The 112648-nt window shown below is 64.2% G+C and carries 109 protein-coding genes and 1 other annotated feature (2 of these 110 running past the window's edge); of the genes, 63 read left to right on the plus strand and 46 right to left on the minus strand.

Annotation, left to right across the window (positions count from 1 at the left end):
- From AC0L4C_RS12845 to AC0L4C_RS12895, 11 genes are all read left to right on the plus strand, one after another.
- On the plus strand, window positions 1-317 hold the final stretch of the coding sequence (locus tag AC0L4C_RS12845) for a TerC family protein (RefSeq protein ID WP_473400026.1). The gene continues 382 nt to the left of window position 1, outside the view; the window shows 317 of its 699 coding nt (coding positions 383-699); the start codon falls outside the window, past its left edge; its stop codon occupies window positions 315-317.
- A 110-nt stretch (window positions 318-427) separates the two neighbouring features.
- On the plus strand, window positions 428-1561 hold the full coding sequence (locus AC0L4C_RS12850) for a lipid II:glycine glycyltransferase FemX (RefSeq protein WP_473400027.1): 1134 nt from the start codon (window positions 428-430) through the stop codon (window positions 1559-1561).
- Complete coding sequence (locus tag AC0L4C_RS12855; RefSeq protein WP_473400028.1) at window positions 1558-2886, plus strand: lipopolysaccharide biosynthesis protein; 1329 nt, start codon at window positions 1558-1560, stop codon at window positions 2884-2886. The genes AC0L4C_RS12850 and AC0L4C_RS12855 overlap by 4 nt, the downstream gene beginning before the upstream one ends.
- Window positions 2887-3092: 206 nt before the next feature.
- On the plus strand, window positions 3093-5039 hold the full coding sequence (gene acs / locus AC0L4C_RS12860) for an acetate--CoA ligase (protein WP_473400029.1): 1947 nt from the start codon (window positions 3093-3095) through the stop codon (window positions 5037-5039).
- Between the two features lie 123 nt (window positions 5040-5162).
- The gene (locus AC0L4C_RS12865) at window positions 5163-5987 is read left to right on the plus strand and encodes a FecR domain-containing protein (RefSeq protein ID WP_473400030.1); all 825 of its coding nucleotides are present in this window, start codon (window positions 5163-5165) and stop codon (window positions 5985-5987) included.
- Window positions 5988-6043: 56 nt separating this feature from the next.
- Window positions 6044-8800 (plus strand): EAL domain-containing protein, encoded by a 2757-nt coding sequence (locus tag AC0L4C_RS12870; protein ID WP_473400031.1) that lies wholly within the window; start codon window positions 6044-6046, stop codon window positions 8798-8800.
- A 64-nt stretch (window positions 8801-8864) separates the two neighbouring features.
- Complete coding sequence (locus tag AC0L4C_RS12875) at window positions 8865-9968, plus strand: glycoside hydrolase family 3 N-terminal domain-containing protein (protein WP_473400032.1); 1104 nt, start codon at window positions 8865-8867, stop codon at window positions 9966-9968.
- Window positions 9965-10462, plus strand: a complete 498-nt coding sequence (locus AC0L4C_RS12880; protein WP_473400033.1) for a cupin domain-containing protein — start codon at window positions 9965-9967, stop codon at window positions 10460-10462. Before AC0L4C_RS12875 ends, AC0L4C_RS12880 begins: the two co-directional genes overlap by 4 nt.
- A 204-nt stretch (window positions 10463-10666) precedes the next feature.
- Window positions 10667-11488 (plus strand): UDP-2,3-diacylglucosamine diphosphatase, encoded by an 822-nt coding sequence (locus AC0L4C_RS12885; RefSeq protein WP_473403517.1) that lies wholly within the window; start codon window positions 10667-10669, stop codon window positions 11486-11488.
- Between the two features lie 73 nt (window positions 11489-11561).
- Window positions 11562-12737 (plus strand): MFS transporter, encoded by a 1176-nt coding sequence (locus AC0L4C_RS12890; RefSeq protein WP_473400034.1) that lies wholly within the window; start codon window positions 11562-11564, stop codon window positions 12735-12737.
- A gap of 75 nt (window positions 12738-12812) precedes the next feature.
- Window positions 12813-13994 (plus strand): MFS transporter, encoded by a 1182-nt coding sequence (locus AC0L4C_RS12895; RefSeq protein WP_473400035.1) that lies wholly within the window; start codon window positions 12813-12815, stop codon window positions 13992-13994.
- A gap of 77 nt (window positions 13995-14071) precedes the next feature.
- Here the strand turns inward: AC0L4C_RS12895 and AC0L4C_RS12900 are convergent, their stop codons facing one another.
- The gene (locus AC0L4C_RS12900) at window positions 14072-19150 is read right to left on the minus strand and encodes an apolipoprotein A-IV repeat region-like domain-containing protein (RefSeq protein ID WP_473400036.1); all 5079 of its coding nucleotides are present in this window, start codon (window positions 19148-19150) and stop codon (window positions 14072-14074) included.
- 364 nt (window positions 19151-19514) lie between these two features.
- Here AC0L4C_RS12900 and AC0L4C_RS12905 point away from each other — a divergent pair, with 364 nt between their 5' ends.
- From AC0L4C_RS12905 to AC0L4C_RS12945, 9 genes are all read left to right on the plus strand, one after another.
- Window positions 19515-19901, plus strand: a complete 387-nt coding sequence (locus AC0L4C_RS12905) for an Hpt domain-containing protein (RefSeq protein WP_473400037.1) — start codon at window positions 19515-19517, stop codon at window positions 19899-19901.
- Between the two features lie 108 nt (window positions 19902-20009).
- On the plus strand, window positions 20010-20330 hold the full coding sequence (locus AC0L4C_RS12910) for a 2Fe-2S iron-sulfur cluster-binding protein (RefSeq protein WP_473400038.1): 321 nt from the start codon (window positions 20010-20012) through the stop codon (window positions 20328-20330).
- 212 nt (window positions 20331-20542) lie between these two features.
- Window positions 20543-21871 carry a siroheme synthase CysG gene (gene cysG, locus AC0L4C_RS12915; RefSeq protein WP_473400039.1) on the plus strand — a complete coding sequence of 443 codons (1329 nt, stop codon included), beginning with the start codon at window positions 20543-20545 and terminating at the stop codon, window positions 21869-21871.
- Window positions 21871-22176 carry a DUF2849 domain-containing protein gene (locus AC0L4C_RS12920; protein WP_473400040.1) on the plus strand — a complete coding sequence of 102 codons (306 nt, stop codon included), beginning with the start codon at window positions 21871-21873 and terminating at the stop codon, window positions 22174-22176. Before cysG ends, AC0L4C_RS12920 begins: the two co-directional genes overlap by 1 nt.
- Entirely contained in the window at window positions 22163-23821 is a 1659-nt protein-coding gene (locus AC0L4C_RS12925) for a nitrite/sulfite reductase (protein ID WP_473400041.1), read from the plus strand. The genes AC0L4C_RS12920 and AC0L4C_RS12925 overlap by 14 nt, the downstream gene beginning before the upstream one ends.
- Window positions 23808-25085: a phosphoadenylyl-sulfate reductase gene (locus tag AC0L4C_RS12930; protein ID WP_473400042.1), complete on the plus strand. Its 1278-nt coding sequence runs from the start codon at window positions 23808-23810 to the stop codon at window positions 25083-25085. Before AC0L4C_RS12925 ends, AC0L4C_RS12930 begins: the two co-directional genes overlap by 14 nt.
- A gap of 141 nt (window positions 25086-25226) precedes the next feature.
- On the plus strand, window positions 25227-26252 hold the full coding sequence (locus tag AC0L4C_RS12935) for an NAD(P)/FAD-dependent oxidoreductase (protein ID WP_473400043.1): 1026 nt from the start codon (window positions 25227-25229) through the stop codon (window positions 26250-26252).
- Between the two features lie 6 nt (window positions 26253-26258).
- A complete protein-coding gene (locus AC0L4C_RS12940; protein WP_473400044.1) occupies window positions 26259-26579 on the plus strand; it encodes a 2Fe-2S iron-sulfur cluster-binding protein in 321 nt (106 codons plus the stop codon).
- Window positions 26580-26705: 126 nt separating this feature from the next.
- Window positions 26706-27071 carry a hypothetical protein gene (locus AC0L4C_RS12945; RefSeq protein WP_473400045.1) on the plus strand — a complete coding sequence of 122 codons (366 nt, stop codon included), beginning with the start codon at window positions 26706-26708 and terminating at the stop codon, window positions 27069-27071.
- A 118-nt stretch (window positions 27072-27189) separates the two neighbouring features.
- On the opposite strand, the gene AC0L4C_RS12950 is transcribed toward AC0L4C_RS12945, so the two are convergent.
- On the minus strand, window positions 27190-27786 hold the full coding sequence (locus AC0L4C_RS12950; protein ID WP_473400046.1) for an NADPH-dependent FMN reductase: 597 nt from the start codon (window positions 27784-27786) through the stop codon (window positions 27190-27192).
- A gap of 126 nt (window positions 27787-27912) precedes the next feature.
- Between AC0L4C_RS12950 and AC0L4C_RS12955 the strand changes: the two genes are divergently transcribed.
- Both AC0L4C_RS12955 and AC0L4C_RS12960 read left to right on the plus strand, forming a co-directional pair.
- On the plus strand, window positions 27913-28320 hold the full coding sequence (locus tag AC0L4C_RS12955; protein WP_473400047.1) for a winged helix-turn-helix transcriptional regulator: 408 nt from the start codon (window positions 27913-27915) through the stop codon (window positions 28318-28320).
- A 152-nt stretch (window positions 28321-28472) separates the two neighbouring features.
- Window positions 28473-29186: an EAL domain-containing protein gene (locus AC0L4C_RS12960; RefSeq protein WP_473400048.1), complete on the plus strand. Its 714-nt coding sequence runs from the start codon at window positions 28473-28475 to the stop codon at window positions 29184-29186.
- A 1-nt stretch (window position 29187) separates the two neighbouring features.
- Here the strand turns inward: AC0L4C_RS12960 and AC0L4C_RS12965 are convergent, their stop codons facing one another.
- The 4 genes from AC0L4C_RS12965 to AC0L4C_RS12980 all read right to left on the minus strand — a co-directional run bounded on the left by AC0L4C_RS12965 (window position 29188) and on the right by AC0L4C_RS12980 (window position 33568).
- Complete coding sequence (locus AC0L4C_RS12965; RefSeq protein ID WP_473400049.1) at window positions 29188-30198, minus strand: YcjF family protein; 1011 nt, start codon at window positions 30196-30198, stop codon at window positions 29188-29190.
- 8 nt (window positions 30199-30206) lie between these two features.
- Window positions 30207-31649: a YcjX family GTP-binding protein gene (locus tag AC0L4C_RS12970; protein ID WP_473400050.1), complete on the minus strand. Its 1443-nt coding sequence runs from the start codon at window positions 31647-31649 to the stop codon at window positions 30207-30209.
- An 83-nt stretch (window positions 31650-31732) separates the two neighbouring features.
- Window positions 31733-32644, minus strand: coding sequence for a homoserine O-succinyltransferase (locus tag AC0L4C_RS12975; protein ID WP_473400051.1), 912 nt, complete (start codon window positions 32642-32644; stop codon window positions 31733-31735).
- A gap of 57 nt (window positions 32645-32701) precedes the next feature.
- Window positions 32702-33568: a P-loop NTPase family protein gene (locus AC0L4C_RS12980; protein ID WP_473400052.1), complete on the minus strand. Its 867-nt coding sequence runs from the start codon at window positions 33566-33568 to the stop codon at window positions 32702-32704.
- A gap of 240 nt (window positions 33569-33808) precedes the next feature.
- Here AC0L4C_RS12980 and AC0L4C_RS12985 point away from each other — a divergent pair, with 240 nt between their 5' ends.
- From AC0L4C_RS12985 to AC0L4C_RS13000, 4 genes are all read left to right on the plus strand, one after another.
- Entirely contained in the window at window positions 33809-35578 is a 1770-nt protein-coding gene (locus tag AC0L4C_RS12985) for a flagellar hook protein FlgE (protein ID WP_473400053.1), read from the plus strand.
- Between the two features lie 69 nt (window positions 35579-35647).
- A complete protein-coding gene (flgK, locus tag AC0L4C_RS12990; protein ID WP_473400054.1) occupies window positions 35648-37501 on the plus strand; it encodes a flagellar hook-associated protein FlgK in 1854 nt (617 codons plus the stop codon).
- Window positions 37502-37508: 7 nt separating this feature from the next.
- The gene (locus AC0L4C_RS12995; RefSeq protein ID WP_473400055.1) at window positions 37509-38900 is read left to right on the plus strand and encodes a hypothetical protein; all 1392 of its coding nucleotides are present in this window, start codon (window positions 37509-37511) and stop codon (window positions 38898-38900) included.
- The gene (locus AC0L4C_RS13000) at window positions 38884-39018 is read left to right on the plus strand and encodes a hypothetical protein (protein ID WP_473400056.1); all 135 of its coding nucleotides are present in this window, start codon (window positions 38884-38886) and stop codon (window positions 39016-39018) included. The genes AC0L4C_RS12995 and AC0L4C_RS13000 overlap by 17 nt, the downstream gene beginning before the upstream one ends.
- A gap of 82 nt (window positions 39019-39100) precedes the next feature.
- On the opposite strand, the gene flaF is transcribed toward AC0L4C_RS13000, so the two are convergent.
- The 7 genes from flaF to AC0L4C_RS13035 all read right to left on the minus strand — a co-directional run bounded on the left by flaF (window position 39101) and on the right by AC0L4C_RS13035 (window position 46184).
- Complete coding sequence (gene flaF / locus AC0L4C_RS13005) at window positions 39101-39469, minus strand: flagellar biosynthesis regulator FlaF (protein WP_473400057.1); 369 nt, start codon at window positions 39467-39469, stop codon at window positions 39101-39103.
- Complete coding sequence (flbT, locus tag AC0L4C_RS13010) at window positions 39459-39845, minus strand: flagellar biosynthesis repressor FlbT (protein WP_473400058.1); 387 nt, start codon at window positions 39843-39845, stop codon at window positions 39459-39461. Before flbT ends, flaF begins: the two co-directional genes overlap by 11 nt.
- Window positions 39846-40045: 200 nt before the next feature.
- Complete coding sequence (locus AC0L4C_RS13015) at window positions 40046-41617, minus strand: flagellin N-terminal helical domain-containing protein (RefSeq protein ID WP_473400059.1); 1572 nt, start codon at window positions 41615-41617, stop codon at window positions 40046-40048.
- A 327-nt stretch (window positions 41618-41944) separates the two neighbouring features.
- Window positions 41945-43522, minus strand: a complete 1578-nt coding sequence (locus tag AC0L4C_RS13020; protein ID WP_473400060.1) for a flagellin N-terminal helical domain-containing protein — start codon at window positions 43520-43522, stop codon at window positions 41945-41947.
- 732 nt (window positions 43523-44254) lie between these two features.
- On the minus strand, window positions 44255-44731 hold the full coding sequence (locus tag AC0L4C_RS13025; RefSeq protein ID WP_473400062.1) for a hypothetical protein: 477 nt from the start codon (window positions 44729-44731) through the stop codon (window positions 44255-44257).
- Complete coding sequence (locus AC0L4C_RS13030; protein WP_473400063.1) at window positions 44728-45060, minus strand: rod-binding protein; 333 nt, start codon at window positions 45058-45060, stop codon at window positions 44728-44730. The genes AC0L4C_RS13025 and AC0L4C_RS13030 overlap by 4 nt, the downstream gene beginning before the upstream one ends.
- The gene (locus AC0L4C_RS13035; protein WP_473400065.1) at window positions 45060-46184 is read right to left on the minus strand and encodes a flagellar basal body P-ring protein FlgI; all 1125 of its coding nucleotides are present in this window, start codon (window positions 46182-46184) and stop codon (window positions 45060-45062) included. The genes AC0L4C_RS13030 and AC0L4C_RS13035 overlap by 1 nt, the downstream gene beginning before the upstream one ends.
- A gap of 221 nt (window positions 46185-46405) precedes the next feature.
- Between AC0L4C_RS13035 and AC0L4C_RS13040 the strand changes: the two genes are divergently transcribed.
- From AC0L4C_RS13040 to AC0L4C_RS13050, 3 genes are all read left to right on the plus strand, one after another.
- Window positions 46406-46831, plus strand: a complete 426-nt coding sequence (locus tag AC0L4C_RS13040) for a flagellar assembly protein FliX (RefSeq protein ID WP_473400067.1) — start codon at window positions 46406-46408, stop codon at window positions 46829-46831.
- 114 nt (window positions 46832-46945) lie between these two features.
- On the plus strand, window positions 46946-47362 hold the full coding sequence (gene dksA / locus AC0L4C_RS13045; RefSeq protein ID WP_473400068.1) for an RNA polymerase-binding protein DksA: 417 nt from the start codon (window positions 46946-46948) through the stop codon (window positions 47360-47362).
- A gap of 215 nt (window positions 47363-47577) precedes the next feature.
- A complete protein-coding gene (locus tag AC0L4C_RS13050; RefSeq protein ID WP_473400069.1) occupies window positions 47578-48132 on the plus strand; it encodes a hypothetical protein in 555 nt (184 codons plus the stop codon).
- On the opposite strand, the gene AC0L4C_RS13055 is transcribed toward AC0L4C_RS13050, so the two are convergent.
- On the minus strand, window positions 48129-49634 hold the full coding sequence (locus AC0L4C_RS13055; RefSeq protein ID WP_473400070.1) for a carboxypeptidase M32: 1506 nt from the start codon (window positions 49632-49634) through the stop codon (window positions 48129-48131). The two genes, AC0L4C_RS13050 and AC0L4C_RS13055, sit on opposite strands and share 4 nt — an antisense overlap.
- A gap of 266 nt (window positions 49635-49900) precedes the next feature.
- On the opposite strand from AC0L4C_RS13055, the gene AC0L4C_RS13060 reads away from it, so the two are divergent.
- Window positions 49901-50155, plus strand: a complete 255-nt coding sequence (locus AC0L4C_RS13060) for a hypothetical protein (RefSeq protein ID WP_473400072.1) — start codon at window positions 49901-49903, stop codon at window positions 50153-50155.
- 149 nt (window positions 50156-50304) lie between these two features.
- On the opposite strand, the gene flgH is transcribed toward AC0L4C_RS13060, so the two are convergent.
- Genes flgH through flgF form a run of 4 tightly spaced genes read right to left on the minus strand, consistent with a single transcriptional unit; the run spans window position 50305 to window position 53559 of the window.
- Window positions 50305-51048 carry a flagellar basal body L-ring protein FlgH gene (flgH, locus tag AC0L4C_RS13065; RefSeq protein ID WP_473400073.1) on the minus strand — a complete coding sequence of 248 codons (744 nt, stop codon included), beginning with the start codon at window positions 51046-51048 and terminating at the stop codon, window positions 50305-50307.
- A gap of 18 nt (window positions 51049-51066) precedes the next feature.
- Complete coding sequence (gene flgA, locus AC0L4C_RS13070) at window positions 51067-52011, minus strand: flagellar basal body P-ring formation chaperone FlgA (protein WP_473400074.1); 945 nt, start codon at window positions 52009-52011, stop codon at window positions 51067-51069.
- Window positions 52012-52025: 14 nt separating this feature from the next.
- Window positions 52026-52811, minus strand: a complete 786-nt coding sequence (flgG, locus tag AC0L4C_RS13075; RefSeq protein WP_473400075.1) for a flagellar basal-body rod protein FlgG — start codon at window positions 52809-52811, stop codon at window positions 52026-52028.
- A gap of 10 nt (window positions 52812-52821) precedes the next feature.
- Window positions 52822-53559 carry a flagellar basal-body rod protein FlgF gene (flgF, locus tag AC0L4C_RS13080; RefSeq protein WP_473400076.1) on the minus strand — a complete coding sequence of 246 codons (738 nt, stop codon included), beginning with the start codon at window positions 53557-53559 and terminating at the stop codon, window positions 52822-52824.
- A 279-nt stretch (window positions 53560-53838) separates the two neighbouring features.
- Between flgF and AC0L4C_RS13085 the strand changes: the two genes are divergently transcribed.
- The 5 genes from AC0L4C_RS13085 (at window position 53839) to AC0L4C_RS13105 (ending at window position 60426) form a co-directional block, all read left to right on the plus strand.
- Window positions 53839-54327: a flagellar basal body-associated FliL family protein gene (locus tag AC0L4C_RS13085; protein WP_473400077.1), complete on the plus strand. Its 489-nt coding sequence runs from the start codon at window positions 53839-53841 to the stop codon at window positions 54325-54327.
- Window positions 54328-55515, plus strand: coding sequence for a flagellar motor switch protein FliM (gene fliM / locus AC0L4C_RS13090; protein ID WP_473400078.1), 1188 nt, complete (start codon window positions 54328-54330; stop codon window positions 55513-55515).
- Window positions 55515-55967 (plus strand): DUF6468 domain-containing protein, encoded by a 453-nt coding sequence (locus AC0L4C_RS13095; protein WP_473400080.1) that lies wholly within the window; start codon window positions 55515-55517, stop codon window positions 55965-55967. The genes fliM and AC0L4C_RS13095 overlap by 1 nt, the downstream gene beginning before the upstream one ends.
- Entirely contained in the window at window positions 55964-56971 is a 1008-nt protein-coding gene (locus tag AC0L4C_RS13100) for a MotE family protein (protein WP_473400081.1), read from the plus strand. Before AC0L4C_RS13095 ends, AC0L4C_RS13100 begins: the two co-directional genes overlap by 4 nt.
- Window positions 56972-57075: 104 nt before the next feature.
- Window positions 57076-60426 carry a hypothetical protein gene (locus AC0L4C_RS13105; protein WP_473400082.1) on the plus strand — a complete coding sequence of 1117 codons (3351 nt, stop codon included), beginning with the start codon at window positions 57076-57078 and terminating at the stop codon, window positions 60424-60426.
- Here AC0L4C_RS13105 and fliP read toward each other — a convergent pair.
- Window positions 60423-61151: a flagellar type III secretion system pore protein FliP gene (gene fliP / locus AC0L4C_RS13110; RefSeq protein WP_473403518.1), complete on the minus strand. Its 729-nt coding sequence runs from the start codon at window positions 61149-61151 to the stop codon at window positions 60423-60425. The genes AC0L4C_RS13105 and fliP overlap by 4 nt on opposite strands.
- A gap of 22 nt (window positions 61152-61173) precedes the next feature.
- Window positions 61174-61794: a hypothetical protein gene (locus AC0L4C_RS13115; RefSeq protein ID WP_473400083.1), complete on the minus strand. Its 621-nt coding sequence runs from the start codon at window positions 61792-61794 to the stop codon at window positions 61174-61176.
- Between the two features lie 181 nt (window positions 61795-61975).
- Between AC0L4C_RS13115 and flgB the strand changes: the two genes are divergently transcribed.
- From flgB to flhB, 6 genes are all read left to right on the plus strand, one after another.
- Window positions 61976-62374, plus strand: a complete 399-nt coding sequence (gene flgB, locus AC0L4C_RS13120) for a flagellar basal body rod protein FlgB (RefSeq protein WP_473400084.1) — start codon at window positions 61976-61978, stop codon at window positions 62372-62374.
- Window positions 62375-62382: 8 nt separating this feature from the next.
- On the plus strand, window positions 62383-62796 hold the full coding sequence (gene flgC, locus AC0L4C_RS13125; RefSeq protein ID WP_473400085.1) for a flagellar basal body rod protein FlgC: 414 nt from the start codon (window positions 62383-62385) through the stop codon (window positions 62794-62796).
- Between the two features lie 11 nt (window positions 62797-62807).
- Window positions 62808-63137, plus strand: a complete 330-nt coding sequence (fliE, locus tag AC0L4C_RS13130) for a flagellar hook-basal body complex protein FliE (protein ID WP_473400086.1) — start codon at window positions 62808-62810, stop codon at window positions 63135-63137.
- 68 nt (window positions 63138-63205) lie between these two features.
- Window positions 63206-63472, plus strand: a complete 267-nt coding sequence (gene fliQ / locus AC0L4C_RS13135; RefSeq protein ID WP_473400087.1) for a flagellar biosynthesis protein FliQ — start codon at window positions 63206-63208, stop codon at window positions 63470-63472.
- A 4-nt stretch (window positions 63473-63476) separates the two neighbouring features.
- Window positions 63477-64250 carry a flagellar biosynthetic protein FliR gene (gene fliR / locus AC0L4C_RS13140; RefSeq protein ID WP_473400088.1) on the plus strand — a complete coding sequence of 258 codons (774 nt, stop codon included), beginning with the start codon at window positions 63477-63479 and terminating at the stop codon, window positions 64248-64250.
- Window positions 64247-65329, plus strand: coding sequence for a flagellar biosynthesis protein FlhB (gene flhB, locus AC0L4C_RS13145; RefSeq protein ID WP_473400090.1), 1083 nt, complete (start codon window positions 64247-64249; stop codon window positions 65327-65329). The genes fliR and flhB overlap by 4 nt, the downstream gene beginning before the upstream one ends.
- On the opposite strand, the gene AC0L4C_RS13150 is transcribed toward flhB, so the two are convergent.
- Window positions 65326-66810, minus strand: a complete 1485-nt coding sequence (locus tag AC0L4C_RS13150; RefSeq protein ID WP_473400091.1) for a SulP family inorganic anion transporter — start codon at window positions 66808-66810, stop codon at window positions 65326-65328. The genes flhB and AC0L4C_RS13150 overlap by 4 nt on opposite strands.
- Window positions 66811-66877: 67 nt before the next feature.
- Window positions 66878-66933: a sequence feature (sul1 is cis-regulatory element that is thought to sense ions involved in sulfur or methionine metabolism; They are found in Alphaproteobacteria), on the minus strand.
- 204 nt (window positions 66934-67137) lie between these two features.
- Here AC0L4C_RS13150 and cckA point away from each other — a divergent pair.
- A complete protein-coding gene (gene cckA, locus AC0L4C_RS13155) occupies window positions 67138-69693 on the plus strand; it encodes a cell cycle histidine kinase CckA (protein ID WP_473400092.1) in 2556 nt (851 codons plus the stop codon).
- On the opposite strand, the gene AC0L4C_RS13160 is transcribed toward cckA, so the two are convergent.
- Window positions 69690-70456, minus strand: a protein-coding gene (locus AC0L4C_RS13160) for an IS5 family transposase (protein ID WP_473400093.1) whose coding sequence is annotated in 2 segments (ribosomal slippage) — window positions 69690-70147 and window positions 70147-70456 — 768 coding nt in all. Because the reading frame shifts where the segments join, the coding sequence is not laid out codon by codon here. The two genes, cckA and AC0L4C_RS13160, sit on opposite strands and share 4 nt — an antisense overlap.
- Window positions 70457-70528: 72 nt before the next feature.
- Between AC0L4C_RS13160 and AC0L4C_RS13165 the strand changes: the two genes are divergently transcribed.
- Window positions 70529-71761: a class I SAM-dependent methyltransferase gene (locus AC0L4C_RS13165; protein WP_473400094.1), complete on the plus strand. Its 1233-nt coding sequence runs from the start codon at window positions 70529-70531 to the stop codon at window positions 71759-71761.
- Here the strand turns inward: AC0L4C_RS13165 and AC0L4C_RS13170 are convergent.
- Window positions 71758-72524 (minus strand): IS5 family transposase gene (locus tag AC0L4C_RS13170; protein ID WP_473399404.1). Its coding sequence is split into 2 segments (ribosomal slippage): window positions 71758-72215 and window positions 72215-72524, totalling 768 coding nucleotides; the frame shifts between segments, so codons are not numbered across the junction. The two genes, AC0L4C_RS13165 and AC0L4C_RS13170, sit on opposite strands and share 4 nt — an antisense overlap.
- A gap of 69 nt (window positions 72525-72593) precedes the next feature.
- Window positions 72594-73622 (minus strand): aldo/keto reductase, encoded by a 1029-nt coding sequence (locus AC0L4C_RS13175; protein ID WP_473400095.1) that lies wholly within the window; start codon window positions 73620-73622, stop codon window positions 72594-72596.
- Window positions 73623-73831: 209 nt separating this feature from the next.
- Between AC0L4C_RS13175 and AC0L4C_RS13180 the strand changes: the two genes are divergently transcribed.
- From AC0L4C_RS13180 to AC0L4C_RS13200, 5 genes are all read left to right on the plus strand, one after another.
- Window positions 73832-74569: a FadR/GntR family transcriptional regulator gene (locus AC0L4C_RS13180; RefSeq protein ID WP_473400096.1), complete on the plus strand. Its 738-nt coding sequence runs from the start codon at window positions 73832-73834 to the stop codon at window positions 74567-74569.
- A 66-nt stretch (window positions 74570-74635) separates the two neighbouring features.
- Window positions 74636-75106, plus strand: a complete 471-nt coding sequence (locus AC0L4C_RS13185) for a GreA/GreB family elongation factor (RefSeq protein WP_473400097.1) — start codon at window positions 74636-74638, stop codon at window positions 75104-75106.
- On the plus strand, window positions 75107-75460 hold the full coding sequence (locus AC0L4C_RS13190; RefSeq protein ID WP_473400100.1) for a hypothetical protein: 354 nt from the start codon (window positions 75107-75109) through the stop codon (window positions 75458-75460).
- Window positions 75461-75531: 71 nt separating this feature from the next.
- Complete coding sequence (locus AC0L4C_RS13195; protein ID WP_473400101.1) at window positions 75532-75894, plus strand: YciI family protein; 363 nt, start codon at window positions 75532-75534, stop codon at window positions 75892-75894.
- Window positions 75878-77083: an RNA polymerase sigma factor gene (locus tag AC0L4C_RS13200; protein ID WP_473403519.1), complete on the plus strand. Its 1206-nt coding sequence runs from the start codon at window positions 75878-75880 to the stop codon at window positions 77081-77083. Before AC0L4C_RS13195 ends, AC0L4C_RS13200 begins: the two co-directional genes overlap by 17 nt.
- A 207-nt stretch (window positions 77084-77290) precedes the next feature.
- Here the strand turns inward: AC0L4C_RS13200 and araD1 are convergent, their stop codons facing one another.
- Window positions 77291-78283 (minus strand): AraD1 family protein, encoded by a 993-nt coding sequence (gene araD1, locus AC0L4C_RS13205; protein WP_473400102.1) that lies wholly within the window; start codon window positions 78281-78283, stop codon window positions 77291-77293.
- Window positions 78284-79346: 1063 nt separating this feature from the next.
- Between araD1 and recA the strand changes: the two genes are divergently transcribed.
- From recA to AC0L4C_RS13225, 4 genes are all read left to right on the plus strand, one after another.
- Window positions 79347-80423, plus strand: coding sequence for a recombinase RecA (gene recA / locus AC0L4C_RS13210; protein ID WP_473400105.1), 1077 nt, complete (start codon window positions 79347-79349; stop codon window positions 80421-80423).
- Between the two features lie 189 nt (window positions 80424-80612).
- Window positions 80613-83264: an alanine--tRNA ligase gene (gene alaS / locus AC0L4C_RS13215; RefSeq protein ID WP_473400106.1), complete on the plus strand. Its 2652-nt coding sequence runs from the start codon at window positions 80613-80615 to the stop codon at window positions 83262-83264.
- Between the two features lie 125 nt (window positions 83265-83389).
- Window positions 83390-83605 carry an AbrB/MazE/SpoVT family DNA-binding domain-containing protein gene (locus AC0L4C_RS13220; protein ID WP_473400107.1) on the plus strand — a complete coding sequence of 72 codons (216 nt, stop codon included), beginning with the start codon at window positions 83390-83392 and terminating at the stop codon, window positions 83603-83605.
- Entirely contained in the window at window positions 83602-83982 is a 381-nt protein-coding gene (locus AC0L4C_RS13225; RefSeq protein ID WP_473400108.1) for a PIN domain-containing protein, read from the plus strand. Before AC0L4C_RS13220 ends, AC0L4C_RS13225 begins: the two co-directional genes overlap by 4 nt.
- Before the next feature lie 61 nt (window positions 83983-84043).
- Here the strand turns inward: AC0L4C_RS13225 and AC0L4C_RS13230 are convergent, their stop codons facing one another.
- The 8 genes from AC0L4C_RS13230 to AC0L4C_RS13265 form a co-directional block, all read right to left on the minus strand.
- Complete coding sequence (locus AC0L4C_RS13230; RefSeq protein WP_473400110.1) at window positions 84044-85318, minus strand: O-acetylhomoserine aminocarboxypropyltransferase/cysteine synthase family protein; 1275 nt, start codon at window positions 85316-85318, stop codon at window positions 84044-84046.
- Between the two features lie 153 nt (window positions 85319-85471).
- Window positions 85472-86428 (minus strand): DMT family transporter, encoded by a 957-nt coding sequence (locus AC0L4C_RS13235; protein ID WP_473400111.1) that lies wholly within the window; start codon window positions 86426-86428, stop codon window positions 85472-85474.
- Window positions 86429-86434: 6 nt separating this feature from the next.
- Window positions 86435-87388, minus strand: coding sequence for a DMT family transporter (locus AC0L4C_RS13240; RefSeq protein ID WP_473400112.1), 954 nt, complete (start codon window positions 87386-87388; stop codon window positions 86435-86437).
- Between the two features lie 116 nt (window positions 87389-87504).
- Window positions 87505-88548 carry a glycerophosphodiester phosphodiesterase family protein gene (locus tag AC0L4C_RS13245; RefSeq protein ID WP_473400113.1) on the minus strand — a complete coding sequence of 348 codons (1044 nt, stop codon included), beginning with the start codon at window positions 88546-88548 and terminating at the stop codon, window positions 87505-87507.
- Between the two features lie 77 nt (window positions 88549-88625).
- Complete coding sequence (locus tag AC0L4C_RS13250; protein ID WP_473400114.1) at window positions 88626-88907, minus strand: hypothetical protein; 282 nt, start codon at window positions 88905-88907, stop codon at window positions 88626-88628.
- A 152-nt stretch (window positions 88908-89059) separates the two neighbouring features.
- Window positions 89060-90586, minus strand: a complete 1527-nt coding sequence (locus AC0L4C_RS13255) for a COG3904 family protein (RefSeq protein WP_473400115.1) — start codon at window positions 90584-90586, stop codon at window positions 89060-89062.
- Window positions 90587-90747: 161 nt separating this feature from the next.
- The gene (locus AC0L4C_RS13260) at window positions 90748-91158 is read right to left on the minus strand and encodes a hypothetical protein (RefSeq protein ID WP_473400116.1); all 411 of its coding nucleotides are present in this window, start codon (window positions 91156-91158) and stop codon (window positions 90748-90750) included.
- Window positions 91159-91357: 199 nt separating this feature from the next.
- Complete coding sequence (locus AC0L4C_RS13265; RefSeq protein WP_473400117.1) at window positions 91358-92572, minus strand: NADP-dependent isocitrate dehydrogenase; 1215 nt, start codon at window positions 92570-92572, stop codon at window positions 91358-91360.
- A gap of 137 nt (window positions 92573-92709) precedes the next feature.
- On the opposite strand from AC0L4C_RS13265, the gene AC0L4C_RS13270 reads away from it, so the two are divergent.
- Both AC0L4C_RS13270 and fabF read left to right on the plus strand, forming a co-directional pair.
- Entirely contained in the window at window positions 92710-93126 is a 417-nt protein-coding gene (locus tag AC0L4C_RS13270; RefSeq protein WP_473400118.1) for a MarR family winged helix-turn-helix transcriptional regulator, read from the plus strand.
- A gap of 65 nt (window positions 93127-93191) precedes the next feature.
- Entirely contained in the window at window positions 93192-94457 is a 1266-nt protein-coding gene (fabF, locus tag AC0L4C_RS13275) for a beta-ketoacyl-ACP synthase II (RefSeq protein WP_473400120.1), read from the plus strand.
- On the opposite strand, the gene AC0L4C_RS13280 is transcribed toward fabF, so the two are convergent.
- Window positions 94426-94794 carry a TfoX/Sxy family protein gene (locus AC0L4C_RS13280; RefSeq protein ID WP_473400121.1) on the minus strand — a complete coding sequence of 123 codons (369 nt, stop codon included), beginning with the start codon at window positions 94792-94794 and terminating at the stop codon, window positions 94426-94428. The genes fabF and AC0L4C_RS13280 overlap by 32 nt on opposite strands.
- The gene (locus AC0L4C_RS13285) at window positions 94794-95240 is read right to left on the minus strand and encodes a GFA family protein (protein WP_473400122.1); all 447 of its coding nucleotides are present in this window, start codon (window positions 95238-95240) and stop codon (window positions 94794-94796) included. Before AC0L4C_RS13285 ends, AC0L4C_RS13280 begins: the two co-directional genes overlap by 1 nt.
- 97 nt (window positions 95241-95337) lie before the next feature.
- On the opposite strand from AC0L4C_RS13285, the gene AC0L4C_RS13290 reads away from it, so the two are divergent.
- The 4 genes from AC0L4C_RS13290 (at window position 95338) to AC0L4C_RS13305 (ending at window position 98925) form a co-directional block, all read left to right on the plus strand.
- On the plus strand, window positions 95338-95904 hold the full coding sequence (locus tag AC0L4C_RS13290) for a GNAT family N-acetyltransferase (protein WP_473400123.1): 567 nt from the start codon (window positions 95338-95340) through the stop codon (window positions 95902-95904).
- A 227-nt stretch (window positions 95905-96131) separates the two neighbouring features.
- Window positions 96132-96749, plus strand: a complete 618-nt coding sequence (locus AC0L4C_RS13295) for a GNAT family N-acetyltransferase (protein ID WP_473400124.1) — start codon at window positions 96132-96134, stop codon at window positions 96747-96749.
- A 51-nt stretch (window positions 96750-96800) separates the two neighbouring features.
- Window positions 96801-97601, plus strand: a complete 801-nt coding sequence (locus AC0L4C_RS13300) for an RNA methyltransferase (protein WP_473400125.1) — start codon at window positions 96801-96803, stop codon at window positions 97599-97601.
- Window positions 97602-97677: 76 nt separating this feature from the next.
- Window positions 97678-98925: an MFS transporter gene (locus AC0L4C_RS13305; protein ID WP_473400126.1), complete on the plus strand. Its 1248-nt coding sequence runs from the start codon at window positions 97678-97680 to the stop codon at window positions 98923-98925.
- 73 nt (window positions 98926-98998) lie between these two features.
- On the opposite strand, the gene AC0L4C_RS13310 is transcribed toward AC0L4C_RS13305, so the two are convergent.
- Entirely contained in the window at window positions 98999-99715 is a 717-nt protein-coding gene (locus AC0L4C_RS13310) for a hypothetical protein (RefSeq protein ID WP_473400127.1), read from the minus strand.
- Between the two features lie 367 nt (window positions 99716-100082).
- On the opposite strand from AC0L4C_RS13310, the gene rpsD reads away from it, so the two are divergent.
- Entirely contained in the window at window positions 100083-100700 is a 618-nt protein-coding gene (rpsD, locus tag AC0L4C_RS13315; protein ID WP_473400128.1) for a 30S ribosomal protein S4, read from the plus strand.
- A 95-nt stretch (window positions 100701-100795) separates the two neighbouring features.
- On the opposite strand, the gene sbmA is transcribed toward rpsD, so the two are convergent.
- The gene (gene sbmA / locus AC0L4C_RS13320; protein WP_473400129.1) at window positions 100796-102085 is read right to left on the minus strand and encodes a peptide antibiotic transporter SbmA; all 1290 of its coding nucleotides are present in this window, start codon (window positions 102083-102085) and stop codon (window positions 100796-100798) included.
- A gap of 110 nt (window positions 102086-102195) precedes the next feature.
- Here sbmA and ttcA point away from each other — a divergent pair, with 110 nt between their 5' ends.
- The 3 genes from ttcA to AC0L4C_RS13335 are packed head-to-tail and all read left to right on the plus strand — an operon-like array spanning window position 102196 to window position 104702.
- Window positions 102196-103074 (plus strand): tRNA 2-thiocytidine(32) synthetase TtcA, encoded by an 879-nt coding sequence (gene ttcA, locus AC0L4C_RS13325; RefSeq protein ID WP_473403520.1) that lies wholly within the window; start codon window positions 102196-102198, stop codon window positions 103072-103074.
- A gap of 46 nt (window positions 103075-103120) precedes the next feature.
- Window positions 103121-103948 carry an inositol monophosphatase family protein gene (locus AC0L4C_RS13330; RefSeq protein WP_473400130.1) on the plus strand — a complete coding sequence of 276 codons (828 nt, stop codon included), beginning with the start codon at window positions 103121-103123 and terminating at the stop codon, window positions 103946-103948.
- A 34-nt stretch (window positions 103949-103982) separates the two neighbouring features.
- Window positions 103983-104702: a class I SAM-dependent methyltransferase gene (locus tag AC0L4C_RS13335; RefSeq protein ID WP_473400131.1), complete on the plus strand. Its 720-nt coding sequence runs from the start codon at window positions 103983-103985 to the stop codon at window positions 104700-104702.
- On the opposite strand, the gene AC0L4C_RS13340 is transcribed toward AC0L4C_RS13335, so the two are convergent.
- Both AC0L4C_RS13340 and AC0L4C_RS13345 read right to left on the minus strand, forming a co-directional pair.
- Complete coding sequence (locus AC0L4C_RS13340) at window positions 104699-105946, minus strand: multidrug effflux MFS transporter (protein WP_473400132.1); 1248 nt, start codon at window positions 105944-105946, stop codon at window positions 104699-104701. The two genes, AC0L4C_RS13335 and AC0L4C_RS13340, sit on opposite strands and share 4 nt — an antisense overlap.
- 105 nt (window positions 105947-106051) lie before the next feature.
- Window positions 106052-107284 carry an MFS transporter gene (locus AC0L4C_RS13345; protein ID WP_473400133.1) on the minus strand — a complete coding sequence of 411 codons (1233 nt, stop codon included), beginning with the start codon at window positions 107282-107284 and terminating at the stop codon, window positions 106052-106054.
- Between the two features lie 171 nt (window positions 107285-107455).
- On the opposite strand from AC0L4C_RS13345, the gene AC0L4C_RS13350 reads away from it, so the two are divergent.
- On the plus strand, window positions 107456-107773 hold the full coding sequence (locus AC0L4C_RS13350; RefSeq protein ID WP_473400134.1) for a Dabb family protein: 318 nt from the start codon (window positions 107456-107458) through the stop codon (window positions 107771-107773).
- Here the strand turns inward: AC0L4C_RS13350 and grxD are convergent.
- The 7 genes from grxD to purL all read right to left on the minus strand — a co-directional run.
- Complete coding sequence (grxD, locus tag AC0L4C_RS13355) at window positions 107757-108092, minus strand: Grx4 family monothiol glutaredoxin (RefSeq protein WP_473400136.1); 336 nt, start codon at window positions 108090-108092, stop codon at window positions 107757-107759. The genes AC0L4C_RS13350 and grxD overlap by 17 nt on opposite strands.
- Window positions 108093-108188: 96 nt before the next feature.
- Window positions 108189-108827, minus strand: a complete 639-nt coding sequence (locus tag AC0L4C_RS13360) for an HAD-IA family hydrolase (protein WP_473400137.1) — start codon at window positions 108825-108827, stop codon at window positions 108189-108191.
- Window positions 108824-109219 (minus strand): HIT family protein, encoded by a 396-nt coding sequence (locus AC0L4C_RS13365; protein WP_473400138.1) that lies wholly within the window; start codon window positions 109217-109219, stop codon window positions 108824-108826. Before AC0L4C_RS13365 ends, AC0L4C_RS13360 begins: the two co-directional genes overlap by 4 nt.
- Window positions 109216-109449 (minus strand): BolA/IbaG family iron-sulfur metabolism protein, encoded by a 234-nt coding sequence (locus tag AC0L4C_RS13370; RefSeq protein ID WP_473400140.1) that lies wholly within the window; start codon window positions 109447-109449, stop codon window positions 109216-109218. Before AC0L4C_RS13370 ends, AC0L4C_RS13365 begins: the two co-directional genes overlap by 4 nt.
- 66 nt (window positions 109450-109515) lie before the next feature.
- Entirely contained in the window at window positions 109516-110214 is a 699-nt protein-coding gene (locus AC0L4C_RS13375) for an MBL fold metallo-hydrolase (RefSeq protein ID WP_473400141.1), read from the minus strand.
- A gap of 66 nt (window positions 110215-110280) precedes the next feature.
- A complete protein-coding gene (locus AC0L4C_RS13380) occupies window positions 110281-110880 on the minus strand; it encodes a hypothetical protein (protein WP_473400142.1) in 600 nt (199 codons plus the stop codon).
- Between the two features lie 109 nt (window positions 110881-110989).
- Window positions 110990-112648, minus strand: partial view of a phosphoribosylformylglycinamidine synthase subunit PurL gene (gene purL / locus AC0L4C_RS13385; RefSeq protein WP_473400143.1) — the 3' portion only. 573 nt of this gene lie beyond the right edge of the window; the window shows 1659 of its 2232 coding nt (coding positions 574-2232); the start codon falls outside the window, past its right edge; it ends in the stop codon at window positions 110990-110992.

Genomic DNA, 112648 nt, shown 5'->3' on the forward strand with positions numbered 1-112648 from the left:
CGGCGGTGATCAACATCATCATTGCCGACGTCTCGATGTCGCTTGACAACGTGCTGGCCGTCGCTGGTGCTGCACAGCATCACTTCGAAGCCCTGATCTTCGGACTGGGGCTCTCGGTGGTGCTGATGGGCGTTGCCGCGACGTTCATCGCCCGGCTGCTCACCAAGCATCGCTGGATCGCGTGGCTCGGCCTCGTGATCATTCTCTATGTGGCCGTCAAGATGTTCTACGAGGGCGCCAACCAGGTGTTCGACCACACGCTGCCGTATATCCCCCTCATCGGCGGTGGCCCGATGCCCGTGGGGCCGGCGCACTAGGCATTGGGTAACCAAGCCCGAACTTTTGGGGCATTTGCCCTCTCCGGCTAGCAATTTGCTCACCTTGGGCCTGTAGCGTCCCCTGGCAACACAAAGGCCGGGGAAGCCTCATGTCGAGTATTGCCGAAAGCTTGGAAATTGCTGGTAGCGGGCCGGTTTCGGTCCGTTCGCAGGCGACACTCGAGCAGGTATCCGGGACGCGCTGGGAGGCTGTGGTCGGAACGTTCGACGACGTCTCGCAGGAGCAGCTTTTTACCTTTGCCCTGGCCCGCTGGCCGCATGTCGATCTCGAGCCGGTACTGATATCGAGCGGCGGCAAGCTCATCGGCGGGTGCCTGGTGATGATCCAGCGGCTGCCGCTGGGCGTTGCGAAGATTGCCATTGCCAAGTGGGGACCGTTTCTCAAGTCGGTCGATGGCGACGCGATCGGGCGCTATGGCCTGATGGTCGATGCTCTCGTCGCTGAATATGCGCAGAAGCGGCGAATGATGCTGTCGTTGCTGCCACTGCCATCGCTGGGCGAAGGCAACGCCGAATTCGAGCATTTGCTGGCACGCGGGTTTCATCGCGGTGCGCAGATGGCGTGGAACGATCGCTACATCGTACGCCTCGACCTGCCTGAAGAGGCGCAGCGCAAGAGTCTCGGACAGACCTGGCGACGCCAGCTCAACAAGGCCGAGAAGGCCGGACTGAGCTTCGAGCGGGCCGTCCCCGAGCGGCTGCCGGAATTCGAGGCGCTCTATAGTCGCATGGTGGACCGCAAGGGCTTCGAGGATCGCTCGGCCTATCACCAGACCGTACCGGCCCTGATGGCGATGCCGGACGACACGCTGCGGCCCGAACTGTTTCTCGTGTCGGAGGGGGGCGAGGTGATTGCCGGAGCCATCATCTTCAAGGCCGGGGACCGGGCGGTCTATCTCTACGGCGCCACGCAGGACCGGGCGCTCCCATTGCGCGCTGGTTACTACCTACACTGGCACATCATCGGCTGGCTGCGCGAGAACAGCCGGGCGCGCTGGTACGACCTGGGCGGCACAGACGGTTTCCAGGGACTGCACCAGTTCAAGAAGGGCATGGTCGGCGATGCGGGGCGGATCACGCCGGTGCCGCCAACCGCCAATTTCGCAGCCTACCGGTTACCGTTCCTGCTGGGCGAAGCGGCCTTCGGGGCGCGTGAACTGCTGCAGAAGCTCAAGGCCAAGTTGCGCGAGCGCGGCCAGAAGACCGGGAGCGACCCGTCTTGAAACGCCTGCTTCTCAAACTGTTCTCGCAGTCCAACATCATCTTCGGCACCCGCCTGGCCGGGGCCGGCGTGGTGTTTCTGGCGCAGGCGGGCATTGCCCGGTTCTGGGGCGCCGAAGTGCTGGGCGACTACCTGCTGCTGATCGCCACGGCCAACATTGTCGCGGTGATGATGCCGCTGGGGTTTGAAACCACCGGCACGTTTTTTGCGGCGGAATACCGGGCGGCCGGCGATGGCCGGCACCTGCGCGGCTTCATGAAGCGGGCCTATGGCCATGTGGCGGCGATGACGCTTCTGCTGGTGCTGGTGGGCTATCCCCTGGCTGGACTGCTGGGGGCGCCCGGCCAGATCGTGCAGACGCACTGGGCGCCGATGGTCCTGATGATCCTCGCAACCGCCCTGGTCTACTGCAACTCGGCGCTGCTGGTCGGCCTGAAACGCCCGTTCGCGGGGTTCTTTGCCGACACGGTCTTCCGGCCCATGCTGATGATCCTGGCGCTGGCGATCTCGACCACGCTGGCGATCGGCGACGTGGTGCCGTTCGACGAATTCGTGTGGGTGCTGGCGGGCGGCTTCGTGTTCATCGCACTGGCTCAATTCTGGTATCTCTGGCGCGTGGCGCGCGGCGTACCGGTAACCGATGCGTTACGCCCGGCAGAGGTGCGGCGCTGGTGGCGTTTCGCGCTGCCATGGGTGATCATCGCGCTGGCGACGGACCTGTTCTTCGACATCGACCTGATCCTCCTCGCCAACCTGATGGATCGCGAGACGCTGGCCGTGTTCGGCGTCTGCACGCGGGTGTTCTCGCTGGTCGCCTTCGGGGTGGCGGCGGTCTACTCGGTGGTGCTGCCCGACATGTTCGACCTGGCCAATGACCGGGAGGGCCTCCTGCGCAAGATCGGCGAGGCCAATCTGGCGGCTGCCGGCATTGCCGTGGCGCTGTTTGTACTGGTGGCGGCGCTGGGTCCGCTGGCGCTGATGCTGTTCGGGCCAAGCTTCCTGCCGGGCGCGCTGCCGATGGCGGTGCTATGCCTGACGCTGATGGTGCGGGCCTTTTTCGGGCCGACTTCGGTCGTGCTGTCGATGAACGACCGGCCGCATGACGTGCTGCCGGCGATCGCACTGGGCATGGTCGTGCTGGTGCTGGCCAATCTGCTGCTGGTGCCGCCGCTGGGCCTCCTGGGCGCGGCGCTGGCCGCCGTGCTGGCGCAGACGGTATGGTCGGCGGCGCTGTGGTTCACGGCGCTCAAGCGTGCCGGACTGGACGTGTCGCTGATGCCGCGCATTGCCGAACTGCTGGCGGCGCGCCGGGCCAAGGGCGTCTGAGCCGCCAACTCCGATTATTGCTGGCAAAGCAGACCACTGCGACATTGGTTGCCTTGTTTCCCGTGCCGCCTCTGGCTAGGATTATCAAATGACGCTCGCGCCGACCTGGTTCTGAAAAGGGCGGAACCTGGCGCGGGCGGTCGGCGTACGATCCTGCCCCAGAGCCGGCAGGTGCCCGCTCGGGATCGTGCCCACGGGAGGACTTCATGACTGAGACTTTGGTGTTCGAGCCGAGCGCGGCTGCGAAGGCACGGACTTTGACCTCGGCGGAACAATACGCCGCACACTATCAGCGCTCGGTCTCTGACCCGGACGGCTTCTGGGGCGAGCAGGCCAAGCGGCTCGACTGGATCAAGGCGCCGACCAAGGTCAAGAACACGACGTTCGAATACCCCGATGTCTCGATCAAGTGGTTCGAAGACGGCGTGCTCAATGTTGCTGCCAATTGCATCGACCGGCATCTGGCCGAGCATGGCGACGACATCGCTATCATCTGGGAGCCCGACAATCCGGCCGACAAGGCCGAACTGATCAGCTACCGCACGCTGCACGAAAAAGTCTGCCGCTGCGCCAACGTGCTGAAATCGCTGGGCGTTCGCAAGGGCGATCGCGTGACCATCTACCTGCCGATGATTCCGCAGGCCGCCTACGCCATGCTCGCCTGTGCCCGTATCGGCGCGGTGCACTCGGTGGTGTTCGGCGGTTTCTCGCCGGACTCGCTGGCCGGCCGCATCAATGACTGCGACTCGGCGGTGGTGATCACGGCGGACGAAGGCCGGCGCGGCGGCAAGACCGTGGCGCTCAAGGCCAATGTGGACAAGGCACTGGAAGACTGCCCGGGCGTGCAGAAGGTGCTGGTGGTGCACAATACCGGCGCCGACGTGGCCATGAAGGGCAGTCGCGACGTGTGGTGGCACGAGGCTGCTGCGGGGGTCGAGCCCTTCAACGACCCCGAGCCGATGAACGCCGAAGACCCGCTCTTTATCCTCTATACCTCGGGGTCCACCGGCAAGCCGAAGGGCGTCCTGCACACCCAGGGCGGCTACCTGACCTATGCGGCGCTGACCCAGGAACTGAGCTTCGACTACAAGCCCGGGGAGGTGTTCTGGTGCACGGCCGATGTCGGCTGGATCACCGGGCACAGCTACATCGTCTACGGGCCGCTGGCCAACCGGGCGACGACACTGATCTTCGAGGGCGTGCCGACATGGCCCGACCCAAGCCGGTTCTGGCAGGTGGTGGAGCGGCACAAGGTCAACATCTTCCATACCGCGCCGACGGCGATCCGCTCGCTGATGGGGGCAGGCGACCAGCATGTCGACAAGCACGATATGCCCAGCCTGCGGCTGCTCGGAACTGTGGGCGAGCCGATCAATCCTGAGGCCTGGATGTGGTACAGCAACAAGGTGGGCAAGGGCCGTTGCGGCGTCGTAGATGCCTGGTGGCAGACCGAAACCGGCGGTCACATGATCGCGCCGTTCCCGGGTGGCATTCCGACCAAGCCGGGGTCGGCGACCGTGCCGTTCTATGGCGTGCAGCCGATCGTGCTGTCCCCCGAGGGCAAGCTGCAGGAGCAGACCAAGGCTGAAGGCGTGCTGGCGATCAAGGACAGCTGGCCGGGGCAGGCCCGCACCATCTGGGGCGATCACGGGCGCTTCGTCTCGACCTATTTCGAGACCTACAAGGGCTATTACTTCACCGGTGACGGCTGTCGCCGCGACGAGGATGGCTATTACTGGATCACCGGGCGCGTCGACGACGTGCTCAACGTGTCCGGCCACCGGCTGGGGACAGCCGAGGTCGAGAGCGCTCTGGTGGCTCATCCCAAGGTGTCCGAGGCGGCGGTGGTGGGCTATCCGCACGCCATCAAGGGGCAGGGCATCTATTGCTATGTCACGCTGATGGCCGGCGAGGCCGGGAACGAGGACCTGGGCAAGGAACTCAAGGCCTGGGTGCGCAAGGAGATCGGGCCGATCGCCACGCCCGACCTGATCCAGTTCACCCCGGGACTGCCCAAGACCCGATCGGGCAAGATCATGCGCCGCATCCTGCGCAAGGTCGCCGAGAACGACTACGGGGCGCTCGGCGATACCTCGACGCTGGCCGATCCGTCGGTCGTCGACAACATCGTCGAGAACCGGATGAACCGCTAAGCATAAGATTTTCCGGGCTTTTTCGAGAGCCCGGAAACCCCCCGTTAGGGCTCCCGCTTAAGCCTCCGTTTAAGTCTGCCGGATAGTCTGGTCCGATCAGAGTACGGGGCTTGCGGTTACACCATGAAGAAATATCTCATTGCGATCGTGGCCAGCATCATGCTGGCCATTGCATCCATGCCGGGCGTGGCCTTTGCCGACGACTGGGTCGTCACCAAGCTGCGCGGCCTTGCCGGGCAACTGGTGGATGGCGAATGGGTGGTGTTGCGGCGCGGCGACATCGTCAGTGACAGCCGCGTGGTGCGCACGCTGCCGAGCGGCAAAGTGCAGTTCAAGCGTGATGGCGAAACCATCGACCTGGGCCCCGATACCCAGATCCAGATCTTCGACAAGGCCGACCGGCGGTACACCACGGTCAAGCAGGCCTTCGGCACTGTCAGCATTGAAGCCAATGTCCAGAATGTCGAGCATTTCGAGGTGACGACGCCGATGCTGGCTGCGGTGGTCAAGGGCACGCGGTTTGTCGTCACCTATGGCAAGACCGGTGGATCGGTGAAGGTGCTGCGCGGCAAGGTCGCGGTCAGCGACCAGGTCAGTGGCCAGTCGGTGATGGTCAGCGCCGGACAGGCTGCCAGCATGGAGTCCGGCAAATCCATGGAAATGTCGGGTCGCGGCAAGATGCCGACGGTCTATGACAAGAACGGCCAGCCGCTGGCTGCCGCGGTCGGCAAGGTGACCCGCATGGCGCCTGGCAGTGTGGGCAATGCGGGCAATGTGGTTGCGTCGGCCGGGAACGCCGTCAACGGCGTCGGAAACGCGGCCGGCAATGTCGTGTCAGGGGTCGGAAATGCTGCCAGCAGCGCGGCCAGTGCTGCTGCAAGCGGTGCATCCGGTGTCGTCAACGGTACGGTCGGCGCGGCCGCGGGAGTCCTCGGCGGCCTGCTCTGACCACGGATTGGTAACTTCGTTGCTCCAAACTCGCCCGATCTAGCATTGGCGGTACCTTGAACAACAAGTGGCGGATCGGCAGCACCCTGATCATCTTGAGCCTGGTCCTCGCGGCCGGGCTCCTTGGTTTGTTCCGCCCGATCGATGACACGCTGCGCGACATGAGGTTTTCAGCGGCGGTGCGGGAGCCCTCCGAAAGCATCGTTTTTGTCGACATCGACTCGCGCAGTCTCGCAGCAGTAGGGGTGTGGCCCTGGCCGCGCAGCCTTCATGCCCGGGTGGTCGACAGCCTGATGGATGCCGGGGCGAGCAATGTGGCGTTCGACGTCGACTTCAGCGCGGCCTCGACCGAGGCCGAGGACAAGCTGCTGGAGGATGCGCTGGACCGGGCCGGTGGCTATGTGCAACTGGCTGCCCTCCGCCAGATGGGCGTGGACGACGGCATCGAGTATTTCAATCTGCCACTGCCGCGTTTTGCCCAGTATGCCGATGCGGTCACAGTCAATGTGCCGGTCGGTACAGGCGGGCTGGTGCGGACCTATCCATTCGCAATGACGCTCGGGACGGAGGTCTACACGTCTCTGGCGGCGGCCCTGACCGATGTTCGCGGTCCGCCCGATCGCAGCTTTCTCATTGACTATTCCATCCATGCTGAAGCGGTGCCGCGGGTCTCCATCGCGACAATTCTCGACGGTACGTTCGATCCTGCCACGGTTGCCGGCAAGTCCGTGGTGGTCGGTGCCTCGGCGCTGGAACTGCGCGATACGTTCGTGGTGCCGTTACATGGCGTCATTCCCGGGCCGCTGGTGCAGATCCTGGCTGCCGAGACCCTTCTGCAGGGCCGTCTCATCGGCTCGGTCGGCTGGACCCCGGTAGCGCTGTTGATCACCGCCATGGGGCTGTTTGCGCTGATGATGGGGCGGCGTCTGCCGTTGCCGTTCGTCATTGCCGGCGGGCTGCTGCTGGCGGCACTGGCCGAGGTCGCTGCGCTGCTGATGCAGGTGCGCTACGGGCTGCTGCTCGATACGGCGGCGATCCATGCGGCGCAGGCGGCCTTTATCGTCAATGCGATGATGATCGAGGTCGTCTTGCGGCGGCTTGCCCATGCAGAAGCGTCGCGGCAGCGCGACGCCACGCAGGGCATTCTCGACCGGGTGATTGCCGACAATTTCGATGGCGTGGTGGTGGTTGACGCCGATGGCGGCATTGTTGCTGCCAGCCGGCTGGCGGAGGAAGTCCTCGGGGCAGGGTTGCTGGGGCGCCGCGCGGAGGAGGTGCTGCCGCAACGTGTCAGTGCCGCGGTGCGCGACCTGCTGCTCGGCGACTCCGCGGCGGCGCTGCCGGAACCCGCCGAGCTCCTGCTGCCGGGCAAGAACGACGAAACGCGGGTTCTCGAATACACGATCACGCGCTCCGAAGTGGTCAGCAAGAGCAAGCGCGCCGCGGCGCAGCGCGTCGCCTGCCTGACGTTTCGTGACATTTCCGATCGCCGGCGCTCGGAAGAGCGGCTGCGCTTCCTGGCCAGCCACGACCCGCTGACCGGAGCCTTGTCGCGTCTCGAACTGGTCGAACTGGTGCACGGCCATTGCGCCACCCAGCGCGGGCGTGAATCGGGCGTCACCATGATCCTCATCGATCTGTCGCGCTTCAAGACGGTGAACGAAACGCTGGGCCACAGCTTTGGCGACATGGTGCTCAAGCAGGTGGCCAGCCGGTTGCACGCCTGCAGTGCCGACGCGGTGGCGCGGGTGGGCGGCGACAGCTTTGCCATGCTGCTGTTCCGGCGGATGTCAGCCGACGAACTGAACGCCTATTGCACCGAGATCATCGACAGGGTGGTGGCGCCCTATAGCCTCTCGGGCGGTCACCAGGCGCTGATTGCCGCGAGTGCCGGCGCCACCCATTCGGGGCTGTCGGGCTTTGATCCGGATATCCTGCTCAGCCATGCCGACATGGCGCTGTCGGTCGCCAAGGGTATCCACGGCGGCGGCGTGGCGCTGTTCGAGCAGGAGATGGATGACCGGCTCAAGGAAAAACAGGACATGGACGTGGCCCTGCGCGAGGCCATCGAGAACCGCCAGCTGTCACTGACGTTCCAGCCGCAGGTGGGGCTCGAAAGCGAGCGCCTTGTGGGCGTCGAGGCGCTGGTGCGCTGGACGCATCCGGACCTCGGGATCGTGTCGCCGGCCCGCTTTATCCCGGTGGCGGAAGAAACCGGGCTGATCATCGAGATCGGGCGCTGGGTGATGGTCGAGGCCTGCAAGGAAGTGGCGCGCTGGCCGGAGGCGATCAAGGTCGCGGTCAATGTGTCGCCGATCCAGTTCGAGATGAGCGACGTGCTGAGCGATGTGCGCGCGGCGCTGGCGGTGTCAAAGCTGCCGGCGGAGCGCCTCGACCTCGAGATCACCGAGGGGATGTTCGTCTCCAAGTCGCAGAGCATCATCGATACGCTGCAGGAACTGCGCGACATGGGCGTGGGGATCGCCCTCGACGACTTCGGCACCGGCTATTCGTCGCTCAGCTATCTGGGGCGGCTGCCGCTGGACAAGATCAAGATCGACCAGAGCTTTGTCAAAAGCCTGCCGGCGGACGCCGAGGCCGGCGCCATCATCCGCGCCGTGATGACGCTGTCGGAAACGCTCGACAAGGTCGTGGTGGCCGAAGGCATCGAAACCGCCGACCAGGCCTGGATGCTCAAGATGATGGGCTGCCAGATCGGTCAGGGCTACTATTTCAGCCGGCCGCGCACCGCCGACGAGATGATGAACTGGTTTGCCGAGCATGGCGCCCGGGCCCAGCCCATGATTGCCTGAAACACATTGTTTTTGCCGCATTGGGCGGGCAGGGTTCGCCGCAACTGATTTGCGGAGCGTGCTCTTGACCCCCTTTCGCCTAGTCTCTCTCGTCCCGGCTCTGCTGGCCGGCTGGCTTGTCGTCGCCACTCCCGCGGTCGCGCAAAGCCTCGAGCAGATGGCCGGGCAGATGATTGTCGTGGGCTTTGCCGGCGACAGTGTCGACGACAAGGGCGTGAAGGCGGCACGCGACGAAATCGCCCAGGGTCTGCTGGGCGGCGTGATGTATCTCAAGACCAATGTCGCCAGCCTCAAGGCGGTGCGGGCGATGAACACGGCGTTCCGGGAGGCGTCACCCGACCTGCCGCCGTTCATCACGCTCGACCAGGAGGGCGGCGTGGTCGAGCGGCTGACCGAAAGCGTCGGCTTTGCCGAGACACCGAGCGCGGCCAACGTCGCCAAGGGATCGCCCTCGGCGGCCCGGCGGATCTACAATCGCATGGCGGCGGGCATTGCCGAGCAGGGGTTCACCGTCAATTTCGGGCCGGTGGTCGACCTCAACCTGAACAAAAAGAACCAGATCATTGCCAAGTATGGCCGCTCCTATGGCGAGGGCGCCAATACGGTGTCGGTCTATGCCGAGCAGTTCATTGCGGCGCACGAGGATGCGGGGCTGCTCACCGCGCTCAAGCACTTTCCGGGTCACGGCTCAAGCACGGCGGACAGCCACGAAGGCTTTGTCGACATCTCGCGCAGCTGGCAACCCAAGGAACTGGAGCCCTATCGGCTGCTGTTCGAGCAGGGATACCAGGACTTCGTGATGGTCGGGCATCTCTACCACAAGGACTATGCCGGCAGCGGCACGGTCAAGCTGCCGTCCAGCCTGTCGCCCGAGTGGATCACCGGCGTGCTGCGCCAGCAGCTCGGTTTCAAGGGCGTGGTGATCAGCGACGATCTGGAAATGGCGGCGATCCGCGAACACTTCGACCCCAGGGAGACCGCCATCCGGGCGGTGAACGCCGGCATGGACGTGCTGCTCTATTCCAATACGGTCAAGAACCGGACGTCGCTGGCCAGCGAAATGCGCACCATTCTGGTGGCGGAAGCGGAGCGTGATCCGGCGTTTCTGGCGCGCATCAAGGAGAGCTACGCCCGGATCGTGGCGATGAAGGCGCGGATCGGCCAATGAGCGCCCTGAGCAAGGCCGGGGTCATTGCCGCGCTGCAGCTGGGCGGGCACTTCGAGGGCGGCTACTTCCGCGAAACCTTCCGGCCGACGCATCGGCAGCGGCTGGAGACGCCGCGCGGGCCGCGTGGCACGATGACCAGCATCTACTACATGCTCACCGACGACTCGCCGGTCGATCACTTCCACACCAAGCATTCGGACGGCATCCAGTATCATCATTTCGGCGCGCCGCTGACCTATCACCTGATCCACCCCGACGGGCGCTACGAAGTCGTGGTGCTCGGGCCGGATCTCAAGGCCGGGCAGGTGCCTTGCCTCGCCGTTGCCGGTGGCGTCTGGAAGGCGGCCGAGCTGCCGGCCGGCGAATACGGCCTCGTCAGCGAGGTGGTGGCGCCGGGCTGGGAGATGGAGGACATGATCCTCGTCACCCGGGCCGAACTGCTGGGCAAGTTCCCGCAGCATGAAGCCGTCATCACGCGACTGACGGCGGCCTAGAGCGAATCACTGCGCCTGTCCGTGGCCGGGCCGTTCTCGACCGCGCTCCGGAGGGTGGGCGATCACGGACTGCGGGCCCTGTGCAAACCGGCGGGAGACGAGCGTTTTCCGGGCGTTATCCTCGCCTCTCTCACGCAGGTCGCGGCGGTGCTGTTTCTTCTCCGAAACAATCGGCCTAATGTCGCGCCATGATGCCAAAGGATGATGCGATTGACCAATGAGGCGAGGGAAGTGCGGCGCGTGCGCGCGCTGTTTCTTTCCGACGTACATCTGGGGATGCGGGCCTCGCGGGTGAGCGAACTCCTCGATTTCCTGCGCTGCCATGAGGCAGAGTCCATCTATCTGGTGGGCGACATCGTCGACGGCTGGCGGCTGGCGAAGGCCTGGATGTGGCCGCCAGAATACCATCAACTGGTCGATGTGCTGCTGCAGAAGGCGCTCGACGGATCGCGTATCGTGGTGCTGCCGGGCAACCACGACGAGTTCCTGCGCGAGTACATGGGCACCTATTTCGGCGAGGTCGAGCTGGTCAACCGCACCATCCACACCACGGCGACGGGCAAGACCTATCTGGTGATCCACGGCGACCAGTTCGACGTGGTGGTCGAGCATGCCAAGTGGCTGGCGCATGTGGGCGACTGGGCGTATCGCGCGGCGCTGCGCATCAATGGCGTCGTCAACTGGGTCAGGCGGCGCATGGGGCTGACCTACTGGTCGCTGTCGGCCTGGGCCAAGCACAAGGTCAAGAACGCCGTGTCGATCATCGGCCGCTTCGAGGAGGCGCTTTCGCTGGAAGCCCGCGAAAGCGGCGTCGACGGCGTGATTTGTGGCCATATCCACTATGCCGACATGCACGACCGGATGGGTGTCCACTACGTCAATACGGGTGACTGGGTGGAGAGCTGCACGGCCGTGGTCGAAACCGAGGACGGCGAACTGCAGATCGTCAAGTGGAGCGAGTCGATGCCCGAAAAGCGCCCGCGGCTGCGGCTGGGACTGATGCGCGAGCGCGAAACCGGCGAATAGCCGACGCGGCGCTTTGCTTTTGCGCCGGTGCAAGGCATGAGTGCGGCGGGCCCCATCCTGCCCGGAGCCGTTCATGTCGCCTTCCCCCGAGATCAAGACGCTGTCGCCCGAGTTTCGCGCCTCGATCTACCATTTCATGGTGTTCGCCTCGACCGGCGTGGCGTCGGTCTATTTTGCCATCTGGCTGAGCAATCGCGGTATCTCGCCGGACGAGACCGGTATCATCACGGCGCTGCCGGTGCTGATGATGCTGGCAGTCAACGTGTTCATCGGGCGGCTGGCGGACAAGGCCAGCGACTGGCGGCAGGTGATTGTCGTGCTGTCGCTGATCGCGGGGGTGATCCCGATCGGCATGTTCTTCGTCTCCGGGTTCTGGGGCATCCTGCTGGTGTGGACGCTGTGCGTGGTGCCGGCGGCCGGCGTGGTGCCGGTAATCGACGCGGCGACACTGCGGATGACGCAGCGCCGGGGCACCAATTTCGGCGTGGTGCGGGCCTGGGGAACGGTCGGCTACACGGCGACGACAGCGCTGGCCGGGCCGGTGATCGGCATTTTCGGCGAGGCTGCCTTCCTGCCGCTATTCGTCGCTTTTTCGCTGCTGCGGGCGGTCATCTCGCTGCAGTTGCCGCGATTCCGGGCACCGGCGCATGAGCGTCCGGTGGACAAGCCTGTCGCCGGCAAGCTGCGCGAGGCGCTCAAGCCATGGTTCGTGCTGCCGATTGTCGGGCTGGGGATTCTCTATTCGACGCACGGTGTGCTGGCTTCGTTCGCGGCGCTGCTGTGGAAGCAGCAGGGGATTCCCGAGGGCGTCATCGGGCCGCTGATCGCCGTCGGGGCGGCCGCCGAGGCGGTGATGATGTTCGCCTGGCAGCGGATGAACCTCAAGTTCTCGGCGCGTCACCTGCTGATCTTTGCGGCGCTTGTGGCGGTGGTCCGCTGGTCGCTGATGGCGTTCAGCCCGCCGATCTGGCTGCTGGTCATCCAGCAGCTGCTGCATTCGATCACCTTCGCGGTGGGCTATCTGGGCGGCATCTACTTCATTGCCAACTGGACGAGCGAGGACATCGCGGCCGAAGCGCAGGGCTTTTCCTACGTGGTGCAGCAGGGCATGACAGTGGTGGCGCTGCTCGGCTTTGGCTGGTTCGCCGGGCAGTTCGGCGCCTTCGCCTGGCTGGCGCTGGGCGGCTATACCTTCATCGGCGCCGTGCTGGTCTATATCTCGCTACGCCTGCGGCCATCCCACACCTGACCCCATTGCAAGTTCAAATCGCCGGTGCAAGCTGACCGACGCGGCGGGATTCTCCCGCCGGGAGCATCCCCCCGCATGAATTCGACTGCTGTCGCCAAGCCGCGCATTTCGCCCGAGCTTCGTACCACTGCGTTCTACTTCACCCAGTTCATGACGGCCGGAGCAGCCACCGTCTTTGCCGGCATCTGGTTCAGCCAGAAGGGCATCAGCTCCGAGCAGATCGGGGTGATCAACGCCGTGCCGGTGCTGGTGATGCTGGTGCTCAACATCGTGGTCGGGCGGCTGGCCGATCGGGCCAGGGACTGGCGGCAGGTGGTCGTTGCCGGGGCGCTGCTGGGCGGCGTGGTACCGTTCGCGCTGTTCTTTGTGGACGGGTTCTGGGGCATTCTGATCGTCTGGACGCTGGCGGCCATTCCCGTCGCGGCCGTCGGTCCGGTGGCCGATGCCGCCACCATGCGGATGACGCGTCGCAACGGCACCCAATACGGCCCGATCCGCGCCTGGGGCACGGTGGGCTATATGGTGGTGATCTTTGCCACCGGGTTCCTGGTGGTGGGGTTCGGCCCGGATATTTTTCTGCCGCTGTTCGTCGGGCTCGCGGTGGCGCGCGGACTGGCGGCACTGCTGCTGCCCAACTTCCGGGCTCCGGCGACGGCGTCGGCCGTCGAACGGCGAGGCGCCGGGCATCTGCGTGAGGTGATGAAGCCGCGGTTCCTGCTGCCGCTGGTGGGCTGGTCGATGGTTTTCGGCACGCATCTGGTGCTCAACGCCTTCCAGGGACTGCTGTGGAAACAGCAGGGGATTTCCGAGGACATCATCGGGCCGCTGATCGCTCTTGGGGCCTTCGCCGAGGCGGCGATGATGTTCCTCTTTGCGCGGCTGTCGACGCGGTTCTCGGCCCGGGCGCTGATCCTCGCCTCGGCGCTGGTCAGTGTCGTGCGCTGGGTCGGCATGGGCATGCAGCCGGGCGTCGAGGTGCTGATCTTCCTGCAACTGCTGCACTCGATGACGTTTGCCATGGGGTTCATGGGATGCGTCAACTTCATTGCCAACTGGACCAGCGAGAACATCGCCGCCGAGGCGCAGAGCTTTTTTCAGGTCCTGCAGCAGGGGATGAGCGTGATCGCCCTCGTGGGCTTCGGCTGGCTCGTCGGTTTCATGGGGGCGCAGGCCTATTACGTGGCGGCGGTGTTCGCGCTGATCGGCGGCGGCATGATCTGGCAATCGATGCGGATGATGCAGCCCAAGGCTGCCTGACAGGCGGCCGGCCGCATAATGAAAACGGCCCCGAGGCAGTGCCGCGGGGCCGTGAAGTTTGACGCTTTGGAGATGGCTTAGCTGACGCGGCCGCTGGCATGGGCCAGCATGGTGTAGACCTTGCCGCGATCCGACAGCAGGAACTCCCGGGCCGCGGCGGCCGGGTTGGAGCTCTGTGCGGCCTGCTGCAGCAACTGCTCGAACTCGGTCATGTAGGTGGACGCGGTCTTGGTGAAGTCGGCGTCCTGCTGCAGGCGCTTGCGCACCTGGTCGTAGGTGCCCTGGCCGCTCAGCGTGTAGATGCGGCGCGAGAAGACGTTCTGCTCGCCGGCCTGGTAGCGGGCCCAGGCTTCGCCGAGAGCCGTGTGGTCCATGGCCTTGGCAATCTCGTCGGTGAGATTGGTCAGGTTGGGCTGGGCGTTCGGAGCTGCGGCGGGAGCCGCATTCGAGGAGGCATTGCGCAGCACGTCACGCAGCCAGCCACCGCCACCTTCTTCGGTCTTGGCTGCAGCGGCGGGTGCCGGAGCAGGTGCGGCCGGAGCGGGGGCAGGTGCCGGACGGGGTGCCGTGATGGTCGCGGCAGCCGGACGGGGGGCCGGACGCGGTGCCGGCGCCGGACGCGGCTGTTCGACGGCGCGCGGGGCCTCGCGAACCGGCTCGGGGCGCGGCTCTTCGCGACGCGGCGAGGGCGGCGGCGACCGACGGCCGTCATTGAGGTCGTGCGTGGCCGGCTGGGCCCGGACGATGGCGTTGAGCTCGCTCAGCGCCTCGATCTGCTCGGCAACGACACGGCGCATGGCGGCGGCGCTGGCCTTGGTTTCCTCGGGCAGTTCCATGACGCCGCGGGCCAGTTCGGAGCGGGTCGATTCCAGCTCGCTGCCGACTTCGCGGGCCGTGGAGCGCATGGCTTCGGCCGTATCGTTGAAGCGCTTGGTGGCTTCTTCGAGGGCCTGCTGCATCTCGAGGATGAGCGTGGTCTGGGTCTGGCGCAGCGCGTCGCTGGCGCGTTCGCTCTCGGAGCTGGCGGCGGCAGTGAAGCCGCTGAGCTGGCCGGTGACCTTTTCCGAGGTCGAGGACAGAGCTGCCTCGAGCAGGTTGGTCGACTGGCTGAGGGCACCCTGCATCTGCTCGGTGCTGGTTGAGAGCGCCGACTGCACGCGGCCGGTGGTCTCGTCCAGAGCGAGCTGCACCTTCTCGGCGCTCTCGCCGAGCACGGAGTCGAGCTGGCTGGTGGTCCGCTCCAGGGCGCTCTGCACCTTGCCGGTGGTTTCGCCGAGGACGGTCTCGAGCTGGCTGGTGGTGTTGCTCAGCGCGGCCTGGACCTGATCGGCGGTGCCGGTCAGCACATTCTGCAGCTGGCCGGTGGTTTCGCTCATTGCCAGATGGATCGAGCCGGAGGTGTTCTCGAGGGTTTCGGCGACCGAGGTGGTCGTCGTCGAAAGCAGTTCTTCCATGCTCTTGCGGGCGGTCAGCAGGCGATGCTCGGTGTCGTTGACGGTATCGGCAATCGACTGGGCAAAGCCGCGCATGCGCTCGTCGATGTCATCGGCGCGGGCGGTGAAGCTGGAGGCCAAAGCATCCATGGCCGTGCGGCGTTCGTCGAGCATTTCGAGCGTGACGCTGCTGGCGCTGTTGAGGCCTTCGGCGGCCTTGTCGATGCTGGCAGCTTCGGCATTGAGATTGCCGAGAACGGAGCTGAATTCCTGCACCATGGCGGCAATGGTGGTCTGCAGGGCGCCGACATGCTCGGTGACCAGACGGCCGGCCTCTTCGGTCGAGCCGATGGCTTCGCGCACGGTGGCCGAGTAGGTCGAGGTCTGCTCGGCGACGCTGGTCTCGAGGTGGGCCAGGTTGGCCGTCGAGGCGTCCAGCACCTTCTGCAGCAGGATGTTGCTGTCGTTGAGCTTGCCCAGCGCGGCGGTCACATCGGTGAGGATGCGCGAGGTCGACTGGCTCATCAGGTCTTCCGCCTCGCGGGCATTTTCGGCCAGCGCGGTGGAGAGGATGTTGCCGTGCGCCTGGAGGGCCATCTCGAGCTGGGCCGACTTGTCGCTGACCAACGCCGAGAACGTGTCGGTCTGCTCGGTGACGGTGCGGTTGATCTCGGCAACCTTGCCGCCGATCGCATCGGCTGCGGCGACCGCCTTGATGGAGATCAGTTCGTCGATCGAGCGCGACGCGTTCTGGATCTGCTCGAGTGCACCACGGACAGCGACGTCCATGCGGTCCGCCGTCTGGGTGACGTCGTCCGAGATCGTGGCCGTGGCGGCAACGATCCGCTTGGAGATTGTCTCCTCGATGCGGTCGGCGCCCGATTCCAGATCGGTCATGGACTGCACCAGAGCAGTGTTGATGGCCGAGTTGAGCGACGCCAGACGCTCGGCGGTGATGTCGGCGCGGGCCGTGATGGCTTCGGGCAGGGTGCCCAGACGCTGGTCGACCATGTCGGTGATGGCCTTGCGGGCCGAGTTGACGCCGGTTTCGATGATGTCGGCGGCAGCGCGGGCGCTGTCGCCCACGGTGGCGGCGGCGCCGTCGATACGGGCAGTGACACCGCTCTCTGCATCAGCAATGCGCAGGATGGCATTGTCGATACCGCGGCCGAGGTTTTCGCTGACTTCGCCAACCTTGCTGGCAATCAGGGTCGAAACCGTCTGGGCGCGCTCGGTCATGGTGTCGGTCACGCCGCGCAGGCTCTGATCGATCTTGTCGCGGGCCGAGTTGCCCTGGCTCTCGATGGTGCGGGCCAGTTCCTCTGTGCGTTCGCCAATGGCGGCGGCAATGCCGACCGTGTGGCTGCCGAGCGTGTCGGCCAACTGCTGGGTGCGGGTATTGAGGGCTTCGGACAGCTCGCTGGAGCGGGTGCCGACGGCCTGTGCCAGCTGCTGGGTGCGGCTGTCGAGATTGTCGCTGAGCTGCTTGGTATACTGGTCGAGCGTGGCGTCGAGGGCCTGATTGCGGCTTTCGAGGGTGGCGTCGAGTTCGCGGGTGCGGCCCGAGATGGACTGCTCGAGTTCCTGCGCTCGGCCTGCCAGCGTCTGCTGCAGGTCCTGGGTGCCGCCAGCCAGGGTCTGCTGCAGCTCCTGGGTGCGCGAGGTGAGGGTGCCGTCGATCTCGGTCGTCCGTGCAGCCAGTGCACCGTCGATCTCCGTGGCCCGTGCCGCGAGAGCGCTGTCGATCTCGGCCGTCCGGGCGGCAACGCGGCCGTCGATCTCCTCGGCGCGGTTGGCGAGGTTCTGGTCAAGCTCGGCCGTGCGGCCGGCCATCGAGGTGTCGATTTCCTGGACACGGGTGGCCAGGGCGTCGGCAAGCTCGGTGGTGCGGGTCTGCAGCGTCTCGTTGAGCAACTGGGTGCGCCCGTCGAGGGCGTCGGCGATGATCTGGGCGTGGCCTTCGAGCGAGTCCGAGATCTCGCGGCTGCGGCTACCGATGGTTTCGGTGATCTGCTTGGTGCGCTGGCCGAGCGTTTCGGTCATTTCGCGGGTGCGGGTGCTGACGATGTCGTTGAAGTGGCCTGACTTTTCGTCGAGCGCCATTTCCAGCACGTTGGCGCGGGCGGCAAAGCTCGAATTGGTCTTGTCGAGCGCGGAGATCAGGCGTTCACCCTTGTCGCCGATGACGCCGTCGAGCGTCTGCAGGCGATTGTCGATCATGCCGGCGATCTCTTCGAGACGCGAGTCGAACTGGCTGAGGTTCTGCGAGCCGGCGCCCATCAGAGTGACGCGGGCGCGTTCGGTGGTGTCATCGAGCGAGCCGGCCAGCTCGATCATCGCCGACTGCAGGCGCGATTCCATCGAGTTGACCTGCACCTGGACGCTCTCATCAAGCTGGTGCGACAGGCCGGACAGCAGCTGCTCGGCCTCATGGGCGCGGCTGGAGATGTCGGACGCAATGCGCGTGCCGATCATGTCGAGGGCGCTGGAGACTTCGTGGCCACGGTCGCGGAGCTGGTCGAGCAGGGTGATGCCGCCCTGGCTCAGCAGCTTGGCAAGCGAGGAGGTGCGGTTGTCGATCGCATCGGACAGCGTGATGGTGCGGCTGTCGAGCGCTTCGGTCAGCGAGGTGACGCGGCTGTCGATGACGGTGGAGAGTTCCATCGTGCGGTTTTCGAAGGCCGTCGAAATGGTGCTGGCGCGGTCCTCGAGCGTGAGGTTGAGGCGCGAGGCGCTGTCGTCGAGGGCGACCAGCAGGTGGCTGGTGCGCTGGTCGATCAGCGACACGAAGCTCTCGGTGCGTTCGCCAAAGGCGGAATTGAGCGAATTGCCGGCGGTTTCGAGCGCCTTGGTCAGGTTGCCGCCCGACTCCACGATGGTGCCGGCGATGCGCTGGCTGATCATGTCGAGGTCGAACACGAGGCCGGTGTGGCTCTCGGTAATGGCCTCGCGGACGCGCTCGGTATTGGTGATCACGGCCTCGCGCTGGCTGGCGAGTTCCTGGATCAGGGCGCGCATGCGCGATTCATTGTCGGAATAGGTGCGTTCGAGCGCGGTGACCTCGTTGTGGATCATCACCTCGAGTTCGCCGGCGCGGGAAAGGGCGCGTTCGAGACCATCGCCAAGGGCGTTGACCTCGCGGCGCACGGCCTGACCGACCGATGCGACCTTTTCGGAAGCAGTGGTTTCCGGCTCGGCGAGGCGGATGGCGGCCTGGGTGACGGCGGTGGCCGCGTTCCGCAGGTCCTGGGCCCGGCGGATCAGCGTCGAGATGGCAAAGAAGCCGAGCACCGGGATGATGGCAATGGCCACCAGGCCGATGAAGTCGTTGGAGCCGAAGAAGGCCGGTGTGCCCAGTTCAGAGCCATGACGGATCATGGCAATCAGGATGACGGCGAGCACCCAGCCGCCGGCAACAAGGCTGGCAATCAGGGTCGGCGCCTGGCTCGACTTGGACTGCAGACCATAAAGGATGCGCGAGCCCTGGAAGCGGTCGTCATTGGCGACGGAACCGGCCTGGGCGGCAATCTTGTCCGCCGCGCGGTCCCGCGCGGCCCTTTGCGAATTGTCGCGCGGAGCGGGGCGGGGGCCCTGCGGCTGCGCGGCGGGCTTTTCGTCGGGATCATCGAGCCCCGCGAATACGGAGTCCTTGAGTGCGTCCTCGACAGCCGAGAAAGCCAGGGTCGCCGGATCTTCTTGGGGGGTGGTCGATTTCTTCGCCATACTCTTTACAACTCTCGCATAGGCAATGCGCCGCAATGACATAGTGAGTTGTCATGGACCCTCGCCCGTTTCCGGGTCTGTGACCATTTGGGTAAAATGCGACTCAAATGCCGCCTTTTTCCCCCGATAACCCACGCCGCCGCACGCTAGGTGGACCTCATATATACAAGCAATTTGAGGCAAACCGAACCGTTTATTAATTGAAGGTTAATTTCGTGGCGGCGGTAAGGCTACCCCGCTGCCGGAGGCGGTTGGGGATAACCGGCGGCTCCCGACGCTCTCACGCCGGCTTAACAGGCTGTTCATGTGCCAGGCCTTAGGTTGCGGGGCGCCGAGATGGCGCGTGCTCTCGCAGGGGAAAGTTGTGCGTACTGCGGTCAAGAAGAATCCGGGCGTTGTCCAGCCCACCCAAACGCGCCGTCCGATCGACATGGTGCACCTGAGCAAGCAGACCCTGGGCGACAGAGGTCTGGAATGCGAAGTGCTGCGGTTGTTCGACCAGATGGTGCGGGTCTATTTCGGCCGGCTGGAAACGAGCACCACGCAGGCCGACGTGCTGCGCCACCTGCACACGCTCAAGGGTGCGTCGGCAGGCGTTGGCGCCTGGACCATTGCCGATCTGGCCAAGGCGGCAGAGGACGATCTGCGCGAAGGCAAGCCGGTCAATCCCGAGCATATCGACGATCTTGCCATCGCCGTGCAGGAAGTGTCGGCCTACATTGCAGAAGTGGTGGCCGGCGAACCTGCCTGAGCCACGCCGGTCCGCAGGCATGCACTGGCGGGAGGCGGGCATTCCCTGTGCGCGCTTGTCTCGCCGCGGGCCTCCCTCTATATCGGCCGTGCTGGCAGTCGAGACATCATGACCAAAATCACCTTCATCGAATCCAACGGAACCCGCACCGAAACCGAAGCCGAGAACGGCTCGACGGTGATGGAGACCGCCATCATGAACGGCATTCCGGGCGTCATCGCCGAATGCGGCGGGGCCTGCACCTGTGCGACCTGCCACGTCTATGTCGACGATGCATGGACGGAAACCGTTGGCGGGCCTTCCGTGATGGAAGAAGATATGCTCGATTTCGCCTGGGAAGTCCGGCCGACCAGTCGGCTGTCGTGCCAGATCAAGGTCAAAGACGCCCTTGACGGCCTTGTCGTTCACGTCCCTGCAAGACAGGGCTGATAGACAGTTCTCGCGCGTTTTTTCCAACGGCAACGCCGCCGGCGGATTCATTTGGCGGCAGTGGCGCCGTCCGTTCGTCCGCATTCTAACGGCCGCAGTCCTCGGAGAAAATAAAAGCTATTTAATTTCAATAGCTTGTGAGCTGAATTGAGTCCGAGTAGGTTCTGCGCCTCAAAACAGGTCTCCTAATGGGTGCACTGAACACATTTCCTGTGAGCGTCAAAGTCGAGGGTCGGCGCATCGTCATTGTCGGCGGTGGCGCGGAAGCCCTGAACAAGGCCAGACTGGCCATAAAGACGACCGCATCGGTCGTGATTGTCTCCCGACAGATCGAAGAAGATTTCTCAGGCCTGCCGGTGACGGTGATCGCGCGCCCGGTGGCGGCCTGCGACGTGTTTGGTGCGGCCATGGTGTTCGTCGCCGATCACGGGCCGGACGGGGACGCGGCAAAGCGACTGGCGCGTACTGCCGGCGTGCCGCTTAATGTGGTCGACGTTCCGGCTGAATGCGACTTCTACACGCCCTCGATCATTGACCGGGCGCCGCTGTCGATCGCGATTTCCTCGGAAGGCGATGCGCCAGTGCTGGCACGGCTGGTACGGGCGCGGATCGAAGCCATGCTGTCGCCCGACCTCGGACGCGTGGCGCGGCTGGCCGGATCGCTGCGCGACCGGGTTGCGAAACTGCTCTCCAAGCCGCAGGCCCGGCGCTTCTACGAGGCGCTGGTGACGACGACTGACCCGGATGTCGAGACGCTGCTCGAGCGCCACACGGACGAGGCCGCCGGCATCGTCTGGCTGATCGGAGCAGGGCCGGGTGCCGAGGATCTGCTGACGCTGCGGGCGCAGCGCCTGTTGCAGGAAGCCGACGTCATCGTGCACGACCATCTGGTGCCCGACGCAGTGATCGAGATGGGGCGGCGTGACGCCGAGCGGATTTCGGTCGGCAAGCGCAAGGGCCATCATTCCTTCACTCAGGCGCAGATCAACTCGCTGATCGTGCGGCTCGGCCGCGAGGGCAAGCGCGTGGCGCGGCTCAAGTCCGGCGATCCGATGGTGTTCGGCCGCGCCGGCGAAGAAATCGCGGCGCTGTGCAAGGCCGGCGTCGACTATGCCATCGTGCCGGGCGTTTCGGCGGCGCTGGCGGCGGCGGCCGATACGGCAACGCCGATGACGCTGCGCAAGGTGTCGTCGGGGCTGGTCTTTGCCACGGCGCATGGCGCCAACAGCGAAGAGCTCGATCACTGGGCAGCGCTTGCCGGCTCCGGCCTGACACTGGCGCTCTACATGGGCAAATCCCTCGCCTCGACCGTGGCGGGCAAGCTGATCCGCCGTGGCATAGCCGCGACGACGCCGGTGGGTATCGTCGTCAATGCCGGTCGCAAGGATCGCAGCTTTCACCGCGGCACGGTGGGCGAGCTGGCCAATAGCGCAGCAGTTTTCGCAGATGGCCCGGCCATCATCTTTATCGGCGCGGCAGTGGCCGCCGGGGACTGGCACGAAGCGGCCGGTCTCGCGGCCCAGGAATTCAAGGTGGCATAATGGAAATCCTGACGGGCAACGAGCTCTTGTCGGGCGCGACGGTCTATCTCGACACCCAGGGCAACTGGATCGAGGACATCGACAATGCGCGGGTCTTCGTGCCCGAAGAAGCGGAAGCCAAGGAAGCCGCGATCGCGGCGACCAAGCGCACGCAGCGGATTGTCAGTCTCGAGGCTGAGACGGTCAAACTGATCGATGGGAAGGTCATTCCGGACCGGCTGCGCGAGCGCATCCGGGCCACGGGGTCGACGGCGCCGGTGTTCGACCGGCAGCATCTGGATGAGGACAGTCATGTATCGATATGACGAATTCGACGCCGCGTTCGTGCGCGAGCGGACCGAGCAGTTTTCCGATCAGGTGCGCCGCCGCATCAGCGGTGAACTGAACGAGGACCAGTTCCGGCCGCTGCGGCTGATGAACGGCCTCTATCTGCAGTTGCATGCCTACATGCTGCGCATCGCGGTGCCCTACGGCACGATGTCGCCCAAGCAGCTGCGCATGCTGGCCCATATCGCGCGGACCTATGACCGCGACTACGGCCACTTCACCACGCGCCAGAACATCCAGTTCAACTGGCCCAAGCTGCGCGACATTCCCAAGATTCTGGAACTGCTGGCGTCGGTCGAGATGCACGCCATCCAGACTTCGGGCAACTGCATCCGCAATATCACCACCGACCAGTTTGCCGGCGCCGCTGCCGACGAGATCATCGATCCCCGGCCGGTGGCCGAAATCCTGCGGCAGTGGTCGAGCCTGCACCCCGAATTCCTCTACCTGCCGCGCAAGTTCAAGATTGCCATGTCGGGCGCACCGCATGACCGGGCAGCCATCCGCTTCCACGATATCGGGCTGCAGGCGACGACCAATGCGGCCGGCGAGATCGGCTGGGAAGTCTGGGTCGGCGGGGGCCTCGGCCGCACGCCGATCATCGGCAAGCTGATCAACGGCTACGTGCCGCACGAGCACCTGCTGGCCTATCTGGAGAGCATTCTGCGGGTCTATAATCGCTATGGCCGCCGCGACAACAAGTACAAGGCGCGCATCAAAATCCTCGTGCACGAAGAGGGGATCGACAGCTTCCGCGAGCAGGTCGATGCTGAATTCGCCGAGATCAAGGGGGGCGTGCTGACCCTGCCGCAGGACGAACTCGACCGGATCTCGGCCTATTTCACCGCCCCGGCCTTCGAGCGGCTGAACGCCACGGCCATCGACGTGGCCAGGGAAAAGATCCTCAACCCGTCCTACGGGCGCTGGCTCGACAACAATCTGCATTCGCATCGCCAGCCGGGCTATGTGTCGGTGACCATTTCGCTCAAGCCGATCGGCGGCGCGCCGGGCGATGCCACTTCGGCGCAGATGGAAGCCGTGGCCGACCTGGCCGAGCGCTACAGCTTCAACGAGCTGCGGGTGACGCACGAGCAGAACCTCGTGCTGCCGCACGTCAAGATCGCCGACCTGCCGGAAATCTACGGCAAGCTGGTGGAGATCGGCTTTGCCGAAGGCAACGCGGGGCAGATCACCGACATGATCGCCTGCCCGGGGCTGGATTTCTGCGCCCTGGCCAATGCCCGGTCGATCCCGATCGCCCAGGAGATCAGCCGCAAGTTTGCGGCCCCGGAGCGGCAGAAGGATATCGGCGACCTCAAGATCAAGATTTCGGGCTGCATCAACGCCTGCGGTCACCACCACGTCGGCCATATCGGCATTCTCGGGGTGGAGAAGAAAGGCACGGAGCTCTACCAGATCACGGTTGGCGGCGATGCCACCGAGAACGCCTCTATCGGCGACATTCTCGGCCACGGCTTTGTGGCCGAGGACGTGCCCGATGCCATCGAGCGGCTGGTCGACACCTATATCGCGCAGCGCGCCAGCGCCGACGAGCCGTTCATCACGGCGTTCCGCCGGATCGGCAAGGCACCGTTCAAGGAGGCCCTCTATGGCAATGCCTAAGGCAGCCGTCGCCTTGCATTCGGCCAGCAAACCCGACCCGCTGCGCCAGCTCGGCATCATGTCGCTCAACGGCATGTTCGAGGAGATGGATGGCGTGGCCGTCCTGCGCCAGGCTACCGAAATCCTGCCCGACGACCTGGCGATCGTGTCGTCCTTCGGGGCGGATTCGGCCGTGCTGCTGCACATGGTGGCGCAGGTCGACAAGAACCTGCCGGTCTACTTCCTCGAAACCGGCAAGCACTTTGCCGAGACGCTCGACTATGTGGAGACCCTCAAGCAGCGGCTTGGCCTGACCAATGTCGTTGCCCTGGCACCCGACGCCAAGGACCTGGCGCGGTTCGATCCGAACGGCGACCTGTGGGAGACCGACCCGGATTCGTGCTGCCACATCCGCAAGACAGAGCCGCTGGACGCCGCCGTGGAAGGCTTTGGCGGCTGGGTCACCGGGCGCAAGCGCTACCAGACCAAGGAGCGCGGCGTGCTGCCGCATTTCGAGCTGACGAGCGATGATCGCATCAAGGTCAATCCGTTGGCCTATTTCTCCGATGTCGAGGTCACCGCCTACAAGGCAGAGCATGACTTGCCCGAACATCCACTGTTCGCTAAGGGCTACAAATCTATTGGATGCGCGCCCTGCACGACGATTGTAGCGGAAGGCGAGGACCCGCGTGCCGGCAGGTGGCGGGGACTCAACAAGAAAGAGTGCGGCATTCATTTCGATTTCAACGGAGCAATCGCCAAGCCGATGGCCGCCCAGGAGCTGACTCTATTCAAGGACGGTGCCTTCATCGCCGATCCGTTCCGTCCATGGGTCGACGGCGATGACGCCGCCAGCGTTCGCTACGTCCATATCCCGGTCGCCATGTTCCTCGACAACCGCGATGCGGTCCTCGGCAACCCGCATCCCGTGGGTCTGCTGGTATCGCCGGGCGACAAGGTCGAGGCGATTGCGCAGGATCTTGGTCGTTTCGCCTCCGTTGCCGTCAACTTCCCGGCCTTCACGGACGGGCGGGGCTATTCGAGCGCGCGCATGCTGATCGAACGGTACGGCTACAAGGGTGAACTGCGCGCCGTGGGCGACGTGCTGGCCGACCAGATCCCGCTGATGCAGCGCTGCGGCATCGAGGCCTTCGTGGTCAAGCACGAACCGACCCGCAAGGCGCTGGAAAACGGCTCGCTGGCACGCGTGGGCCTGTTCTACCAGCCGGTGGGCAAGACCGAGGTGCCGGTCGGCACGCGTCCGTTCCTGCGCCGGGCGGTGTAGGATCCGTCATACCTCCGGATCACCCGGCTTCGCTCCCTGATGCAGGGCGAGGCCTGACCGGGGCAGAACAAACCCAGCGGGCCGCATGCCGAGCCTGTCGCGCCACAAGGCTGTGGCACAAAGCCTGAGAAGAAGAACCCTATGAGCAACGAAATCGTCACCGACGTGGTCATCATTGGCGGAGGCCCGGTGGGGCTGTTCGCCGTCTTCGAACTGGGTCTTCTTGATCTGAAGTGCCATGTCGTCGACATTCTCGACCGGCCGGGCGGGCAGTGTGCCGAGCTCTATCCGGAAAAGCCGATCTACGACATTCCCGGCTTCCCGATGGTGACGGGGCAGGGGCTGACCGACAACCTGATGCAGCAGATTGCGCCGTTCGGGCCGCAGTTCCATTTCAACCGCATGGTCACCGGGCTGGAAAGGCTTGAGGATGGCAGTTTCCGCCTGACCACTGACGCCGAGGAAGTGTTTCTCGCCAAGGTGGTGGTGATTGCGGCTGGCGGCGGCTCGTTCCAGGCCAAGCGGCCGCCCGTCGACGGTATCGAGGCCTACGAGAACAAGTCGGTGTTCTACTCGGTCCGCAAGATGGACGACTTCCGCGACCAGGACGTGGTGATCGTCGGCGGCGGCGATTCCGCTCTCGACTGGACGCTCAACCTGCAGCCGATCGTCCGCTCGCTGACGCTGGTGCACCGCCGCGATGCCTTCAAGGCGGCGCCGGCCTCGGTCAACCGGATGAAGGAACTGGTGATGGAGGGCAAGATCAACTTCCTGCTCGGCCAGATCGCCAAGCTCGACGGTACGGACGGCCAGATCGACCATGTGCACCTGACGATGGACGCGGGCGACCTGTCGATCCCGGCCACCCGCCTGCTGCCGTTCTTCGGCCTGACGATGAAGCTGGGACCGGTGGGCGAGTGGGGGCTGGAACTCAACGACAACCTGATCAGTGTCGACACCGAGAAGTTCCAGACTTCGGTGCCGGGCGTCTTCGCCATCGGTGACATCAACCAGTATCCGGGCAAGCTCAAGCTGATCCTCTCGGGTTTCCACGAGGCCGCGCTGATGGCACAGGCCGCCAAGGCGATCGTGTCGCCGGGCGAGCGGGTCGTGTTCCAGTACACGACCAGCTCGACCAAGCTGCAAAAGAAGCTGGGTGTGGCGTAAGCTCGGATGAAAATTCACGTCACAGATCAGGACGGTGCCGAGCACGAGCTTGAAGGGCTCGACGGCTGGCGCGTCATGGAAGTGATCCGCGACTGGGGCCTCAACATCAAGGCCGAGTGCGGCGGCGCAGCGACCTGCGCCACCTGTCACGTCTATGTCAGCGAGGAGTGGCTCTCGAAGCTGCCCGAGCCGAGCGACGACGAGGAAGACCTGCTCTACACCGCCCAGGAGCGCCGCCCCAACTCCCGCCTCAGCTGCCAGATCCTGCTCAGCGACGAGCTCGACGGGCTCACCGTCACGCTCGCCGAAGGGGCGCGGCAGGACTGACGGCCACGAGACGTATTGAGGTCCGTGGACTTTCTCTGCACGACTGACGTTGTGTAGAGTGGTATTTCGCCAATAGACATCTCTACGGACAAATGTTACCGCCGAACTATACGTTTGGGGGAAATAATGAAAACTATTTCACTTATTGCCAGTGCTGCACTGGTGCTGAGCGGTTGCGCGACTAATCCGAAGGATATTGCGCCAAATTACGTGTCGCCGGTGCTTTATCAAAACCTGAGTTGCGATCAGCTCTCAATGGAAGCACAGCGTGTCGCAAACGCAGCTTCGGCCGCTACCGGCGCACAATCCAAGCAGGCCAGCAGTGATGCAGTGGCCACCGGCGTGAGCCTTGTGCTGTTCTGGCCGGCTCTGTTCTTTATTGGTGGCGACAAGCACAACGCCGCGCAGGTTGCCCAACTCAAGGGTGAGATGCAGGCCATCGAACAGGCCAATATCCAGAAGAACTGCGGCATTCAGTTTCAGAAAAGCTGAGGCTGTGTCTGGGTTTACGGGGCGGTAGGTATGGCTGTCCTGCGTCGATCACATTTGCCAGCTCCGGGGGAGTTATTTCGCCCCGGGGCTGACACTGCATCTATGCCGCCCTTGTGGCTCAGGCTGCGGCGCGGGTCGTGGCCGTTTCGCGTCCGGCCCTGAGGGTCCTGGTCCACCACGCCAGTTCGTCGAGCATCGCCGTGGCGGACTGGCCGAGATAGGGATAGTCGGCAAAATCCTTGCCCTGCTGCAGCATGCCGAGGAACGGCTCCATGCCGACATAGACGGCATTCTTGACCGACGCCATGGTCTGCTCGGCGATGATCAGCCGGAGCTGCTCGACGGCGCGCGCCCCGCCGACTGCACCATAGGCGACGAAGGCCGCCGGCTTCTTTTCCGTTTCCAGGTAAAGGTAATCCATGGCGTTCTTGAGCACGCCGGTGATGGCGTGGTTGTACTCGCCGGTGATGAAGATGAAGCCATCCAGCCCGGCCATTCTGGCCGACCAGCGCTTGGCGTCGGCGTTCTCGGATGGCGCGTGGCGGGGCGACAGCTTCTCGTCGAACATGGGCAGCGGATAGTCGCGCAGGTCGACGATCTCATAATCGGCGTCGTCACGGGCGCGCGCCAGTTCGAGGATCCAGTTGGCCGGGCGGTCGCCGAGGCGGCCCTGACGGGTAGTGCTGAGAACAATGCCGATCTTGGGTCTGGTCATGAGTTGCCTGCTGTAAAAATAGAGGTAGTCACCAAAAGTAAGCTAGTCACCGACGGTAACTGACACTATGTATGTGACTGCCCGCTACTCCCACAAGACGGCACTATTTTCACAGCGAGTTACCCCATGGATACCCAACTTACCCCGACGGAACCTGCCAATTTCCAGGAGTGCCAGGCGGCGCTGGTGCCGGTGAGCGAAGTGCTGTCGCAGATCGGTGGCAAGTGGACAGTCTATATCATCATCGGCCTGCGCTCTGGCCCGATGCGCTTCTCGCAGCTGCTGCGCGGCATCGAGGGGATTTCACAGAAGATGCTGACATCGACCCTGCGCGACCTCGAGAAGGACGGTCTGGTCAGTCGCAAGGTGACGCCGAGCATCCCGCCGCGCGTCGACTATGAGCTGACGGCAATGGGCTATGACCTGGGTGGCCCGCTCGCCACGATCAGCAACTGGGCCCATGCCAACCGTCACCGGGTCGAGGAGGCGCGCCGGGAATTTGCCGAGCGGGCGGCCGCGTCTTCGCACTGGTAACCGGTGCCGGCATATAACACACTGAAGTTTCAGCGTTTATTTACATGCTTCGGGCAAGTTCGGGAGGGCTTGGTACTTCCGGACAGTACAGAATGCATAAACAGACATGTCAGGGTTGTCGCGACGGCGAGGACTTTCCCGTTGATTTTACGATGGCTTTTCAGCCCATCGTGGATGTCGCCGCGCAGAGCATATGGGGTTACGAGGCGCTGGTTCGCGGCGTGAACGGCGAAGGTGCCGGCGACGTTCTTTCCCAGGTCACCGAAAAGAACCGCTACACCTTCGATCAGGCCTGCCGGGTCAAGGCGATCGAACTTGCCGGTGCGCGCATGTCGCCGGCTTCGACCGCCAGGCTCTCGATCAATTTCATGCCCAATGCCGTCTATGAGCCGAGCGCCTGCATCCGCGCCTCATTGGCAGCGGCGGCGCGGGCCAAGTTCGATCCGAAGCGGCTGATGTTCGAGTTCACCGAGAACGAGCGCATCGACATCGATCATCTCCAGCGCATCATCGACGCCTACCGGCGGATGGGCTTTATCACCGCGGTCGATGATTTCGGCGCCGGCTATGCGGGACTGGGTCTGTTGGGACAGTTTCAGCCGGACCTGATCAAGATCGACATGGAACTGGTGCGCGACGTGGCAAATTCGCCCGCCCGCCGGGCCATCATCAAGGGCCTTGTCGGTATCTGCGCCGAGCTTGGTGTCACGGTGCTTGCCGAGGGCATCGAGACGGAGGCCGAGATGATGGTGCTGACGGCGGCGGGTGTGCGGCTGCAGCAGGGCTATTATTTTGCCCGCCCGATGATCGAGACATTCATTACCGAGGCCGACATCCCGGCGTTTGCGGCGCGAGCAACGGCCTAGGTCACTTGCCCTTTTCGGCGTCGAGGACGTTGGCCAGTTCCGGGATGAAGTCCTTCACCCGGGGCTGGCGTTGCGTGTCGAAGGGCAGGGGACGCACGACGCGCATGGCGGCAATGCCGACCCGCACTGTCATCAGGCCATTGACGATGCCCTCGCCCAGCCGGGCGGAGAGCTTGGCTGCCAGACCCTGGCCGACCAGTTGCTCCATGACGCCGTCGGTCAGTACCAGTCCGCCGGTGACGGCGAGATGGGAGACAATGGCACCCAGCAGCCGCCAGGTACCGAAGACGCCGGGGCGGGCGCCGTAGAGGCGGGCAATCTGGCCCCCGAGGCGGATGCTTTCGAAGATGACGAAGGCAATGTCGACCAGGGCGCGCGGCGACACGGTGGTCACCAGCGCGACCCGGCGTGCCGAGGCGGCGGTCAGCGCCCTGGCGCGGGCGTCGAGCGGCGTCATCAGGGCGCGCTCGGTGAAGCGGATGATCTCGCCGCCGTCAAAGATCTCGCCCGAGCGGTCCAGCGCATCGCGGCCGCGCGCCAGATCAGGCCGCGTGGCGTAGATGGTGCGGAGCTCGTGCTGCACGGCCCTGGCCTCGGCCGCACGGTCGCTGGTCAGCGCCGCGACGGCGCGGTCGCGGAGCCTGTCGAGCGTCCGCAGCCGTCGCAGCGACAGATATTCGCGGATCATCAGCGTCAGCAAGGCGGCGACGAAGACGATGAGGACGGCGACGCCGACCCAGCCAAGCCAGGGATTGGCAGCAAACAGCTCCTCGATCAGCCGTTGCGCCGCCAGCCCCAGGGCCAGCGACACGAGCGCGCCGGCCGTCGTCCACAGCACCTTGCCGAGCCAGCCGATCACCTTGGGCGGCGGGGCGGCGAGCGTCTCCAGGTTGTCGGTGGCGGTAATCGGCTCGATGGCGCGCTCGGAGGTCACGGCGGTAGCGGGCTGGTAGGCGCGCGGCGCGCGCGTTTCCTCGGCGCTGCCGGTCTGGCTGCTTGTTGGCCGGGCCATTGGACGCTTCATTTGAGCCAGTCTCCCAGCAGGTATTCGAGCGCCATGTCGAGCCGGATATGGGGCAGGATCGACGATCCGTCGGCATTCTTCCTGAGCCCGGCAGGCGGGTTGAAGCGCAGGAAGTTGAGCTCTGCCGGCACTTCAAGAAGTGAATCCGGATCGTCGGGCAAGTCGCCGGGAAAGAGAGCGATTTCAGTCTTGCCGTCATAGCTGGTGCCATCGAGCACTTCGCCGCGTTCCGGGGTGCCGATGATGACGTCGAGCTTCTCGCCGGCTTCGTCGACGACCCCTTCGCGGGTGGCGCGAACCGAAGCGATGGCCAGCGAGCGGGTCTGCGCGCCGGCGAACTTGGCGCGGCGGGCGGCATTGCCGACGAGACGGTTGAGGATGGCCTCGAGCCGGGCGTGCGAGCTCTGGTTGATGTGGTCGGCCTTGGTCGCGGCAAAGAGGATCCGGTCGATGCGTCGTGCCACAAGGCGGCTCAGCGGGTTGCTGTCGCCCTGGCGGAAGCAGCCGAGGATTTCGGTCAGCGCATTCTCGAGATCGGCGACGGCGGCCGGGCCGGCATTGAGGGCGCGCAGCGGGTCCACCAGCACAATCTGCCGGTCGAGGCGGGCGAAGTGATCGCGGAAGAAGGGCCGGACGACGATGTCCTTGTAGGCCTCGTAGCGCCGCTCCAGCATGGCGTAGAGGCTCTGGCTGCGCACCTGGCCCTCGACGGGCTCAAGTGGCGCAAAGGTCAGCGCCGGCGAGCCTTCGAGGTCGCCGGGCATCAGGAAACGCCCGGGCGGCAGGGTGGAGAAGGCGGTGCCGTCGCTGCGGCTGCTCTGCAGATAGGCGGTGAACTTCTGCGCCAGGGACGCCGCGACGGCGTCGCTGCCGTCGGCAAGCGGGTCCGTCCCGGCCAGGGCCGCAAGGAATTCGGCCGCCGGGGCCTCGGGCCGCCGGGCGCGGGCCAGCGTGGCGGCGCTCCACTCGGCAAAGTCCTGGGTCAGCAGCGGCAGGTCGAGCAGCCACTCGCCAGGATAATCGACGATGTCGAGATTGAGCGTCGAGGTGCCAAGCAGGTTCGACATCCAGTTGCCGGACTGGAACTTGAGGGTGAGCCGCAACTGGCTGATGCGGCGGGTGCTCTGGGGCCAGTGCGGCGTCTTGCCGGTCAGGGCCTTGAGATGCTCGTCATAGGCAAAGCGCGGGACGGCCGCGTCGGGATATTCGGCCAGCCGGGCGCCGATGAAACGGCCTTCGCTCAGGGCGGAGAAACCAGGCAGTTGCCCGCCGGTCAACAGGCTATGCACCAGGGCGGTGATGAACACCGTCTTGCCCGAGCGGCTGAGGCCGGTGACGCCGAGCCGAAGGGTGGGGATGAACGGCGCGGTCGCGGCATCGGCAAGATTGCCGAGGGCGATGCCGATCTCGTCGGTGAGGGTGGTCGGCGATCGCGGCACGTGGAGCTCCGTTTGCACGCATAGGTAGTGCGTCGGGCGGCTGCGTCAAGAAACGCGGCCGCCACGCTGGAGCGGCAGCCGGCTCAGCCGCCGATGTCTTCGGGCCGGAACGGCGTCGTCTGGTAGATCTCGTTGATCCAGTTCTGGAACAGCAGATGACCGTGGCTGCGCCAGTTGTTGGCCGGTTCGCGGCTCGGGTCATTGTCCGGAAACAGGTTGACCGGCATCTCCGGATCAAGCCCGGCCTTGACGTCTCGATCATACTCGTCGGCAAGCGAGCGATGGTCGTATTCGAGATGATTGAGCATGTAGAGCGCCCGATGCCTGCGGTCGGCGAGCATGCAGATGCCGATCTCATCATTGTCGATGAGCACTTCGAGATCGGCGCCCAGCGACGTCCGGTCGATGTCGTTGTAGCGGCTCACCGGGATCAACGGGTTGTCCGACAGACCCCGCAGCGAGGGCGCGCGGGTATTGAGGATGCGGTGCGGGAAGACGCCGAACGCCTTCTTGCCCATGCGGTAGCGCTTGACGCCGTGGAAATGGTGCAGCGCCGCCTGGGCGCCCCAGCAGATGAACATGGTCTGGTGGACGTTGGTCTTGGTCCACTCCATGATTTCGATCATCTCGCGCCAGTACTGCACCTCCTCGAACGGGATGTGGGCGATCGGCGCGCCGGTGACGATGAAACCGTCGAACGTCTCCTGCCGGACCTCTTCCCAGGTCTTGTAGAAGGTCTTGAGATAGTCCTCGGCGGTGTTCTTGGACTTGTGGTCGGTGACGCGGACCAGGGTCATGTCGATCTGCAGCGGCGTGGCGCCGATCAGCCGGCTGAACTGGGTTTCGGTCCGCTCCTTGTTGGGCATCAGGTTGAGCAGGCCGATGCGCAGCGGACGGATGTCCTGCACCTCGGCGCGGCTGGAATCCATGACAACGACGCCTTCGTCTTCAAGCGTCTTGCGGGCGGGCAGGTGGTCGGGAATGCGAATGGGCATGAAAGCCTCGAGCGTCTCTGTGAGGGAAAGCGTGCGGCAGGTTTCAGGGCAATTGCCCTATCGCATTCGGTTGCCGATCGCCTTGCCCATCAGTTCGAGAAAATCGTCACCGTCGCGCACGGTTGCAAGGTCGGCGGCATCGACGGTGTAGCCGAAATTGTCGGCCAGCGCCTGATAGCGCGGCAGCCGGTCCTGCAGCAATGCTTCGAACCCCCAAGCACCAAAGGCATCCGGGTCGACATCGGCGTCATTGTCGACCTTGTTGATGGCCTTGAACTCGGTCCATTTCTTCAAGAGGAACGGCGGCTGGTAGTACATCGGCTTGGGGCTGGCGGTGAAGCGCCGGATCAACTGCTGCGTGTCGTCCTCGGTGCCGCGAATGTAGAGCAGGGCGGAATGGGCGGTCAGTGCCCGGATCACCGGATCGTCGGCGCTGGCGGGATCGACCACCTCGATCAGCGATCCCCCGGTGTCGGCGATGAAGTTGTCATAGCCGTAGAGATCGTGCGCGCGGGCAATGAACAGGCCAATCTCCTGCAGCGCCGCCACCTCGGCGACGCGGTGCTGCTCCTGCCGGCGCTGGTACTCGGCCAGCGGCAGGCCGCCCCTGGCGACATTGCCGGGGCGCCCGAGATAGGTCGACAGCGGCGCCAGGTTGTCGAAGGTGATGTTGCTCTCGATCTTGATCGAGTCCGAACGCAGCAGGTCGCGGAGGAAGGGCACCTTCATGGCCTCGGCCTTGAAGTTGTCGACGATGAACTCGCCCATGTGCCGGGTGCCGATGCGGTAGTCGACCGAGTAGTGAAACCAGCTGGACTTGCGCAGCAGCGCGGCCAGCCGCGTCTTGCCGACGCCGGCCATGCCAAACACCGTCACCGCATGACGCGGGGCGCTCGTGAACTCATCAGCAGAAGCAAAGAGCATTTTACCAGTCCGTTCCGGGACTTGCGTTTAGCCGAAGTGCATGGAGCGCACAAGCGAGGCCGACGCGGCAGAATCTGCCGGGCGGCCCGGAGTCTTCTGCCGGTCGGCACCCCGCTTCGGTCCGTCCGATCAGAATTATCTCATATGAATCAATGGAATCCGAGTCTGGCACGCGGCCTGCATTGCCGTAACCGGAAAGGCGTGCCGACACGCCAAGACTTGGGGTCCAAGGAGTAACGAATGGGCATTTATGGTGCAATGTCTACAGCGGTGACAGGGCTGCGCGCCCAGTCATTTGCGCTGGAGAATATCTCGGGCAATATCGCAAACAGCCAGACGACCGGCTTCAAGCGCATCGATACCGATTTCCTGGACCTCATCCCGGATGCGCCCCAGAAGCGGCAGACTGCCGGTTCGGTGCTGGCGCAGTCGCGTTCGACCAACAACCTGCAGGGTGACGTCAAGAGCCAGACGACGGAAACCTACATGGCCATCAATGGCGACGGCTTCTTTGTCGTCGAGCCCTCGATTGGCCAATCGGACGGCAACTCGATCTTTTCGGGCTCGAACTACTACACGCGCCGCGGCGACTTCGAGATCAACAAGGGCGGCTACCTGGTCAACGGCGCCGGCTACTTCCTGAAGGGTCTGCCGATCGATCCGTCGACGCAGAACATCTCCGGCTCGGTGCCGCAGGTGCTGCGCATCTCCAACGCCTTCCTGCCGGCATCGCAGACCACGCGCGTGTCCTATCAGTTGAACCTGCCGCAATTGCCCAAGACGGACAATTATGCGCAATCGCAGTCGGTCGGCAGCGAACTGATTGATGCCACGGACTTCGTCAGCGTAACCGCCGATACGGCCGCCAAGGTGAGTGGCGCGACGCTGACCGGCACGAACGCTGCCAGTACCGTTGCGAGCGCCGGCGACACGTTCGCGCTCACCATCGGCGGCACGACACGCACATATACCTTCGCCAGCGGCGGCGGTACCGCGGGCACAACCATCGACGTCACCGACGCTGCGACCGACACGATCGACGAGCTGCTGGCCTATATCCAGACCGACATCGTTGCTGCCGGCGCAACTGGCGCCACAGTTGGTCTCAGTGGCGGCAAGGTGACGATCACCGCCGGCAACATCACCGATAGCATCACCGTCGTCGATGCCACCGAAGGCTCCACCGCCACGGGCCTCGATTTCGCCAGCGCCACGACGCCGCCTTCGGTCTCGGACTCCCTGCGTCTGGCGACCCGCGTGCCTTCGGTCACTGCCGCGCAGAACGACGATTTTACCTCGCAGTCGATCTCGGGTGGCGCCATCACCGTGTACTCGGCCAATGGTGCACCGGCCAACGTGCAGATGCGCTGGGCCAAGGTCAATTCAACCGCCAATGGCGGCGCCGAGGTGTGGAACCTGTTCGTTGCCACCAATGCCGAGGCGACCGGCACGCAGACCATGTGGACGCGCTTTGGCGGCGACTACACGTTCGGCACCAATGGTTCGCCCAATCCGCCGATCGATCATACGGACCTTACCGGTCTGACGGTCAACGGTGTGCTGATAGGAGATCTGCGCCTCGACCATGGCGCTAACGGTCTCACGCAGTTTGCTGATCCCAACGGCAGCGCCGAAGTCACATCGCTGAGCCAGAACGGCTATCCGGCCGGCGCCTACGTCTCGGTGGCCGTCAATGACAGCGGTCGCGTGGTGGTGTCGTACGACAACGGCCAGCAGCTCGAAGTGGCACAGGTGGTCACGGCAAACTTCAATGCGGTGAACGCCCTCAAGCGGCTCGACGGTGGCGTGTTCGCGGCGACCTCGGACTCGGGCGAGCCGATCCTCGACAATGGCGGCGGCATCATCGGGTCCTCACTCGAGGCCTCCAACACCGACATCTCCGAGGAGTTCACCAAGCTGATCGTGACGCAGCAGGCCTACGCGGCCGGTACGCGTATCGTCTCGACGGCCGACCAGATGCTCCAGGAAGCCCTCAACATGCTGCGCTGAGGCATGGCAGCTGCGTACGGCCAGGCGCGCTCCGGCGCGCTGGCCACTTTCTCGTAAGGGGTAAGGGGAATGGGTCTTTCGGTAACGCTGGCCAATGCGCTCAGCGGCATGCGGATCGGGCAGGGCGCCCTCGATGTGCTCTCTCACAATGTCGCCAATGCCGGCACGCCGGGCTATCACCGCCGCTCCGTCAGCGTCATCGATACGCTGGGCGTCAACTCGACCTATGCCCGCGAAGGCCAGCTCACCCGGACCTTCAACGAAAGCCTGCAGTCGCACTATACGCGGGCTGTGTCGGACTCCAGTTTTGCGAGCGTGCAGGCGTCGTACCTGGACCGGGTGCAGGTGCTGTTCGGCAAGCCGGGCACGACCGGCTCGATGGACAGCGCCTTTGCCGACTTCGAGACGTCGCTGACCAATCTCTCGACCAGCCCGGACAATTTCGCGACCCGGGCCGAGACCGTGCAGAAGGCACAGGTGCTGGTCAGTACGCTCAATCGCTACACCGCCGACATCCAGTCGCTGCGGCGCGAGATAGAGAGCAAGGTCACGACCGCGGTCGACGACATCAATTCGCAGCTCTCGTCGCTGGAAAAGATCAATGCCCGGCTGATCGACCAGGGGATCGACCCCGCTTCGCGGGCGACGCTGCTCGACCAGCGCGATCGCCTGGTCAGTTCGCTGTCCACACAGCTGGACCTGCGCGTCAGCTACCGCAGCGATGACACCGTGGCGTTGATGACCCGGTCCGGCGTGGGCGTGCTCGACGGGCGCGCCTCGATCTTCTCGTTCGAAAGCGCCGGCGCGCTGTCGGCCAACTCGCAGTTCAGCCGCGACGATGCGCAAAGCGGCGTCGGCAAGCTGATCATGCGGACGTCGTCGGGCATGGCCATCGATCTGGTGAAGCAAAACGTGCTGGGATCGGGCGAACTGGCCGGTCTGATCGAGTTGCGCGACAATCAACTGGTTCAGGCGCAGGATCAGCTGGACTTTGTCGCGGCCGCCCTTGCCCTGTCGATGTCGACCCAGGCGACAGCCGGGACGCAGGTCTCGGCCGGTGCTGCGAACGGCTATGAAGTGGACATCGGCAATCTGCTGAACGGCAACGAATTCAATTTCAGCTACCTCGAGAATGGCATCCAGAAAGACGTCCGCGTCCTGCGGGTGGATGATGCGAGCAAGCTGCCCCTCGATTATTCGGACGCCAATGGCGCGCGGGTGATCGGGCTCGACTTCTCGGGTGGTCCCACCGCCGTGGCAAGCCTGCTGCAGCAGCGGATCGGCAACAGCCTGACGGTCAGCAATCCGGCGGGCTCGACCATCCGGATCATGGACGACGGGGCGGCCGGTACCACCGACATGTACTCGCTCGAGGCCCGGGCAACGACAACCGTGCTGCAGGGCAATGGTACGGCCATCCCGCTGTTCCTCGACTCCAACAATACCAACTTCACCAATGCCCTGGATGGCGTCGGGCAGACGCGCGGCTTTGCCGGCCGCATCACGGTCAACCCGGCGATCGTGCAGGATCCCAAGCTGCTCGTGCAGTACAATCTGGGTGGATCGCTGGGCGATGCCGCCCGGGTCAACGGCCTGCTCGACAATCTCAACGAGATGCGGTTTGCGGGCGGCGTCGGCAGTATCCGCAATGGTGCCAGTTCACGGCTGGCCGGCACGGTCAGCGACTTCATCAGCCAGACCATCAACTACCAGGGCAATGCCGCATCCTCGGCGATTGCCGACAGCGACACCCAGCAACTGACGCTCGATGCGCTGGGTGAACGTCTGGAAGCGGACTATGGCGTCGACGTGGACGAGGAGATGGCGCGGCTGATGGAACTGCAGAACGCGTTTGCCGCCAACGCCCGGGTGATGTCGATCGCCCAGGAACTCATCCAGTCCCTGCTGTCTTCGGTGAGGTAAGCGTAAGATGACCGTCATCAACAGGTCGATGTTCCCGCTGTCGAGCGGCATCAACAACATCATGAACATGAAGGATCGCTACGACGTGCTGCAGACGCAGCTGGCGAGCGGTCAGAAGGCGCAGACCCTGGGCGAGATGGGGTCGGACCGCTATTTCGACCTGGCCTTGCGGCAGCGGATCTCGCGCATCGACAGCTACCAGGACAGCATCAAGGCCATCGACCTGCGGCTCAACGTCCTCGACAACACGATCGGCCGCCTCGACACCATCAAGTCCGACGCCCGCGCCACGACGCTGTCGGGTTCGGGCGGACAGTCGGCGCTGAACTTCGACACGGCACCGGCCCTGGCCGCGGCGCAGTTCGACGAGGTCATGACGCTGCTCAATGTCGATGTGGCCGGCCGCTATTTGTTCGGCGGCAACAAGACCGAGAAGCGTCCCGTGGAGGGCAGCCTGACGGTGCTGAGCGGCATCGGTGCGCGTGCGGGCTTCAACCAGGTGGTGAGCGAGCGTCGGCAGGCCGATCTTGGCGCCGATCATCTGGGGCGCCTGGCCATCAGCACTGTCACCGATACGGTGACGCTGGCCGAGGACGGCGCGGCCGCGCACCCGTTCGGAATGAAGCTTTCGGGTGTCGTGACCAACAGCAGCAATATCGCCGTCACCACGCCGGCCGGCGTCCCACCGGCGCTGACGGTGCAGATCAATGCCGCGCTGCCGGTCGCCGGCGAGACGGTGACGATGACGTTCACCATGCCTGACGGCACGCAGGAGAGTTTCTCGCTGACCGCGACCACCGAACCGACGGACGCCTCCGGCTTTCAGATCGGCGTCGATGCCGACACGACGGCGGCAAATCTTGCCACCTCGCTGAACCTTGCCGTCAAGAACCTCGCCGAGGGCAAGATGGTCACGGCGTCGGCCTATGCCGCGTCCGAGAACTTCTTTTTCGGTCAGGGCGAGACGCCGATGCGCGTGGATGGCCCGCCCTTCGAACTCGGCGACGGCCCTCGTGGCCGGCACCACTGCCAATACGGTCTTCTGGTACAGCGGTGGCGACAGCGCCGACCCGCGGCGCTCGGTGACAGCCCGCGTCGGCGAGGGGGCGACGGTGGCCTATGGCGTGGAGGGGACCGAGCAGGGCCTGGTCAACCTGGTGCGCGCGCTGGCGACAATGGCGGTGCAGAACTTCCCTGCGTCCGATGCGACTTCCGCCGACCGCTATGCGGCGATGACGTCGCGCAACAATCAGCGGCTGGCCGAAGACGCCACCAACAACAAGGGCTCGATCGAAATGATCGCCGTCGAGCTCGGCCTTGCCAAGGCCACCAGCGGCGCCGTCGCCGAGCGGCACACGGCGCACAAGGCGCAGCTCAACAACATGCTCCAGGACATTGAGGAGGCGCCGACGGAAGTTGTGGCCATGGAGATCCTCGCGCTCAAGACGCGGCTCGAGGCGAGCTACCAGACCACGGCCATGCTCAGCCAGCTGGCACTGGTCAATTACCTCAGATAGCGCAGGCCGGCGACGCGACCCTGAAAACGACAAAGCCCCCGGCGACGGGGGCTTTTCATTTGGAATGCGAAGATAAACCCGATCAGGGGGTCGACCGAAGCCCGGCAGCGAGCTCGCGGTTGATATTGATGAGGGTATCGAGCTTTTTCGGCTGCGGATTGTCTTGCATCGAAATGGTCTGCTTCATCACGAAGATACCGAGATTGGCAATGTTCTCGCGGAGCTTGTCGGGGAGCTTGCTCTGCTCACCGGTGACCGAAGTCATGAAGATGTTCCATAGGCGGCGATTGAACAGCAGGGCCTCGTAGAGGTCGCTTCGCTTGTTCTCCCAGTCATCTCTGACGATCTGCAACTGCGCCGCGGCACGGGAGAGAAGGTTGGCTTCAAGAACGCGTGGGCTTACTGTCTGCTTGCCTACCTGCTGGTAGGCATGCGCTGCACTATGTTGCATTGGCTAGGAGTTCCTGCTCGTACTGGATCAGCTTTTTCGCAGCCTTGAGAGCTTTGTACAGTTCCCCGGTTAATATCTCGTTATTGATTTGGTCGATAATCGGAGTGGTTGATGGCGCCGCTGTGACCATGTCGTTGATGAGCCGGAAATAGTCGTTGCGCAGCCGCTCCACGTCCTCGTCGATATACATGAGCTGCACGGCAAAATAGATGCGCTTGGCCGGACTGTCGGCGGTCTCGGGCGTGAGGATGTCCTTTTCGCGCAGGATCGGTGCCTTGCCGTCGATGAACAGCCGTGTGCGCTGATCCGAGTTGGTGACGACGCAGCTGCCGATGATGAGCTTCTCACCGGGCTTGAGCTCGACTTTCAAGGACATGGCGCTGACTCTTTGCTTTGATTCCGTTCGTGCCGATTATGCAGGTTTCTGCTGCTGAATGCGCGGCTTTGTTGTCCGGAGCGGAAGAGCGGAGTGACTGGCGCGCATGCGCCTGGAAGTGTCCGCGGCCGGGGCAGGGCGCAAAAAAGAAGAAGGCGGGCCGAAGCCCGCCTTCAATCGGATCAATCAAGCCTTCTGGCTTAGAACAGACGGAGCACCGCCTGGTCGGCCTGCGAGGCCATCGACAGGGCTGTCGAGGACAGCGACTGACGGGTCTGCAGGGCAAGCAGGTTCGCTGCTTCCTCGTTGGTGTCAGCCAGGGTCAGGTTGGCAGCACCGGTCTCGAGGGTATTGATCATGTTCTTGGTGAAGTCCTGACGGTTTTCAACCACGGAGAGGTTGGAACCGAAGGACGACGACTGCGAACGCAGGCTGTCGAGAGAGTCCTTGAGGCCATCGAGACGGGTGTCCAGAGTGGCATCGGAGTCGAAGTCGGCATCCACGGCGGCATCGATGCTCAGGCTGGTCGTGTTGACCGAGCTGGCAGCACCGGTTTCGTCCTTGGCCTGGATCTCGATGGTCGAGGTACCGGTTTCGTTGAAGGTCAGCTTCAGCTTGTCGCCACGGAGCAGGTTGATACCGTTGAACGAGGCGTCGTCGGCGAACTTGTCGAGCTGGTCGCGCAGTTCGTTGAACTGCTTGACGAGGTTCTTACGCACGTCGTTGCCGCCGATTTCATCGGAGCCCGAACCAGCAGCGACACCGTTGCTGGCGCCGGCCACCGTCAGTGCAGACGTGGACTGGTTTTCGATGCGCAGCTTGCCGTTGTCGTTGGAGGCACGGATCTTGTCGTCGAACGCCGTGTTGGCGTTGATGGCAGAGACCAGTTCGTCGACGGTCTTGGCAGTCGTACCCGTGAGGGTGTTCGCACCAGCTGCAGCGAAACCAAAGTCAGCAGCTGCCAGAGCCGTACCGGCACCGCCGTTGGCCACAGCCGCACCGGTGATGTCGACCGACGCATCGGCACTGTCCACACCCGTATCGGCGGTGAAGGTCAGCTTGGAACCGGTTGCGCCTGCCACAGTGACGTCGAGATCGGCAGCGTCGAAGGCGGTGTTGAGGGCGGTTGCCATTTCGGCACCGGTCACCGCAGTACGGTCAACGGTGGCGATATTGTCAGTCACCACGCCGCCGACAGTGATCTTCAGCGATTCTGCAGCGGTACCCTGTTCGATCTTGACGGCCGTGGGGCTCGACGAGCCGTTCAGCGCGATGTTGAACGTCACGTTGTCGCCTGCTTCGTCAAAGTCGAGATTGGCGAAGTTGGTCGCTGCGGTCAGCACGCCCTGGGATTTGGTCAGGCCCACATCGACGGCTGTCGTGCCGACGGCACCGCCGCTGATCGAGAGCTTCTCGGTACCGGCAGGGGAAGCGCCGACGTCGATCGAATAGGATTCAGTCTTGAACGACTTGTCCTGACGCGCCTGACGGAGCGTGGACTGCATCGATTCAACGGTCTTGGTGATCGACTTCAGGCCATTGTCGGCGGCTTCGATGGTCTTGATACCCGAGGACATCGAGTCCAGCAGGTTGGCCATGTCGCCGGCGCGGCTGTTGAGAGCCGAGGCGGTGAAGAAGTTCGAGGGATTATCGAGAGCGGAGTTGACCTTGAGGCCAGTGGCCAGGCGGTTCTGGGTCTCGGCCATCGACTTGGAAGTCGACTGGAGCGAGAGAAGGTTCTGGCGAACGGCCTTGGAGAGATTGACGTCCATTTGGTGGTCCCTTTCTGGGTTCCGAATAAGTTGCGGCTCTTCCTGAGACGCGTGGGCCAATATTGAGGCCAAGCCGTAAAGAAGTCTTAACGGCGCAATTGCAAATGGCGTTTATTTGGATGCGTTTTCAATGGGTTAATAATGCATTGAAGCAGTGTGCCAAAATGCATCGGGGTGCATCTGTGTGGCTATGGGCGACGTTTCGCGCGTCATGCCAGGCAAGGGCAGCCCGAGACGCTGGTCGCGGCCTCAAAACACAAGAAGGCGGACCGAAGTCCGCCTTCCCGGTGACCTGCCTTCTGGCCGGATTGATCAGGCCGTTCTGGCCTAGAACAGTCGCAGCACGGCCTGGTCGGCCTGCGAGGCCATCGACAGGGCTGTCGAGGACAACTGCTGGCGGGTCTGCAGGGCGAGGAGGTTCGCTGCTTCCTCGTTGGTATCGGCCAGGGTCAGGTTGGCCGCACCGGTCTCGAGGGTATTGATCATGTTCTTGGTGAAGTCGGTGCGGTTCTGCACGATCGAGAGGTTGGAACCGAAGGACGACGATTGCGACCGGAGGAAGTCGAGCGAGTCCTTGAGGGTGCTCAGCTTGGCGTCCAACGTCGCGTCGCTGTCGAAGTCAGCCTCGATCGCGTAGTCGATGCTCAGGCTGGTGTTGTTGATGGCGGTGGGGACACCGGTCTCGTCCTTGGCCTGGATCTCGATGGTCGAGGACCCAGTCTCGTTGAAGGTCAGCTTCAGCTTGTCGCCGCGGAGCAGGTTGATACCGTTGAACGAGGCGTCGTCGGCGAACTTGTCGAGCTGGTCGCGCAGTTCGTTGAACTGGGTGACAAGGTTGCGACGCACGTCGTTGCGACCGATCTCATCGGTGCCTGAGCCACCGTCGATGACGCCGCTGGTGATGCCGGCGACCGTCAGGTTGGTCGTCGACTGGTTTTCGATACGCAGCTTGCCGTTGTCGTTGGTGGCCCGGATCTTGTCGTCGAAGACAGCGTTGCTGCTGATGGCGGCGACCAGCTGATCGACGGTCTTGGCCGCCGTTCCTGTCAAGGTATTGACGCCCGCCGCAGCGAAACCGAAGTCCGCAGCTGCCAGAGCCGTACCGCCGCCGCCGTTGCCAACTGCCGTGCCGGTGATATCGACAGACGCAGTGGCACTATCCACACCCGTATCGGCGGTGAAAGTCAGCTTGGAGCCGGTTGCACCTGCCACGGTGACGTTGAGATTGGCAGCGTCGAAGGCGGTGTTGAGCGCCGTCGCCATTTCCGCACCGGTCACCGCGGTACGGTCAGCGGTGGTGATGTTGTCGGTAACGACGCCGCCGACAGTGATCTTGAGCGATTCTGCAGCAGTGCCCTGTTCGATCTTGACGGCCGTGGGGCTCGACGAGCCGTTCAGCGCGATGTTGAACGTCACATTGTCGCCCGCTTCGTCGAAGTCGAGATTGGCGAAGTTGGACGCCGCGGTCAGTACGCCTTGGGAGTTGGTCAGGCCGACGTTCACCGGGGTTGCGCCGACGCTGCCGCCGCTGATCGAGAGCTGCTCGGTACCGGCAGGCGACCCGCCCAGGCCGATTGAGTAGGATTCGGTCTTGAACGACTTGTCCTGGCGCGCCTGGCGCAGGGTGGACTGCATTGTCTCGACGGTCTTGACGATCGACTTGATGCCATTGTCAGCCGCTTCGATGGTCTTGATACCCGAGGACATGGAGTCCAGCAGGTTAGCCATATCGCCAGCGCGGCTGTTGAGCGCAGAGGCGGTGAAGAAGTTCGTCGGGTTGTCGAGCGCCGAATTGACCTTGAGGCCAGTCGCCAGGCGTTCCTGTGTCTTGGCCATGTTCGCGGCGGTCGATTGAAGGCTCAAGAGGTTCGAGCGAACCGCATGTGAAAGGTTAATGTCGGCCATTTCCTAAAAATCCTTATGGCTTTGTCTGCTTCGATCTCGTCCTGAGAGTGAGGCAAAGTTAACCTTTGAGAGTCTTAAGAATGGTTAACAACAGATGGCCAGACGCAGTTAATTTTGTGTTGCCCGATGCGGCAAAACCTGCCGATCTACGGCTTAAGTCTCTGGATTAATTAAAGAAAACGCGCCCCGGCAAAACGTGCCGGATCGGCACAATCTGCCGTGTCGGCGAACGGGCTTAACTGACGGACGGTCAGGCGAGCTTCTCGGCGAGGCGGTATTCCGACTCAGGGGGCGTCCAGCTGGTTCCGACTCGGGCGAACAGTTCCTGTGCCGTCGTGGGACGCGGCGCGAGCGCTCCCGAAATCACAGCGCGAACATAGTCAGAGCCGGGACGCTCGACCGGTATGGGTGGGATCTTGCTCTCGGACTGGGCTCCGGCGACTTCGGCTTTCGGAGGGACCCCGGGCCGGTCACCGGCGCTGATATTGGCGGAGGGGGACTCGCCGACAGGCGGAACATAGTGCGACGGGCCCTGAGATGGCTGACGATACTCAGGTGCAGAAGCCGCAATGGCTGCAATCGAGTCAGGCGCGATCCTGGCGCTCATCTTTCCCATCCTGTGACAGCTTCATGCGAAGCCGGGCCTTCTAGGCCTCCTGGAAGAGAGGGTCGCTCAAAGCAATTGCGCCGGCGTTGAAGCCGGCGCTCGCATTTGTCTCAAATTGATGGACTTCAGAGGGCGCGATTGATGGCGATGCCGCTCGCCGCCTGGCTGGCTGCATTCGACTGGATCTTGCCGCCGGCGCCGTAGGTCTTGGTGCGGGCCTGCGCGCCCATGGTTTCGGCGACCTCGGTCAGTACCGATTCCGTCACGTCCTTGGCCGTGGCGATGACGCGGAGGTTTTCGGCCATCTGCGTCGCCAGACGCTCGTGTCCACCGCGCAGCCTGTCGATCTCCGCCGGCACCTCCTCGCGCAACCGGTGCAACTGGCGCTGCACCGAGCGCGACAGGCCGACATATTCCTGTGCCAGGCGGGTCTTGTCCGCCGTGAGCTGGCCGGCATCCCTGACGCGACCGGCGCGGAGCAGGGTGGTCTCCTGGTTCATGATGGTGACCAGGGCGTTGAGCGTGGTCTCGACCCGGCCGACCAGTTCGCGACCGGGAAGGCTATCGAGTTCGGCGAGGCGAACAGCAGCTGGCGATGTCATCGATAGGCTCCGCTGAAGGGGGTGGTGGAGGTGTTCTGGGCGGCCTCCTGCATGGCGATGAGGTCGCCGAGCAGGGAGTCCGCAATGCCGAGACCGCCGCTTTCGGCGATCTGGTTGGAAAGCTGTTCGGCCTGCATGCCGCGCCACGTCTCTTCGGCGAAGCCGCCGCCGAAGTTTTCGCCGTCCGTCTTGATGCCGGAGAACATCTGCTTGAGCAGCGTGTTCAGGAAGACGCCCTCGAGTTCCTTGGCCTGCGCCTTGAGGGCATCGATGTTGGCGGGCTCGGGTCTGGCCTCGGGGCGCGAGAAGCCGGAGATCAGGTTGCTCATCACAGCACCTCGATTTCGGCCTGGAGGGCGCCCGAGGCCTTGATGGCCTGCAGGATGGCAATCATGTCGCGCGGGCTGATGCCCAGCGCATTGAGGCCGTCGACCAGTTCCTGGAGGGTCACGGTGGTCGGGACCACCGCAAGATTGGAGCTGGTGGAGGTGACCTGCAGATCGGTCCGCGGCTCCACTGCCGTCTGGCCGAGGCTGAGCGGCGCGGGCTGCACCACTGTGGGGTTCTCGGCAATGGTCACGGTCAGGTTCGACTGCGCCACCGCGACGGTCGACACGCGCACATCCTGGCCCATGACGATAATGCCGGAATTCTCGTCGATGACGATCTTGGCCGGCAGGTCGGTGTCGACGACCAGTTGCTCGATATCGGTCAGCAGGTCGACGATATTGCCGTTAAAGCCGTAGGGCAGGTTGATGCGGATGGTCGCCGGATCTTCCGGCGTGGCGGCCGGCGAGCCGATGAAATCGTTGATCGAGAGCGCGATGCGGCGCGCCGTGGTCAGATCCGGGTTGCGCAGGGCCAGCCGCAGAGTGCGCTGGGCCCCGAGGGAAAAGCCGATCTCGCGCTCGATCAGGCCGCCGGACGAGATACGACCCGTTGTCGGTACGCCGGAAATCACCGTGGCGGCATCGCCGGAGGCCTTGAAGCCGTTGATGGTCACCGAGCCCTGGGCAATGGCATAAACTTCGCCATCGGCACCGAGCAGCGGGGTGACCAGCAGGGTGCCGCCCTGCAGGCTCTTGGCGTCGCCAAGGGCGGCGACATTGACATCGAGGCGGCTGCCCTGGGTCGAGAAGGCCGGCAGGTTGGCCGTCACCATGACGGCGGCAACATTTGCCGTGCGCATGTTTTCGCCGCGGGTGTTGACCCCGAGGCGCTCGAGCATGGCCTGCAGGCTCTGCTTGGTGAATGGCGAATTGTTGAGACTGTCGCCGGTGCCGTTGAGGCCGACCACCAGGCCATAGCCCACCAGTTGGTTCTCGCGAACGCCTTCGATGTCCACGATATCCTTGATGCGCGCGGTGGCGGCCGACGCCGGCGCCAGCGGTGCGAGGAGCGTTGTCGCGGCCAGAATGCCTGCCGCCAGATGCCTCACAAGCCTAAGTCTCATTGTTCGTCCCCGGTCTGGCCGGCCCATCCCCATGGCCCGGCACTCGGCAGACTAAATGCGAGAAGCGTGCCAGTTCGGTGTGGCAGCCAAAAAGCGCAGTGAAATCAATGATGGAGGCCGCGAGCTGGGGGCAAACTGTGCCAGCGAGGAGCAAAACCTGCCGGGTACGTTAAGGTGTTGTTAACGGCTTGCGGCAGATTTTGCCGGGCAAGAGATCGGATATGAGTCCCGTGCGGATCGACACTATCAGAACAGGTGCAGTTACTTCCCGCGGTTCGACCTCGCGGTCGGGATCGGGCGTTGCCTTCACTGTCAATGATGGCGCGCAGACCCCGCGGACCGGGGCGCCGACGCAGACTTCGCCGGCGCAGGATATCGGCTCGCTGCTGGCCCTGCAGTCCGTGGAAGATCCGCTGCTCAAAAAGAAGAAGCTGGTGCGCCGCGGCCGGGATCTGCTCGATACGCTCGACGAGCTCAAGGCGGACCTACTGGTGGGCAGCATCGACGAAGGTCGGCTGGGCCAGCTGATGACGCTGATCGGCCAAGCGCGCGATCGCTCCGAACCGGGTTTGGACGGGCTGCTCGACGACATCGAGTTGCGGGCGCGGGTCGAGCTGGCCAAGCGGGGGCTCTACCCCGAGCTTTGATGCTGGTTTATCACGAAAACTCCCGAATTAATGACCAGCCGTATCGGTGCTTGCAGGGCCGAGTCGACGGAACTATAAGGCGCTCGTTGAGGGTATGTCGGAGTCGAGTTGGGAATGTCATCCGCCGAAATTCTTGAATACCGGCCCACACAAGACGAGCCGTTTATGAATCCGCGCCAGCGGGAGTATTTTCGCAGGAAGCTTGAATCGTGGAGAGAGGAAATCCTCCGCGAAAGCCGCGAAACGCTGGAAAATCTGCAGGAAGAAAGCCAGAATCACCCCGACATGGCCGACCGTGCCTCGTCGGAAAGCGACCGGGCTCTCGAACTGCGCACCCGTGACCGGCAGCGCAAGCTGATCTCCAAGATCGACGCGGCGCTCAAGCGGATCGATGATGGCACCTATGGCTATTGCGAGGAAACCGGCGATCCGATCGGCATCGCCCGCCTCGACGCCCGCCCGATCGCGACGCTGAGCCTGGAAGCCCAGGAGAGCCACGAGCGGCGTGAGAAAGTCTATCGGGACGAATGATCCCGCCCGACGCCGAAATGCAAAGGCCCGCTCGATGCGGGCCTTTTTTGTCTTTGATGCCCGGATGGAGCCCGGCGAACTGGCGCGTCCGGGCTTGTGGTATCGGGCGGACGGATTGCACGGATGCGGTGCGGGAGCCGGGGGTGTTTCGAACTTGTGATCCCGATCCGAGCTGCGGCCTAGCAATCCGGACCCAGACAAACGATATTCCCCTCATGAGAACAGGCGCAAAGCTGGTTATGAGTGCGCTGGTCGCGGCCCAATTGGTCGTACCGGCGGTGGGGCAGGAAACAGGGGAAAGCTGTGCAACCATCAGCGATGGTGCGCAGCGGCTCGCCTGCTATGACGCGATCTTCCGCACCGAGGTCCCGGATCTGCCGGGCGTGCTGACGTTCGAATCCGAACAGATGATTCCGGCCCGGCCCACCGGTCGCAAGCCGGCGACGTTTACCGTGAGCTGCGTGGAGGGTGCGCCAGAGGTGCGGTTTGCCTTTGCCGGCCAGGCCATGTCGGCGACCAGCGACATCGCGCCGATCACCCTGCAGGTCGATCAGGGTGTGACGCAGGTGCGGACGCTGCAGGCCTCTGCCGACAATACCTCGGTCAGCTTCGGCTCGCAGCGCGAGGTCGAGGCGTTTCTCGACAGTCTCAATGGCGGCGAGCGGCTGAAGGTGCGGGCCACGCCGGTGCGCCAGCGCTCGCTGAACGTCACCTTCCGGCTGGGCGAAGCGCTCGGCCCGATCGGTGCCCTGCGCGAAGCCTGCCGCTAGGCCAGGTAGCGGCGCTGCAAATGCTCGGCAAAATGCCGGGCATTGAGCTTTTCGCCGGTGGCGCGCTCCAGCAGCTCAGGCGTTGACCAGCGCGAGGCCTGCGACCAGATGTTGTCGCGACGCCATTCATTGACGCTGACGAAGCGGCCGTGGCGGAGGTCGTCGCGCAACGTTGGCTGCACTTTCTCGATGGCCACCCACTGCTGGGCCGCGATCAGGGCGCCCAGCGTGTAGCTCGGAAAGTAGCCCATGGCGCCGCTCGGCCAGTGCACGTCCTGCATCGGGCCGTTCTTCGGTTCGTCGATGGTCGAGAGCCCGAGATAGTCCTGCATCTTGGCGTCCCAGACCTCCGGCACGTCCTTTGGCGCCAGCGCGCCGCTGACCAGGTCCTTCTCGATTTCGTAGCGCAGGATGACATGGAGCGGATAGGTCGCCTCGTCGGCGTCGACGCGGATCAGGCCGCGCTCGATGTGGTGCACGTGTGCCAGGATGTCCTCGAGCTCCCAGCCGGCGATCGCCTCGTCCCCCAGATGCTCGCGCACATGGGGCAGGGCCCATTCCCAGAACTCGGGGGAACGGGCGATCTGCTTTTCGACAAACAGCGACTGGCTCTCGTGGATGGCCATGCCGCGTGCCTTGCCGACCGGCCAGTGCGACCATTGCTTGGGCAGGCCCTGTTCGTAGAGGCCGTGCCCGGTCTCGTGCAGGATGCCCATCAGCGAGGAGAGGAATTCGGCCGTGGTGTAGCGGGTCGTCATCCGCACGTCGGTCGGCACGCCGCCGCAGAACGGGTGATGCGAGATGTCGAGCCGGCCGTGCTCGAAGTCAAAGCCCAGGGCCTCCATCATGGCGAGACCGAGGGCTTTCTGCCGCTCGATCGGAAACGGCGCGTTGAGCGGCTTCAGCGGCCGGGCGGCGCGGTTTTCTTCCTGACGCGCCAGGGCCTGCGGCACGAAATCCTTGAGGAAGGTCTTGAGGTCGGCAAACACCACATCGATGTCGGCGGCCCGATTGCCGGGGTCGTACTGCTCCATCATGGCGTCGTATGGCGCCAGACCAAGTGCGGTGGCGCGCAGTTCGGCTTCCTCGCGGATGTTGGCGACGATGCCTTCGAAGGCCGGCAGGAAGCCCTGCCAGTCGTTCTTGGGGCGCAGTTCGCGCCAGAGCTGCTCGGAGCGCAGGCGGGCATTGACCTGGCGGCGGACGAAATCGGACGAGAGGCAGGTGGCGTTGGTGTAGCTGCGCTGGAACTCGCGCACGGCCGCCGTCTGCATTTCGTCGAGGTCTTCCTCGAGAGCGGCCTCCAGGAGGTCGGCAATTTCCGGCGCCGTGGCCATCTCGTGCTGCATGCCGGCCAGCACCGACATTGCCTCGGCGCGCTTTTCGCCGCCGCCCGAGGGCATGTTCACCGCCTCGTCGACCGACAGCATCGACTGCGCGTGGTCGAGCGCCTCGAGCCTCTTGCCCAGGTCGCCGAGCTTTTCGAAAGCGGAGTTGGTCATCGCATGCCTCGTGGTCGGAAGGAGACTAGGCAATAGCCAATCCCGGCGTCGGGCGGAAGGCATCAGCCAAAAAAGGGGCGTTGGCCGCGACGGCGAGGCTACGCTGTCCGGGGTGGGGCCGCCATCGGCCCAAAGGAACGGCTCTCCATCTGGATCAACGGGTTGCGCGTGCTTTTCAAGGCTGTAGCGGGTCTCGTTCGGGGGGCGCTTCCTCGACAAGCATGCGGGGACCGTGCCACACGGAGGGCTACACGGAAGGAAAAACCATGGCCGACTGGAAACACGAACTCACGCGCGATCAATACGAACTGGTGATCGACAGCATCCTGCGGGCGTCCACCATCGCGTCGGTCATCAAGGAAAGTGCCGATCACATCGAGCCGGCTGCGCTCAAGGAAATGGCTTCGGTGGTGCAGAGACGGATTCTCGAATGCCTCGTGATCGGTGACTTCGATGAAGCCGATGTGCGGGCGATCCAGGAAAAGGTCATCGAGAGCATGTCGAGGCCGGCGGACGGCTGAGGCTTTGGTGCGGCGCGGAGCCGGAAACGGGGAAGGGCGCAGCCGGGGAGGCTGCGCCCTGGGTGGCAATATTCCTTCTGGAACTTGCCAGAGCCAGTCGCGCCGAATTGGGGGGAAGCGCGGCTGGCGGGGACTGGGAGACCTTTCGGTCAGAAGGGCATGATGGCGTCGGCGATCTGCTGGCCGTAGCGCGGCTGCTGCACATCGGTGATCTGGCCGCGGCCACCGTAGGAGATGCGGGCTTCAGCGATCTTGCTCGAGGCGATGGTGTTGTCCGAGTGGACATCTTCCGGCCGGACGATGCCGGCAACGATCAGGTCGCGCACCTCGAAATTCACCCGCACTTCCTGGCGGCCCTCGATCACCAGATTGCCGTTTGGCAGCACCTGGGTGATCACCGCAGCGACCTGGGTCTCCAGAGCCTCTGCCCGGTTCACCGAACCCGAGCCGCTGTCGGAGAGCGAACCTGCGGTGGTGATTTCGCCGGTTGCGCCGACATCGGCGAGCGGCACCTGCTTGTTGAAGATCGAGCCGAGCACGCCGCCGACGCTGCCGGAACTCGCCGAGGTGCGGTCGCGGCCGGTCGAGTTGGAAATCTTGGCGCTGTCGTCGATGGTCACCAGGACGGTGAGGATGTCGCCGATCTTGTGGGCGCGCTGGTCCTTGAAGAAGCCGCGGGCCTCGTTGGAGAACAGCGAGTTGGGCTGATAGGACGCCGCGACCACCTGGGGCATCGGCATGTTGACCGGCCGGTAGCCGGGCTGTGCCGTCGGGTCGGCGATGGCGGTCAGCTTGGGCGCTTCGTTGACCGAGGCCAGGCGATCCATGGTGGAGCAGCCGGCGAGCAGGGTGACGAGGGCAAGTGCGGTGGCGATCTTGAAGGTGTTCATCATTGTCACTCCGGTCGTGCCCTAAAGGCCGGCCACATTGAGGGTAGAGGTCATTTCGACGCCGCCATTGGCCAGGGCCACGCCGCTGAGGATCTTCTTGGACACGGTGTTGAGCACCTGCACAGGCTGTCCGGCCGAGGCGCTGTTGAGCGCCTGTCCCTTGACCGAGAGGGTCATTGGGCCGTTGCGCAGGTAGACCGTCACCAGTTGGTTGCGTTCGATGGCCATCGGATCGGAGACGTCGCCGGCGCGCAGCATCAGTCCGGAGCGGCCGGGGCGGTGGAGTTCCTTGCCGATCAATTGGGTCATGTCGATGATGCCGGTGGACTCGGCATATTTGAGCGGCACCATCTTCATCTCGATGTCGGACGGGGAGAGCACCGTACCGGCCGGACGGGCGCCAGCCAGATGCGGGGCCTCGACCATGAGGTCGACGCGGCCATCGACATCCACCGGCAGGTCGGTGCCGGCAATCTCGAAACGGGCGCTGAAGGCACCGCTGCCGGGCATGTAGCGGACAGTGATCAGCCGGACGGGCTGTGCCACCGCTTCTGCATTGAAGCTGATGTCCTGGGTGTTGAAGGCGATTTGCGGCACCACGCCCGCATCGATGATGCCGCGGTTCATCAGGTCGCCGGTGATCAGGTCGCCGAGCATGGTGGCGTCGATGATCGTTGCGGCGCGTGAGACGCGGACCCGGGCGACGCCGACATTCTCGAACTCGGTGAGGCCGATGAGCTTGGCGGCGTGGGTGACGGCGCCGAGATCAACGATGCCGGTGGTGCCGGGCTTGGGCGCGCGGAAGAGGGCCTTTTCGGCCAGGGCACCAGCGTCGCTGAACATGTCGCCGACGGTGACGATCTCGGCCGTCACGGTGACATCGGCCTTGAGCGAGGGCGCACCCAGCGTGACGGTGGAAAGAGACATGCCGAGGGCGGCGAGGGCGAAGGACTTGAACAGGTTCATCTAGCTTCTCCCTATCAGCGCAGCTGACTGGTGGCCTGGAGCATCTGGTCGGCTCCGGAAATGACACGCGCATTCATCTCGTAGGCGCGCTGGGCGGCGATCAGGTCGGCGACTTCGGTCACCGCGTTGACGTTGGACATTTCGAGATAGCCCTGCATCAGGCTGCCGAGGCCATCCTGATTGGGTGTGCCGGTCTGCGGCGCGCCGCTCGATGCGGTTTCGGCGAACAGGTTGTCGCCCAGGGACTGCAGGCCCGCCTTGTTGACGAACCGGACAATCTGCAGCTGGCCGACCTGTGTCGGCTGCGTTGTGCCGGGCAGGAAGGCCTCGACGATGCCGTCGGCGCTGATCGAGATGCCGGTCGCCGTGTCGGGGATGGTGATCCCGGGCTCGACCGCATAGCCGTCGACGGTGACGAGCTGGCCGGTGGAATCACGCTCGAACGAGCCGTCGCGGGTGTAGCCCGTGGTGCCATCAGGCATCTCGACAGGGAAGTAGCCTTCGCCGCGGATGGCGACGTCGAGTTCCTTCTCGGTCGGCGACACCGACCCCTGGGTCATGATGCGGGGGGTAGCCGAAGTCTTGACGCCCGAGCCGATCTCGATGCCGGCCGGGACCTGGGTCCCCTGGTCCGAGGTGGATGCGCCGGCGCGGCGGTAGGACTGGTACAGCAGGTCCTGGAACTCGGCGCGCTGGCGCTTGTAGCCGGTGGTCCGCATGTTGGCGATATTGTTGGAAATGACTTCGACGTTGCGCTCCTGCGCCGCCATGCCACTCGATGCGATGTAGAGTGCTTTCATTTCAAATCTCCTATGCGTTCACTTCGCCGAGACGCTGGATGGCGCTGCGACGCATCTCGTCCTGCTTCTGCATGCTGCTGGCGAGGCTTTCGTAAGCCCGCTGCACGCGGATCATTTCGGTCATTTCGCGGACACCCGAGACGTTCGAGCGCTCGATGGCGCCCTGGGTCACCTTGGTGGCGACGGCAGCGATCGGCGTGCCGCCCGCGTAGAGGTTGTCGCCTTCCCGCACGAGTTCCTGCGGCGAGGCGAATTCCACCAGTTGCAGGCGGCCCTTGCTGCCATTGTTGGTGGAGATGGTGCCGGTGGGCGAAATGCTGATGTCGGTATCGGAGGAGTTGAACTGGACCGGCGCGCCGTCGGCCAGCACCGGGTTGCCGCTGAGGTCGACAAGGATCCCTTCACTGCTGATCTGCAGGGCGCCGGAGCGGGTGTAGCGCTCGCCGGCAGCGGTCTGGACGGTGAGGAAGCCCTCGCCGCTCAGCGCAACGTCGAGCGGGTTGCCGGTCAGCTCGACGGCGCCATCGTCCATGTCGTGGATGGTTGCCCAGTCCTCGACATAGTGCAGCGGCTGGTCGGGATAGGCGAAGTCCCGATCGCTGGCGACCGGCATCAGATACTGTTCGAACAGCATCTTCTCGCCCTTGAATCCTGTCGTGTTGATGTTGGCGAGATTGTTCGCCACCACATCCATCTGCCGCTGCAGCGCCACCTGGCGCGAAAGCGAGATCAGCTGCGCATTTTCCATTGAGCGCGGTCCCCGTTATTCCCCGAACCCTGCCGACTTCCCCAAGCCGACGCGGTTCGCAAATGACGTTGCAGAAACCGTGCCAAGTTGGAAAATTGAATAAAATCCAACGTTTAGACGCCAATGGCACTTAAGCCCGAGCTCGGTAAATGCGAGCAACCGGCAAACCTTGCCGGGCAAAATGTGCCGGTATGGGGCGGGTCGTAACCAATCGTTAACCACCCGGCTGCATAGCTTGTCCGGTCGCCGGAATCGTTCGGTTGCACTGGGGTTTAGGGCATGTCGGCTGAAGCGGAAATCGATGGCGAGGTTACCGAAGCCAAAGCCAAGAAGAAGCTGCCGCTGATGCTGATCGCCGGTGCTGCGGCATTCCTCGTCATCGGTGGCGGTGCGGCCGCCTATTTCCTGCTGTTCTCGGCGCCGCCCGAAGCGGCAGGCGAGCATGCGGTGGAAGCGGCGCACGAGGGCTTCATTTTCAACCTGCCGACCATGACGGTGAACCTCAAGTCCGAGGGGCAGGGCGCAGCCTACATGAAGCTGACCATCGCCCTCGAAGTCGCCAGTGAAGAGGTCATGACCGAAATTCAGCCGCGGATGGCCAAGGTGGTCGACGCCTTCCAGGTCTACATGCGCGAGCTGCGCAAGAGCGATCTCGACGGCTCCGCGGGGATATATCGTCTGAAAGAGGAACTGCGCCGTCGCGTCAACGTCGCCATTTACCCGGCGCAGATCGACAGCATTCTCTTCAAGGAAATCTTGGTGCAGTAGATGCCTCCCTCGGATCAGGACAAACTTTCGGACGACTGGAACTTGGATGAAGCGCTTGCGGGCGTGGATGCCGGCGCCGGTTCGGGTGCGGCTGAAGCCGAGGATGAAACCAGCGAAGAGGAAATGTCGGCCGAGTGGGCAGACATGCTCAACGCGGAGTCGGCGGGCGACGGCGACAATGTTGACCGGGTGCTCAACCAGGACGAGATCGACAGCCTGCTCGGCTTTGATGCCAATGCCGGCGGCAATATCGAGCTGACCGGCGTCCAGGCGCTCATCAACTCGGCGCTGGTGTCCTATGAACGCCTGCCGATGCTCGAGATCGTGTTCGATCGGCTGGTTCGACTGGCGACCACGTCGCTGCGCAATTTCACCTCCGACAATGTCGAAGTGTCGATGGAGTTGATCTCCTCGGTGCGCTTCGGCGACTACCTCAATTCCATCCCGCTGCCCGCCATCCTCACGGTCATAAAGGCCGAGGAATGGGACAATTTCGGGCTGATGACCGTCGACAGCGCGCTGATCTACTCGATGATCGACGTCCTGCTGGGCGGCCGGCGCGTGGGCGGCAACATCCGCGTCGAGGGCCGGCCCTACACGACCATTGAAATGGCGCTGGCGCGCCGCATGATCGAGGTCATCCTCGAGGACACCCACAAGGCCTTCGAGCCGCTGACGCCGGTGCACTTCAAGATCGAGCGGCTGGAGACCAATCCGCGGTTCGCGGCGATCTCGCGTCCTGCCAATGCCGCCATCCTGATCGAGTTGCGCATCGAGATGGACGACCGCGGCGGCAAGGTCGAGATGCTGCTGCCCTACGCGACGATCGAACCGATCCGCGAGCAGTTGCTGCAGATGTACATGGGCGAGAAATTCGGCCGCGATCCCATCTGGGAAGGCCATCTCGCGACGGAAATCTACGCGGCCGATGTCGAGGTGGAGGCCGTGCTGCACGAGGTGCAACTGCCCCTCAACCGGGTACTCGGACTGCAGCCGGGAGACACGGTGATGTTTGATCGCTCGCCCAGCGACCCGATCAAGCTGCGCTGCGGCGATATCGACCTGACCGAGGCCATCATGGGGCATATCGGCAAGAATATTTCAGTGCGCATCGCGCGCCCGCTCAACCCGCCAAAAGTGACGATGGCGGCGTTCGAAGCGATAGACGAGCCTCGGGAGGGCAAGTGATGTTCGGCATGTCGCTGGGAATTATCGTCGAGACCGCAGTTGCCATTCTGCTGGCGACAACAATCGGCTACTGCGTCATTCTCAACCAACGCCTGAAGCGCCTGCACTCCGATCGCGACCAGCTGCGCAAGATGGTCACCGACCTGGTGCAGGCCACGTCGCTGGCCAATGCGGCGGTGACCGAGCTGAAGACGGCGGCAGTGGAGGCCGACAACGTGCTGAATGGCCGGCTGCAGGAGGCCGAGAAGTTCGGCATCGAGCTGGCCAACCACGTCAATGCCGGCCAGCAGATCATGGACAAGATTGCCAAGATCACCACCATGGCGCGCAGCGCACCGGGCGGTGGACCCGACCTGCAGGCGGTCGAGCCGGCCAAGCCGGTTGAGCGAAAACTGCACTCGGCGCTGCAGCAGCTGGCCACCCGACCGCGGATCAGCGGAAACGCCGCATGAAAACCATCCGCCTCCTGCCGATCGTCATCTTCGCCGCCGCGGCGCTGCTGGTCTTCAAGGGCGTCGGCCTTTTGACCAATGGCGGCTACGTGCTGATCGGCACGACGACGGCTGTGGCTGCGGGTGGTGGCAGCAAGGGTGGCGGCAGCAAGGATGGCGAGAACGCCGAGACCGGTGCCGACGGCACCGCGGCGATGACCGAGCACAGCATGACGGACGCGGCACCGACTGCCGCTGACGACGCGCCGACGCTGCCACTGGGCGAACAGCCCGTGGCGGCCGGCCACGGCGCCGCGCCGGCGTCGGGAGAGCATGCGGTCGAAAGCGCAGCGACGACCGAAGGCGGAGACCACAGCGCGCCGGCCGCAGACGCAGCCTGCGTCCCGGCAGACGAACTGGCGGCGGCGGCGGCCGAGGCGGCCAGCAACGGACACGGCGCGGAAGCGCCGGCCGGCATTCCCTGCGATCCGCCGCTGGTCACGGCCGACGGCGATGCGATCGCCATGGTTATGGGGCCGGACGGAAAGCTGGTGCCCTATTCGACCCGGGAAGGCAGCGAAGCGGCGGTCATCGAGCGGCTGGGCGAACGTCGTTCCGAACTCGACCAGCGCGAACAGGAACTGGCCATGCGGATGGCCGTGGTCGAGGCCGCGGAGAAGCGGATCAACGAGCGCACGGCGCTGCTCGAGCAGTTGCAGGCCAGCATCGACGCCTTGGTGGACCAGAGCAAGGCGGCCGAGGAGGAGCAGTTCAAGGGCGTGATCTCGATGTACGAGAACATGAAGCCCAAGGATGCCGCGAGGATCCTGAACGAGCTCGACCTGAATACACTCTTGCGGGTGGCGAAGGCGATCAACCCGCGGAAGATGGCGCCAATTTTGGCGAGCATGGATCCGGTGCGGGCCAAGGACCTTACCGCGGTCATGGCGGCTGCGCCGATCGAGCCGACTATCGCGGTCACAGCCGAAAACATCGCCGCCCTGCCGCAGATCGTTGGCCAGTAATAGCCTGCCGTTACGGGCCTTTTGGCCGCTTGGGTTAGCGCCGCGTTAAGCCCGGCCGCTCTATTGTCCTGCGGGACATAGACACAGGCAGGCAGAAGCCGGCAATGAATGAATACTCCGCAACGTTGGCGCGCGCACTGAATGGGCTGCTGCGCCTCGTCATAGTGGCCGCGATCGGCCTGCTGCCGACGCTCGCCTTCGCTCAGGACAAGTCGCAGTTGCACGTCACCATGGAAAGTGGCGGTTTTGGCCGGCTGGTGCTGAGCTTTGCGGGGCGGAACGACCTTCCCGCGTATAGCGTCAAATACGAGAACGGCGTGCTGGCGGTCGAGTTCAAGAACCCGATCGAGCTGACGCTGCCCGACGTGGCCGTGGCCCTGCCGGGCTATATTTCGGTGGCGCGCGTCGATCCGGACGGCAGGGGAGTGCGCTTCGGCCTGCGCGCGGCGCTCAACGTCAATCACATGGAAGCGGCCGAAAAGCTGTTCATCGACCTGATGCCGACGACATGGCAGGGCCTGCCCCCCGGGCTGCCCGACGAGGTTGTCGCCGATCTTGCCAATCGCGCCCGGCAGGCCGAAATGCTGGCCGAGCAGAAACGGAAGGCCGAGGAGGCCAAGCGGCTCAATCCGGTGGCGACGCTCCGGGTCGGGCAGAACCCGACATTCGTGCGCGCCGAGTTTGCCTGGAACGTCGACACCAAGGCGCAGTTCTCGGTCGAGGGCGAGACGGCGGTCATCGACTTCGAGTGGCCGGTGCCGATCGATCTCTATGAGCTCAAGGCCAATATGCCGGTCGAACTCAAGGAGGTCGTCAATGCGGTGACCCTCGATGGTTCGCGCGTCACTCTCAAGGTCGCGCCGGGCATCGTGCCGCGCTTTTATACCAGTTCTCCCAAGGACTATGTGCTCGACATCGACATCTCGCGCGAGAGCGGGCTGGCCGCCGCCATTGCGGCCGCCGAAAAGGTGAAGGCCGAAGCCGAGGCGCAGCGGGCGCATGAGGATGAGGCCCATGCCGAGGCGGATGGCGCGGGCAAACTGCACGGGCCGTCGCACCAGCAGCTGGCGCTGACGCCGGTGGTCTCGACCGTTGGCTCGACCGTGCGTGTGGCGTTCCCCTTCGAACAGGATACGGCGGCAGCGGTGTTCCGGCGCGCCGACACGGTCTGGTTGCTGTTCGACACTTCGACCGCGATCAACACACCGGTCACCAACGATGCGCTGTCGTCCATCGCCAACAATTTCGAAGTGATCCCGGCCGGGGACAGTGCTGTCGTCCGCATCGATCTGTCGACCGAACGGCTGGCAACCCTTGGCTCGGAGGGCCGCTCCTGGGTGCTGTCGCTGGGCGATGTGCTGCTGAACCCGACCGAGCCGCTGTCCCTGACGCGTCTGCGCGACCGCGAGGGACGCTTCGAGATGCGCGCCGACCTCGAGCGGCCGGCCAAGGTGCATCAGTTCCGCGATCCCGAGGTCGGCGACGTGTTGAGCGTGGTGACCGCCTATCCGCCGTCGCGAGGCGCATCGCGGAGCTTCAGCTTTGTCGATTTCACGGCGCTGCGCTCGGTGCAGGGGCTGGTTGTCAAAGCCAATAATGACGACGTGCGCGTCTCCATCGAGGGCAAGGAAGCCGTTGTCCGCACCGAAGACGGGCTGACGCTCTCCGATGTGCGTCCCGGCCGCCCGGCCGATGCCGAAGCGCCCACTACCTCGCGGATGGGCTATGTCGATCTGGCGACCGACAGGAGCGATGATCCGCTCAGCTTCCAGAAGGCGCGCGAGGAGGCCGTCAGCAAGGCAGCCGACGCTGATGGCCGGTTGCGCGATCTGGCCCGGCTGGACCTGGCGGAGCTGCTGATCGCCAATCAGTTCGCCTTCGAAGCGATCGGCGTGCTCGACCTGCTCGACAGCGAGCTGAGGACCGAGGACTTGCGGACCAAGCTCAGGCTGATGAAGGCGATCGCCGATGTCATCGCCTACCGGCCCGAGGAGGCCGTCAGCATTCTCGCCACGGGCGACTACGACGACCAGATCGACGGCGTGATGTGGCGCTCGATCGCCCGGTCCGAGGCCGGCGATTATCTGGGCGGGCGCCTCGACGCCATCACCTCCGAGGGCGTCATCGAATCCTATCCCGCCTGGGTGCGCTCCCGCTTCCTGCTGGCCGCCGCACGCGCGGCGCTGGAGACCAACGATCCGGCCAATGCCAGCCGGCTTCTCGGCAATGTCGAGTTCGCCATGCTCGACGAAGAGCAGATCAGCAACTATCAGCTGCTGCAGGGGCGCCTCGCCGAACTCGACGGCAAGTTCGACGAGTTGCTCGACGCCTACGGGCAGGTGATCACCGAGGACGTGCGGCCGACCCGCGCCGAGGCCGTGTACCGCACGTTGCTGGTGCTCGACGAACAGGGCCGCATCGATCTGGCGAAAGCCACCGACACGCTGGCTGCCGAAGCCATGCTGTGGCGCGGCAACCGGCTGGAAGCCGACATGTCCAAGCTCCTGGCCGAGCTCTATTTCAGGAACCGGCAGTATCGCGAGGGTTTCGACGTGGTGCGGCAGGCCGTTGCCTATTACCCCGAAAATCCGTCGATCACCGCGCTGCTCAACGAGGCGCAGCGGCAGTTCTCCATCCTTTATCTCGATGGGGCAGCCGACCAGCTGTCCGATGTCGAGGCCCTGTCGCTCTACTACGACTACCAGCAGTTGACGCCGCCCGGGACACGCGGCGACGAAATGATCCGCAATCTGGCGCGGCGGCTGGTGAAGGCAGATCTGCTGACGCAGGCCGGCGATCTGCTGGAGTACCAGATCGACAACCGGCTCAAGGGTGTGGCGCAGGCGCAGATCGCAGCAGACCTGGCGGTGATCCGCATTGCCGCCCGTGATGCCAAGGGCGCGCTGCGCGCCCTCAACAATACCCGGCTGGCTGATCTGTCACCACTGCTCGAGCGGCAGCGGCGCATTCTGGAAGCCCGGGCGCTGATCGATGTGGGGCGCGAGGAACTGGCGCTCGACCTGCTGTCGCGGGTCAAGGGACGCGACGCCGATCTGCTGCGGATCGACGGCCTGTGGCAGTCGAGGAACTATGGTCGCGCCGCCGAGGCCATCGAAATCGTCTATACGGCCGGCGACACCTCGCCGTCGCTCGATCAGACCGGGCGCATGCAGATCATCAAGTCGGCGGTCGGATTCGTGCTGGCCAATGACAGCATGGGCATATCGCGCCTGCGCAGCAAGTTCGGGGACGTGATGGCCAAGACGGCGCAATGGCCGGTGTTCGATTTCGTCACCAGCGATATCTCGCCGACCAGCGACGGCTTCAAGAAGGTGGCTGCCGAGGTGGCCAGCATCGATACGCTCAATGCCTTCCTCGCGTCGTACCGGCAGCTTCATGCCGGTGCAGATGCGGTGGCGCCGGCGTCGGCGGCGGCCCCGGCTGGCGCCGTCTAGCCGCTGACGAAACTTCGGACCAGCGATCCGGCCACCAGGTGCCAGCCGTCCACAAGGACGAAAAAGATCAGCTTGAACGGCAGCGAGATCACTACTGGCGGCAGCATCATCATGCCCATCGACATCAGCACCGAGGCGACGACCATGTCGATGATGACGAAGGGGACGAAGAGCAGGAAGCCGATCTCGAAGGCGCGGCGCAGTTCCGAGATCATGAACGACGGGATGAGAATGTTCAGCGGGATGGCCGAGTCCGGATCTTCCGGCAGCGGCTGGTTGGAGAGGTCGTAAAACAGCACCAGATCCTGCTCGCGCACATTGGCCTTCATGAAGGTGGCGACGGGAGCGGACGCGAGGTCGAAGGCTTCCTGGATCTCGATTGTTCCGGCCAGCAGCGGGGCAATGCCCCGATCATAGGATTCCTGCAGGGCCGGGCCCATGATGAAGATGGTCAGAAAGAGCGCGAGGCTGACCATCACCGAATTGGGTGGTGCGGTCTGCAGGCCAATGGCGGTGCGCAGCAGCGAGAGGACGACGACGATCCGGGTAAAGCTCGTCACCATGACGAGGATCGAGGGCGCCAGCGACAGCAGGGTCACCAGGCCGACGAGTTGAACCGCGCGCTCGGTCAGCGTCGCGTCGTCACCAAAATCGATCGAAATGTCCTGTCCGAAGGCCAGCGTCGGTATCAGGATAGCCGCCAGCAGGGCGGCAAGGGTCAGCAGCCGGTTGCGGACAAGGTGCCGCTCACTTCCCCTCGGCTTTGGGGGCGGACTGGATGCGGCTGGAAGTAGCGGCGCCAAGCTTGGCCTGTCCGTTGTTCTGGTTCACTGGCCCGCTTGTAGCTGAGTTGGACGCGACGGCGTCCGAATTGTACCCTTTGATGGGGATAACGTGGGTATCGCGGGCCGAGGAGCGGAGCAGGCTGTTGCGCAGGAGGGAAACCTGGCGCGGCAGCGGGTGCGTACTGGCCTCGCGCGGGCGGGTGGACGTCGTCGCCCGCGGCCCGGCGGTTTCGGGCTTGCTTTCCGCTGCCGGAGCGACCGCCGGCTTGGCCGGCAGGCGTCGGCCGGGCGGGTCGACGGCAAGCCCGGATTCGAGCACCACATCCTGGGTGCCGCCGGTCATGATGACGTGCTCGACATTGTCCCGGCGCAGGATGGTCACCTTGTGCCTGGCGTCGATCTGCACGCTTTCGACAATGGTCAGTCGCCTGCCGCGGCCGCGGCTCATGGTGCCGGTCGCCTGGATGACGAGCTTCATGATCCAGAGACCAATCAGCACGAGCGCCAGCACAATTCCCAAAGCAAAGGCCGCGTTGAGGATCGTGTTTTCCGACCCTCCGAACAGGGCGGTGAGGAATTGCATGCGTGGACTCCGCGTGTCGCGCTGCGTTCACTGAACGCCAACTAAGCACTTATTGCCTAGTATGTAGACCCGATTGTGCGGAATGCGAGGCGCATTTGGTTCAAATTGCAACATCGTTAACGGCTGATTAACCATCACCCGGCAGGATTTGCCCATCTGCTACGGAGATTCCGGCATGGGCATGACCAGCATTCCACTGCTTTCGGCGCTGACCGAAAAGATGAAATGGCATCAGGCCCGTCAAGGTCTGCTGGCAGAAAACGTCGCCAACGCCGAAACACCCGGCTACCGCGGGCGGGATCTGAAGGCCTACGGGTTCGAAGAGCATATGCGCAATCTGTCGGTTGCCAGCATTTCGACCACCGCGACCAATGCCGGCCACATCGTCAAGGCGGGCAGCGGCGCCGACGGGTTCGATGCGCGGCAGCTCAACAATTTCGAACTGACGCCGGAAGGCAACGGCGTGACGCTGGAAGACGAGATGATGAAGGTCACCTCCAACCAGATGGATTACCAGGCGGTGACGGCGCTCTACACGCGCTCGATCCGCATCATCAAGACGGCGCTCGGGCGTCAGTAGGATAGTCGATGTCGGATTTCTACTCCTCGTTGCAGATCGCCGCGTCCGGGTTGCATGCCCAGAATGCGCGGATGCGGGTGATCGCCGAAAACATCGCCAACGTGGATTCAGCCGGCAAAGCGCCGGGCGACGAGCCGTACCGGCGCCGGATCCCCACCTTCAAGGCGGTGATGGACGAACAGGCGGGCGGCAAGATCGTGCAGATCGGCCGGCTCGCCTACGACATGAGCGACTTCAAGTCACGCTTCGAGCCCGGGCATCCGGCCGCCGATGAAAATGGCTACGTGCAGTATCCCAATGTGGACTCGCTGATCGAGACCATGGACATGCGCGAGGCGCAGCGGACCTACGAGGCCAATCTGAACGTCGTTACCGTCACCCGGCAGATGCTGGGTCAGACGATCAACATCCTGCGCGGCTGAGGAGCTGAAACATGGCTATTCCGTTCAATGCTGCGACTGCCGCCTATGGCAATGCGCAAAAGCTCATCAGCCAGGCGGCCAAGCCCAATACCGACATGCTCGCCACCAGCGGGCAGGGGCAGGGGCAGGATTTCAGCCAGATGCTGGCGCAATCGGTGCAGAGCGTCGTCAATACCGGCAATGCGTCCGAGCAGTTGTCGATGCAGATGGTCAACGGCAAGGCCGATGTGGTCAACGTCGTCACGGCCATGTCGCAGGCCGAACTGGCCATGGAAACCATGGTGACGGTGCGCGACAAGGTGATCTCGGCCTACGAAGAAATCATGCGGATGCCCATCTAGTGTCGAATGACTGCTGACTCTGAGCCCGAATCCGTAGCGATTAGCAGGCAGGTTGAAGTGAGGCAGAAATGACCGGCGCAGTAGTTCTCGACGTCGCGCGTGACGGGATCTGGACGCTGATCCTGATTTCAGCGCCGATCATGCTGGTGGGCCTGATCGTGGGCGTGGTGATCGCCCTGTTCCAGGCATTGACGCAAATCCAGGAAATGACCCTGGTCTTCGTGCCCAAGATCATCGCCATCTTCATCACCATGCTGCTGACTCTGCCGTTCATGGGCGCCATGATGCAGGGGTTCATGACGCGCATGGCCGATCTGATCGTGGTCGGCGGCTAGCGGCATGGTCTCGCTCAACTGGCTGCCCTCGACAGCCTTTCTCTACATCCTGCTGTTCGCGCGGGTCGGCACGCTGCTCATGCTGCTGCCGGCGCTGGGCGAGGCGGTGATTCCGGCGCGCATGCGGCTGAGCTTTGCACTGGTGTTCTCGCTGGTGCTCTATCCGCTGATCTCGCCATCTCTGCCGCCCATGCCCGAGCAGATGGTGGACATGATTGCGCTGCTGGTGCACGAGCTGCTGGTTGGCCTGATCCTGGGCGGCATCACCCGGCTGATCATGATGGCGACGCAGGTCGCCGGCTCGATCATTGCCTTTCAGACCGGCCTGTCGATTGCGCAGTCGGCCGACCCCACCAATGGCGGCATCCAGGGCGCCATCATCGGCAGTTTCCTGAGCATGCTCGGGGTGACCCTGATCTTTGCCACGGATCTGCATCACGTGGCGCTGTCGGCGATCCATGACAGCTACATGATCTTTTCGCCCACCGACCCGCTGATGTTCGACGACGCCCTGCAACTGGCGATCCAGTCGGCCGCCAGCGCCTTCGTGATCGGCGTGCAGATGTCGGCGCCGTTCATCGTGCTCGGGCTGGTGTTCTACCTGGGCATGGGAATCCTGGGCAAGATGATGCCGCAGTTGCAGGTGTTCTTCGTTGCCATGCCGGCCACCATCGGCGTCGGGCTGATCCTTCTCGCACTGCTGCTGACGATGATGATGGGCTGGTACCTGACGCACGTCGAAAGTGAATTTGCTGTCCTGAGGGGGCTGGCGCGGTGAGCGACGAAGCCCCCGAACAGGCCTCGAAAACCGAAGACCCCTCCCAGAAAAAGCTCGAGGACGCCCACAAGAAGGGCGATGTCGTCAAAAGCCAGGAGGTGACCACCTGGTTCGCGCTGTCCGGATCGGCGCTGATGTTTGCAGTCCTCGCGCCGGGTACCTCGCAGGCGCTGGCCGAGGCGCTCAAGGGGCTGCTCGCCAATGCCGACCTGTACGAGGTCGGCGGCAACGCCTTTGGTGTCATCTTCTGGCAGCTCGCCATCGGCATCATGCTGGTGGCCCTGGTGCCGATGGTGGTCATCGCCGCCTTTGCCACCATGGGTAACCTGATCCAGCACCGGCCGCTGATATCGGTCGATCCGATCAAGCCGAAATTCTCGAAGGTCTCGCCCCTCGCCGGCCTGAAGCGGCAATTTTCGCGCGAGGCGCTGGTTAATTTCGTCAAGGGGCTGATCAAGATCGCCGTGGTCAGCGGCGTGCTCTGGTTCGTGGTGGCGCCCGAGGTCGGCCACATGGAAGTGCTGATCAGTGCCGATGTGAGCATGATCCTCAGGGATTTCCTCGACCTGGGGGTGAAGATCTTCACCGCCGTCATCGCGGTTGTGACCATCATGGCGCTGGCCGACTACGTCTATCAGCGCAACCGCTGGTGGGAGCGCCAGAAGATGACGCTGCAGGAGACGCGCGACGAGTACAAGCAGATGGAAGGCGACCCCAAGGTCAAGGGCCGCATCCGCGCCCTGCGCCAGGAGCGCGGCCGCAAGCGCATGATGGCTGCGGTCCCCGAGGCGACTGTCGTCATCACCAACCCGACCCACTTCGCGGTGGCGCTGAAATATGATCGCGACATGGCGGCCCCGGTCTGCGTGGCCAAGGGCGCCGATGCCATTGCGGCCAAGATCCGCGAGATCGCCACCGATCACGACGTGCCCATTATCGAGAACCCGCCGCTGGCGCGGGCGCTCTTTGCCAGCGTCGATGTCGATCAGACCATCCCGGCCGAGCACTTCAAGGCCGTTGCGCAGGTCATCGGCTTTGTCATGCGGATCAAGGAAAAGTCGAGCTGGAAGCGGTCCTAGTGCCCCAGCACCTTCTCCATGGCGTCGGGCTCGTTGTGCTGGGCCAGATCGTCCATGATGGTGGCGCTGGCATCGTTCATGCCGACCAGGTCCACTTCGATCCCCTCGCGCCGGAACTTGAGCACGGCCGTATCGACTGCATTGACGCCGGTCAGATCCCAGATATGGGCCTTCGACACGTCAAGCCGCACGCGGGCGAGGTCTTCCTTGAAGTTCATGGCCTTGAGGAAATCCTCCGACGAGGCGAAGAACAACTGGCCTTCGATCAGGTAGTCCCGCTCGCGGCCATCCTCGGTCAGGACCGAGGTGACGCGGAAGATCTGTGAGACCTTCCAGGCAAAGAAGATGCCCGACAGCAGCACGCCGACGCCGACGCCGAGCGCCAGGTTGTGGGTGCCGACGACGGTCAGCACGGTGGCCAGCATGACCAGGCTGGAGCGGCGCGGATGCTTGCGCAGGTCGTTCAGCGACGACCAGCTGAAAGTGCCGATCGACACCATGATCATGATGGCAACCAGTGCCGGCATCGGGATCAGGCCGACGATGTCGCCCAGCACCACCAGCAGGAACAGCAGGAAGGCGCCGGCGGTGAAGGTCGAGAGGCGCGTGCGTCCACCCGATTTCACGTTGATCACCGACTGGCCGATCATGGCGCAGCCCGCCATGCCGCCGAAAAAGCCGGTGATGAAGTTGGCGATGCCCTGACCGACGGACTCGCGGTTCTTGTCGCTGGGCGTATCGGTCATCTGGTTGACGATGGAGGCGGTCAGCAGGCTTTCGAGCAGGCCGACGGCGGCAACGCCGACGGAGTAGGGCAGGATGATCCAGAGCGTTTCGAGCGTGAACGGCACATCGGGGATCAGGAAGTTCGGCAGCGCCGTCGGCAGTTCGCCGAGGTCGCCGACCGACCGCACGTCGAGCTGGAGGGCAACCGTCAGCACGGTCAGGATGACGATGCAGACGAGCGGCGAGGGCACGGCGCGGGTAAGGCGCGGAAACAGATAGATGATCGCGAGGCCGCCCGCGATCATCGCATAGGTCTCCCACGAGACATCGGTCAGTTCGGGCAGCTGCGCCAGAAAGATGAGGATTGCCAGAGCGTTGACAAAACCCGTCATCACCGAACGCGAGACGAAGCGCATGATGTAGCCGACCCGGGCATAGCCGGCGATCATCTGGATGACACCGGCCAGCACCGTGGCTGCGAGCAGATACTGCAGCCCGTGGTCACGGACCAGCGAGCCCATCAGCACCGCGGTGGCGGCGGTGGCGGCCGAGATCATGGCGGGGCGGCCACCGGTGATGGAAATGATCATGGCGATCAGGAACGACGCATAGAGGCCGACCTTGGGGTCGACACCGGCGATGATCGAAAAGCCGATCGCCTCGGGGATGAGCGCCATGGCAACGACGATGCCGGCAAGCATGTCGCCGCGGATATTGGAGAGCCAGTCGCGGCGGAAAGTTTCAACGAGGGTCATAAAATCACAAAGCCCGGCCGGGTCGGTTCGCTGGGATGCGAGCCAATTCACGACGCTGTTTCAATATGAGTATCCGGCGGATCGGCGGCCGGAAGAGCCACCCGGGATCGCACCGGGTCCGATGAGTACTTGTTTACTGCCCGGTTCCGCCCACAATTGCAACACCGTGGCGAGCGTACCTCATATGCACACCGACCTGCTGTTGAAAGCGTCCGATCCGGGCAGCAATTCGGGCTGAAGTCTCCTCAGGCGCGCGGCCATTTGCTAGAGGTCTTCTGAGGGCCTGATTCGCCCGCCAGACAAGGTGTCGGGAGCAAGACAATCTAGATGGCCATCACGCCGCTCGACGAGGACAACTATCCCGATCCCCTGATCAGCAGGCAGCGTGGCGTCGCCGGACTCTGGCGCGTCGTGGCGCTGGCGGCATTCTTCATCCTTGTCGCCGTCGCCCTGTCGACGCTCGGCGAGCATATTCCGCCCGACCTGATCCTGGTGTTTCTCGGCCTCCTCGCCGTTGTCGGCGTCTTCTGCCTGTTTGCCATTGCTGCCGGGCTCTTCCGTTTCGCCTCGAGCGACGAGACACGGACCGTGTCACGGGCGATTGTCGACAGCCTGCCCTATGGCGCGGTGGTGACCGACCGGGACGGCAAGATCTCCTACGTCAATGCGCATTATGGCAGCTTTCCGGGGAGCCTGACCGATGGCGTGCCGGTTGGCGTGCCGCGGCTCTTTGCCGGCCAGCCCGAGGCCAGCGAGGCGATCTACCGGCTGAGCCGGGCCGGGCGCGACGGGCGTCCCGCCAGCGAGGACATCCAGCTGATCGGTAGTCTGGGCGGCGGCCTGGGGGGCAGCACCAAGCCGTTCTGGTACCGCGTCGGGGTGCGGGCGCTGCCGCCGGTCGACGGTTCGAACAAGCCGCTGGTCCTGTGGTCGGTCGAGGACATCACCCGCGACCGCGAGCGGCAGGACAACGCGTTCCGGGAGCTGCAGCGCGCCATCGACTATCTCGATCATGCGCCGGCCGGGTTCTTCTCGGCCGATGCCAAGGGATCGATCCAGTATCTCAATTCCACCCTGGCCGACTGGCTGGGCTACGATCTGGCCGAGTTCGAGACCGACCTGATCAAGCTCGACAATCTGGTGCGCGGCGACGGCGCCAGCCTGTTGATGCACGGCCGCGGCGACGGCGAGATCCGCACCGAGATCATCGACATCGACCTGGTGCGCCGCAATGGCACCAGCTTCCCGGTGCGGCTGCTGCATCGCGCTGCGCGCTTGGCCGACGGCGAACTGGGCGAGACGCGGACGCTGGTCCTCGACAAGCGCGGCGGCGTCAACCAGGAGGAGGCGCTGCGCGTCTCCGAGATCCGCTTCTCGCGGTTCTTCAACGATACGCCGTTTGCCATCGCGACGCTCGACGGCGAGGGCCGCATCGTGCGCACCAATGCGCCGTTCAGCCGGATATTCGGCTGGTCGGGCGGCGAGCAGACCATCGAGATGCAGCCGATGGAAGATCTCATCGCCGAGGCCAGCCGCGAGAAGTTCCGCGCCGCCATTGCCGCCGCCATTGCCAACAAGTCCGAGATCGAACCGGTGGACGCGCTGCTGGCGCGCGAGGGCGACCATGCCGTGCGCCTCTATGTCTCCGGGTCGGAAGTCAGCGCGGATTCGCCCGAGCGGGTGAACATCTACTCGCTGGACATGACCGACCAGCGCAAGCTCGAGGCGCAGTTTGCCCAGGGCCAGAAGATGCAGGCGGTTGGCCAGCTCGCCGGTGGTGTGGCGCACGATTTCAACAATGTGCTGACCGCCATTATCGGCTTTTCCGATCTGCTGCTGCTCAAGCACAAGCCGGGCGATCCGTCGTTCAACGACCTAATGGCGATCAAGAACAGCGCCAACCGTGCTGCCGGCCTGACCCGGCAGCTGCTGGCGTTCTCGCGCCGCCAGACGCTGCGACCGCAGATTCTGGAAATCACCACCCATATCGACGACCTGACGGTGCTGCTGAAGCGGCTGATCGGCGAGGCGGTGACGCTCGATGTCGACCACGGGCACGCCATCTGGCCGGTCAAGGCCGACCTGGTGCAGCTCGAACAGGTGGTGGTCAATCTTGTCGTCAATGCGCGCGATGCCATGCCGGGCGGCGGCAAGATCACCATCCGCACCCGCAATGTCACCGAGAGCGAGAGTGCGGGGCTGGTCTATACCGGCATGCCGCCGGCCGACTATGTGCTGATCGAGGTAGAGGACACCGGCACCGGCATGTCGCCCGAGATTCTTGAAAAGATCTTCGAACCGTTCTTTTCGACCAAGGAACTGGGCAAGGGCACCGGTCTGGGGCTGTCGACCGTCTACGGCATCATCAAGCAGACCGGTGGTTTCATCTATCCGGACTCGGTGCTGGGCAAGGGCACGACGTTCAAGATCTTCCTGCCGCGGCACATCGCGGCCGAGGGCGAAGTCGCGGCCAAGGCCGTGGTGGCGCCGGTCAAGGATCTGACGGGGCACGAGCGTATCCTGCTCGTCGAGGACGAAGACAATGTCCGCGTGTTCTCGGCGCGGGCCCTGCGTACCACCGGTTACGAGGTGTTCGAGGCCGATTCCGGCGAGGTGGCGCTCGAAATCCTCGAGGATGAGAACTACGAGATCGACCTGATGATCTCTGACGTGGTGATGCCCGAGATGGATGGGCCGACACTGCTCACCAAGGTGCGCGAGCACATGCCCGACCTCAAGGTGATCTTCGTCTCCGGCTATGCCGAAGAGAATGTCCGCCAGGATATCGCCGACAACCAGAGCGTGGAATTCCTGCCCAAGCCCTATTCGCTCGATCAGATCAACTCCAAGGTCAAGGACGTGCTGGGCAAGATCTCGGACTAGGTCTTGGACTCATAACTTCTGGTCCAGAGTCGGATTGAGGCGAGCAGAACGCTGGCGAGGAAGTTGCGGGCGAGCTTGTCGAATCGTGTGGCGACGCGACGGAAGTGTTTGAGTTTGCAGAAGAAGCGCTCGACCAGATTGCGTTCGCGATAGAGGCCCCGGTCAATGCTGCGCTGGACCCTGCGGTCTTTCTGTGTTGGGATGTGGGCACGGGCTCCCCGTGCCGCAGCCAGGTCGATGAGGACGCGAGCGTCATAGCCGCGGTCGGCAACAAGGTCGCGGGTGCGTGTAAGGCTCTCGATGAGGACGGCGGCGGCCTGCTTGTCGGAGGCTTGGCCGGGAGTGAGCATGATGCGGATCGGCAGGCCGGTCCCATCGACCACGGCATTGATTTTGGTGCTCAGTCCTCCACGAGACCGACCGATGGCGTGATCCGGGCCCCCTTTTTTCCGCCCGCGGCGTGCTGGTGTGCCCGGATGATCGAACTGTCGATCAGCGCCATCGACTGCGGCGAGCGCTCGGCGAGGGCTTCGAATATCCCGAGCCACACCCCGGCCTTGGCCCACCGGTTGTACCGGTTATAGGCGGTCGTATAGGGGCCGTAGCGCTCCGGCAGGTCGCGCCAGGGCGAGCCGGTGCGCAGCACATAGAAGATGGCGTTGATCACCCGTCGGTCATCGGTGCGCGGCACTCCGCGCGGCTTGTTGGGCAGGAGGGGCAGAATGATCCGCCACTCCGCATCGCTGAGATCAAATCGAGCCATCGCCACCTCCATTCAGGAGGTTGAATCAGCCTTCGTACTCAAAGGGAATCCCCTTTATGGGTACAGAACCTAGTGCTGGCGGCCGCCTGCGCCTATATCGGGGGCTGCACACCAGCCGGGATCACTGCCATCGACACGTCGCCTTCCAAGCCTGACCAGTTCTATGCCACGCTGCAGACCGCCTTTACCGAGGGCAGTCTGGTGAAACTGGGGCTGCGTGCCTATGCGGGCACGCACGAGTCGCTGAAGTCGGTGGACATCAAGCCGGTGATCATCAAGCGCCAGCCGCAGCTCAGCTTCACCTGGCACCACAAGACCCGCGATATCGTCAAGAACCACGATTGGGACGAGTCGCTGGAGCTGCTGCAGGGGCTGGTCGGGATCGAGTTCAACCTGGCGCAACTGTTCACCACGGCCGGTGACTGGAGCCTCGATTTCCAGGGGAAGGCCCCCCGCCTAAAGCAGGCGCCGCCGAGCCAGACGGCGCCGTTGTCGCGGACCCATGACCGGCAGAAGGCGCGTCCGATCCCTGCGGGGAAGGCGTGGCTGCGCGAACTGGGCGTCACCGACGCGCAGGACAAGGTGCTGCCCACGGCGCAGGACAAGTTCCGGCAGATCAACCGCTATGTCGAAATTCTCGGCCCGTTGCTGAAGTCCATTCGCCCGGACCGGCTCAAGTCGATCGTCGATATGGGCTCGGGCAAGGGCTACCTCACCTTCGCGGTGGCGGACTATCTCGCCAACACGCTGCATTCCGATGCCAAGGTGGTTGGCGTGGAGATGCGGCCGGACATGGTCTCGCTCTGCAACTCCATTGCGGCGAAGACGGGACTGGGAGCGCTTGGCTTTGTCGAGGGATCGATCGCCGATTATGACAGCACGGGCGCGAGCGCGCTGATCGCGCTGCATGCCTGCGACACGGCAACCGACGACGCCATTGCCAAGGGCATCGCCGCAGAGGCCGAACTGATCGTCGTGGCGCCGTGCTGCCACAAGCAGATCCGGCGCGAAATCGAGACCGCCAACGCCACAACACAGCTCGACTACCTGCTCAGGCACGGCATTTTCGTCGAGCGGCAGGCCGAAATGGTCACAGATGGCATCCGGGCGCTGGTGCTCGAGTATTTCGGCTATTCGACCAAGGTGTTCGAGTTCATCTCCGACCAGCACACGCCCAAGAACGTGATGATCGTCGGCGAGCGCAAGCGGCAGGGCAGGGATCCGGCGGTGCTGGAAAAGATCGCGGATGCCAAAGCGTTCTTCGGCATCCGGCAGCATTATCTGGAAAAAGCAGTCGGGCACTAGGTCTTGGACTCATAACTTCTGGTCCAGAGTGGGATTGAGGCGAGCAGAACGCTGGCGAGGAAGTTGCGGGCGAGCTTGTCGAATCGTGTGGCGACGCGACGGAAGTGTTTGAGTTTGCAGAAGAAGCGCTCGACCAGATTGCGTTCGCGATAGAGGCCCCGGTCAATGCTGCGCTGGACCCTGCGGTCTTTCTGTGTGGGGATGTGGGCACGGGCTCCCCGTGCCGCAGCCAGGTCGATGAGGACGCGAGCGTCATAGCCGCGGTCGGCAACAAGGTCGCGGGTGCGTGTAAGGCTCTCGATGAGGACGGCGGCGGCCTGCTTGTCGGAGGCTTGGCCGGGAGTGAGCATGATGCGGATCGGCAGGCCGGTCCCATCGACCACGGCATTGATTTTGGTGCTCAGTCCTCCACGAGACCGACCGATGGCGTGATCCGGGCCCCCTTTTTTCCGCCCGCGGCGTGCTGGTGTGCCCGGATGATCGAACTGTCGATCAGCGCCATCGACTGCGGCGAGCGCTCGGCGAGGGCTTCGAATATCCCGAGCCACACCCCGGCCTTGGCCCACCGGTTGTACCGGTTATAGGCGGTCGTATAGGGGCCGTAGCGCTCCGGCAGGTCGCGCCAGGGCGAGCCGGTGCGCAGCACATAGAAGATGGCGTTGATCACCCGTCGGTCATCGGTGCGCGGCACTCCGCGCGGCTTGTTGGGCAGGAGGGGCAGAATGATCCGCCACTCCGCATCGCTGAGATCAAATCGAGCCATCGCCACCTCCATTCAGGAGGTTGAATCAGCCTTCGTACTCAAAGGGAATCCCCTTTATGGGTACAGAACCTAGGCGGTCTTGCCGTTGGGCAGCGGCGTGCCGGGCGCGACGAGGCCCTTGTCGGCCAGAGCGGTCCAGAACTCGTCAGGGATGCTGGTGTTCCACCACGTCAGGATGCCATCGAGCTCGGCGGGCGAGCGCGGCCCGGGCAGGACGTTGCAGACCGCCTTGTGGGCGAGCGGGAACTGCAGGGCCGCAGCGCCGATCGGCACCTTCCACTCGGAGCAGAACTCCTCGAGTTGCTTGACCTTTTTCGAGATATGCTCGGGTGCGGCGGCGTAGTTCCAGGTACCGGTACCCATCAGCGCGCCGCCGTTGAACGGGCCGCCGCAGATGATCGAGGCGCCGCGCTTAAGGCAGGTCGAGAGGAACGGATCGAGCGACGTCTGCTCAAGCAGGGTATAGCGGCCGGCGAGCAGGAAGACGTCCCAGTCGCCCAGTTCGAAGGCGTCCATCAGGACTTCCCACTCGTTGACGCCAAACCCGATTGCCTTGACGACGCCGGCGTTCCTCAGTTCCTGCAGGGCGCGGTAGCCGCCCTCGGCGAGCTGCTTCCAGTAAACGGCGTTGGCCTCGGCGCCATGTGTCGCCACGCCGATGTCGTGGACCAGGAGGATATCGACGCGGCTGAGGCCGAGGCGCTGCATGCTGGCATCGAGCGAGCGCATGATGCCATCGTAGGAATAGTCGTAGACCTGCTCGAAGGGGAACGGCTTGACCCAGGAATGCGGGTATTCGCGCTCGCTTTCCGAGCGGATGGGACGCAGCAGGCGGCCAACCTTGCTCGACAGCGTAATACCGTCCTGGCGGAAACGCAGGGCGTCGCCCACCATGTGCTCGGCGCGGCCATAGCCATATTGCGGTGCGGTATCGATCAGGTCGATACCGCTGTCGAGGGCATGGGTCAGGGTGGCCCGGGCCTGCGCGTCGGGGACTTCCTGGAAAATGCCAGCGAGCGTGGCGCTGCCGCAGCCCAGCGTCGTGACCTGCAGATCGGTCCGTCCAACCTGGCGCTTTTCAAACTCTTGCCTGGCCATGCCATGCTCCTCCAAAATCTCCAGAGCTAACTGACATGTTAGCTCGAAATGTTCAACGGGCCTTTCGGCTTAGGCGGGGAGGACGGCAGATCGCCGGGCCGCGCGCCGCGCTGCTGCTGCCGAATTTCCGCCAATCGGGCAAATGAGAGTCGTTTGCATGTTTTGAATGTGACAGAACCAGTTCACCCCTGTTGGATCGGACTTCCGCCGTGACCGGTTACGCCGCAACCCACGACTATGCCGCCGATGACCCGGCGCGTTCGTACACGGCCCATGTCGTGCGCGAACTGGGCATGGGGATCATTTCCGGCGTCTATCCCGAAAACACCATCCTGCCCGGCGATGCCGAACTGATGGAGCGGTTCGGCGTGTCGCGCACGGTGCTGCGCGAGGCGATGAAGACACTCAGCGGCAAGGGGCTGATCCAGGCCAAGGCGCGGATCGGCACGCGGGTGCGGCAGCGCACGGAGTGGAACCTGTTCGACCCGGACGTGCTGATCTGGCATGCCAAGTCGGGATTTGACGCCGACTTCCTGATGTATCTGGGGGAAATGCGGCTGGCGCTGGAGCCGGAAGCCGCTGCGCTGGCGGCCCAGCGGCGGACACCGGCGCAATTGCAGCAGCTCTTTTCCTTCGTTGAGCAGATGGGGAGCGACAAGGTTTCGGCCAGCGACTTTGTTCGCGCCGATCTCAATTTCCACCTGGCCGTGGCCGATGCCGCGGCCAATCCGTTCCTGCGCTCGATATCAACATTGATCGAAGTGGCGCTGGTCAACATGCTCACCATCAGTTCGCCACACGAGCACCCCGAGGAGCATGTGGAGTTGGTCGCTGCGCATCGCGCCATTGCCGACGCTATCGCCGAGGGCCGGTCCGATGCGGCCCGGGAGGCCATGCGGGTGGTGATCCATCAGGGCATTGCGCGACGCGGCCGACGTCGTCTGTAGGGCTGGATTGGCTGGCGCCCGGCTGTAAGCTGGGCATCCAATGAGCAGCAGCCGCGTTCCGACCTCATGAGCCGAGCATTCACCAAGGAAATCGACGACGCCCCGCCGCCGCCGCTGGAAGAGCGGACGATGAGCAGCGCTGCAAACCTCGTGACCGCACGCGGCGCCGCGTTGATCGAAGCAGAGATCGCAGGGCTCGACCGGCAGATCGAACGCGCCGATGACAGCGCCCTGGCAGTGCTGCAGCGCGACCTGCGCTACTGGACGGCGCGGCGCGCCACCATGCAGCTTGTCGCACCGGTAGCAGCGCCGCAGCAGGTGAGTTTCGGGACAAAGGTGTCGATCAGGCGTGGCGGTAGGCTGGTGAAACTGACCATTGTCGGCGAGGACGAGGCGGACCCGGCAGCCGGCCTGCTGGCCTGGACATCGCCGCTTGCCCAGGCGCTTGATGGCGCGGAAGCGGGCGAGGTGGTGCCCTTCGAAGCCGGCGGGCGCGACGAAGAGATCGAGGTTGTCGCCATAAAGGCGGCCACCTGAGTGAGGCGGGAGAACGTCATTCAGAAGAAAGACCTGGCGAGGCTCGACCGCATTCTGGGGCTGCTCGGATCCGATCATGCCGGCGAACGAGCCGCGGCCGCTGCTGCCGCGACCAGCATGATCGCAAAGCATCATCTGACCTGGTGGGATGTGCTGGAGGGCCGGGCGCTGGGCGCCCGGGCCGCGGCGGAGGTACGTCGCTCCGACCTCGGCATCGACTATCTCAAGGCCGCCGAATCCCGCCTGCGCCAGCTCAAGGCGCATAACGAGGCGCTGGAAAAGCAGGTCGCCCGGCTCAAATCCAGACTGGAGGCCGAAAAGGCCGCCGCCCCGCCGCCCGGCGACGTCGAATAAACCGGCGGGTGCTGTCGAAACCGGCCGCATCGCGGCGACCAGTGGCAGCACAAACGCAAAGGGAGAGACCGATGAAATACATGCTGCTGGTGCACCTCGATGTCGAGGAGATGTTCAAGCAGAGCCAGGAGGAGTGGGCGCAGCTCGACCGCGACTCGCTGGCCTATGACGAAGAGCTGCGGCAGCGCGGGCACTACCTCACCTCGTCGGCGCTGCAGGACGGCAATTCGGCGGTGATCGTGCGCCGGACGGCGGACGGCATCAGCACCACCGACGGGCCGTTCGCCGAGACCAAGGAGCATCTGGGCGGCTTCATCTTCATCGAAGCGCGCGACCTCAACGAGGCGATCGGCATCGCGGCGAAGATCCCGGTGGGGAAGTTCGGGGCCATCGAAGTGCGACCGGAACTCGTCATTGATCCCGACAAGCGCTGACATCGAACGCATCTACCGCGCCGAGTCCGGCCGGGTGCTCGCCAGCCTCATCCGGCTGCTCGGCGGCTTCGAGCTGGCCGAGGAAGCGTTGCATGACGCCTTTGCGGCGGCGGCGGCGCAATGGCCGCGGGACGGGTTGCCGCACAACCCGCGGGCCTGGCTGGTATCGGCCGGTCGGTTCAAGGCGATCGACCGGCTGCGCAAGAAGGCGCGGTTCGGTCGCGAGCTGCAGGCGGAACTGGGCCGGCAGGTCGATGAAGCGGCAGAGGAGGCGGCGATGCGGGAGCCTGAGGAAATGGCCGACGACACGCTGCGGCTCATCTTCATCTGCTGTCATCCGGCGCTGCCGGCAGAAGCCCAGGTGGCGCTGACGCTGCGGGAGGTCTGCGGTCTCACCACCGAGGAGATCGCCCGCGCCTTCCTCGTGGCCACGCCGGCGCTGGCGCAGCGCATCGTGCGGGCCAAGGGGCGGATCCGGAGCCTCGAGCTGCCCTATGAGGTGCCCGAACGCAGTGCGCTGCCGGAGCGGCTGGGGGCGGTGCTCAAGGTGATCTACCTCGTCTACAACGAGGGCTACTCGCACCACCGCATGGAGATTGCCGAGGAGGCAATCCGGCTGGGGCGGCTGCTGGTCGACCTGCTGCCGGATGGCGAGACGCTGGGCCTGCTGGCGCTGATGCTGCTCAACCACTCGCGCCGCGCCGCCCGCCGGACGGCGTCCGGAGACATCGTGCTGCATGCCGACCAGGACCGGAACCTGTGGGACCGGGAGATGATTGCCGAGGGCGAGACGCTGGTGCGCAAGGCGCTGCCGATGCAGCAGCCGGGACCCTATGTCCTGCAGGCGGCGATTGCCGCGCTGCATGCGGCCGACGCAACCGACTGGGCCGAGATCCTCGTTTTTCACGACCTCCTGGCGCAGGTGGCGCCGTCGCCGGTGGCAGCGCTCAACCGCGCGGTGGCTCTGGGCATGGCCGAGGGCATCGAGACCGGTCTGGCGGCCATCGAAGAGGTGTTGCCCGCCCTGCCGAACTATCAACCGGCACACGCGGCGCGGGCCGACTTCCTGCGCCGGCTGGGGCGGCGGGCGGAAGCGTCCGAGAGCTATCGGCGCGCTCTGGCGCTGAGCGACAATGCGGCGGAGAAACGATTTGTAACGAGTCGGTTACGGGAACTTGCTGAGGAATAGCTTAGGCGTCGAGAGCATGTTCCGGCCGACACCCTCCCTCTTGCGGGGAGGGTTGGGGAGGGGGTGGCGAAGCCAGCGGAGCGACGATAATTTCGGGCGTCGCGTTCCCCCCTCCGAGCTGCGCTAGGGACCGGAGGTCCCAAGCTTCGCTGGCCTCCCCCGCAAGGGGGGAGGTAAACCGCTGACGGTTCTATTGGCGGGCGTCGCCTAAAGCGACTTGATCACCACCGGCTTGTCATCGTCCCAGGCAACGGCATTGCGCAGCGGCAGGCCGAACTGGCTTTCCTCGATCTCGAAGATGTCGCCGGGTTCGGTCTTGATGCCGTCGGCAAAGCTCAGCGTGGCGGTGCCGAACATGTGGACGTGGATGTCGCCGGGCTGCCGGAACAGGTCGTACTTGAAGTGGTGGTGCTCGAGGTTGGCGATGGTGTGGGACATGTTGTCCTCACCCGAGAGGAACGGCTTTTCCCACAGCACCTTGCCATCGCGCAGGATGCGCGACATGCCCGAGACGTTGCGCGGCAGCTCGCCCACGCGCAGTTCGGGGCCGAACGAGCAACTGCGCAGCTTCGAATGGGCGAGGAACAGGTAGTTCACGCGCTCGGTGACGTGGTCGGAAAACTCGTTGCCCAACGCAAAGCCGAGGCGGAACGGCGTGCCGTCCTTGCCGATCAGGTAGATGCCGGCCATTTCCGGCTCCTCGCCGGCGTCGAGCGCGAAAGCGGGCGAGGGGATCGGCTTGCCGGGCGCGGCGACGATATGGCCATTGCCCTTGTAGAACCATTCGGGTTGCACGCCGACCTCGCCGGGTCCCGGCTTGCCGCCCTCGAGGCCCATGCGGAACATCTTCATGGAGTCGGTGAGCGGCGCTTCAGCGGCCTGCTGGTTCGACTTGTGCATGGCGTCGCGGGTGGAGGCGGAGCCCAGATGGGTGAGGCCGGTGCCGGTGACGTAGAGATGGGCCGGATCGGGATGATCGACCGGGGAGAGCAGGCGGCCCTCGCGGGCGATGGCGACGCGATCGACGGCCTTGCCGAGCCCTTTTTCGGCAACGACTGCCGCCAGCGTGGTGCCGCGATCCGCAGCTTCCTGCGCCAGCGCGTAGACGCTGCCGGCTCCGGTGACGACGCTGGTCGTGCCCCCGATGGTCGCCGCCACGGCGCGGGCGCCGCTATCGTCCTGGAACTGAATGAGATGCATGCCGAACCCCTTGCAACTGGCACGGCGGAGCCTAGCCGCCGTTTTCCGCATTGAACGCATGAGGCGGCAAAAGGCAAGGAACAAATAGTACGACTATTGGCGAGGCGGACGCGATTTGAGGGTGCAGGCTGGCATGGGGGCTGGACCCGAGCATGGTGGCAGAGGTAACCTGGCGATCACTGGCTCTTTCCCGCTTCGCCAAGCTTTGTCCGGCCCAAGCGGGCCGCGCTCCCGAAAGGTGGTCGGTGACGACGGTGAACCTTTCCTGGGTCGGACCACGCCATTTCACAACTCTCTCCCTCCTCATGGTGAGCCTCCTCATGGTGAGCCTGTCGAACCACGAGGAGGCTCAGGATGAGGTCTCTCTGCCGTTGGTGGCCCCTCACCTGCCGCCCCACCGCCGTCATCCCGGCGCCGGCCGGGACCCAGTAGACGCCAACGCCTCCATTATTGACCAGCCCCTCCGTCACCCTCCCCCTTGTGGGGAGGGCCGGGGTGGGGGGGCGAGAGCCCCGGTGGGGTCATTCATCCGACCGATGTCACTCGCGCATCGACGACACCTCCAAGCCACTGACGCAGCACGATGATCCAGCCGCATCGCAAAACTTGTCCCCGCCCTCGCCGCAGGGCGTAATCTTGCGCAATCTCCCCGCGACGGACGGGAAGCGCGACGAACGCTTGCGGAGGGGACTGCCGGGAGGGGGAAGGGAGTCGTCTCACGCCCCTGGGCCAAGTGCACGGAGTTGAAAAGGGGCGGCAAGTCGGGCTCCAGTCTCCCGAAGCGCGGGACAATGCCACAAAACCCGGTTCCCCGAGGCGGCTACCGTCTCGTTATTAGTCATACCCAGAGACGGCAAGCGCCTCGGGGCCCGATCCAACTTCAGCAACCGGAGGCGGTCACGCCGGCCGGGCGGAGAGGCGTGTCTGGTGCTCCGCCAGGCCGCAAATTTCGCTTGACGAGAATGAAACAAAATGAGAACAAAAGGCATACAAGAGATGCACACCTGAGCCTGCGCCGAATTGTTGTCTGCGGCGGGCGGTTATGAAACAAGGGAGACCGAAGATGGCTGCTGCAACGCCCCTGCGCGTGGTTGAAGGTGGAACTATGGACAAGGACAAGGCGCTTGCTGCAGCGCTGAGCCAGATCGAGCGGAGCTTCGGCAAGGGCACTGTGATGCGTTTCGGCGAGGGGCCGATCGCGCAGGTTGAGGCCGTATCGACCGGCTCGCTGGGTCTCGACATCGCATTGGGCATTGGCGGTCTGCCGCGTGGCCGCATCATCGAGGTTTTCGGGCCGGAAAGCTCGGGCAAGACCACGCTGGCATTGCATGTGATCGCTGAGGCACAAAAGAGCGGCGGCATCTGCGCTTTCGTCGATGCCGAGCATGCCCTCGATCCCAACTATGCCCGCAAGCTCGGCGTCAAGGTCGATGAGCTGCTGATCTCGCAGCCCGATTCCGGCGAGCAGGCGCTGGAAATCGCCGATACGCTGGTGCGGTCCGGCGCCGTCGACGTGCTGGTGGTCGATTCGGTGGCCGCACTGACGCCCAAGGCCGAACTTGAGGGCGAGATGGGCGACTTGCTGCCGGGTCTGCAGGCCCGCCTGATGAGCCAGGCGATGCGCAAGCTCACCGGTTCGATCTCCAAGTCCAAGGCGATGGTCATCTTCATCAACCAGATCCGCATGAAGATCGGGGTGATGTATGGTTCGCCGGAAACCACGACGGGCGGTAATGCGCTGAAATTCTACGCGTCGGTTCGCCTCGACATCCGTCGCATCGGCGCCATCAAGGAGCGCGAGGAAGTCATCGGCAACCAGACCCGGGTCAAGGTGGTCAAGAACAAGCTGGCGCCGCCGTTCCGGCAGGTTGAATTCGACATCATGTATGGCGAGGGCATTTCCAAGACCGGCGAGCTTCTCGACCTGGGCGTCAAGGCGGGTATCGTCGAGAAGTCGGGGGCCTGGTTCTCGTTCGACAGCCAGCGCCTGGGGCAGGGCCGCGAGAATTCGCGGCAGTTCCTCAAGGACAATCCCGAGGTTGCCAACATCATCGAAAGGGGTGTGCGCGAGAGTTCGGGGCTGCTGGGCGAGGTGCTGCTGGCCGGTCCGGAAAGCGATGACGCGGGCAGTGACGAATAGTCCGGCGCGCGTGCGCCGGTCCAGGCCGAATTGAACTGCAACGGCGCCGGCTCACCGGCGCCGTTTGCTTTTGGGCGCGCCAACCGACCGCTTTGCTGGACAGAGGCGGGAGCCCCGCGATAGAAGGCCTTTCCATCGTTTTTCATGGCGGGGCCGCGGTCCCGCCTTTTGCTGCCAAGAAGAGTTCTCATGACGACGAGCGTGAACGATATCCGGTCCAGTTTTCTCGGCTATTTCGAGAAGAACGGCCACGAAGTGGTGGCTTCGAGCCCGCTCGTGCCGCGCAACGATCCGACGCTGATGTTCACCAATGCCGGCATGGTGCAGTTCAAGAACGTCTTCACCGGCGTCGAGAAGCGGCCCTACTCGACGGCGACGACGTCGCAGAAATGCGTGCGCGCCGGCGGCAAGCACAATGACCTCGACAATGTCGGCTTCACGGCACGCCACCACACGTTCTTTGAAATGCTCGGCAATTTCTCGTTCGGCGACTATTTCAAGGCCGAGGCGATCGAGTTTGCCTGGTCGCTGATCACCAGGGAATGGGGCCTGCCCAAGGCCAAGCTCACCGCCACCATATATGAGGATGACGACGAGGCGCTCGAACTCTGGAAGAAGATTTCGGGGCTGCCCGAGGATCGCATCGTGCGGCTCGGCGCCAAGTCCAATTTCTGGCAGATGGGCGATACCGGTCCCTGCGGGCCGTGCTCGGAAATCTTCTACGATCACGGCGAGAAATACTGGGGCGGCCCTCCGGGCACGCCCGAGGAAGATGGGGACCGCTTTGTCGAGATCTGGAACCTGGTGTTCATGCAGTTCGAGCAGGCCGCCGACGGCTCGCGGACCGGGCTCCCCAAGCCTTCCATCGACACCGGCGCCGGGCTCGAGCGCGTGGCCGCCGTCATGCAGGGCACCAACAACAATTACGAGATCGACCTCTTCCGCTCGCTGATCGCCTCGGCGCAACAGGCGATCGGTTACAACGGCGAGAGCTCTAATGCCAGCCTGCGGGTCATCGCCGATCACCTGCGCTCGATGAGCTTTCTGATTGCCGAGGGCGTGCTGCCGTCCAACGAGGGCCGTGGCTATGTGCTGCGCCGCATCATGCGTCGCGCCATGCGCCATGCGACCCTGCTCGGGGCCAGCGAGCCGGTCATCCACAAGATCGTGCCGACGCTGGTGCGTGAGATGGGCCAGGCCTATCCCGAACTGGTGCGCGGCGAGGCGATGATCGCCGAAACCGTCGAGCTCGAGGAGAACCGCTTCCTCAAGACGCTGGGCCGTGGTCTGCAGATTCTGGAGGCCGAGGCCAGGGATCTGAACGAAGGCGGCGTGCTCGATGGCGGCACCGCCTTCAAGCTCTACGACACTTACGGTTTTCCGCTCGATTTGACGCAGGACGCCCTGCGCACCCGCGGCATCACCGTCGACACCTCTGCCTTTGATGCCGCCATGGCGGCGCAGAAGGCCGAGGCGCGCAAGAGCTGGTCGGGCTCGGGCGAGGCGGCGACCGACCAGATCTGGTACGCGGTCGCCGATGCTGTCGGTCCTACCGAATTCCTCGGCTACGAGACCGAGACTGCCGAGGGCGCCGTCACGGCTCTGGTCAAGGGTGGCCAGCAGGTCACTGAACTGGCGGCCGGCGACGAAGGCTTTGTGGTGCTCAACCAGACGCCGTTCTATGGCGAAAGCGGCGGCCAGGTTGGCGATATGGGCCAGCTTGCCGGCGAGGGCATCGCGGCCGACGTGCTCGATACGGTCAAGCATCATGGCGTTTTCGGCCACCGGGTGAAGGTGGAAAAAGGTACGCTGCGGATCGGTTCGGCCCTGGCGCTGACGGTCGATCACGCACGCCGTTCGGCCATCCGCGCCAACCATTCGGCCACGCACCTGCTGCATGAGGCGCTGCGCATCGTGCTGGGGGGTCACGTGGCACAGAAGGGCTCGCTGGTCTCGGCCGACCGGTTGCGCTTCGATTTCGTGCACACCAAGCCGATCAGCCCCCAGGAAATGGCGCAGATCGAGGATATCGCCAACGATATCGTGCTGCAGAACACGCCCGTCGAGACGCGCCTGATGGGTATCGAGGAGGCCAAGGAGTCCGGTGCCCGCGCCCTGTTCGGCGAGAAATATGGCGACGAAGTGCGCGTCGTGGCCATGGGCGAGCCGACCGGTAACGGTCTGGGCTGGTCGGTGGAACTCTGTGGCGGCACGCATGTGCGTCGCACCGGCGATATCGGGCTGGTGTCGGTGGTCAGCGAAAGCGGCGTAGCCGCCGGCGTGCGCCGCATCGAGGCCGTCACCGGTCGTGCCGCGCGGCATCGTGGCAATGACAATATCCGCATCGTCGAGAGCGCGGCGCAGCTGCTGCGCGCCGGTTCGCATGAAGTGCTCGAGCGTATCGAGGCGCTGCAGGACAATTTCAAGAAGGCCGAGCGCGAACTCAGCGACGCCCGCAAGAAGCTGGCGCTGGGTGGCGGTGGCAGTGCCGACGGCGCTGCTGCTGCCGCAGATGAGACGGTCAATGGCGTGACCTTTGTCGGCCGCGCCGTCGAAGGCATCCTGCCCAAGGACGTCAAGGGGCTGGTCGATGCCGAAAAGAACCGCGTCGGTTCAGGGATCATTACCGTCGTGCTCAAGGGCGAGGACGGCAAGGGTACGGTGGCTGTCGGCGTCACCGACGATCTGATCGGCAAGTACAAGGCCGGTGATCTGGTGAAGCTGGCCACGGCGGCGCTGGGCGGGCAGGGTGGCGGCGGCCGTCCCGACATGGCGCAGGGCGGCGGCCCGGACGGCTCGAAATCGGCCGAGGCGATTGCGGCGGTCAAGTCCGGGCTCTGAGGTGGTGCGGGCCGCTTTCGCTTCGCCTGATGGAAGTCAGGCAATCGGCAGCGGCGATTTCGGCGGACGTTGAAACGCAACTAGTTTTGTCTTACCTTTGCGGCATCGATGCGCAGAGGTAAGACATGGCCGAGACGGCGACGCTATCCTCGAAGTTCCAGATTTCGATTCCCAAGGGGATCCGCGCTGCGCAGCAGTGGGAGGCCGGGCTGACTTTTGCCTTCATTCCCAAGGGCAGTGGCGTGCTGCTGGTGCCAGTGCCGAAGCGCGCGGCGCTCAAGGGTCTGGCGCGCGACGCGTCGGCGACCGAGTTTCGGGACCGGTCGGACCGCGTGCAGTGATCCTTGTCGATACGTCGGCCTGGATCGAATGGCTTATGGATACGCCGACCGGCGAGGCGGTAGCACCGCATCTGCCCGAAGAAGCCGAGTGGCTCGTGCCTACAATGGTGCAACTGGAACTGGCCAAGTGGGTGACGCGCGAGGTCAGCGAGGACAAGGCCGAGCAGGTGCTGGCCTTCACGCAAGTCTGCCGCGTGGCTGTCCTCGATACCGAGACGGCTTTGCTTGCAGCCGACATGTGCCGGGAGCATAAGCTCGCAACTGCCGACGCCATCGTCTATGCCTGCGCACAGCAACATGGGGCGACCCTGCTGACCTGCGACACGCACTTTGAAGGGCTTCCAGGCGTCCGGCTGGTGAAGAAGATCAGGGCCTGAACTTCGGGCGCGTAGGGCAGACCGGAGGGAATCGGGCGGCACGTCAGTGCCGCCCGGACGATCAGGCGACCTTGTCGAGCGCCTGCGAGACGTCGGCGATGATGTCGTCGATATGCTCGATGCCCACCGAGATGCGCACCAGGTCTTCGGAGACACCGGCGCGGGCCAGTTCCTCGGGCGAGAGCTGGCGATGGGTGGTCGAGGCCGGGTGACAGGCCAGCGACTTGGCATCACCGATATTGACCAGCCGCAGGATCATCTGCAGCGCATCGATGAACTGGCCGCCGGCAACGGCACCGCCCTTGATGCCGAAGCTGATGATGCCCGAGGCCTTGCCCTTGGTGATCTTCTTGGCCGTGGCGTTGTACTTGCTGTCCGGCAGCGCCGCATAGTTCACCCAGGAAATCTTGGGGTGCTTTTTCAGCCAGGCCGCCAGTGCCTCGGCATTCTCGCAATGGCGTTCCATGCGCAGGCCGAGGGTTTCGAGGCCCATCAGGAAGAGGAAGGCGCTGTGCGGCGAGAGGGCGGCGCCGGTGTTGCGCAGCGGCACGACGCGGCAGCGGCCGATATAGGCTGCAGGCCCGAGTGCCTCGGTATAGACGACGCCGTGATAGGAGGGATCGGGCTCGTTCAGGACCTTGAAGCGCTCCTTGTTCTTGACCCAGTCGAACTTGCCGCTGTCGACAATGATGCCGCCGATCGAGTTGCCGTGGCCGCCGATATATTTGGTCAGGGCGTGGACGACGATGTCGGCGCCGAACTCGATGGGCTTGCAGAGGTAGGGCGTGGCCACGGTGTTGTCGACGATCAGCGGCACGCCGTGCTTGTGGGCGATCTCGGCAAGACGCTGGATATCGACGACATTGCCGGCCGGATTACCGATGGATTCGCAGAACACCGCCTTGGTGTTGGCGTCGATGAGCGTTTCGAGGCCGTCGAAATCGCCCTGGTCGGCGAGACGCACGTCGATGCCCTGGCGCGGGAAGCTGTGCACGAACAGGTTGTAGGTGCCGCCATAGAGCTGGCTGACCGAGACGATGTTGTCGCCGACGCCGGCAATGGCCTGGATGGCATAGGTGATGGCGGACATGCCCGAGGCGACGCACAGGCCGGCGATGCCGCCTTCCATCTCGGCAACGCGCTGCTCGAGCACGGCCGTCGTCGGGTTCATGATGCGGGTATAGATGTTGCCGGGGACCGCGAGGTTGAAGAGGTCCGCACCGTGCTGGGTATTGTCGAACGTGTACGAGGTGGTCTGGTAGATCGGCACTGCTGCCGATTTGGTGGTTGCCTCCGCCGTGTAGCCGTGGTGGAGCGCGATGGATTCGAGCTTCATTGTTTTTCCTTTCGATCGTCGGGCGGTCAGAGACGCGCCTTGCCCAAGACTAGCATGCCGTGCCGGCGTCCGCGTGGCCCGCATGGGAAGATGTTTGCGCCGATTGCAGTTTTCCGGAACTGGCGTCCGCGTGCCGATGCATTCTTTGGCACGTCAGATGTCGGGAGGCCCCGGAATCGGGACCGGCTGCGGCTGTGCGCCCTGCTTGCGGGCGCGGTATTGGGCAAAGCGCCCGGAGATGCGGGCCCGGGCCCCGTCCGAGAAAATGCCGGTGATGCCGGCGACGACGACGATGCCCAGGCCGACAAGGGCCAGTCCGTCGGGCAGTTCGGCGAAGAACACGGCGCCGAGGATCAGGGCCCAGACGATCTGGCTGTATTGCAGCGGGGCGACGCGGCTGGCTGGCGAATTGGCAATGGCGCCAATCTGCAGCAGGTAGCCGGTGCCGCCACACAAGCCGCAGAGCAGCAGCAGGCCCAGTTCACCCCAGTTCGGCACCACGCCACCGAGGATCAGCACCATCAGGCCGTTGAAGACGATGGCGTACAGGGTGGGCAGCACAAACAGGCTGATGCGGCGTTCATTGCCGGATATCAGGCGGGTCAGCACCGTGGCAAAACCGGCCGAGGCGGCGCAGCCCAGAGCGGTCAGGTGGCCCAGTTCGAGTTCGCGGAAGCCCGGGCGGACCACCAGCAGCACGCCGGCAAAGCTCACCAGCACCAGGATCCAGCGTTCGATGCCGACCTCTTCCTTGAGCATCAGCACCGAGAGGATGGTGATGAAGACCGGGATCAGGAAGACGATGCAATAGGCCTCGGCCAGCGGAATGGTGATGAACGAGTAGGTGATCATCACGCTCGAGTTGAGGCGCAGCGCAGCGATAAGGTGCATGCGCCAGGGATTGTGGAAGCTGAAGGTGTCGCGCCAGCGTTCGCGCCGGGGCTTTGCGAACAGCGCAGGGATGAGGGCAAAGGTCGTGGCGATCAGGCCGACCTCGAACATGCCGACGGTCTGCCTGACGCCTTTCACGATGGCGTCGCCCCACGAATAGGTGGCGTAGGAGGCAATGGCGAGCAGGATGCCGAACTGGACAAGGGCGGGCTTGGTCATGCGGCCTCAGACGCCCGGCGGTGGTGGCGGTTTGGCGTCGTCACCAAGCGGCAGGCTGACTTCGGCCGTAACGGTCGCCGGACCGGCACCGGCCGACAGTCGCGAAAACACGCGAATCCGCGTTTCGTCGGAGACCACGTTGAGAATGCCGCCGACCGCAACGATGACCAGCCCGACATAGGCCAGAAGATCGGGATATTCGTGAAAGAAGATGGCGCCGAAAATGATGGCCCAGGCGATCTGGCTGTACTGGCCGGGGGCGATCTGGCTGGCCGGGATGCGGCGCGTCGCGGCAATAAAGAGGATATTGCCGGTGCCGCCCAACCCGCCGATGGCGAGCAGCAGGGCGAATTCCTGCCAGGTCGGCCAGTGGAAACCGGGCAGCATCAGGATGCCGTTGGCAATGACGATATAGCCCAGCGGCACGCCGATCAGGCTGACGCGTTTCTCGACGGGCGCCACCTTGCGCAGGGCGGTCGTGGTGATGGCGCCAAAGAAAGCGGCAGTGAGCGCTGCGAGGTGGCCGAGGTTGAGTTCGCGAAAACCGGGACGGACGACCAGCAGCACGCCGCAGAAGCTGGCGCCGAGGAACAGCCAGCGCTGCCACGACACCTGCTCCTTGAGCAGATGGGCGGAAAGGAAAACGATGAAGACCGGGGCGAGGAAGGCGATGGAATAGGCCTCGGCCAACGGGATGTGCACGAAGGCGTAGATGATCGCCATGTTGCCGAGCAGTCCGGCCACGCCGCGCATGTTGACCAGCCAGGGGTGCTTCATGCGCCAGAAATAGCGCCACTGCTCACCCTTGGGCTTGGTGAACACGGCCGGCAAAAACGAGAAGAGGGCGGTCCAGAATGCGATCTCGAAGACCGCGAGATCGCTGCCAAAACCTTTGATGATCGCGTCGCAGCACGAATAAAGCAGGTATGCGGAAAGCGCAAAAAGGACGCCGGCGGGCATCACGGGAAAATCCGGAAAACAAGGACTCGGAACGAGCCCACATCTCTTATGCCTTAGCCTGTCAGCCGTCGATGCTTCTATGCACATAAAGTCGGCAAACCAACTGCTACGCGCCTTCAGTTGAGAGGGCCTGCTGCGGTGCGGCCGAGTCGACTGCCTTTCGCGAGCGAACGGCCTTTCACCATAGGGCCGATGCGTTCGATGCGGTTGGTCCAGATGTAGCCGGAAAAGCCCGACGGGACCTGCGCCAGTTCCTCTGCTGTATCAATTCCATCGGTGCCGGGTTCGCCATTGTCGAGCGGGCCCAGCAGAATAACCGACGATCCGGCTGCCGCCATGCGTTGCACGAATAGATTGGGCCATCCCCAGACGAGCCAGGCGTAGTTCAACGGAACCATGACAGCGGTGTTGCGACAGGCGTCGGGCATATACCCGGTCCAGCCCAGGCCGAGGTATTGCAGCAGGCAGTCCTTGACGCCGCGCGACGAAAAAGCGACCAGCGGTCGATCTGGCGCTTGCGTGGGGTGCAGCAGGTCGCGAGCCCGCCAGGTTGGTTCGCTGCCGCCGTAGACCCCCCATATTTCGTCGCGCCAGTCCGGCTGCGCGTTCAGAACGTCCGCCAGCATGTCGCCTTCACGCGCTTCGCGGCTCTTGAAATTGACAAGGAAGCGACCCTCCGGGAAGTCGGTCAGGACCTCGCTGATCTCCGGCATCATGCCAATGCCCTTGCCGCGGAACGGGTAGGTCGCGCCGTCATCGCTGGTATAACCGTAACCGATGTCGAGCGCTTTGAGGGTGGTCATGTCCTGCTCCCGGGTGACCCCGGTGCCCTGGGTGCGGCAGTCGATGGTCCAGTCATGGTAGACGGCCAGCCTGCCGTCGGTCGTGGGGTGGACGTCGAACTCGACGACGTCGGCTCCGGCCGCGAAAGCGGCGCGCATCGACGGAATCGTGTTTTCAAGGAAGGTGTGGGTCGGTGCTTCGATACGAACGGCACTGCAGCCATCATTGCCCAGGCCGGCCGAGTTGAAGTTCTGGTGCACACCGCGATGAGCGATGATTTTGATTGCACCGGGCAGCGGTGTCACTCGCCAACTGGCGTTAAACACATAGACCGCCGCAACGCATGCCAGCAGCCCCAGTATGACCCGTTTCAGCATAGGGCCCCCCAAGCGAATTGGGGAACCTTATGTGTGTTTCAGGCTGAACTATGTCGGGCTGCTGGCTGCTGCGAGGATCAGCAGGCGGTGAGCACCCGCGCGCCGAGCGGCAGAAGCTTGAGTTCCCACAGACTGCCGCAAGGCGGTGGCGACGGGGTCGGTTCTGCCGGCTTGGAGGTCAGGGATGGCGCGAGGGTCGCGGTCTGGTTGCGCAGGTCGCAGAAGCCACCTTCGCGCTTGAAGCCTTCGGGTGCCGTTTCCGGGCATTGCACGGCGGCGGCCGGCGTGGCGACCAGCACGGTGGGGACGGCAAAGCTCGAACTGCTAAGGACGGCGGCCAGGATCAGGCGTTTGAACACTACAACGACTCCGGGATGAGGCACGGACCGGCCAGACGCCGGATTGGCTCTCATCCCACCGCCAAAACCTTTCGGTCCGGTAAAATGCCGGTGCGGCATTTGGTGCCCGCAGACGAGGCCGCGGCGATTGCGGCCTCGTCTGCTGCATGGTGTCAGCAGCCCAGCCTGAGGCCCTGGAACTCGGCGGCGCACTGGATCTGCCGGAGCAGGGCGGTCTGCTCGGCTGTGGCGGGCGAACCGTCGACATTGCTGACGAAGGCGCGGATGACGGTGGCCTCTTCACCCTTGATGAAGCCGAACCAGGTGAACGGCGTGCCATCCTTGTAGGTGCCCTCGCGAATGAATCCGGCATCGTTGGCGGCGTTATTGGAGAAGCTCAGCCCGGTGCCGGGGTCGCCGACGGCGCTGTCGAACAGCAGCTTCGAGCCGGTCTGCTCGAACACCCAGACATCGCCGATATGCGAGATCCGGGTGGACGGGGTGGTGACGGCCACTTCGAGCGCCGGGTCCATGCTGGCGTGGGCGGGCGGCGCTACCGATACGAAGCGGTTGGCGGCAATGGCCAGTTCGCCCGGCAGGTTGAGGCTGTCGATGGTGACGCCGACGGGCAGCCAGTAGTGGTTCATCGGTCCCTTCTGCAGGATGCGCTTGACCGGGTTGTGGCCGCGGCCGGCCGTGGACCAGCCGGTCTGGTTGTTGAAGAACGTCGTGTCGGGCGCAATCGTGCCGTCGATACCGGGGGTGAAGTAGAGCGCGACTTCCATCTTGTCGGTGATGCCTGCAGCAGCGTCGGGCATGCCGCACGATCCGATATCGAGGACGCGGTCGTTCCAGTGGTAGCCCGAGATGGTCCGGCCCTGCTTGTCGGTGCCCAGATTGTCCTGCCAGGGCATATCGAAGAAATTCTGGTAGCTCAGCGGATCGCCACGCTCGTCGATGGCCAGCAGGCGCATGCAGGCGTGCTTTACGGCGCTCGGCAGATCGGTGATCCAGTCCCTTGCCGGCGTCGGCGGCAGGGCGGCGCGCACCAGGTAATAGTCGTCAGCGCCGACAATGTCGTAGGTCTGGTCGGGGCCCTTGCCGAGCATGAAGTGGATGATTTCGGGGTCGACGTTCCACTTGACCAGTTCGCGCACCATGCGCGACAGGCTGTCCCGGCTTTCGCCCATCATCTCGTTGGCGCCGCGTTCTTCCAGCGCCTGCAGGAAAGAGGCTTCGTCACGGTAGGGCGAGTGGAACCCGAGGATGCCGCCGGGCTCGATCTGGCGGTCGACATAGGTGCCGAGGCTTTCCATCGAGGAATAGCCGGAGCCGCCCAGGAAGGCGAAGGCACAGGCCGAGTAGCAGCGGGCGTCCTTTTCGATGACCGTGGCGATGTGGTTCTCGCGCAGGAAGTCGGCGAGTGCGAGCCCCTCGAAATAGGCGCCGCCCGGACCGTTCAGGGTGAGCACGGCGGTCGAGCCGCCATCGGGTCCCAGGCACTCGAGGCGGCATTTGACAAAGGACTGGAACATGCCGCGCAGCAGGTCGACATCGCCGGTGGCGGTTTCGCCCTCATAGTGCAGATGCGGCACCGGATTGGAGGCCGAATACTGCATGGAGACGATGGATATGGACGCCGCCTGGGCGGATAACGTGCCGGCAAGGCACAGAGCGACGGCAAGTGCGAACTTGAGCATACAGTAACCCCCTCAAAACCCTCATGGATGTTCTAGGGGGTAAGACGCCCGTGTCGCAACGATCCTTGGTGCGATATTTGAAAAAAGTGAACCTATCTGTCGGCAGGCAGCTCCCGGCAGCTTCTGGCGCCAGCGTTGCTGAGGCCCATGCGAGGGCGGCGTCAGTCCGCGACGCAGCCATTCTCCCACAGCGAGGCGTTGTTGATGTTCCGCCGTCGCTCCGGGATGAAGGGCGGCTTGCAGGCATGGACGCTGCTGGCGATCTGCCTGCCAGGCAGCCCGGTCGCCGTATCGGTGGTCTGCCCAGGGTCGAGCAGGTAAAGCCTGCAATCGTCTGCGGCCGCATCCGACGGCCGGCATACCGTGACATTGACCGGTTCCTCGCAGCTATTGACGAGGGCAGCGCCTTGTTTGGCCACGCAATGGGCAGCGTCGGCGGCGAATTCGGGCTGCAGGAGCTGCTGCACAAAGAAGGCGCCGACAATGGCGATGACGATGAGCAGCATGGCGCGCCAGGGGGAGCGCTTGAATCCCGGTTTCTTGTCTAGTGGGACCTTGGATTGATCGTTCATCTGTCGGCCGTCTCCGGTTCAGGAGAGGAGAGAGCCAATCCCGGTTCGACGCCCACGGGCGCCATCGTCAGCTGCAACCTGCTGTCACGCACAAAAAAGTGCGGCTCCGCAGGGGAGCCGCACCGAAGATTTCAGTCAAGTCACAAGGCCGATGTGCGTGGCGCGCGGCGACACCGGCTGTCGGCCGCGCCGCGCTGGATCAGACGCCCATGGCCTTCTTGAGGTTGGTGTCGATGGCATCGAGGAAGGCGAGGGTCGAGAGCCACTTCTGGTCCGGGCCGACCAGCAGCGCCAGATCCTTGGTCATCTGGCCGCCTTCGACGGTGTCGATGCAGACCTTTTCCAGCGTGTCGGCGAAATTGGCCAGTTCGGTGTTACTGTCGAGCTTGGCGCGGTGCGCGAGGCCACGGGTCCAGGCAAAGATCGAGGCGATGGAGTTGGTCGAGGTCTCCTTGCCCTGCTGGTGCTGGCGATAATGGCGGGTGACGGTGCCGTGCGCGGCCTCGGCCTCGACGACCTTGCCATCGGGGGTCATCAGCACCGACGTCATCAGGCCGAGCGATCCGAAGCCCTGGGCCACGATGTCGGACTGCACGTCGCCATCGTAGTTCTTGCAGGCCCAGACATAGCCGCCGGACCACTTGAGGGCCGAGGCCACCATGTCGTCGATCAGGCGGTGCTCGTACCAGATCTTGAGTTCGTCGAACTTGGCCTTGTAGTCGCGGTCGAAGATCTCCTGGAAGATGTCCTTGAAGCGCCCGTCATAGACCTTGAGGATGGTGTTCTTGGTCGAGAGGTAGCACGGCACCTTGCGGTTGATGGCGTAGTTGAACGAGGCGTGGGCGAAATCGGCGATGGAATCGTCGAGGTTGTACATGCCCATGGCGACGCCTGCAGAAGGGGCGTCAAAGACGTCGTATTCCTGCACCGTGCCGTCATCGCCGACGAATTTCATCGTCAGCTTGCCCTTGCCGGGGAACTTGAAATCGGTGGCGCGGTACTGATCGCCGAACGCGTGGCGGCCGACGATGATCGGCTGGGTCCAGCCGGGCACCAGGCGCGGCACGTTGTTCATGATGATGGGTTCGCGGAAGATCACGCCGCCCAGGATGTTGCGGATGGTGCCGTTGGGCGAGCGCCACATCTTCTTGAGCTTGAACTCTTCGACACGGCCTTCATCGGGGGTGATGGTGGCGCACTTGATGCCGACGCCGTGCTTCTTGATGGCGTTGGCCGCATCGATCGTCACCTGATCGTCGGTGGCGTCGCGGTTCTCAACGCTGAGGTCGTAATACTCGATGTCGAGATCGAGGTACGGCAAGATCAGCTTGTCCTTGATCGCCTGCCAGATGATGCGGGTCATCTCGTCGCCGTCGAGATCGACGACGGGGTTGGCGACTTTAATCTTGGGCATGCTGGACTCCTCGACAGTGAATTTTTCAGGCCCGCCTATAGCACGAAACGCCCGCAATGAAAGGCCACGGCGCGTTCTCCATTGGATGCATTCGTGGTCGTGATTGACACCGTGCATATACACACTATGTATCGAGAATGACCGACGACTTCACGCTCTGCATGGTTTCGAATGCCCGCATGGCCGCGCGCGCCGTCACCCGGCGCTACGACGCCTATGCGCGGCCCTACGGCATCACGGCGACGCAATTCTCGCTGCTCGGCACAATCGTGGCGTCGGGCGAACAGACAGTCAGCGATCTGGCCGAAAAGCGCGGCTTCGAACGGACGACGCTGACCCGCAACCTGGACCGGCTGGAGAAGATGGGGCTGATCGAATCCCGGCCAGCCGCCCAGGGCAATGGCCGCGTCTGCGGTCTGAGCGCCAAGGGCCGGGACATGCTCGACGAGCTGTTGCCGGTGTGGCGACGGGCGCAAGCCGAGATTCGCGCGGAGCTGGGCGAAGCGGGTTTTGCCGACACCGTTTCGACGCTTAAGCGCCTCGCAGCCATCTAGATAGCCTCGACGGCAGAGGCCTTGAACTCAACACTGTGTATCTACACGGAACAAAGGATGACACTATGACCGAAGATCCGATCGTTGTTACCGGCATGGGTGCCGTGAGCCCGCTGGGCGTTTCGGTGGATACCAACTGGCAGCGGCTGAGTGCCGGCCAGAGCGGCATCGTCAGGAATACCCGCTTCGACGTTTCTGCCTACGGCGCGCATGTGGCCGGGCTGGTGCCGGACAAGGCCGATGACGCACACGGCTTTGATCCGCTCGATGCGGTCGATGCCAAGGACGTCAAGAAGATGGATCTCTTCATCCAGTATGGCATTGCGGCCGCGCAGGAGGCACTGGCGCAGGCCAACTGGCTGCCGACCAGCGAAGAGGACAAGGCGGCGACGGCGACCATCATCGGCACCGGCGTCGGCGGCTCCCCGGTGATGGCCGAAGCGGCCAAGACTATTCTGGAACGCGGCCCGCGGCGGCTGTCGCCTTTCACCGTTCCCAGCTTCCTCCCCAATCTCGCGGCGGGCTGGATCTCCATCCTTTATGGCTTCAAGGGCGCCATTGGCGCACCGGTCACTGCCTGTGCGGCATCGGCGCAGGCGATCGGCGACGGCATGCGGCTGATCCTTACCGGCGAGGCCGAAGTGGCCGTGGTCGGCGGGGCCGAGGGCTCGATCGATCCAATCTCGGTAGGCGGGTTCGGCGCGGCGCGGGCGCTCTCGACCGGCTTCAATGACAATCCGAGCCAGGCGTCGCGGCCGTTCGACGTGCGGCGCGACGGCTTCGTTCTCGCCGAAGGGGCTGCGGTCCTCGTGATCGAACGGCTGAGCCATGCGCAGGCGCGCGGCGCGACGCCGCTCGCCATTCTCTCGGGCTATGGCACCTCGGCCGACGCCTATCATCTGACGGCCGGCGAGCCGACCGGGGCAGGGGCGCAGGTGGCGATGCGCAATGCGCTCAAGATGGCCCGGCTGTCACCCGGCGAGATCGACTATATCAACGCTCACTCGACCTCGACCCAGGTCGGCGACGCGGCGGAAATCGCCGGCATTTCGGCGGTGTTCGCCAATCGCGGCAAGGACCTCGCCATCTCTTCGACCAAGTCGGCGACGGGCCATCTGATGGGGGCGGCGGGCGCGCTGGAATCGGTCTTTGCCATTCTCGCCATCCGCAACGGACTGGCGCCGGCCACACTGAACCTCGAAGAGTTTAATGTCGGCGCGCAGTTCGACCTTGTGCCCAAGGTCGCCAAGGCCAAGTCGATCCGGCACGTTCTGTCGAATTCGTTCGGCTTTGGCGGGGTCAACGCTTCGCTGGTGTTTTCGGCGGCTTAGCGTCCTTGGGCGGCAGCGTCCGCACGAAGCTCTCGGCGTAGTCGATCCAGCCCTGCAGCGCCTCGTCGGTCTCGATGCCGTCGTCATTGACTTCGACGAAGCCCGACATGGCCCGGCCCGTGAATGTCATCGGGCCGGCCCCGGGCCGGGTCAGTGCCTCGTCATAATTGTCCTTGCCGACGCGGGCCAGCAGGCTGCCGGTCTTGAGCGGTCCGACCAGCATATGGCCGTTGATCATGAAGCAGACGCCGCCCATCATCCGCTTCTCCACCAGGTCGGGGCGCGGGCCGAGGATGGCGCGGATGCGGCTGGCGAGGGCGTCGGAGGCTTCGGACATCAGGACGGCTCCGTCTGGCGGTAAGTATCGTGCCGGGGCAGGTCGGCGGCGACCACATCCCACTCGCGATGGCTGCGGGCAAAGATCAGCTGGTTCGGCTTGAACCAGTCGGCCGCGGCCGCGCCGAACAGTCCGACCGGGATATTGACCAGCGTGCCGGCACGGCTCGACTGGGCATAAACGGGTGTCCCGCAGGTCGGGCAGAACCAGCGCGTCAGTTCGGCACCGGACTCGGCGGGACGCGCGAACCGGCTGGTTTTGCCGCTGACAGTGACGTCCGCAGCGCGCATCAGCACAATGGCGGCGTGGCCGGTGCCGGTCGAGGTCTGGCAATCCTCGCAGGCACACATGAACATCGACCGGACGATGCCTTTGGCATGCAGACTGACGGCGCCGCAGCTGCAGCACACTGTCAGATCGATTTCTGGTCGGGTTGGGGCCTGCATGGTGAAAGCGTGACATGCTCCGTGCCGGCCGGCAAGCGGCCCTGCAGGTCTTGCCGAGCGTGCCGGCAACGACTATTCGGCAGACTGGGAGATACGCATGGTCTTTGTTCCGCGCCTGCCGATCGAGACCGAGAGGTTGCTGTTGCGCGCCTTCACGCGTCGTGACGTCGATGCCGTGTTCGCCTACCGGCAACGCGATGATGTCGCCCGGTATCTCTTCGACGAACCGATGAGCCGCGAGACCTGCGCGGAAACCGTGCAGACCCGCACCAATGAGACGTGCTGGGAAGAAGAGGGCGATCGCATCGTGCTGGCGGTGGAACGCAGGCACGACCACCTGATGATCGGCGAACTGTCGCTGATCCAGCGCAACGAAGTCGCCCGACAGGCGGAGATCGGCTACATCTTTCATCCCGACTATCAGGGCGTGGGCTATGCCACCGAGGCGGTGCGCGAACTGGTCCGACTTGGCTTCGAGGCGGGCGGTGTGCACCGCATCTTTGCGCGGTGCGATGCGCGCAACGTGCGCTCCTACCGGCTGATGGAGCGGATCGGCATGCGCCGCGAGGCGCATTTCCGCGAGCACGTGCTGGTCAAGGGCGTCTGGGACGAGGAGTTGATCTACGCCCTGCTGGAAGACGAATGGGCCGCCAGGTCAGTCTAGCTGACCGTTCTTCCTCAGATTTCGGCGGTCACTGAAGTGACTATCAAGACTACGCCTTATTGTCCGTCTCTTATCTATTGACCGAGTTTGTCCTGCGCGCCGCCGCCCCGGCTCGCGCGCCAAAACCAGCGCCACTGACTCTGCGGCAAGTTGTCCGGTGACCTTTCGGAACCGGAGCGCCAGACCAAAGTTGGTAGAGGACGGACCCCGAGGAGAGGACAGAGGACATGACACGCAAAGATTTGCCCATTGAGACCGAAAGGCTGCTGCTGCGGCCGTTCAAATCATCGGACCTGGATGCGATGATGGCCTATCACGCGCTGCCGGACGTGCAGCGCTATCTCGACTGGACGGCGCGCGACCGCGCCGAGGTCGAGGCTGCACTTGCCGCCATGGTCAAGCAGAGCCGTCTGACGCGACCCGGCGACATCTTTCATCTCGCCATTGTGCGTAAGGACGACAACCAGCTGATCGGCCAGATTTCCTTGCGTTGGACGGACGCAACTGCAGCCCAGGCGGAACTGCGCTGCATCCTCAGCCCGGAGCACCGCGAGCAGGGTTACGCCACCGAGGCCGTGCAGGCGATGGTCGATCACGGTTTCAACGTCTTTCACTTCCACCGCATCTTCGCCCATTGTGCCGGCAAGGACGAGCCGGCCAAGCGCCTGCTCAAGGGCATCGGCATGCGGCTCGAAGCGCATTTCCGCGAACATGCGCTGTTCCAGGGAGAGTGGGACGAAGAACTGCACTTCGCCGTGCTCAACCGTGAGTGGCGCCGCAGCGACAAGGTTCGTGACCTGCCGCGCCGGACTGACGCCGAGATTTCGCGCAACCTCGTCGCCTGACGCTTGCACTTTGGTCTGTTCCCGGCCTATCTGCGCCCAAAAGAGGCATAGATGGCCGGCACAGACAGAACCCAGGACATCATCTTCCGGCCCAGTCCGGCCGTCATTCTCTGCGAGCCGCAGCTCGGGGAGAATATCGGCACGGCTGCGCGGGCCATGGCCAATTTCGGGCTCTGGGACCTGCGCATCGTCAATCCGCGGGATGGCTGGCCGAACGAGAAGGCCGTTGCTGCGGCGTCCCGCGCCGATCACGTGATCGAACGGGTCCGCGTCTTTCCGACGCTGGATGAGGCCATTGCCGATCTGTCGCTGGTCTTCGCCACCACGGCGCGGCGGCGCGACCTGCAGAAGCCGGTCTATGGTCCCGAAGAAGGGGCGCAGCGCGTCGTCTCGCATATCGCGGGCGGCGCGGCGGCCGGTATCCTCTTCGGGCGCGAGAAGTGGGGCCTGCTCAACGAGGAAGTGGCGCTGGCCGATGCCATTGTCACCTTCCCGGTCGAGACCGCCTTTGCCTCGCTCAATATCGCCCAGGCGGTGCTGTTGATGGCCTATGAATGGCGCCAACAGATCGAGCGCGGCGAGGACCTGCCGTTCACCGGCGGCATGGAGCCGGCCGCCCCACGTGCCGAACTGCTGGAACTCTTCGGCCAGCTCGAGGAAACGCTCGACCGGACAGGCTTTTTCAAGACCGCCGACAAGCGGCCGACCATGGTCGACAACATGCGTTCGGTGTTTTCACGCGCCGCCATGACCTCGCAGGAAATCCGGACGCTACGTGGCGTGATCTCCTCGATCGACCGTGCTCACCTCCGCCAGCGCCCCGATCGCAAGCCGCGCGACAGCGAAGAATAGTCCGCCTGCCACTTTCCGACCGTCGCAAAACTATCCTTTGACGCGATGCGGACCGCGTGGCATTGCCTGCGACACAATGACCGACCTTCCTCCCGCGCCAGCGCGTTCGTCGCTGGCTTTCAGCTACATCGGCTTCCGGTTCTTCTGGCTCACGACGCTCAGCGTCAGCTTTGCCGTGCAGATCATGTCGGTGTCGATCGCCTGGCAGATCTACGATGTCACCGGCGAGCCGTTCCTGCTCGGGCTGGTGGGGCTGTCGCTGTTCGCGCCGTCGCTGATCCTGATCCTGATCACCGGGCTCGTGGCCGACCGGTTCAACCGGCGGATGATCATGGCGGTCTGCCTCGGGGTGGAATTTGCCTGCGCGCTGGGCTTTCTAGCCTTCGTCAACGCCGAGGCGCATGAAGTCTGGCCGATCTTCGGTATCCTCGTGGCGCTGGGGACGGCGCGCGCCTTCTGGGGGCCGGCGGCACAGTCGCTGGCGCCCAATCTGGTGCCGCCGGAGGCGCTGGCCAACGCCATTACCGTCAATGCCTCGGCCTGGCAGTTCGCGTCGATCGTCGGTCCCGCCGTGGGCGGATTGCTCTACGGCATCGCGCCGACTGTGGCTTTCGGCAGCGGGGCGGCACTGCTCGTGCTGGGTTTCGTGGCAGTCCTGCTGATCCCCAAGCCTGCCCGCAAGGACTCGGGGCAGGCGACCAGCCTCGAAACCATGCTTGCCGGCTTTCGCTACATCTTTTCCAACAAGGTGGTGCTGGGCGCCATCTCGCTCGACATGTTCGCAGTGATGATGGGCGGCGCCGTGGCGCTGCTGCCGATCTATGCCAAGGACATCCTGCACGCCGGTCCGGCCGAACTGGGCTATCTGCGGGCCGCGCCGGGGATCGGCGCCATCGTCATGGCGCTGGTGCTGACCCGCTTCCCGATCCGCGATCACGCCGGCAAGCTGCTGTTCCTGTTCGTCGGTCTGTTCGGCGTCTTCACCATTCTCTTCGGCTTTTCGACCACGATCTGGATCTCGGTACCGGCGCTGGCGCTGGTGGGGGCCTCCGACATGGTGAGCGTCACCATTCGCGAAACCATCATGCAGCTCTGGACCCCCGAGGAGGTGCGCGGTCGCGTCAACGCCGTCAATTCGGTGTTCATCGGCGCCTCGAACGAACTGGGCGAGTTCCGCGCCGGGTCGGTGGCGCATGTCATCGGACCCGTGCCGGCGGTAGTGCTGGGCGGTGTTGGCTCGGTGGCCATCGCCATCATCTGGAGCCGCATCTTCCCCGGCCTGCGCGACCAGCGGTCTCTCGCCAAGCGGATGGTCGAGGGCTGATCGGCACCCCACAACGCAAAAAAGACCGCCGACCTTTCCGTCATCTGCCTTTTTTGGGGCGTGGTAGGCCCGCTTAGTTGCTGGTTGACGTGACGTAGACGGTGAGGTCGTCACCCGACGAGGTGGCGCCGACAACATCGGCCACGGCTGCGCCGCGGGCCTGGATGGCGGCCACGGCCGCGCTGTTGCCTTCGAGATCGGCACGGACACTGGCAGCGCCTTCAGCGGCCAGCGCTGCCGTCACGTCTTCGGACGCACAATCGCCGATCACCACGACGCGGACATTGGTTGCCGAAGCCAGCTTGGACGTATCGAGTTCGCCCATGCTGGTGATCGTGCCCTCGATGCCGCTGTCACCGCACGACACGCTCTCTTCGGCCGAGGCCATCATCATGGCGTCGGCCTGGGCGAGTTCGTCGTCGTTGAGCACCCCGTCGCCATCAGCGTCGAGATTGACCGTAGCGCCCGTCTGGGCCGACAGCGACGTGTTGGCCGCGGCGATTTCATCGGCGTCGATGGTGCCATCGGCATTGGCGTCCAGCGTCAGCGATGCCCCAGTCGAGCTGCTGCCCGAGCCGGAGTTTGCCGTCGTGCCGGAGGTCGCCTGGGCATTGGCGTCAACGCCAGCGGCAGCGGCGGCATCGGCACCGGCGCCCGAGACTTCGCCCGCTGCGGTGGCGGCAGCATTGCCGGCCGCGTTGGTCGTGGTGGTTGCGGTCTGGGCAAAAGCGGCGCTCGATGCGCTCAGCATCAGCGCAGCAGCGATAGATAGAATGGATGTTGATTTCATTGTATGTTTCTCCAGGTGGAAGTGCTCCCCGTGGAGATGACAACGAGCGCAACGCTACTCCGTTGCGAGAAAATTCCCGCAGAATCAGAGCTCTATCTGCCGTCGGGATAACCAATGTTATTGACCGCCCGGATGCATTGTCCGCCGTGGCCGCCCGGCGCGGCGTCCTGCCCGCGGCCATCCGGAAGCTGGTGAGACCGGCGCAGCTTGACTTCCCGGACGTCCCCCTCTATCACCCGCCCACTTGTTGAGCCCATGGCTCCTCGAGCGCACCCGGGATTCCCTGTTCAAGGAAATCTGTCGGTCCTGTCGCAAGGCAGGGCAGAGGAGGGCGCAATCACTTTCGACGATCTATGAAAGGATTCCGATGTCGAAGCGCGATTTAGTTAAGTACAAGATCGACCGCCGTCTTGGCGAAAACCTCTGGGGCCGCCCGAAGTCGCCGCTGAACGTCCGTGCCTATGGCCCGGGCCAGCATGGTCAGCGCCGCAAGGGCAAGACCTCCGACTACGGCCTGCAGCTCCGCGCCAAGCAGAAGCTCAAGGGCTACTACGGTTCGATCACCGAAAAAGCCTTCAAGAAGCTCTATACCGAAGCCGTCCGCGTCAAGGGCGACACCGGCGAGCGCCTGATCGGCCTGCTCGAGAGCCGTCTCGACGCGATCGTCTATCGCGCCAAGTTCGTGCCGACCGTGTTTGCCGCGCGCCAGTTCGTCAGCCATGGCCACATTCTGGTCAACGGCAAGAAGGTCAACATCCCGTCCTACCAGGTCAAGGTCGGCGACAAGATCGAGATCAAGGAAAAGAGCAAGCAGCTCGGTATCGTGCTCGAGGCCAACCAGCTCGCCGAGCGTGACGTTCCTGAGTATGTGGAAGTCGATCACGGCAAGCAGACCGCCACCTATGTGCGCGTCCCGGCGCTGTCGGATGTGCCCTATCCGGTGCAGATGGAACCCAACCTGGTCGTCGAATTCTACTCGCGCTAAGCGCGACACCAGGCTGCAGAATTGGAAAGGGCCGCTCCTCGGAGCGGCCCTTTTTGCTTTAGGCGGGGCAGGCCGCCCGCAAGCGGCCCGCAGCTTCAGGTGGCAGCCGGTTCAGCCGGCGGATGGTCGGCATGCCAGGAGGCGAGGTAGCGCGGATCGTCGTAATCGTTGGCGATCGGCGCGTCCTTCGGAATAAAGCTCTCGAACAGCCGGAGCCGCTTGTAGACCGAGATCAGCGAGATGATCGTGGTCCAGGAGCTGGCGAAGAACTTGAACGAGTCCTCGACCTGGCCGAAGGCGTTGTTGACCTGCTGGAACAGCCCCAGCGTCAGGCCGCCGGTAACGATGGACGGCCCCATGGCCACCAGCGGCACGAAGTTGGCGCCCTGCAGGTAGGCGTAGCGCGCGATGTTGAAATAGAGATAGTGGCGGTAGAGCCGGAAGTAGTTGGCCTGCACATTGCGGAACAGCTCCCGCACCGTCGGTGGATCGCCCCGATCGGCATGGTCCTCGCCATAAACAAGTTCCTTGCGCATGGCTGCTTCGACGCGCTGGTTGTGAAACTCGAGGCCGGGCAGCTTGAAGCCGACAGTGGCCAGCAGCACCGTACCGAACGCCGACGAGACCAGTGCCACCCAGACGAGGCTGCCGGTAACCGGGCCGAAGAACGGCAGTTCGGTGATGTTTTCCGATAGCCGCCAGAGCAGTGGCAGAAAGACGACCAGGGTCATGATGGAACTGACGAAATTGACCGTCAGGCCTTCCACGATATTGGCGAAGCGCTGCGTGTCTTCCTGGACGCGCTGGCTGGCGCCCTCGACGGTGCGCAGGTGCTGCCAGTGGGCCATGTAGTAGAAGGTCATCGCCCGCCGCCAGCGGAAGAGGAAATGGGCGATGAAGAAGGCGTTGAGCACCAGAACCGTGATGTTGGGGATCAGCACGAAGGCCACCGTCGACATCTCGCCGAAGAACTGTTCCAGCGTGACGCTGCCCGGTGTGGTCAGGGCCGACTGGATCAGGTTGTAGAAGGTCCCGTACCAGTCGTTGAGCCAGGCGCTTACCTGGACGTTGAAATAGACCACCTCGACGATGGTGACCGAGCCGACGACGCTCCACCAGAACCAGCGCCGGTTGCCGCCGATCCAGTACCAGGGAATGCAGAAGAGGTACCCTGTCACCAGGATGTACTGGTAGAGCCAGACCTTGCCCGAGCTGAAGAAGGGTTCCGGATCGGCCTCGGTCGGCTGGATGCCGAGCCAGGGTCCGAGGCTCAGTGCACTTTCGAGCGCCGGGCCGATGGTGAACCAGACGACCATGCAGATCACCGTCCACGCCACGGCGGCGGGAAAAAAGATCTTGGGATCGGGGAAGAAGGAACGAAACACGGCGGGAGTCTCCTGCGCCACGGGGAAGTGCGTCATCTAACTGACGTATGGCGCGATCAGCAAGGAAGCCGAGGCTTTGTTACGAGGATGTAATGCGGTATCAGCGTGCCATGAACGAGATTGTGACCCAAGAGCAGATCGAACAGAGCGCCGAGGACATCTCCGGCGCGCATCCCCTGTTCCGCGACGCGCCGCAGAGCGGTGAATTCAACAAGCTGCGCAAGCGCCTTGTCCGTCTCACGCGCGAGGCCATCGACAAGTTCGGCATGGTGCGCCCCGGCGACCGCTGGCTGATCGCTCTGTCGGGCGGCAAGGACTCCTATGGCCTGCTGGCGATCCTGATGGATCTGAAGTGGCGCGGCCTGCTGCCAGTTGATCTGCTTGCCTGCAATCTCGATCAGGGCCAGCCGAACTTTCCAAAGCACATCCTGCCCGACTATCTGAGCAAGATCGGCGTCGAGCACCGCATCGAATACCAGGACACCTATTCGATCGTCACCGACAAGCTGCCGGCGGGCGCCACCTATTGCTCGCTCTGCTCGCGGCTGCGGCGCGGCCATCTCTACCGCATCGCGCGCGAGGAGGGCTGTTCGGCGCTGGTCCTGGGACATCACCGCGAGGACAGCCTCGAGACGTTCTTTCTCAACCTGTTCCACGGCGGCAAGCTGGCGGCAATGCCGCCCAAGCTGCTGAACGACGAAGGCGATGTGCAGGTGCTGCGGCCGCTGATCTATTGCGCCGAGCCCGATCTGGCGCGCTTTGCCGAGGCCATGGCCTTCCCGATCATTCCCTGCGACCTTTGCGGCTCGCAGGATGGGCTGCAGCGCAATGCCATGAAGGCCATGCTCAACGACATCGAGCAGCGCCAGCCGGGACGCAAGGAGACAATGATCCGGGCGCTCGGCAACGCCAATCCGAGCCATCTGCTCGATCCCAGGCTGTTTGATTTTACCGGCCTCGCCAGCGCTCCATCCCGCGACGAGGCCTGACGTTTTTAGCCGGACCGTCCGGCCCCGATCATAGTTGGAGAGTTCCATGAGCCGTTCCGTTGTCGACGTCGACGCCCTGATGACCATCCTGCGCGATGCCGCCAAGGCGGAGATCCTGCCGCGCTTCCGGCGGCTCGACAGCTCGATGATCCGGCAGAAGTCGGAGGCCATCGACCTCGTGACTGAGGCGGACGAACAGGCCGAGCGGATGATCAAGGCGCGCGTCGCCGACCTGGCGCCGGCTGCGCTGTTCGTGGGCGAGGAATCGGTTGCGGCCGATCCGTCGCTGCTCGAGCGAATGAATGATGCCGAGCTCGCGGTGGTCGTGGACCCGGTCGACGGCACCGCCAACTTTGCGGCCGGGCTGCCGCTGTTTGCCGTCATGGCATCGGTGGTGAGCAAGGGCGAGACGGTTGCCGGGATCATCTACGATCCGATGGGCGATGACTGGTTCGTCGCCGAAAAGGGCAGCGGCGCCTTCCTGAAGCGGCCGGACGGTGGCTCGGAGCGCCTGGAAGTGGCGGTGGCACCATCGCTCGACCAGATGGTGGGCACGGCGTCCATCGCCTTCCTGCCCAAGGACAGCAAGCCGCAGATCATGGGCAATCTCGCCAAGGTGCGCGTGGTCGCCAACTATCGCGTCGCCGGGCATGACTACCGGCTGTTCGCCAGCGGGCAGACGCATTTTGTCATGTTCAACAAGCTGATGCCCTGGGATCATCTCGCCGGTACGCTGATCTCGCAGGAGGCCGGCGGCTACGCGGCGCGCTTCGATGGGTCGCCCTATCTGCCCAGCCATCGCGACGGCGGGCTGCTACTGGCGCCCGACAAGGAGACTTGGAACCTGCTGCGCAAAGAGGTCTTTACGGTATAGTGGAGATCATGACCGGCGGCGCGGGGAGGCGCAGTTGGATAGTCAGTTCTACTGGACGATTGCCGAACGGGATATCGAGATCCAGAATCCGATCACGGATCGGAAGCTGCGGCTGCTAGACGATTATTGCGATATCCGCGATGGCCTGAGGGTTCTCGACATCGGCTGTGGCAAGGCCTGGCTGCTGCGGCAGTGGGCCGACCGCTTTGCCATCGAGGGCGTAGGCGTCGATCTCAACTCGATCTTTCTGGACGTGGCGCGGCGCAAGCGGCCGGCGCGTGGCAGCCTGCAGTTCATCGAGGGAACGGCCCGGAATTACCACGCGCCACGCAACTCGTTCGATATCGTCATGTGCCTGGGCGCGAGTTTCGCGCTGGACGGGTTCGTGTCGGCCATCGAGTGGATGGCCGCATTGGCCAAGCCTGGCGGCGCCATCGTCATCGGCGACCTGACGCTCAAGCACCGCCCGAGCGTGCACCGCGACGAGTGGCTACCCAATGATGCCGTCGAGACGATGGGGATCGTCGAGCGCCACGGTGCCGATGTGTCGGCGATGATTTCCGCGTCGGACGCCGATTTCGAGCGCTATGTCTGTCACCACCGGCACGCCACGTTGCGCTGGGCGCGCCAGAACCCGGACGCGCCGCAGCGCCAGGCTGTGCTCGAGAAGAGCCAGGCCGACTGGACCTATTATCTGAAGACCGTCCGGCCCTACCTGGGCTGGACGATCTATGTGGGGCACAAGCGGGGCTAGCGACCGGCCTCGGCCGTGGCGTATTCCGGGCTGACGCCGAACAGCTTGCCCTTTTCGGCGATCAGTACGCAGATCAGCACCAGGGTGCCCATGACAGCATAGCCGGCCGCGTTTGGCACCAGGGTGCCGTCAAAGTGCTGGCCGATATAGGTGCCCAGCAGGGCGCCGCCGACGGTCTGGATGAAGCCGAACACCGATGCTGCCGTGCCCGCGACATTGCCGAGCGGCTCCATCGAGAGGGCGTTCATGTTCGAGGCGGCCCAGCCAAAGACGAACTGGATGACCAGCAGCAGCCCGAAAAACACCGGGAAGGGCACCGGTCCCATCAGCGCCAGCGTTACCCAGATCAGGCTCATCGCCAGGTAGACGATGATGGCAAAGTGGCTCAGCCGCCGCATGCCGAAGCGTTTGACCACGCGCGAGTTGATGAACTGGGCGATGGCAATGAAACCGGCCATGGCGGCAAAGGCCACCGGGAAGAACGGTCCCAGGCCATAGAGCTCGACGAAGATCTGCTGGCTGGCCGAGATGAAGCCGAACATGGCACCGAACAGGAACGTCCCGGCCAGGCCATAGGAAATGGCGGGGCGATTGGTGACCACGAGGCGGAAGCCGTCGAGGATGCCCTTGACGCTCAGCGGCCGGCGGAATTCGGGCCGCAGCGTCTCGGGCAGCCTGATGAAGGCCCAGACGCCGATGGCCGATGCGAGGCCGCCCATGAAGAGGAAAATGTGGTGCCAGGGACCCGAAAGCAGGATGACCTGACCGATACCCGGCGCAATGATCGGGATGGCCATGAACACCATGAAGGTCAGGGACATGATCTCGGCCATCTCGCGGCCGGAATAGCGGTCGCGCACTACGGCCGTGGCAATCACGCGCGTCCCCGCGGCCCCCATTCCCTGGGTGAAACGCAGCGCCAGCAGCACCCCGAAGGTCGGCGCATAACTTGCTGCGAAGGCGCAGAAAATGTAGACGACAAGGCCGAAGAACAGCGGCGCGCGGCGGCCGAACCGGTCGGTCAGCGGCCCGAAGGCGAGCTGCGCCAGACCAAAGCCGAGCATATAGGCGCCAACCACCAACTGGCGTTCATTCTCGTTGGCGATACCGAGGGCCTCGCCCATGTAGGGCAGGGCGGGCAGCATGATGTCGATGGCAAGGGCATTGAGGGCCATGAGGCCGGCAACAAGAGCAATGAATTCGACCCGGGATAGCTCCCGCGTCGGCAGAACAGAATTGGGCATTGATAAAACTCGGGGGAGACCGAAGGAAGACCTGAACCATGAACCCCCCGGCTGGCTATTACAAGCCGCCCGAGGGCAATTGTCGTCCGGTCTCTGGTAACGTCGTCAAACCGTCAGCGGCAAGTTGAACGTGCGGGAACTGCGTTCGCGGATTGGCAGGTGGATGGCGGCCGAGCCGAGGCCGAGCAGGATGCCCAGATACCATACGAGGCTGTACGAGTTGGTCGCGTCGTAGACATAGCCGCCGAGCCAGACGCCGACAAACGAGCCGAGCTGGTGACTGAAAAAGGCGACGCCGTAGAGCATGCCCATATAGCGGGCGCCGAAGAACAGGCTGACCAGCCCGGCCGTCAGCGGCACGGTGGAGAGCCAGAGCAGACCCATCACGGCCGCAAAGATATAGGCCGACAGTTCGGTGACCGGGAACAGGACGAAGAGGCCTATGGCGATGGCGCGCGAGAAGTAGATGCTCGCCAGCAGCAGCTGCTTGGGCAGGCGGCTCCCGAGGTACCCCGACAGCAACGATCCCACGACGTTGAAGAGCCCGATCACCGCAATCGACCAGCTGCCGACTTCCGGTGCCAGCCCGCACTGCTGCACCAGGAAGGCGGGCATGTGCACGTTGATGAAGGCGAGGTGGAAGCCGCAGACGAAAAAGCCGATCACCAGCAGCTTGTACGATCCGTGCCCCCAGGCGCGCGACATGGCCTGCATGAAGGGCATGTCGGCCTCGCCGACGGCATTCTCGGTGCGGCCGCGCAGCGCAAAGCTCAGCGGGATCACCAGTGCGAGGATGGCGGCGAGGTAGAGCAGGGCGGTGGCCCAGCCGAAACTGGAGATGAAGGACTGGCCGATGGGGGCGAAGACGAACTGGCCGAAGGACGAGGCCGCGGTGGCGATGCCGAAGATCATGGCGCGCTTTTCCTGCGGCACGTTACGGCCGAAAGCCGCCATGACGATGGAAAAGGACGAGGCCGCGATGCCGACGCCGACGATCACGCCGGCCGAGAGGTTGAGCAGGCTGCCATCGACGGAATAGGCCATCAGCACGAGGCCGACGGCATAGACCACGAGCCCGCCGACGATCACCTTGGCGGTGCCATAGCGGTCGGCCAGCCCGCCGGCGAACGGCTGGGCAATGCCCCAGGCGAGGTTCTGGATCGCCATGGCGAGGCCCCAGGCTTCCCGCGTGGTCTGCAGGTCGGCCGTCATCGGCAGCGTGAACAGACCGAACGTGGTGCGGATGCCATTGGTGACGGCCGCTATGACGCAGCCGGCAATCACCAGAACGATCAATGGTATGGCTATGTTGCGTGACGTGGCGGTTACGATCGACATCGCTACAGGTCCCCCGGGAGTCCCTCCCTACACGCTGTTGGCGGCAGGCGGAAATGCCAAGTATGAATGGCCGCCATCTTGGCTGGTGATGGCTGCAAGGCAACCATGCAGTGCCGTGGTTGCGTTTTCCCCGCGGATGATTAGCTAGAGGGCATTCTGGAAGGACATCCCTTGATCCGACACATTGTCTTTTTCACCGCGCGCGATCCACGCGACCTCGATGCCATCGTCGAGGGTCTGCAACTGCTCGGGACCATTCCGCACAGCAGCTTTTTCGAAGTGTCGCGCAATTCCAAGGTCGATCAGATCGGCAATGACGTCGATGTGGTCGTATATGGCGAGTTCGCGGACGAGGCGGCGCTGGCTGCCTACAAGGCTCACCCGATCTATGCCGAGGCCACGAGACGCGTTCGGCCGCTGCGCGAGTTGCGTCTGGCGGCCGATTTCACGTCAAAGCTGGGCAGGCAGCAGATCAGGCAGTCTGCTTGACCGCAATGCCGCTGTCCTCGAACTGCTTTTGCAGTTCGCCCGCCTGGAACATCTCGGTGACGATATCGGCGCCGCCGACGAACTCGCCCTTGATGTAGAGCTGCGGGATGGTCGGCCAGTTGGCATAGGCCTTGATTCCCTCGCGCAGTTCCTGGCTTTCGAGGACATTGGCGCTGTCGAACTCAACGCCAAGATAGTTCAGGATCTGGACGACGCGGCCCGAGAAACCGCATTGCGGGAAGTCCGGCGAGCCCTTCATGAACAGGAACACGTCGTTGGACTTCACCTTGTCGTCGATGAAGGTGTTGATATCGGTCATCGGATCAGCCTTTCGATTGCCCGGCGTGGGAGGCTCCGGGGCAGTTCAGGACTAGATAGGCCTTCAATCGGGCGCTGTCGAGGCCATCCATCGGCATCAGGCGATGGATTTTTGCAGCCGCCCGGCGATCCAGGGGTGGTCGCGGCAATCGGCGACGGTGCGGTACTCCACCGCCTCCCAACCGGCCCGGCGGGCGCCGTCGATCACCTTTGGCGTGTCGTCGAAGAACAGTGGCTGCTCAGTCTGCGGGCCGATGCGGCGATCGACTTCTGCGAAAAAGCCCGGGTCCGGCTTCATGATGCCGAGCCGCGCTGCGTAGAACATGTCGTCGAACAGCTCGCCCAGCCGCAGCGACTGCCAGAGCCACTGCGCCCGCAAATGCTCCTGATTGGTGGCGATGTAGAGCTTTGCTCCCGTCGCCTTGAGCTGGTGGATCACCTCGATCAGGTCGTCATTGAGGTGGCTGTCATGCTCGAGCCAGTAGGCCACAAGGCGCTGCGTCGGCCCGCGATAACCCAGGCCCGGCAGCGCCCGGTCCAGCGCCTCGACCAGACCCATCTTGCCGACGATCACCTTCTTGATGAAGAGGTCGAAGATGAATTTTGCCCTGAATTCGTGGGGATCAACGCCGAGGTCTGCCAGCAGGTTTTCGTCCCACCGTACCTGCAGTTCGGGGCGCGTGTGATAGCCGTGCACCAGCACGCCATCGACGTCGAACAGCACGGCCCGGGTCACTGCTCCGGGCTCCATTGCGGCGTGCGCATGACCCGGCGGATGCCGACGCCCTCATTCGGGCCGCCCTTGAAACGCGGGATGACATGGAGATGGGCGTGAAAGACGTGCTGTCCGGCGACGGCGCCGACATTCCAGCCCAGCGTGAAACCATCCGGCCTTCGATCAGCAAAGTGATCCTTGGTCTGCCGCAGGATCTCGCCAAAGCCGATCCACTCGTCCCTGGTGAACTCGAACGGCGTTTCGCTGTGGCGGCGCGGAATGATCATCGCAGCGACGGGCACCATCGGGTCGATGCTGCCCAGGACATAGAAATGCGCGCTCTCGAGCACCGGCGTATCAACCAGCAGGTTGTTGCCGAGGCAGAAGCGGCAGTCCGGTACGGCCGCGCTCACTCGGGCGCTTTGGTCTGCAGCGCCAGCGAGTGCAGGACCGTCCCCATGTCGGTGCCGAAGGCGGCGTTGACCATCTGGTGCTGCTGCACGCGGGACTTGCCGCGAAAGGCCTCCGAGATGACGGTGGCTGCGTAGTGGTCGCCGTCACCGGCGAGGTCGCGGATTTCCACCTGGGCATCGGGGAGAGCGGCCTTGATGCGGCGCTCGATTTCGTGGGCGGCCATTGGCATGGGAAACTCCGTGGTCGAGACATTCAGGCAGATATGGCACGCGCGCCCCACCGCCTCAAGGACAGCTCAGGCAAAGGCGCGTTCGGCTTCGGCAATGGCTGAGGCAAGGGCGGGTGCCGCATCGAGCACGGCGCGGCCGTGCACAGGAAACAGGGCCTTAGGCGCCAGGGCGGCAAGTTTCTTGACGCTGGCGAGTGCCTGCGACCGGCTGGCGGTGGCGAAATAGGGGAATGGGAAGGCGAGCCGGAAGACGCCAGTGACGTGCAGACTGCCGACCGAGACCAGCGCGTCGCCGGTAAAGAGGTAGTCGCTTGCCGTCTCCATCCACGAAACGTGGCCGACGGCATGGCCGGGCGTGGCAATGGCACGAAAGCCGGCCACCAGATCACCGTCCTCGACGATGACGTTGGGCCGCGTCTCGGTGGCGATATAGCCGCCCTTGAGCGACATACCGGCCTCCTCGGTAGCAAGCGAGCGGTCGCCGGTCAAAAGGCGTGCGGTGCGGGAAGAGGCGGCGATGTCGATGCCGGGAAACGCCTCGGCCAGCGCGTCGAGCGACCCGACGTGGTCGGCGTGGGCATGGGTGATCAGGATGCGCCGCAGCGGCTTGCCGAGCTGCTGGATCATCTTGCGGATGCCCGGTGCTGATCCGAAGACATTGGTGTCGATGAGGGTCAGGCCGTCCTCGGCCTCGACCAGATGGCAGGAGAACAGGCCGAGGCGCGCGATCTGGTGGACGCGTGGGACAGGGGTGCGAATGGACAAGGACGCTTTTCTCGCAAGGGTTTAGGCAGCGAAGACGTGGGGGCGGCGGGCGCCCGGCACAAGGGGTCAGCCGCGCGGGTCGGCCGGGTCGACGCAGCAGGTGCCGTCCGAACGGGTCGAGAAATTGGCGATGATGAAATTCACCATCGGCCGCGCGTCATCGGCGGCGCTGCGCTCCACGAGGCATTCGAGCGCGTAGTAGCGGCCGCCGTCGATCGCTTCGGCATGGACCACCTTGAGCGGCACGCCAAGCGGCGAATCATCGCTCTCGCCTTCGAAGACCAGTGCCGGCCCGCTCTGGAAGCTGCTGACGCTCTGGGCGGTCAGGCGGAAGCCGGGGAAGTCCGGCGCCCAGGTCCTGACAATGCCATCGACATCGAGCGTCTCGAGAGCGCGCTCGGCCGACCACTCGACGTTGGCGCCATCCTGGATCAGGGCGTCGCACTGCATGACCGCGTCCGGGTGGCGCAAGGTCAGGACGGTGACGTCGCTGCCGTCGTCGACGGCTTCGAAGACATCGGGGTAGATCACGGTGAAGGGGCGCTCGGGCGTCGTGCCCTGCACCACCTGCATGGCGACCTTGTCCTGCGCCAGCACGGGCGGCGTCCCTGCCACAAGCAGCGCCGAAAGGAGCATTGAACCGCGCGCGAAGCCGAACTTTTTCATAACAATTTCCCCGGACTGAACTCAGAGTTCTGGCGGCCAATCATGTCGGCAGGGTGACCGTAGCGCAAAGCGCTGCAGTCGCAACCCTGCGAAGCATGGCCGCTGGGGATTACTCGCCCTTCATATAATCGGGGAACCACGCCTCATGTGCGGCGCGCAACTCGCTCACCGGCACGGGACGGGCCTCGCCCAGCACCAGATCCTTGCCGCCGGTGGTGCCGATCCAGGGGGCGAAGATGCCGGCATAGGGGTAGACTTCCTCGAAGAAGTAATAGAGCTTTTCGCGCCGCATGGTCACCAGATAGCGCCCCTGGTCCTCGCCGAAGAACAGCGGCACCGGATCGCCGCCGTCGAGCTGGTTGACCTTGGCGCCGATCCCCGAGGCCATGGCCATTTCTGCCAGTCCCAGGGCCAGACCGCCGTCGGAGAGGTCGTGCACGGCGGTAGCGAGGCCGTCGCGGATCAGGATGCGGACGAGGTCGCCCACCTTGCGCTCGTGCGCGAGGTCGACGGGCGGCGGCGGACCGTCCTTGCGGCCGAAGATATCGCGCATGTAGGTCGACTGACCCAGATGCGTGCCCCACCAGTCGGGGGCGCCGAACAGCAGGATGGGCTCGCCCTCGGCGGCAAAGCCGATGCGCGCCATCCGGTTCCAGTCGGGAATGAGGCCGACGCCGCCAATGGTCGGGGTCGGCAGGATGCCGCGGCCATTGGTTTCGTTGTAGAGCGAGACATTGCCTGAAACGATGGGGAAGCCGAGCTCGCGGCAGGCCTCGCCGATGCCCTTGATGGCATGCACCAGCTGGCCCATGATTTCGGGCCGCTCGGGATTGCCGAAGTTGAGATTGTCGGTGGCGGCCAGCGGGTCGGCGCCGACGGCGGTCAGGTTGCGCCAGCACTCGGCCACGGCCTGCTTGCCGCCCTCATAGGGATCTGCCTCGCAATAGCGGGGCGTCACATCGGAGGTGAAGGCCAGGGCCTTGGTGGCGTGGCCCTCGACGCGGATGACGCCGGCATCGCCACCCGGCAGCTGCAGCGAATTGCCCTGGATCAGCGTGTCGTACTGCTCGTAGACCCAGCGGCGCGACGCGCCCTGGTGGCCGCCGACAAGGCGCAGCAGCGCATCGGCAATATCCATCTGCGGGATGTCGTCGGCAGCCAGCGGCGCCGGCACGGCGGGGGGCGTCCAGGGACGGTCATATTCGGGCGCCTGGTCGCCGAGATCCTTGATCGGCAGGTTGGCGACTTCCTCGCCCTGCCAGAGCACGCGGAAACGCAGGTCGTCGGTGGTCCGGCCCACGGTGGCGAAATCGAGTTCCCACTTCTCGAAGACGGCGCGGGCTTCCGCTTCCTTTTCGGGATGCAGCACCATGAGCATGCGCTCCTGGCTCTCGCTGAGCATCATCTCGTAGGGCGTCATCGCCTCTTCGCGCACCGGCACCTTGTCGAGGTCGAGCTCGATGCCGAGATCGCCCTTGGCGCCCATCTCTACGGCGGAGGAGGTCAGCCCGGCAGCGCCCATGTCCTGGATGGCAATGACGGCGCCTGTCGCCATCAGTTCGAGACAGGCCTCGAGCAGGCGCTTTTCGGTGAACGGGTCGCCCACCTGCACGGTGGGGCGCTTTTCCTCGATATCGTCGCCGAACTCGGCCGATGCCATGGTGGCGCCGCCGACGCCGTCGCGGCCGGTCTTGGCGCCGAGATAGACCACCGGCAGACCGACGCCCTTGGCCTTGGAATAGAAGATCTTGTCGGTGTCGACGAGGCC

The sequence above is a fragment of the Devosia sp. J20-27 genome (assembly GCF_055808595.1).

Coding starts and splice junctions, on each gene's coding strand:
- AC0L4C_RS13035 (WP_473400065.1), bottom strand. CDS start 46,184: ATGAGACTTAGGCTTGTGAGGCATCTGGCGGCAGGCATTCTGGCCGCG.
- AC0L4C_RS13000 (WP_473400056.1), top strand. CDS start 38,884: ATGCTCCAGGACATTGAGGAGGCGCCGACGGAAGTTGTGGCCATGGAG.
- AC0L4C_RS12945 (WP_473400045.1), top strand. CDS start 26,706: ATGAAAACTATTTCACTTATTGCCAGTGCTGCACTGGTGCTGAGCGGT.
- AC0L4C_RS13055 (WP_473400070.1), bottom strand. CDS start 49,634: ATGACCAACTCCGCTTTCGAAAAGCTCGGCGACCTGGGCAAGAGGCTC.
- flbT (WP_473400058.1), bottom strand. CDS start 39,845: ATGTCCTTGAAAGTCGAGCTCAAGCCCGGTGAGAAGCTCATCATCGGC.
- AC0L4C_RS13230 (WP_473400110.1), bottom strand. CDS start 85,318: ATGAAGCTCGAATCCATCGCGCTCCACCACGGCTACACGGCGGAGGCA.
- flgK (WP_473400054.1), top strand. CDS start 35,648: ATGGGTCTTTCGGTAACGCTGGCCAATGCGCTCAGCGGCATGCGGATC.
- flaF (WP_473400057.1), bottom strand. CDS start 39,469: ATGCAACATAGTGCAGCGCATGCCTACCAGCAGGTAGGCAAGCAGACA.
- AC0L4C_RS13115 (WP_473400083.1), bottom strand. CDS start 61,794: ATGCAATTCCTCACCGCCCTGTTCGGAGGGTCGGAAAACACGATCCTC.
- cckA (WP_473400092.1), top strand. CDS start 67,138: ATGGCCATCACGCCGCTCGACGAGGACAACTATCCCGATCCCCTGATC.
- AC0L4C_RS13300 (WP_473400125.1), top strand. CDS start 96,801: ATGGCCGGCACAGACAGAACCCAGGACATCATCTTCCGGCCCAGTCCG.
- AC0L4C_RS13195 (WP_473400101.1), top strand. CDS start 75,532: ATGAAATACATGCTGCTGGTGCACCTCGATGTCGAGGAGATGTTCAAG.
- AC0L4C_RS13235 (WP_473400111.1), bottom strand. CDS start 86,428: ATGACCAAGCCCGCCCTTGTCCAGTTCGGCATCCTGCTCGCCATTGCC.
- AC0L4C_RS13040 (WP_473400067.1), top strand. CDS start 46,406: ATGAGTCCCGTGCGGATCGACACTATCAGAACAGGTGCAGTTACTTCC.
- AC0L4C_RS12930 (WP_473400042.1), top strand. CDS start 23,808: ATGGCAATGCCTAAGGCAGCCGTCGCCTTGCATTCGGCCAGCAAACCC.
- AC0L4C_RS12960 (WP_473400048.1), top strand. CDS start 28,473: ATGGCTTTTCAGCCCATCGTGGATGTCGCCGCGCAGAGCATATGGGGT.
- AC0L4C_RS13095 (WP_473400080.1), top strand. CDS start 55,515: ATGTTCGGCATGTCGCTGGGAATTATCGTCGAGACCGCAGTTGCCATT.
- AC0L4C_RS12955 (WP_473400047.1), top strand. CDS start 27,913: ATGGATACCCAACTTACCCCGACGGAACCTGCCAATTTCCAGGAGTGC.
- AC0L4C_RS12850 (WP_473400027.1), top strand. CDS start 428: ATGTCGAGTATTGCCGAAAGCTTGGAAATTGCTGGTAGCGGGCCGGTT.
- AC0L4C_RS13240 (WP_473400112.1), bottom strand. CDS start 87,388: ATGCCCGCCGGCGTCCTTTTTGCGCTTTCCGCATACCTGCTTTATTCG.
- AC0L4C_RS12910 (WP_473400038.1), top strand. CDS start 20,010: ATGACCAAAATCACCTTCATCGAATCCAACGGAACCCGCACCGAAACC.
- AC0L4C_RS13015 (WP_473400059.1), bottom strand. CDS start 41,617: ATGGACGTCAATCTCTCCAAGGCCGTTCGCCAGAACCTTCTCTCGCTC.
- AC0L4C_RS13255 (WP_473400115.1), bottom strand. CDS start 90,586: ATGCTCAAGTTCGCACTTGCCGTCGCTCTGTGCCTTGCCGGCACGTTA.
- flgC (WP_473400085.1), top strand. CDS start 62,383: ATGTCGGATTTCTACTCCTCGTTGCAGATCGCCGCGTCCGGGTTGCAT.
- flgB (WP_473400084.1), top strand. CDS start 61,976: ATGACCAGCATTCCACTGCTTTCGGCGCTGACCGAAAAGATGAAATGG.
- AC0L4C_RS13270 (WP_473400118.1), top strand. CDS start 92,710: ATGACCGACGACTTCACGCTCTGCATGGTTTCGAATGCCCGCATGGCC.
- AC0L4C_RS13295 (WP_473400124.1), top strand. CDS start 96,132: ATGACACGCAAAGATTTGCCCATTGAGACCGAAAGGCTGCTGCTGCGG.
- recA (WP_473400105.1), top strand. CDS start 79,347: ATGGCTGCTGCAACGCCCCTGCGCGTGGTTGAAGGTGGAACTATGGAC.
- grxD (WP_473400136.1), bottom strand. CDS start 108,092: ATGACCGATATCAACACCTTCATCGACGACAAGGTGAAGTCCAACGAC.
- AC0L4C_RS13245 (WP_473400113.1), bottom strand. CDS start 88,548: ATGCTGAAACGGGTCATACTGGGGCTGCTGGCATGCGTTGCGGCGGTC.
- flgH (WP_473400073.1), bottom strand. CDS start 51,048: ATGATGAACACCTTCAAGATCGCCACCGCACTTGCCCTCGTCACCCTG.
- AC0L4C_RS12890 (WP_473400034.1), top strand. CDS start 11,562: ATGTCGCCTTCCCCCGAGATCAAGACGCTGTCGCCCGAGTTTCGCGCC.
- fliR (WP_473400088.1), top strand. CDS start 63,477: ATGGTCTCGCTCAACTGGCTGCCCTCGACAGCCTTTCTCTACATCCTG.
- fliM (WP_473400078.1), top strand. CDS start 54,328: ATGCCTCCCTCGGATCAGGACAAACTTTCGGACGACTGGAACTTGGAT.
- AC0L4C_RS13050 (WP_473400069.1), top strand. CDS start 47,578: ATGAGAACAGGCGCAAAGCTGGTTATGAGTGCGCTGGTCGCGGCCCAA.
- ttcA (WP_473403520.1), top strand. CDS start 102,196: ATGAACGAGATTGTGACCCAAGAGCAGATCGAACAGAGCGCCGAGGAC.
- AC0L4C_RS13185 (WP_473400097.1), top strand. CDS start 74,636: ATGAGCCGAGCATTCACCAAGGAAATCGACGACGCCCCGCCGCCGCCG.
- AC0L4C_RS12885 (WP_473403517.1), top strand. CDS start 10,667: ATGCGATTGACCAATGAGGCGAGGGAAGTGCGGCGCGTGCGCGCGCTG.
- AC0L4C_RS12925 (WP_473400041.1), top strand. CDS start 22,163: ATGTATCGATATGACGAATTCGACGCCGCGTTCGTGCGCGAGCGGACC.
- AC0L4C_RS13265 (WP_473400117.1), bottom strand. CDS start 92,572: ATGCCCAAGATTAAAGTCGCCAACCCCGTCGTCGATCTCGACGGCGAC.
- AC0L4C_RS12920 (WP_473400040.1), top strand. CDS start 21,871: ATGGAAATCCTGACGGGCAACGAGCTCTTGTCGGGCGCGACGGTCTAT.
- AC0L4C_RS12950 (WP_473400046.1), bottom strand. CDS start 27,786: ATGACCAGACCCAAGATCGGCATTGTTCTCAGCACTACCCGTCAGGGC.
- rpsD (WP_473400128.1), top strand. CDS start 100,083: ATGTCGAAGCGCGATTTAGTTAAGTACAAGATCGACCGCCGTCTTGGC.
- flgF (WP_473400076.1), bottom strand. CDS start 53,559: ATGGAAAATGCGCAGCTGATCTCGCTTTCGCGCCAGGTGGCGCTGCAG.
- AC0L4C_RS13100 (WP_473400081.1), top strand. CDS start 55,964: ATGAAAACCATCCGCCTCCTGCCGATCGTCATCTTCGCCGCCGCGGCG.
- AC0L4C_RS13025 (WP_473400062.1), bottom strand. CDS start 44,731: ATGACATCGCCAGCTGCTGTTCGCCTCGCCGAACTCGATAGCCTTCCC.
- AC0L4C_RS13280 (WP_473400121.1), bottom strand. CDS start 94,794: ATGTCCGAAGCCTCCGACGCCCTCGCCAGCCGCATCCGCGCCATCCTC.
- AC0L4C_RS13220 (WP_473400107.1), top strand. CDS start 83,390: ATGGCCGAGACGGCGACGCTATCCTCGAAGTTCCAGATTTCGATTCCC.
- AC0L4C_RS12965 (WP_473400049.1), bottom strand. CDS start 30,198: ATGGCCCGGCCAACAAGCAGCCAGACCGGCAGCGCCGAGGAAACGCGC.
- AC0L4C_RS13020 (WP_473400060.1), bottom strand. CDS start 43,522: ATGGCCGACATTAACCTTTCACATGCGGTTCGCTCGAACCTCTTGAGC.
- AC0L4C_RS13260 (WP_473400116.1), bottom strand. CDS start 91,158: ATGAACGATCAATCCAAGGTCCCACTAGACAAGAAACCGGGATTCAAG.
- fabF (WP_473400120.1), top strand. CDS start 93,192: ATGACCGAAGATCCGATCGTTGTTACCGGCATGGGTGCCGTGAGCCCG.
- AC0L4C_RS13340 (WP_473400132.1), bottom strand. CDS start 105,946: ATGCCCAATTCTGTTCTGCCGACGCGGGAGCTATCCCGGGTCGAATTC.
- fliQ (WP_473400087.1), top strand. CDS start 63,206: ATGACCGGCGCAGTAGTTCTCGACGTCGCGCGTGACGGGATCTGGACG.
- AC0L4C_RS12985 (WP_473400053.1), top strand. CDS start 33,809: ATGGGCATTTATGGTGCAATGTCTACAGCGGTGACAGGGCTGCGCGCC.
- AC0L4C_RS13380 (WP_473400142.1), bottom strand. CDS start 110,880: ATGAAAAAGTTCGGCTTCGCGCGCGGTTCAATGCTCCTTTCGGCGCTG.
- AC0L4C_RS12980 (WP_473400052.1), bottom strand. CDS start 33,568: ATGCTCTTTGCTTCTGCTGATGAGTTCACGAGCGCCCCGCGTCATGCG.
- AC0L4C_RS13310 (WP_473400127.1), bottom strand. CDS start 99,715: ATGAAATCAACATCCATTCTATCTATCGCTGCTGCGCTGATGCTGAGC.
- flgG (WP_473400075.1), bottom strand. CDS start 52,811: ATGAAAGCACTCTACATCGCATCGAGTGGCATGGCGGCGCAGGAGCGC.
- AC0L4C_RS12865 (WP_473400030.1), top strand. CDS start 5,163: ATGAAGAAATATCTCATTGCGATCGTGGCCAGCATCATGCTGGCCATT.
- AC0L4C_RS12900 (WP_473400036.1), bottom strand. CDS start 19,150: ATGGCGAAGAAATCGACCACCCCCCAAGAAGATCCGGCGACCCTGGCT.
- flgA (WP_473400074.1), bottom strand. CDS start 52,011: ATGAACCTGTTCAAGTCCTTCGCCCTCGCCGCCCTCGGCATGTCTCTT.
- AC0L4C_RS13085 (WP_473400077.1), top strand. CDS start 53,839: ATGTCGGCTGAAGCGGAAATCGATGGCGAGGTTACCGAAGCCAAAGCC.
- AC0L4C_RS12940 (WP_473400044.1), top strand. CDS start 26,259: ATGAAAATTCACGTCACAGATCAGGACGGTGCCGAGCACGAGCTTGAA.
- AC0L4C_RS13105 (WP_473400082.1), top strand. CDS start 57,076: ATGAATGAATACTCCGCAACGTTGGCGCGCGCACTGAATGGGCTGCTG.
- araD1 (WP_473400102.1), bottom strand. CDS start 78,283: ATGCATCTCATTCAGTTCCAGGACGATAGCGGCGCCCGCGCCGTGGCG.
- AC0L4C_RS13305 (WP_473400126.1), top strand. CDS start 97,678: ATGACCGACCTTCCTCCCGCGCCAGCGCGTTCGTCGCTGGCTTTCAGC.
- AC0L4C_RS13150 (WP_473400091.1), bottom strand. CDS start 66,810: ATGACCCTCGTTGAAACTTTCCGCCGCGACTGGCTCTCCAATATCCGC.
- AC0L4C_RS13330 (WP_473400130.1), top strand. CDS start 103,121: ATGAGCCGTTCCGTTGTCGACGTCGACGCCCTGATGACCATCCTGCGC.
- AC0L4C_RS13175 (WP_473400095.1), bottom strand. CDS start 73,622: ATGGCCAGGCAAGAGTTTGAAAAGCGCCAGGTTGGACGGACCGATCTG.
- AC0L4C_RS12935 (WP_473400043.1), top strand. CDS start 25,227: ATGAGCAACGAAATCGTCACCGACGTGGTCATCATTGGCGGAGGCCCG.
- AC0L4C_RS13345 (WP_473400133.1), bottom strand. CDS start 107,284: ATGTCGATCGTAACCGCCACGTCACGCAACATAGCCATACCATTGATC.
- alaS (WP_473400106.1), top strand. CDS start 80,613: ATGACGACGAGCGTGAACGATATCCGGTCCAGTTTTCTCGGCTATTTC.
- AC0L4C_RS13285 (WP_473400122.1), bottom strand. CDS start 95,240: ATGCAGGCCCCAACCCGACCAGAAATCGATCTGACAGTGTGCTGCAGC.
- AC0L4C_RS13060 (WP_473400072.1), top strand. CDS start 49,901: ATGGCCGACTGGAAACACGAACTCACGCGCGATCAATACGAACTGGTG.
- acs (WP_473400029.1), top strand. CDS start 3,093: ATGACTGAGACTTTGGTGTTCGAGCCGAGCGCGGCTGCGAAGGCACGG.
- AC0L4C_RS13370 (WP_473400140.1), bottom strand. CDS start 109,449: ATGCCAATGGCCGCCCACGAAATCGAGCGCCGCATCAAGGCCGCTCTC.
- AC0L4C_RS12975 (WP_473400051.1), bottom strand. CDS start 32,644: ATGCCCATTCGCATTCCCGACCACCTGCCCGCCCGCAAGACGCTTGAA.
- AC0L4C_RS12895 (WP_473400035.1), top strand. CDS start 12,813: ATGAATTCGACTGCTGTCGCCAAGCCGCGCATTTCGCCCGAGCTTCGT.
- AC0L4C_RS12880 (WP_473400033.1), top strand. CDS start 9,965: ATGAGCGCCCTGAGCAAGGCCGGGGTCATTGCCGCGCTGCAGCTGGGC.
- AC0L4C_RS13030 (WP_473400063.1), bottom strand. CDS start 45,060: ATGAGCAACCTGATCTCCGGCTTCTCGCGCCCCGAGGCCAGACCCGAG.
- fliE (WP_473400086.1), top strand. CDS start 62,808: ATGGCTATTCCGTTCAATGCTGCGACTGCCGCCTATGGCAATGCGCAA.
- AC0L4C_RS12995 (WP_473400055.1), top strand. CDS start 37,509: ATGACCGTCATCAACAGGTCGATGTTCCCGCTGTCGAGCGGCATCAAC.
- AC0L4C_RS13290 (WP_473400123.1), top strand. CDS start 95,338: ATGGTCTTTGTTCCGCGCCTGCCGATCGAGACCGAGAGGTTGCTGTTG.
- dksA (WP_473400068.1), top strand. CDS start 46,946: ATGTCATCCGCCGAAATTCTTGAATACCGGCCCACACAAGACGAGCCG.